Annotated in this window: 108 protein-coding genes, 1 tRNA gene, 1 other RNA gene and 6 pseudogenes (1 of these 116 cut by a window edge); 61 read left to right on the top strand and 55 right to left on the bottom strand. The window is 72.4% G+C overall.

The features are described from left to right. The 4 genes from KYY02_RS14575 to KYY02_RS14560 all read right to left on the bottom strand — a co-directional run. Positions 1-205, bottom strand: partial view of a PucR family transcriptional regulator gene (locus tag KYY02_RS14575; protein ID WP_371238354.1) — the 5' portion only. Its footprint begins 1,007 nt before the window's first position; 205 of the gene's 1,212 nt are visible here — the first part of the coding sequence; it begins with the start codon at positions 203-205; the stop codon falls past the left edge of the window. Between the two features lie 217 nt (positions 206-422). After that, positions 423-1,364, bottom strand: coding sequence for a hypothetical protein (locus KYY02_RS14570; RefSeq protein ID WP_371238353.1), 942 nt, complete (start codon positions 1,362-1,364; stop codon positions 423-425). Positions 1,365-1,403: 39 nt separating this feature from the next. Next, positions 1,404-2,975, bottom strand: coding sequence for a DUF6801 domain-containing protein (locus KYY02_RS14565; protein WP_371238352.1), 1,572 nt, complete (start codon positions 2,973-2,975; stop codon positions 1,404-1,406). 105 nt (positions 2,976-3,080) lie between these two features. Next, positions 3,081-3,722 (bottom strand): hypothetical protein, encoded by a 642-nt coding sequence (locus KYY02_RS14560; RefSeq protein WP_371238351.1) that lies wholly within the window; start codon positions 3,720-3,722, stop codon positions 3,081-3,083. A 718-nt stretch (positions 3,723-4,440) separates the two neighbouring features. Between KYY02_RS14560 and KYY02_RS14555 the strand changes: the two genes are divergently transcribed. The 16 genes from KYY02_RS14555 (at position 4,441) to KYY02_RS14480 (ending at position 19,830) form a co-directional block, all read left to right on the top strand. Continuing rightward, positions 4,441-5,451 carry an ABC transporter ATP-binding protein gene (locus tag KYY02_RS14555; protein WP_371238350.1) on the top strand — a complete coding sequence of 337 codons (1,011 nt, stop codon included), beginning with the start codon at positions 4,441-4,443 and terminating at the stop codon, positions 5,449-5,451. Next, positions 5,448-6,212, top strand: a complete 765-nt coding sequence (locus tag KYY02_RS14550; RefSeq protein WP_371238349.1) for an MlaE family ABC transporter permease — start codon at positions 5,448-5,450, stop codon at positions 6,210-6,212. Before KYY02_RS14555 ends, KYY02_RS14550 begins: the two co-directional genes overlap by 4 nt. 6 nt (positions 6,213-6,218) lie before the next feature. Next, positions 6,219-7,025, top strand: coding sequence for an MlaE family ABC transporter permease (locus KYY02_RS14545; RefSeq protein WP_371238348.1), 807 nt, complete (start codon positions 6,219-6,221; stop codon positions 7,023-7,025). Position 7,026: 1 nt separating this feature from the next. Beyond that, positions 7,027-8,280, top strand: coding sequence for an MCE family protein (locus KYY02_RS14540; RefSeq protein WP_371238347.1), 1,254 nt, complete (start codon positions 7,027-7,029; stop codon positions 8,278-8,280). After that, positions 8,277-9,335, top strand: a complete 1,059-nt coding sequence (locus KYY02_RS14535; protein ID WP_371238346.1) for an MCE family protein — start codon at positions 8,277-8,279, stop codon at positions 9,333-9,335. The genes KYY02_RS14540 and KYY02_RS14535 overlap by 4 nt, the downstream gene beginning before the upstream one ends. Beyond that, positions 9,332-10,417: an MCE family protein gene (locus KYY02_RS14530; protein WP_371238345.1), complete on the top strand. Its 1,086-nt coding sequence runs from the start codon at positions 9,332-9,334 to the stop codon at positions 10,415-10,417. Before KYY02_RS14535 ends, KYY02_RS14530 begins: the two co-directional genes overlap by 4 nt. Beyond that, positions 10,414-11,436 (top strand): MCE family protein, encoded by a 1,023-nt coding sequence (locus tag KYY02_RS14525; protein ID WP_371238344.1) that lies wholly within the window; start codon positions 10,414-10,416, stop codon positions 11,434-11,436. The genes KYY02_RS14530 and KYY02_RS14525 overlap by 4 nt, the downstream gene beginning before the upstream one ends. 50 nt (positions 11,437-11,486) lie before the next feature. After that, positions 11,487-12,743, top strand: a complete 1,257-nt coding sequence (locus tag KYY02_RS14520; RefSeq protein WP_371238432.1) for an MCE family protein — start codon at positions 11,487-11,489, stop codon at positions 12,741-12,743. After that, a complete protein-coding gene (locus KYY02_RS14515) occupies positions 12,740-14,017 on the top strand; it encodes an MCE family protein (protein ID WP_371238343.1) in 1,278 nt (425 codons plus the stop codon). Before KYY02_RS14520 ends, KYY02_RS14515 begins: the two co-directional genes overlap by 4 nt. Further along, a complete protein-coding gene (locus KYY02_RS14510; protein ID WP_371238342.1) occupies positions 14,014-14,529 on the top strand; it encodes a hypothetical protein in 516 nt (171 codons plus the stop codon). The genes KYY02_RS14515 and KYY02_RS14510 overlap by 4 nt, the downstream gene beginning before the upstream one ends. 125 nt (positions 14,530-14,654) lie before the next feature. Continuing rightward, positions 14,655-15,434, top strand: coding sequence for a hypothetical protein (locus tag KYY02_RS14505; protein WP_371238431.1), 780 nt, complete (start codon positions 14,655-14,657; stop codon positions 15,432-15,434). A 27-nt stretch (positions 15,435-15,461) separates the two neighbouring features. Continuing rightward, entirely contained in the window at positions 15,462-16,010 is a 549-nt protein-coding gene (locus KYY02_RS14500) for an Rv1363c family protein (RefSeq protein ID WP_371238341.1), read from the top strand. Between the two features lie 45 nt (positions 16,011-16,055). Beyond that, complete coding sequence (locus KYY02_RS14495; RefSeq protein WP_371238340.1) at positions 16,056-16,823, top strand: hypothetical protein; 768 nt, start codon at positions 16,056-16,058, stop codon at positions 16,821-16,823. A gap of 63 nt (positions 16,824-16,886) precedes the next feature. Further along, positions 16,887-18,116 carry a lytic transglycosylase domain-containing protein gene (locus KYY02_RS14490; RefSeq protein WP_371238339.1) on the top strand — a complete coding sequence of 410 codons (1,230 nt, stop codon included), beginning with the start codon at positions 16,887-16,889 and terminating at the stop codon, positions 18,114-18,116. Positions 18,117-18,301: 185 nt separating this feature from the next. Then, positions 18,302-19,279 (top strand): arabinan endo-1,5-alpha-L-arabinosidase, encoded by a 978-nt coding sequence (locus KYY02_RS14485; protein WP_371238338.1) that lies wholly within the window; start codon positions 18,302-18,304, stop codon positions 19,277-19,279. Then, the gene (locus tag KYY02_RS14480; RefSeq protein ID WP_371238337.1) at positions 19,261-19,830 is read left to right on the top strand and encodes a family 43 glycosylhydrolase; all 570 of its coding nucleotides are present in this window, start codon (positions 19,261-19,263) and stop codon (positions 19,828-19,830) included. Before KYY02_RS14485 ends, KYY02_RS14480 begins: the two co-directional genes overlap by 19 nt. Positions 19,831-20,055: 225 nt before the next feature. Here the strand turns inward: KYY02_RS14480 and KYY02_RS14475 are convergent, their stop codons facing one another. The 7 genes from KYY02_RS14475 to KYY02_RS14445 all read right to left on the bottom strand — a co-directional run bounded on the left by KYY02_RS14475 (position 20,056) and on the right by KYY02_RS14445 (position 28,625). After that, positions 20,056-21,210 carry an aldose epimerase family protein gene (locus KYY02_RS14475; RefSeq protein WP_371238336.1) on the bottom strand — a complete coding sequence of 385 codons (1,155 nt, stop codon included), beginning with the start codon at positions 21,208-21,210 and terminating at the stop codon, positions 20,056-20,058. A 55-nt stretch (positions 21,211-21,265) separates the two neighbouring features. Then, a complete protein-coding gene (gene mmsB / locus KYY02_RS14470) occupies positions 21,266-22,510 on the bottom strand; it encodes a multiple monosaccharide ABC transporter permease (protein WP_371238335.1) in 1,245 nt (414 codons plus the stop codon). Continuing rightward, positions 22,507-24,057, bottom strand: a complete 1,551-nt coding sequence (gene mmsA / locus KYY02_RS14465) for a multiple monosaccharide ABC transporter ATP-binding protein (protein ID WP_371238334.1) — start codon at positions 24,055-24,057, stop codon at positions 22,507-22,509. Before mmsA ends, mmsB begins: the two co-directional genes overlap by 4 nt. Positions 24,058-24,089: 32 nt before the next feature. Next, entirely contained in the window at positions 24,090-25,202 is a 1,113-nt protein-coding gene (gene chvE / locus KYY02_RS14460; protein WP_371238333.1) for a multiple monosaccharide ABC transporter substrate-binding protein, read from the bottom strand. 138 nt (positions 25,203-25,340) lie between these two features. Next, positions 25,341-26,309, bottom strand: coding sequence for a hypothetical protein (locus KYY02_RS14455; protein ID WP_371238332.1), 969 nt, complete (start codon positions 26,307-26,309; stop codon positions 25,341-25,343). A gap of 122 nt (positions 26,310-26,431) precedes the next feature. After that, positions 26,432-27,436: a zinc-dependent alcohol dehydrogenase gene (locus KYY02_RS14450; RefSeq protein ID WP_371238331.1), complete on the bottom strand. Its 1,005-nt coding sequence runs from the start codon at positions 27,434-27,436 to the stop codon at positions 26,432-26,434. Between the two features lie 25 nt (positions 27,437-27,461). Continuing rightward, the gene (locus KYY02_RS14445) at positions 27,462-28,625 is read right to left on the bottom strand and encodes a mandelate racemase/muconate lactonizing enzyme family protein (RefSeq protein ID WP_371238330.1); all 1,164 of its coding nucleotides are present in this window, start codon (positions 28,623-28,625) and stop codon (positions 27,462-27,464) included. A gap of 241 nt (positions 28,626-28,866) precedes the next feature. Here KYY02_RS14445 and KYY02_RS14440 point away from each other — a divergent pair, with 241 nt between their 5' ends. Then, positions 28,867-29,682 (top strand): SCO2400 family protein, encoded by an 816-nt coding sequence (locus KYY02_RS14440; protein WP_371238329.1) that lies wholly within the window; start codon positions 28,867-28,869, stop codon positions 29,680-29,682. A 272-nt stretch (positions 29,683-29,954) separates the two neighbouring features. Here KYY02_RS14440 and KYY02_RS14435 read toward each other — a convergent pair whose 3' ends face one another. After that, the gene (locus KYY02_RS14435) at positions 29,955-30,392 is read right to left on the bottom strand and encodes a MarR family winged helix-turn-helix transcriptional regulator (protein ID WP_371238328.1); all 438 of its coding nucleotides are present in this window, start codon (positions 30,390-30,392) and stop codon (positions 29,955-29,957) included. 93 nt (positions 30,393-30,485) lie between these two features. On the opposite strand from KYY02_RS14435, the gene KYY02_RS14430 reads away from it, so the two are divergent. The 3 genes from KYY02_RS14430 (at position 30,486) to KYY02_RS14420 (ending at position 33,025) form a co-directional block, all read left to right on the top strand. Continuing rightward, positions 30,486-31,505 (top strand): NADP-dependent oxidoreductase, encoded by a 1,020-nt coding sequence (locus tag KYY02_RS14430; protein WP_371238327.1) that lies wholly within the window; start codon positions 30,486-30,488, stop codon positions 31,503-31,505. A 114-nt stretch (positions 31,506-31,619) separates the two neighbouring features. Beyond that, positions 31,620-32,414 carry an EI24 domain-containing protein gene (locus KYY02_RS14425; protein WP_371238326.1) on the top strand — a complete coding sequence of 265 codons (795 nt, stop codon included), beginning with the start codon at positions 31,620-31,622 and terminating at the stop codon, positions 32,412-32,414. Next, positions 32,411-33,025 (top strand): LysE family translocator, encoded by a 615-nt coding sequence (locus KYY02_RS14420; RefSeq protein ID WP_371238325.1) that lies wholly within the window; start codon positions 32,411-32,413, stop codon positions 33,023-33,025. The genes KYY02_RS14425 and KYY02_RS14420 overlap by 4 nt, the downstream gene beginning before the upstream one ends. Here KYY02_RS14420 and KYY02_RS14415 read toward each other — a convergent pair. The 3 genes and pseudogenes from KYY02_RS14415 to KYY02_RS14405 form a co-directional block, all read right to left on the bottom strand. Then, a pseudogene (locus tag KYY02_RS14415) lies at positions 32,997-33,131 on the bottom strand (pyroglutamyl peptidase); the annotation flags it as partial. The gene KYY02_RS14420 and the pseudogene KYY02_RS14415 overlap by 29 nt on opposite strands. A 398-nt stretch (positions 33,132-33,529) precedes the next feature. Then, positions 33,530-34,501, bottom strand: a complete 972-nt coding sequence (locus tag KYY02_RS14410; protein WP_371238324.1) for an aldose epimerase family protein — start codon at positions 34,499-34,501, stop codon at positions 33,530-33,532. Between the two features lie 15 nt (positions 34,502-34,516). Next, on the bottom strand, positions 34,517-35,428 hold the full coding sequence (locus KYY02_RS14405; RefSeq protein ID WP_371238323.1) for an SGNH/GDSL hydrolase family protein: 912 nt from the start codon (positions 35,426-35,428) through the stop codon (positions 34,517-34,519). A 237-nt stretch (positions 35,429-35,665) separates the two neighbouring features. Here KYY02_RS14405 and KYY02_RS14400 point away from each other — a divergent pair, with 237 nt between their 5' ends. Then, entirely contained in the window at positions 35,666-36,160 is a 495-nt protein-coding gene (locus tag KYY02_RS14400) for a DUF3145 domain-containing protein (RefSeq protein ID WP_371238322.1), read from the top strand. Positions 36,161-36,378: 218 nt separating this feature from the next. Here the strand turns inward: KYY02_RS14400 and fabF are convergent, their stop codons facing one another. The 5 genes from fabF to fasR form a co-directional block, all read right to left on the bottom strand. Next, positions 36,379-37,644 (bottom strand): beta-ketoacyl-ACP synthase II, encoded by a 1,266-nt coding sequence (gene fabF / locus KYY02_RS14395; RefSeq protein WP_371238321.1) that lies wholly within the window; start codon positions 37,642-37,644, stop codon positions 36,379-36,381. Between the two features lie 112 nt (positions 37,645-37,756). After that, positions 37,757-38,005, bottom strand: a complete 249-nt coding sequence (locus KYY02_RS14390; RefSeq protein ID WP_004988657.1) for an acyl carrier protein — start codon at positions 38,003-38,005, stop codon at positions 37,757-37,759. An 80-nt stretch (positions 38,006-38,085) separates the two neighbouring features. After that, complete coding sequence (locus tag KYY02_RS14385; RefSeq protein ID WP_371238320.1) at positions 38,086-39,117, bottom strand: ketoacyl-ACP synthase III; 1,032 nt, start codon at positions 39,115-39,117, stop codon at positions 38,086-38,088. Positions 39,118-39,139: 22 nt separating this feature from the next. Continuing rightward, positions 39,140-40,051 carry an ACP S-malonyltransferase gene (locus KYY02_RS14380; protein WP_371238319.1) on the bottom strand — a complete coding sequence of 304 codons (912 nt, stop codon included), beginning with the start codon at positions 40,049-40,051 and terminating at the stop codon, positions 39,140-39,142. An 89-nt stretch (positions 40,052-40,140) separates the two neighbouring features. Next, positions 40,141-41,346, bottom strand: a complete 1,206-nt coding sequence (fasR, locus tag KYY02_RS14375; RefSeq protein WP_371238318.1) for a fatty acid biosynthesis transcriptional regulator FasR — start codon at positions 41,344-41,346, stop codon at positions 40,141-40,143. A 62-nt stretch (positions 41,347-41,408) separates the two neighbouring features. On the opposite strand from fasR, the gene KYY02_RS14370 reads away from it, so the two are divergent. Together KYY02_RS14370 and KYY02_RS14365 are read left to right on the top strand one after the other, a co-directional pair. Next, complete coding sequence (locus tag KYY02_RS14370; RefSeq protein ID WP_371238430.1) at positions 41,409-42,068, top strand: pirin family protein; 660 nt, start codon at positions 41,409-41,411, stop codon at positions 42,066-42,068. 190 nt (positions 42,069-42,258) lie between these two features. Continuing rightward, the gene (locus tag KYY02_RS14365; RefSeq protein ID WP_371238317.1) at positions 42,259-42,525 is read left to right on the top strand and encodes a hypothetical protein; all 267 of its coding nucleotides are present in this window, start codon (positions 42,259-42,261) and stop codon (positions 42,523-42,525) included. A 60-nt stretch (positions 42,526-42,585) separates the two neighbouring features. Here the strand turns inward: KYY02_RS14365 and KYY02_RS14360 are convergent, their stop codons facing one another. Together KYY02_RS14360 and KYY02_RS14355 are read right to left on the bottom strand one after the other, a co-directional pair. Continuing rightward, positions 42,586-43,407 carry a serine hydrolase domain-containing protein gene (locus KYY02_RS14360; RefSeq protein ID WP_371238316.1) on the bottom strand — a complete coding sequence of 274 codons (822 nt, stop codon included), beginning with the start codon at positions 43,405-43,407 and terminating at the stop codon, positions 42,586-42,588. Between the two features lie 18 nt (positions 43,408-43,425). Then, complete coding sequence (locus KYY02_RS14355; RefSeq protein ID WP_371238315.1) at positions 43,426-43,896, bottom strand: GNAT family N-acetyltransferase; 471 nt, start codon at positions 43,894-43,896, stop codon at positions 43,426-43,428. A 101-nt stretch (positions 43,897-43,997) separates the two neighbouring features. Here KYY02_RS14355 and KYY02_RS14350 point away from each other — a divergent pair, with 101 nt between their 5' ends. Continuing rightward, positions 43,998-44,459, top strand: a complete 462-nt coding sequence (locus KYY02_RS14350) for a MerR family transcriptional regulator (protein WP_442538148.1) — start codon at positions 43,998-44,000, stop codon at positions 44,457-44,459. Beyond that, positions 44,459-45,478 carry an aldo/keto reductase gene (locus KYY02_RS14345; protein WP_371238429.1) on the top strand — a complete coding sequence of 340 codons (1,020 nt, stop codon included), beginning with the start codon at positions 44,459-44,461 and terminating at the stop codon, positions 45,476-45,478. The genes KYY02_RS14350 and KYY02_RS14345 overlap by 1 nt, the downstream gene beginning before the upstream one ends. An 81-nt stretch (positions 45,479-45,559) precedes the next feature. On the opposite strand, the gene KYY02_RS14340 is transcribed toward KYY02_RS14345, so the two are convergent. The 3 genes from KYY02_RS14340 to KYY02_RS14330 form a co-directional block, all read right to left on the bottom strand. Continuing rightward, positions 45,560-46,408, bottom strand: a complete 849-nt coding sequence (locus tag KYY02_RS14340) for a DUF4429 domain-containing protein (RefSeq protein ID WP_371238313.1) — start codon at positions 46,406-46,408, stop codon at positions 45,560-45,562. A 66-nt stretch (positions 46,409-46,474) separates the two neighbouring features. Beyond that, complete coding sequence (locus KYY02_RS14335; protein ID WP_371238312.1) at positions 46,475-47,692, bottom strand: alpha/beta hydrolase; 1,218 nt, start codon at positions 47,690-47,692, stop codon at positions 46,475-46,477. A gap of 54 nt (positions 47,693-47,746) precedes the next feature. Next, positions 47,747-48,436: a TetR family transcriptional regulator gene (locus tag KYY02_RS14330; protein ID WP_371238311.1), complete on the bottom strand. Its 690-nt coding sequence runs from the start codon at positions 48,434-48,436 to the stop codon at positions 47,747-47,749. 111 nt (positions 48,437-48,547) lie between these two features. On the opposite strand from KYY02_RS14330, the gene KYY02_RS14325 reads away from it, so the two are divergent. Then, positions 48,548-50,167 carry an MFS transporter gene (locus KYY02_RS14325; protein WP_371238310.1) on the top strand — a complete coding sequence of 540 codons (1,620 nt, stop codon included), beginning with the start codon at positions 48,548-48,550 and terminating at the stop codon, positions 50,165-50,167. 146 nt (positions 50,168-50,313) lie between these two features. Continuing rightward, the gene (locus KYY02_RS14320) at positions 50,314-50,622 is read left to right on the top strand and encodes a small hydrophobic protein (RefSeq protein ID WP_371238309.1); all 309 of its coding nucleotides are present in this window, start codon (positions 50,314-50,316) and stop codon (positions 50,620-50,622) included. A 59-nt stretch (positions 50,623-50,681) separates the two neighbouring features. Here KYY02_RS14320 and aceE read toward each other — a convergent pair whose 3' ends face one another. Beyond that, positions 50,682-53,429, bottom strand: coding sequence for a pyruvate dehydrogenase (acetyl-transferring), homodimeric type (gene aceE, locus KYY02_RS14315; protein ID WP_371238308.1), 2,748 nt, complete (start codon positions 53,427-53,429; stop codon positions 50,682-50,684). A 404-nt stretch (positions 53,430-53,833) separates the two neighbouring features. On the opposite strand from aceE, the gene KYY02_RS14310 reads away from it, so the two are divergent. From KYY02_RS14310 to KYY02_RS14285, 6 genes are all read left to right on the top strand, one after another. After that, entirely contained in the window at positions 53,834-54,271 is a 438-nt protein-coding gene (locus KYY02_RS14310; RefSeq protein WP_371238307.1) for a DUF3052 domain-containing protein, read from the top strand. Positions 54,272-54,379: 108 nt separating this feature from the next. After that, entirely contained in the window at positions 54,380-54,838 is a 459-nt protein-coding gene (locus KYY02_RS14305) for a peroxiredoxin (RefSeq protein WP_371238306.1), read from the top strand. 113 nt (positions 54,839-54,951) lie between these two features. Then, positions 54,952-55,527, top strand: a complete 576-nt coding sequence (locus KYY02_RS14300) for a calcium homeostasis/redox stress adaptation protein (protein WP_371238305.1) — start codon at positions 54,952-54,954, stop codon at positions 55,525-55,527. 137 nt (positions 55,528-55,664) lie between these two features. Then, positions 55,665-56,240, top strand: coding sequence for a TerD family protein (locus KYY02_RS14295; RefSeq protein WP_371238428.1), 576 nt, complete (start codon positions 55,665-55,667; stop codon positions 56,238-56,240). Between the two features lie 49 nt (positions 56,241-56,289). Further along, positions 56,290-57,429, top strand: coding sequence for a DUF475 domain-containing protein (locus KYY02_RS14290; RefSeq protein WP_371238304.1), 1,140 nt, complete (start codon positions 56,290-56,292; stop codon positions 57,427-57,429). A 127-nt stretch (positions 57,430-57,556) separates the two neighbouring features. Beyond that, entirely contained in the window at positions 57,557-58,294 is a 738-nt protein-coding gene (locus KYY02_RS14285) for a TerD family protein (protein ID WP_371238303.1), read from the top strand. A 31-nt stretch (positions 58,295-58,325) separates the two neighbouring features. On the opposite strand, the gene KYY02_RS14280 is transcribed toward KYY02_RS14285, so the two are convergent. Next, positions 58,326-59,246 carry a TerD family protein gene (locus tag KYY02_RS14280; protein WP_371238302.1) on the bottom strand — a complete coding sequence of 307 codons (921 nt, stop codon included), beginning with the start codon at positions 59,244-59,246 and terminating at the stop codon, positions 58,326-58,328. Positions 59,247-59,418: 172 nt separating this feature from the next. Between KYY02_RS14280 and KYY02_RS14275 the strand changes: the two genes are divergently transcribed. From KYY02_RS14275 to KYY02_RS14265, 3 genes are read left to right on the top strand one after another with little or no spacing between them, the layout of a single operon-like run. Next, positions 59,419-60,585, top strand: a complete 1,167-nt coding sequence (locus tag KYY02_RS14275; RefSeq protein WP_371238301.1) for an HpcH/HpaI aldolase/citrate lyase family protein — start codon at positions 59,419-59,421, stop codon at positions 60,583-60,585. Between the two features lie 29 nt (positions 60,586-60,614). Continuing rightward, positions 60,615-63,278, top strand: a complete 2,664-nt coding sequence (locus KYY02_RS14270; protein ID WP_371238427.1) for a phosphoribosyltransferase — start codon at positions 60,615-60,617, stop codon at positions 63,276-63,278. Continuing rightward, complete coding sequence (locus KYY02_RS14265) at positions 63,278-64,090, top strand: HAD family hydrolase (protein ID WP_371238300.1); 813 nt, start codon at positions 63,278-63,280, stop codon at positions 64,088-64,090. The genes KYY02_RS14270 and KYY02_RS14265 overlap by 1 nt, the downstream gene beginning before the upstream one ends. A gap of 51 nt (positions 64,091-64,141) precedes the next feature. Here KYY02_RS14265 and KYY02_RS14260 read toward each other — a convergent pair whose 3' ends face one another. The 4 genes from KYY02_RS14260 to KYY02_RS14245 all read right to left on the bottom strand — a co-directional run bounded on the left by KYY02_RS14260 (position 64,142) and on the right by KYY02_RS14245 (position 67,654). Beyond that, a complete protein-coding gene (locus KYY02_RS14260; RefSeq protein ID WP_371238299.1) occupies positions 64,142-64,933 on the bottom strand; it encodes a DedA family protein in 792 nt (263 codons plus the stop codon). A 152-nt stretch (positions 64,934-65,085) separates the two neighbouring features. Further along, the gene (locus tag KYY02_RS14255) at positions 65,086-65,301 is read right to left on the bottom strand and encodes an FmdB family zinc ribbon protein (RefSeq protein WP_371238298.1); all 216 of its coding nucleotides are present in this window, start codon (positions 65,299-65,301) and stop codon (positions 65,086-65,088) included. 32 nt (positions 65,302-65,333) lie between these two features. Continuing rightward, positions 65,334-66,764 (bottom strand): hypothetical protein, encoded by a 1,431-nt coding sequence (locus KYY02_RS14250; protein ID WP_371238297.1) that lies wholly within the window; start codon positions 66,762-66,764, stop codon positions 65,334-65,336. A gap of 74 nt (positions 66,765-66,838) precedes the next feature. Continuing rightward, positions 66,839-67,654, bottom strand: coding sequence for a DUF4097 family beta strand repeat-containing protein (locus KYY02_RS14245; protein ID WP_371238296.1), 816 nt, complete (start codon positions 67,652-67,654; stop codon positions 66,839-66,841). Positions 67,655-67,860: 206 nt separating this feature from the next. Here KYY02_RS14245 and KYY02_RS14240 point away from each other — a divergent pair. Next, positions 67,861-67,932 (top strand) — tRNA-Val (locus KYY02_RS14240). A gap of 62 nt (positions 67,933-67,994) precedes the next feature. Here KYY02_RS14240 and KYY02_RS14235 read toward each other — a convergent pair. Then, positions 67,995-68,336, bottom strand: a complete 342-nt coding sequence (locus KYY02_RS14235) for a DUF8825 domain-containing protein (protein WP_371238295.1) — start codon at positions 68,334-68,336, stop codon at positions 67,995-67,997. Between the two features lie 66 nt (positions 68,337-68,402). Between KYY02_RS14235 and KYY02_RS14230 the strand changes: the two genes are divergently transcribed. After that, complete coding sequence (locus tag KYY02_RS14230; protein WP_371238294.1) at positions 68,403-68,636, top strand: DUF2277 domain-containing protein; 234 nt, start codon at positions 68,403-68,405, stop codon at positions 68,634-68,636. A gap of 150 nt (positions 68,637-68,786) precedes the next feature. Here KYY02_RS14230 and KYY02_RS14225 read toward each other — a convergent pair whose 3' ends face one another. The 4 genes and pseudogenes from KYY02_RS14225 to KYY02_RS14210 all read right to left on the bottom strand — a co-directional run bounded on the left by KYY02_RS14225 (position 68,787) and on the right by KYY02_RS14210 (position 72,698). Further along, positions 68,787-69,395 (bottom strand): DedA family protein, encoded by a 609-nt coding sequence (locus tag KYY02_RS14225; RefSeq protein WP_371238293.1) that lies wholly within the window; start codon positions 69,393-69,395, stop codon positions 68,787-68,789. 269 nt (positions 69,396-69,664) lie between these two features. Beyond that, positions 69,665-70,087, bottom strand: a pseudogene (locus tag KYY02_RS14220) (DoxX family protein). Between the two features lie 228 nt (positions 70,088-70,315). Next, positions 70,316-71,962: an alkaline phosphatase D family protein gene (locus tag KYY02_RS14215; protein ID WP_371238292.1), complete on the bottom strand. Its 1,647-nt coding sequence runs from the start codon at positions 71,960-71,962 to the stop codon at positions 70,316-70,318. Between the two features lie 91 nt (positions 71,963-72,053). After that, entirely contained in the window at positions 72,054-72,698 is a 645-nt protein-coding gene (locus KYY02_RS14210; protein WP_371238291.1) for an HNH endonuclease family protein, read from the bottom strand. A gap of 398 nt (positions 72,699-73,096) precedes the next feature. On the opposite strand from KYY02_RS14210, the gene KYY02_RS14205 reads away from it, so the two are divergent. Beyond that, complete coding sequence (locus KYY02_RS14205) at positions 73,097-73,678, top strand: TMEM165/GDT1 family protein (protein ID WP_371238290.1); 582 nt, start codon at positions 73,097-73,099, stop codon at positions 73,676-73,678. Between the two features lie 205 nt (positions 73,679-73,883). Further along, complete coding sequence (locus KYY02_RS14200; protein WP_371238289.1) at positions 73,884-74,546, top strand: HAD-IA family hydrolase; 663 nt, start codon at positions 73,884-73,886, stop codon at positions 74,544-74,546. Positions 74,547-74,750: 204 nt separating this feature from the next. Here the strand turns inward: KYY02_RS14200 and KYY02_RS14195 are convergent, their stop codons facing one another. After that, positions 74,751-75,815 (bottom strand): peptidoglycan-binding domain-containing protein, encoded by a 1,065-nt coding sequence (locus KYY02_RS14195; protein ID WP_371238288.1) that lies wholly within the window; start codon positions 75,813-75,815, stop codon positions 74,751-74,753. Between the two features lie 161 nt (positions 75,816-75,976). Here KYY02_RS14195 and KYY02_RS14190 point away from each other — a divergent pair, with 161 nt between their 5' ends. Then, positions 75,977-78,067, top strand: coding sequence for an MDR family MFS transporter (locus tag KYY02_RS14190; protein ID WP_371238287.1), 2,091 nt, complete (start codon positions 75,977-75,979; stop codon positions 78,065-78,067). Between the two features lie 8 nt (positions 78,068-78,075). On the opposite strand, the gene KYY02_RS14185 is transcribed toward KYY02_RS14190, so the two are convergent. Continuing rightward, a complete protein-coding gene (locus KYY02_RS14185; protein ID WP_371238286.1) occupies positions 78,076-78,567 on the bottom strand; it encodes a GNAT family N-acetyltransferase in 492 nt (163 codons plus the stop codon). Between the two features lie 159 nt (positions 78,568-78,726). Here KYY02_RS14185 and KYY02_RS14180 point away from each other — a divergent pair, with 159 nt between their 5' ends. Next, positions 78,727-79,389, top strand: a complete 663-nt coding sequence (locus tag KYY02_RS14180; protein WP_371238285.1) for a hypothetical protein — start codon at positions 78,727-78,729, stop codon at positions 79,387-79,389. 3 nt (positions 79,390-79,392) lie between these two features. Further along, positions 79,393-80,067: a hypothetical protein gene (locus tag KYY02_RS14175; RefSeq protein WP_371238284.1), complete on the top strand. Its 675-nt coding sequence runs from the start codon at positions 79,393-79,395 to the stop codon at positions 80,065-80,067. Here KYY02_RS14175 and KYY02_RS14170 read toward each other — a convergent pair. Then, positions 80,056-80,487 (bottom strand): DnaJ family domain-containing protein, encoded by a 432-nt coding sequence (locus tag KYY02_RS14170; protein ID WP_371238283.1) that lies wholly within the window; start codon positions 80,485-80,487, stop codon positions 80,056-80,058. The genes KYY02_RS14175 and KYY02_RS14170 overlap by 12 nt on opposite strands. Before the next feature lie 101 nt (positions 80,488-80,588). On the opposite strand from KYY02_RS14170, the gene KYY02_RS14165 reads away from it, so the two are divergent. Beyond that, positions 80,589-80,981, top strand: a complete 393-nt coding sequence (locus KYY02_RS14165) for a hypothetical protein (protein ID WP_371238282.1) — start codon at positions 80,589-80,591, stop codon at positions 80,979-80,981. Positions 80,982-80,996: 15 nt separating this feature from the next. Here the strand turns inward: KYY02_RS14165 and KYY02_RS14160 are convergent, their stop codons facing one another. Together KYY02_RS14160 and KYY02_RS14155 are read right to left on the bottom strand one after the other, a co-directional pair. Further along, a complete protein-coding gene (locus KYY02_RS14160; protein WP_371238281.1) occupies positions 80,997-81,674 on the bottom strand; it encodes an O-methyltransferase in 678 nt (225 codons plus the stop codon). Next, positions 81,671-81,904 (bottom strand): annotated as a pseudogene (locus KYY02_RS14155) (hypothetical protein); the annotation flags it as partial. The pseudogene KYY02_RS14155 and the gene KYY02_RS14160, both read right to left, overlap by 4 nt. A 1-nt stretch (position 81,905) precedes the next feature. Between KYY02_RS14155 and KYY02_RS14150 the strand changes: the two are divergent. Together KYY02_RS14150 and KYY02_RS14145 are read left to right on the top strand one after the other, a co-directional pair. Further along, a pseudogene (locus KYY02_RS14150) lies at positions 81,906-82,154 on the top strand (glycosyltransferase 87 family protein); the annotation flags it as partial. Between the two features lie 279 nt (positions 82,155-82,433). Then, a pseudogene (locus tag KYY02_RS14145) lies at positions 82,434-82,631 on the top strand (DUF4246 domain-containing protein); the annotation flags it as partial. Positions 82,632-82,699: 68 nt separating this feature from the next. On the opposite strand, the gene KYY02_RS14140 reads toward KYY02_RS14145, so the two are convergent. The 3 genes from KYY02_RS14140 to KYY02_RS14130 all read right to left on the bottom strand — a co-directional run bounded on the left by KYY02_RS14140 (position 82,700) and on the right by KYY02_RS14130 (position 86,076). Next, entirely contained in the window at positions 82,700-83,119 is a 420-nt protein-coding gene (locus KYY02_RS14140; RefSeq protein WP_371238280.1) for an aggregation-promoting factor C-terminal-like domain-containing protein, read from the bottom strand. 611 nt (positions 83,120-83,730) lie between these two features. Continuing rightward, the gene (locus KYY02_RS14135; protein ID WP_371238279.1) at positions 83,731-85,125 is read right to left on the bottom strand and encodes a glycoside hydrolase family 10 protein; all 1,395 of its coding nucleotides are present in this window, start codon (positions 85,123-85,125) and stop codon (positions 83,731-83,733) included. A 255-nt stretch (positions 85,126-85,380) separates the two neighbouring features. Further along, positions 85,381-86,076: a TetR family transcriptional regulator gene (locus KYY02_RS14130; RefSeq protein WP_371238278.1), complete on the bottom strand. Its 696-nt coding sequence runs from the start codon at positions 86,074-86,076 to the stop codon at positions 85,381-85,383. A gap of 206 nt (positions 86,077-86,282) precedes the next feature. Between KYY02_RS14130 and KYY02_RS14125 the strand changes: the two genes are divergently transcribed. From KYY02_RS14125 to KYY02_RS14110, 4 genes are all read left to right on the top strand, one after another. Continuing rightward, positions 86,283-87,722, top strand: coding sequence for a glycosyltransferase family 4 protein (locus tag KYY02_RS14125; protein ID WP_371238277.1), 1,440 nt, complete (start codon positions 86,283-86,285; stop codon positions 87,720-87,722). Next, positions 87,716-88,456 carry a class I SAM-dependent methyltransferase gene (locus KYY02_RS14120; RefSeq protein WP_371238276.1) on the top strand — a complete coding sequence of 247 codons (741 nt, stop codon included), beginning with the start codon at positions 87,716-87,718 and terminating at the stop codon, positions 88,454-88,456. Before KYY02_RS14125 ends, KYY02_RS14120 begins: the two co-directional genes overlap by 7 nt. Continuing rightward, positions 88,453-89,538, top strand: a complete 1,086-nt coding sequence (locus KYY02_RS14115; RefSeq protein ID WP_371238275.1) for a prenyltransferase — start codon at positions 88,453-88,455, stop codon at positions 89,536-89,538. Before KYY02_RS14120 ends, KYY02_RS14115 begins: the two co-directional genes overlap by 4 nt. A 162-nt stretch (positions 89,539-89,700) precedes the next feature. Next, the gene (locus KYY02_RS14110; protein ID WP_371238274.1) at positions 89,701-89,886 is read left to right on the top strand and encodes a hypothetical protein; all 186 of its coding nucleotides are present in this window, start codon (positions 89,701-89,703) and stop codon (positions 89,884-89,886) included. 69 nt (positions 89,887-89,955) lie between these two features. On the opposite strand, the gene KYY02_RS14105 is transcribed toward KYY02_RS14110, so the two are convergent. From KYY02_RS14105 to KYY02_RS14090, 4 genes are all read right to left on the bottom strand, one after another. Beyond that, positions 89,956-90,801, bottom strand: a complete 846-nt coding sequence (locus tag KYY02_RS14105) for a DUF5336 domain-containing protein (RefSeq protein WP_371238273.1) — start codon at positions 90,799-90,801, stop codon at positions 89,956-89,958. Between the two features lie 143 nt (positions 90,802-90,944). Beyond that, a complete protein-coding gene (locus tag KYY02_RS14100) occupies positions 90,945-91,898 on the bottom strand; it encodes an N-acetylmuramoyl-L-alanine amidase (protein WP_371238272.1) in 954 nt (317 codons plus the stop codon). A gap of 18 nt (positions 91,899-91,916) precedes the next feature. Further along, on the bottom strand, positions 91,917-92,567 hold the full coding sequence (locus KYY02_RS14095; protein WP_371238271.1) for a class I SAM-dependent methyltransferase: 651 nt from the start codon (positions 92,565-92,567) through the stop codon (positions 91,917-91,919). A 99-nt stretch (positions 92,568-92,666) separates the two neighbouring features. Then, the gene (locus KYY02_RS14090) at positions 92,667-94,403 is read right to left on the bottom strand and encodes an MFS transporter (protein WP_371238270.1); all 1,737 of its coding nucleotides are present in this window, start codon (positions 94,401-94,403) and stop codon (positions 92,667-92,669) included. 259 nt (positions 94,404-94,662) lie between these two features. Between KYY02_RS14090 and KYY02_RS14085 the strand changes: the two genes are divergently transcribed. Beyond that, positions 94,663-94,914: a WGxxGxxG family protein gene (locus tag KYY02_RS14085; protein ID WP_371238269.1), complete on the top strand. Its 252-nt coding sequence runs from the start codon at positions 94,663-94,665 to the stop codon at positions 94,912-94,914. Between the two features lie 1,702 nt (positions 94,915-96,616). Here KYY02_RS14085 and KYY02_RS14080 read toward each other — a convergent pair. Beyond that, positions 96,617-97,654: pseudogene (locus KYY02_RS14080) on the bottom strand (hypothetical protein); the annotation flags it as partial. Between the two features lie 173 nt (positions 97,655-97,827). Between KYY02_RS14080 and KYY02_RS14075 the strand changes: the two are divergent. The 3 genes from KYY02_RS14075 to KYY02_RS14065 are packed head-to-tail and all read left to right on the top strand — an operon-like array spanning position 97,828 to position 100,961. Beyond that, entirely contained in the window at positions 97,828-98,691 is an 864-nt protein-coding gene (locus tag KYY02_RS14075) for a Nif3-like dinuclear metal center hexameric protein (RefSeq protein ID WP_371238268.1), read from the top strand. Further along, the gene (locus tag KYY02_RS14070) at positions 98,688-99,431 is read left to right on the top strand and encodes a zinc ribbon domain-containing protein (protein WP_371238426.1); all 744 of its coding nucleotides are present in this window, start codon (positions 98,688-98,690) and stop codon (positions 99,429-99,431) included. The genes KYY02_RS14075 and KYY02_RS14070 overlap by 4 nt, the downstream gene beginning before the upstream one ends. A 12-nt stretch (positions 99,432-99,443) precedes the next feature. Then, on the top strand, positions 99,444-100,961 hold the full coding sequence (locus tag KYY02_RS14065) for a bifunctional RNase H/acid phosphatase (protein ID WP_371238267.1): 1,518 nt from the start codon (positions 99,444-99,446) through the stop codon (positions 100,959-100,961). Here KYY02_RS14065 and eda read toward each other — a convergent pair. The 3 genes from eda to KYY02_RS14050 are packed head-to-tail and all read right to left on the bottom strand — an operon-like array spanning position 100,936 to position 102,629. Further along, positions 100,936-101,592, bottom strand: a complete 657-nt coding sequence (gene eda, locus KYY02_RS14060) for a bifunctional 4-hydroxy-2-oxoglutarate aldolase/2-dehydro-3-deoxy-phosphogluconate aldolase (protein ID WP_371238266.1) — start codon at positions 101,590-101,592, stop codon at positions 100,936-100,938. The two genes, KYY02_RS14065 and eda, sit on opposite strands and share 26 nt — an antisense overlap. Before the next feature lie 57 nt (positions 101,593-101,649). Beyond that, complete coding sequence (gene yaaA / locus KYY02_RS14055) at positions 101,650-102,432, bottom strand: peroxide stress protein YaaA (protein ID WP_371238265.1); 783 nt, start codon at positions 102,430-102,432, stop codon at positions 101,650-101,652. 26 nt (positions 102,433-102,458) lie between these two features. Next, a complete protein-coding gene (locus tag KYY02_RS14050) occupies positions 102,459-102,629 on the bottom strand; it encodes a hypothetical protein (protein WP_371238264.1) in 171 nt (56 codons plus the stop codon). A 450-nt stretch (positions 102,630-103,079) separates the two neighbouring features. On the opposite strand from KYY02_RS14050, the gene rnpB reads away from it, so the two are divergent. The 6 genes from rnpB (at position 103,080) to KYY02_RS14020 (ending at position 108,521) form a co-directional block, all read left to right on the top strand. Then, positions 103,080-103,493: RNase P RNA component class A (gene rnpB, locus KYY02_RS14045), an RNA gene on the top strand. Between the two features lie 464 nt (positions 103,494-103,957). After that, positions 103,958-105,715 carry a sensor histidine kinase gene (locus tag KYY02_RS14040; protein ID WP_371238263.1) on the top strand — a complete coding sequence of 586 codons (1,758 nt, stop codon included), beginning with the start codon at positions 103,958-103,960 and terminating at the stop codon, positions 105,713-105,715. Positions 105,716-105,855: 140 nt separating this feature from the next. After that, positions 105,856-106,275, top strand: coding sequence for a roadblock/LC7 domain-containing protein (locus KYY02_RS14035; RefSeq protein WP_371238425.1), 420 nt, complete (start codon positions 105,856-105,858; stop codon positions 106,273-106,275). Beyond that, positions 106,272-106,628, top strand: a complete 357-nt coding sequence (locus KYY02_RS14030) for a DUF742 domain-containing protein (RefSeq protein WP_217145136.1) — start codon at positions 106,272-106,274, stop codon at positions 106,626-106,628. The genes KYY02_RS14035 and KYY02_RS14030 overlap by 4 nt, the downstream gene beginning before the upstream one ends. Further along, positions 106,609-107,226 (top strand): GTP-binding protein, encoded by a 618-nt coding sequence (locus KYY02_RS14025; protein WP_371238262.1) that lies wholly within the window; start codon positions 106,609-106,611, stop codon positions 107,224-107,226. The genes KYY02_RS14030 and KYY02_RS14025 overlap by 20 nt, the downstream gene beginning before the upstream one ends. Beyond that, positions 107,223-108,521: a cytochrome P450 gene (locus KYY02_RS14020; protein ID WP_371238261.1), complete on the top strand. Its 1,299-nt coding sequence runs from the start codon at positions 107,223-107,225 to the stop codon at positions 108,519-108,521. Before KYY02_RS14025 ends, KYY02_RS14020 begins: the two co-directional genes overlap by 4 nt. A 168-nt stretch (positions 108,522-108,689) precedes the next feature. On the opposite strand, the gene KYY02_RS14015 is transcribed toward KYY02_RS14020, so the two are convergent. Then, positions 108,690-109,916 carry a cytochrome P450 gene (locus KYY02_RS14015; protein ID WP_371238260.1) on the bottom strand — a complete coding sequence of 409 codons (1,227 nt, stop codon included), beginning with the start codon at positions 109,914-109,916 and terminating at the stop codon, positions 108,690-108,692. A gap of 251 nt (positions 109,917-110,167) precedes the next feature. Here KYY02_RS14015 and KYY02_RS14010 point away from each other — a divergent pair, with 251 nt between their 5' ends. Continuing rightward, positions 110,168-110,791 carry a histidine phosphatase family protein gene (locus tag KYY02_RS14010; RefSeq protein WP_371238259.1) on the top strand — a complete coding sequence of 208 codons (624 nt, stop codon included), beginning with the start codon at positions 110,168-110,170 and terminating at the stop codon, positions 110,789-110,791. A gap of 89 nt (positions 110,792-110,880) precedes the next feature. Here the strand turns inward: KYY02_RS14010 and KYY02_RS14005 are convergent, their stop codons facing one another. Both KYY02_RS14005 and KYY02_RS14000 read right to left on the bottom strand, forming a co-directional pair. Continuing rightward, complete coding sequence (locus KYY02_RS14005) at positions 110,881-111,405, bottom strand: HNH endonuclease family protein (protein WP_371238258.1); 525 nt, start codon at positions 111,403-111,405, stop codon at positions 110,881-110,883. A 55-nt stretch (positions 111,406-111,460) separates the two neighbouring features. Next, a complete protein-coding gene (locus KYY02_RS14000; protein WP_371238257.1) occupies positions 111,461-111,676 on the bottom strand; it encodes a DUF397 domain-containing protein in 216 nt (71 codons plus the stop codon). Between the last annotated feature and the right edge of the window lie 48 nt (positions 111,677-111,724).

The following is a 111,724-nucleotide window of genomic DNA, read 5'->3' as shown; positions in this document are numbered from 1 at the left end:
CGACCAGGGCCTGTTCCACGCCTTGGCGGACGGCGTCCCCGTCGGGACCGTTGAGCAGTCGGCCGTACACCGGGTAGGCGCGGGTGACCTCGGCCCGTATCTCGTTCAGCAGTCCCGGCAGTTCGGGCCGTATGAAGGCCGCGAACTTCCTGGGCAGGGGCTCGAGCGGTTCACCGGCCTCCGGGGATCGTGTGATCGAGGGCATGAGTCACCTCTTGCTCTGCGACGTGTCCGGCGGGGCGGCCGGGCGGGCGCCGTCCGGCAGGGTGGCGGAGGGCGCCCGGACCGGTCCACCAGGTCATGCCGGTCTGAAAAGCTGAAGCTAAATCAACTTTTTTCCCTTGTACACGGATCGGGCAGAATTGCTTCGCCGTCGCACGGGCCGGCCGCCGCAACGGCCGGGAACCGCTGCCGCGTGGCCGTTACCTGACGGCGGAGTGCCAGTTCTCCGCGAGCACCCTGCCGGCCTCGGGGGCGACGGTGCCGGGCGCGTTGAGGCCGGTGAGGTGGGTCCGGGTGTCGTCGAGGGTGAGGCTGTTGTTCCCGGAGGCGGAGGGCAGCCCGGTCTTCGCGTTGACCGCGGCGTTGATCAGGCCGACGTTCAGGCCGCAGCCGGTGGCGCCGGGGACCGCGAAGGCGCTGTCGTTCTGGGTGGCGCCGGTGAGGTTGATCCGGCTCATCTCGCCGGATTCGTCGGCGGTGCCGTCGCCCCGGAAGAAGCTCATCCCGAACTCGGGGTAGTCGCGGTTCTCCGGGCGCAGGAGGATGGGGTTGGAAGCCGTTCCGATGTAGCACCTGCTGCCCAGGAGCGGGTTCTCCAGGTGGATGCGGACCGGCAGGGCGACGATGGGCAGGTCCGTCAGGACGCCCGCGGTCTGGTCGAAGGCGTAGGGCGCGCCGACGGACTCCATGGTGGCGGTGATCCTGTTGAGGGTGGAGCCCTCGAGCGTCTCGCAGATCGACGTGATCACCGGGATGTTGCTCGGGCACATCAGGCCGAGCAGGCCGCCGGGCACGGTGGCGGGGTCGGCGACGAGAGCGCCGGAGGGCGGGGCGACGACGCTGCTGGTGCCGTCCGCGTTCTGGACGACGCCGAGCTGGAGGTTGGTCCTCCCCGTGACCACGGTGGTCTTGCCCAGCTTGATGGAGCCGCCGGCAGAGGTGGAGACCACGCACTGCGGGGTTCTGTCGAAGCCGTCGGCGGCCAGCATCGCCGGAGCGTCCACGGGGCAGCGGGTGAAGGGGGCCCACTCGCCGTTCAGGGCCGGCTCGGCGGCGGTCGCGGTGCCGAGGGAGGCGAAGGCGCCGAGCGCGGTCAGGGCGGAGACGGTGGCGATCCTGGTGCGGGTGGTGAGCAGGGGCATGGGCGGTGGCCTTCCGTGGAGGAGGGAGGAGGGAACGGCTCAGCGTTCGGGGACGGGGATCACGTACGGCTGCAGGTCGCGGGTGCACTGGGGCGCGTTGAACTCGTCCCCGAACACCGGATTGGCGATGCTGCAGGTCTGGCCCTGGACCTGCTTGAGGAGGTTGCCGGGGCCGGAGACGGAAGCCGTGAGGAGGCGGTCGAGGTTCTCGCCGTCGGCGTCGCAGCCGGTGAAGGCCGGGATGGTCGTCTCACCGGACAGGGAACCGCCGGAGAGGAGCAGGTAGCCGGTGGCCGGCAGGCCGAGGTCCTGTTCGCCCCTGCCGTACAGCACCAGGTGGTCACCGGGATGGTTCGCGGGGTCCGGGTCGACGGAGGTGAGGGGCTTCTCGGTCCTGCAGCCGGGGCCGATGTCCAGAGGGGTCCCGTTGACCTCGAGGGCGGTCACCCGCAGGATCAGCGGGGCCCGGACGTAGGTGTCCGTGATCGTTCTGAAGTCGGACCAGCGCATCTTGATGCGTGAGTCGATGGTGATGGGGCCCGTCTGCTCCAGCACCATGGTGGCCGTCGCGGGAGCGAAGCCGAACGTCAGGAAGGTGCTCCTGAAGGGGGGCGTCCGCTTGCGTCCCTGGTGGTGGAGGTCGCCCGTCGACGCGGTGTCGAAGACGAGGTGCTCCGGGTCGGGGGGGCCGTCCACGGGGTTCCCCTGCTCGACCAGCATGCAGGACGGCGGCAGGAGCGAGGCGCCCTTCAGCTTCTTCACGCTGGTGTAGCCCGTGACATAGGCGTTCAGCGACGACGGCGTGGGCGGGTGCGCGTCGTCGTAGCGGCACGGCGGTACGTCGCGGGCCGCGGCGGCGCCGGGCGGGTTCCCCGCCACCTCCGGGGCGCGGTCCCCCTGCCGGTCCTCCGGTGTGTCCGGTGTGTCCGGTGTCCCGGGGGAGGAGCCGGACGGGGCCGGTGACCCGCTCGGACCGGCCGTGTCCGTACCGACCCGGACGATGGCCGGCGGCCCGTCCTTCGGCGCGTCCCCGGCGGGGGAGCAGTCGAGGGTCAGCGCGCCGGGGTCGGTGGCGGTCCCGTCCGCGGTGCCGAGCTCCAGGTCGACGGCGAGGTTCCCGGCGGAGAACGTCAGATCGCCGTCGCTCCGCCCGGTCACCGACGGGACGTCGCCCGCCGTGGTCAGCGTCAGCGGCCCGGATCCGGGAAGGGCGGCCGGCTCCGCGGTGCCGTGCCAGGTGGCCTCGGCGGCGGCCTCGTTCTGGGCGACGCCGACGGTGAGGCGGGTGGCGGCCCGCACGGTGGTGGCCTTGAGCGCGGTGAGGTCCGCGACCGCTTCCGCCGGCAGTTCCACCGTGGTGGTGACACCGGCGGGTGAGATCGCCTCGCCCGCCTCCACCCGGTCCGGGAACGTCGCCGAGACGTGTACCTCGACGGGCTGCCGTCCGGACGGGAGCGCGCAGACGTAGGGGAGTTCGGCGTCCACCTCCTGGGTGCCCGCGGCGGACGCCGCGGCCGGGACCGTGGCGGCGAGCGCGACGAACGCACCGACCGCCGCGCTCCTGGCACGGACCCGGGGCGGCCGCGACACGGCGGCTCGTTGGCCTTTCATACGACTCCGCTCGAGTAGGAGGACCGGTGTCCGCGGAACGTGACGCAGAGCCCGCGTCCGCCCGGCCGGGAGCGCCGGCCGGGTGGGACACGGGCGGATGGCGCCCTACGGGTTGGAGCCGACGATGGTCGGGATGGTGCTGGTGCCCCTGGCCTTGACGGCGTAGTTGCCCCTGAAGGTGGGCCTGGTGTTGACCGTGACCACCGAACCGCAGTTGACGGGGGCGGGGTTGGAACTGACGGCCAGGTCGCCGGCGACGCTGTTGACCGCCAGGACGCCGGTGGAGTTGGTGTAGGTGGCCGAGGCCTTGCCGACCACCGTGAACTTGCAGGCGCCGGCGGTCACGTTGGCCCTGACGTTGCCGACGTGGCCCTTGGTGACGCCGGTCGAGGCGGTGTAGTCCTGCGCGACGACGGTCCAGGGGGTGACCGCCACGGTGGTGACGTTGCCCAGGACGCTGGTGCACGGCGAGCCGGAGGTGCCGAAGTTGATGGCGTTGATGCCGGCGACCGTCGCCGGGTTGCCGGTGTTGCTCTGCAGAGCGCCCGACGCTCCCGAGGTGGTGCACGTCATCGGGATGGTGGCGGTCAGCACGATGTTGCTGACGTTCGTGGCGGTGAACTCGGCCGGCGACGGGGTGACGGTCCACACCGTGGACGGCACTGCCGAGGCGGGGGAGAGGGTGAGGCCGAAGGCGGCCGTGGCCGCGCCCGTCACGACAGCGGTCCTTCTGAGGGTTTTCTTCATGGCTCGGGGAGTCTCCTTGTGGATCGACCGGCAGAGGTGGGCCGTGGCCGAAGCGATCGAGGGGCGGCCGTGCGGCCCGCGGCTCGGTGTTCCCTGTCCGCGAGCCATGACGTTACTTGCGGGAAACTTAGCCGAACAATGCCGCCGTTCATGATTCTTTGAAAAGCGAAACCACCTGTTCCCGGGGTGAGCGGTTCGCGGGCCGTCCTGCTCACCCGCCGCCAATACCGAGACTTCCGGCCGACGTCCGGAAGTGTTCCGTGGAACGTCCGCCGCCGAGCCGATCCGCTCACTCGGTGACAATTCCGAGGGTGCGTTTTGTGTGCGCCGTGACAGGTTTTCCGTGGCCGGAGTCGACCCCCCGGAAAACTCGGATTCCACTCTTGCCCGTCGAGGTTACCCGGCCGTAACGTGCCGGTGTGGTGCTCGGTTCCAGGTCGGTGGCCCCCGTCGGCCGGAGCCATGACGGATGCTTTCCGGCCGCGCCCTTCCGCTGGGGCCGGACGTCCGTCGGCAGGGTCTCGCGGATCCGCGCCCCCCGGAGCCGCGAGACCCTGCCCGTCTCCCCGGAGACAGGCACGGGCCGACAGGTTGTCTGCACGGTGACAAAGCCCGGAAAGGCGGCGGGGGCCGGCGTCGCACCCGTTGTCAGTACGCTCCGCGCCGACTCAACGTGCGCCGGCGGCGCACGTGAGGACACACGTCCGCTGGAGGTGATATGGGAATCGAAGTCGTGGTCGAGGGCCTGACCAAGTCCTTCGGCAAGCAGAGCATCTGGCGGGACGTGACACTCACCCTTCCTGCCGGGGAGGTGAGCGTGATGCTGGGGCCGTCGGGCACCGGGAAGACCGTTTTCCTGAAGTCGCTCATAGGGTTGCTCAAGCCCGAGAAGGGCCGTGTCCTCATCGATGGGGTGGACATGGTGAACAGCCCCGAAAGGGATGTGTACGAGACCCGGAAGCTGTTCGGTCTCATGTTCCAGGACGGAGCCCTTTTCGGGTCCATGTCCCTCTTCGACAACATCGCCTTCCCGCTGCGCGAGCACACCCGCAAGAAGGAGTCCGAGATCCGCCGTGTCGTCATGGAACGGATCGAGGTCGTCGGGCTGCTGGGCGCGGAGGGCAAGCTCCCGGGGGAGATCAGCGGCGGCATGCGCAAGCGGGCCGGCCTGGCCCGCGCGCTCGTGCTGGACCCGCAGATCATCCTCTGCGACGAGCCGGACTCCGGGCTCGACCCGGTCCGCACCGCCTACCTCTCCCAACTGCTGATCGACCTGAACGCGCAGATCGACGCGACGATGCTGATCGTCACCCACAACCTCGACATCGCCGCCACCGTGCCGGACAACATGGGGATGCTCTTCCGGCGCGAGCTCGTCACCTTCGGTCCGCGCGAGGTGCTGCTCACCAGCGAGGAGCCGGTCGTGGCCCAGTTCCTCGGCGGCCGGCGCGAGGGCCCCATCGGGATGTCCGAGGAGAAGGACGCGGCCACCCTCGCCGCCGAGGCGGACGCCGCCGGCTCCGCCGCGGCCCGGCCCCGCACCATCGTCCCGCAGCTGGAGCCGTCGCCCGGCCTCCCGCCGCGCCGGGCCGTCTCCCGGCGACGTGAGCGTGTCATGGGCATGATCGACCAGTTGCCGCCCGCCGCGCGCTCCGCCATCCGCCGGACCTACGCGCAGAGCGCCGGGGCGCCCACCCTGCCGATGCCCGCCGCCGGGAGCGGCGCATGATCACCGGTGCGCTGCGGCAGACCGGCCGGCTGTTCGCACTCGCCGCCGAAGTGAGCCGAGCCGTCTTCCGAAGACCCTTCCAGTTCCGCGAGTTCGTCGAGCAGTTCTGGTTCGTCGCGAGCGTCACCATCCTGCCCGCCGCCCTCGTCTCGATCCCCTTCGGCGCCGTCATCGCACTTCAGGTCGGCTCCCTGACCCAGCAGATGGGAGCCCAGTCGTTCACCGGGGGCGCCAGCGTCCTCGCCGTCGTCCAGCAGGCGAGCCCGCTCATCGTGGCCCTGCTGATCGCCGGCGCCGGCGGCTCCGCCATCTGCGCCGACCTCGGTTCCCGCAAGATCCGCGAGGAGCTCGACGCCATGGAGGTCATGGGCGTCTCGCCCGTGCAACGCCTGGTCGTGCCCCGGGTCCTGGCAACCATGGGCGTGGCGGTCCTGCTCAACGGCCTGGTCTCCGTCGTCGGCACCCTCGGCGGCTACTTCTTCAACGTCATCATGCAGAACGGCACCCCCGGCGCCTACCTGTCCAGCTTCTCCGCCCTCGCCCAGCTCTCCGACCTGTACATCAGCGAACTCAAGGCGCTGGTCTTCGGATTCATCGCGGGCATCGTCGCCGCCTACCGGGGCCTCAACCCGCGCGGCGGCCCCAAGGGTGTCGGCGACGCCGTCAACCAGTCCGTCGTCATCACCTTCCTCCTGCTCTTCTTCGTGAACATGGTGATGACGGGCATCTACCTCCAGATCGTCCCGCCGAAGGGAGGCTGAGGCCCGATGGCCTCCCCGTTCGTCCTGCTCGACCGCTCCGGCGACCACCTGCTCTTCTACGCCCGGGCGCTGCTGTGGGTCCCACGGACCCTGCACCGCTACCTCAAGGAGGTGCAGCGCCTCCTCGCCGAGGTCGCCTTCGGCTCCGGCGGCCTCGGCGTCATCGGCGGCACCATCGGCGTGATGGCCGCGATGACGCTCTTCACCGGAACCGTCGTCGGACTCCAGGGCTACGCGGCCCTCGACCAGATCGGCACGGCCGCGTTCACCGGATTCGTCTCCGCCTACTTCAACACCCGCGAGATCGCCCCCCTCGTCGCCGGACTCGCCCTCTCGGCGACCGTCGGCGCCGGTTTCACCGCCCAGCTCGGCGCCATGCGCATCAACGAGGAGGTCGACGCCCTGGAGGGGATGGGGATCCGCTCCATGCCCTACCTGGTCACCACGCGCATCATCGCCGGAATCGTCGCCATCGTCCCGCTCTACGCGATCGGGCTGCTCTCCTCCTACCTGGCGTCCCGCTACGTGACCGTCCTGTTCAACGGCCAGTCCCGGGGCACGTACGACCACTACTTCAACCTGTTCCTCTCCCCGACGGACGTCCTGCTCTCGGTGCTGAAGGTGCTGGTCTTCAGCGTGATGGTGATCCTCGCCCACTGCTACTACGGCTACCGCGCCACGGGCGGCCCCGCCGGCGTCGGCGTCGCCGTCGGCCGGTCCGTGCGCAACGCCATCGTGCTGATCAGCGTCACCGACTTCTTCCTGTCGCTCGCCCTGTGGGGCGCGACCACGACCGTGAAGGTGGCGGGGTGAGATGAGCGGAGCACGAGGCGAGACGCTGCGCCACCGGTCCGCCGGGGTGGTGTTCCTGCTGGTGCCCGCCCTGCTGGTCTGGCTGGCCGTCGCCGTCTACGACAAGAAGTTCACCGACTCCGACCCGGTGGTCGTCGAGACCGACAGCGTCGGCAACGAGATGCACCTGGGCGCCGAGGTCAAACTGCGCGGCGTCGTCGTCGGCGAGGTCCGCGCCATCGACGCCACCGGTGACGGGGCCCGGCTCACCCTCGCCATGAAACCCGGCGCCCTCGACGACGTCCCCTCCGACGTCCGCGCGCAGATGCTGCCGACCACCCTGTTCGGCGAGCGGTTCGTGGCCCTCGTACCGCCCGAGGCCCCCTCGGGCCGGCCGCTGGCAGCCGGGGCCGTCATCCCCCAGGACCGCTCCGAGAACGCCGTCGAACTCCAGCAGGTCCTCGACGACGTCCTGCCGATGCTCACCGCGGTCCAGCCGCAGAAGCTGTCCGCGACCCTGTCGGCCGTCTCGCGGGCGCTGGAGGGACGCGGCGACCGGCTCGGTGACACGCTCGTGCGACTGGACGCGCACCTGAAGGAGTTCAACCCCCACCTGCCCGCCCTCAACCGGGACCTCAAGCACCTCGTGAAGGTCGGCCACGTCTACGCGGACGCCGCGCCCGACGTCATCACGGCGCTCACCGACCTCACCACCACCAGCGGCACCCTCGCCGAACAGGAGGCCGCGTACGCCGGCACCCTCGGTGCCACCACCCGGACGGCCGAGGACATGACGGCCTTCCTGCGGAGGAACAAGGACAACATCATCCGGCTCGCCGCCACCGGCAGGCCCACCCTGGAACTGCTCGCCGAGTACTCCCCCTCCTTCCCCTGCACCCTGCGGACCCTCGCCGAGTTCGTGCCCGCCATGGACAAGGCGCTCGGCAAGGGCACCGACCGGCCCGGCATCCACGTCGACGTCACCACCGTCCGCTCCCGAGGCGCCTACCTCCCCGGCCGGGACACCCCGGTGTACGACTCCGGCGGGGGCCCCCGCTGCCCCTCCGTGCCCTACCTCGGCACCCTCGCCCGGCCCGCCGCACAGGCGTCCGCGGCGGCCGACCAGGACCTCGGACCCGCCAACTCCCCGCAGGAGAACGACCTCGTCAACGAACTGCTCGCACCCGCCGCCGGCCGGCCCCCCGGTGATCTGCCCGACTGGAGCAGCCTGCTCGTCGGTCCGGCCTACCGCGGCACGGAGGTGACCCTCGGATGACCGCCCCGGACCACGCGCCCACCCGGCGCCGCCCGCTGACCGGTCCGCTGCTCAAGTCCCTGGTCTTCGTGGTGGTCACCGGCATCGCCACGACCGTGCTCGGCCTCAGTGTCGCCGACACCGGTGTCCGTACCGGCACCACCACCTACCGGGCCCTGTTCACCGACGTCACCGGACTCGTCGACGGCGACAGCGTACGGATCTCCGGGGTGAAGGTCGGCGAGGTGACCGACGTCCGCGTCGTGCGACGGCGCACCGCACAGGTCACCTTCACCGTCCGCGACGACCGCCGGCTGCCCCGGTCGGCCACCGCCGCCGTGAAGTACCTCAACATGGTCGGCCAGCGCTACGTCGCCCTCGACCGCGGCAGCGGCGACCTCACCGGCACGCTCGGGGCGGGCGGCACCATCCCGCTCGACCGCACCACGCCCGCCCTCGACCTGACCCTGCTCTTCAACGGGTTCAAGCCGCTGTTCGAGGGACTGTCCCCGCAGGACGTCAACGAACTCGCCGGATCGATCGTGCAGGTGCTCCAGGGCGAGGGCGCCACCGTCGACGGGCTGATCCGCCGCATCGGCTCGCTCAGCACGACCGTCGCCGCCAAGGACGAGGTGATCGGCCAGGTCGTCGACAACCTCACCACCGTCCTGGAGACGCTCAACGACCGCGAGGACGGCTTCGACGACCTCGTCGTCACCCTGCGGGACCTCGTCACCGGCTTCAACGACGACCGCGAACCCCTCGGCGAGGCGGTCGAGGCCATGGGCGACCTGACCACCGTCACCGCCGGTCTCCTCGAGGACGGACGCGCTCCCCTCAAGGAGGACATCCGCGAACTGGGCCGGCTCTCGACGGGCCTGGGCGAACACACCCCGCAGATCGAGGACTTCCTCGACCGGACCCCCGCCAAGATGACCGCCCTGGCCCGCCTGTCCTCCTACGGATCGTGGTTCAACCTCTACCTCTGCGAGGCACGCGTGAGCGGAGTGACCACCTCCGACGGCTCGAAGCCGCCGACCGGCATCGCGATCACCGAATCGAGGTGCCGCGGATGAGACCCCTCGCACGACGCGACCGGACCGGCCGGCCGGCCGGGCCCCGGCGCCCGCGGCTCAAGCCGGTCAAGGAACGCGACCCCGTCGCCGTCGCCGTCGTCGGACTGCTCGCCCTCGCCCTGCTCGCCGTCCTCGTCCACCACGTGGACCGGCTGCCGTTCGGCGGCGGTACGCACTACAGCGCCGACTTCTCCGAGGCCGCCGGCCTCGACGAGGGCGACGAGGTGCGCATCGCCGGCGTCAAGGCGGGCGAGGTCACCGGCGTCGCCCTCGACGGTGACAGGGTGAAGGTCACCTTCGAGGTCGAGGACGCCTGGATCGGCGACCGGACGACCGCCGCCATCGCCATCAAGACCCTCCTCGGCGACAAGTACCTGGCGCTCGACCCGCTCGGCTCCGGTCGGCAGGACCCCGGCAGCCGCATCCCGCTGTCCCGCACCACCTCCCCCTACGACGTGACCCAGGCGTTCCAGGACCTCGGCTCCACCGTCGAGGACATCGACACCCGGCGGCTCGCGGAGAGCTTCGAGACCATCTCCGACACCTTCGAGAACTCCCCGCCCCATGTGCGCACCGCAGCCGACGGCCTGTCCGCGCTGTCGAGGTCCGTCTCCGAACGCGACGCGAAGCTCTCCGAACTCCTCAAGGGCAGCGCCCGGTTCACCAAGACACTGGAGAACAAGAAGTCCAGCTTCGAGACCCTCATCGAGGACGGCGGCTCCCTGCTCGGCGAACTGAAGGACCGCCGCGGCGCCATCCGGGCCCTGCTCAAGGGCAGCAGGGAACTCGGCACCGAGATCAGCGGCCTCGTCGACGACAACGAGAAGCAGCTCGGCCCCACCCTCAAGGCCCTCGGCCGGGTCACCGGCGTCCTGGAGGAGAACAACGCCCAGCTCGGCAGGACCCTCGCGCTGGTCGGCCCGTACTACCGCCTCGTCGGCAACACCCTGGGCAACGGCCGCTGGTTCGACAGCTACCTGTGCGGCGTCGTCCCCCGCGACTACCTGCCCGAGACGTCCCTGCCCGAGACCGGCTGCCTGCCGCCGAAACAGGCGGCGGCCCGGGGGAACGGTGAACGATGAGCAGACGCAGAAAAGTCCTCACCGGCCTGTGCGCCCTCGCGGTGCTCGTCGCCGCAGGACTGACCGCGGTCCGGGTCCTCGACTCCGACGGCACCCGCATCACCGCCTACTTCGACCGCGCCGTCGGCGTCTACGCCGGGTCCGACCTGCGCGTCCTCGGTGTGCGGGTCGGCGAGGTGGAGTCGGTGCGGCCGCAGGGCACCACGGTGCGCGTCGGCCTCCTCCTGGACGAGGGCGTGAAGGTCCCCGAGGGCGCGCGGGCCGTCGTCGTCGCGCCGAGCGTCGTCGCCGACCGCTACGTACAGCTCACCCCCGCCTACGGCTCGGGCCCCGCCCTCGCCGAGGGCGCCGTGCTGCCCGCCGCGCGCAACCGCACCCCCGTCGAGATCGACCAGCTCTACGACTCGATCACCGAACTCGGCGAGGCGCTCGGCCCGGACGGCGCCAACTCCGGTGGCGCCCTCGCCGAACTGCTGAGCACCGGCGCCGCCAACCTCGACGGCAACGGCGAGGCCATCGGCGACGGCATCGAGGAGTTCGGCAAGGCGGCCAGGACCCTCGACGGCAGCAGCGGCGACCTGTTCGGCACGCTGCGCAGACTCCAGACCTTCACCACCATGCTGAAGGAGAAGGACACCGACGTGCGCACCGCACAGGAACGCCTGGACGAGGTCGTCGGCTTCTTCGCCGACAACAAGGACGACCTCGCCGGCGCGCTCGAAGAGCTCGGCACCGCCCTAGGCCAGGTCAAGACCTTCATCGAGGACAACCGGGGCGAGCTGAAGGAGAACGTCGACCGGCTCGTGCCCCTCACCCGGACCCTCGTCGAGCAGCGGACCTCGCTCGCCGAGGCGCTGGACGTGGCGCCGCTGGCCGCGGGCAACGTCGTGGACGCCTACAACCCCGACACCCGCACCCTCGACGGCCGCGCCGACCTCAACGAGATCAGCATGGGCGGACCGCTGCTGCCGCTGCCCGCGGCGGGCGGCTCCTCCACCAGCGGGGAGGGGGGGCGGTGAAGCGCGGCACACGGGACTCCGGTCCGAGGACCGCGGCGGTGAAGCGCGGCGTGCTCACCACGGGCGGCGTCGCCGGCCTCACCCTGGGCGGACTGATCGCCCTCGGCCTCGGCTTCGCCCTCGCCCTCGGCGCCGTCACCGTCGAACCGCCACGCTTCGACGGCATCGAGGACCTGCCGCTGCCCGGCGGCGCCGACCTCGGAGACCACCCCTACACCGTCACCGCGGAGCTCCGGGACGTGCTCAGCCTGGTCCCGCAGTCCGCGGTGAAGGTCAACGACGTCGCCGTCGGCCGGGTCACCGCCGTCGAACTCGGCCGCGACGACTGGTCGGCCCGCGTCACCATGAGGATCAACGGCGACGTACGGCTGCCCGCCGACGCCACCGCCCGCCTCGAACAGTCCAGCCTGCTGGGCGAGAAGTACGTCCAGCTCGTCGCGCCCGACCGGCGGACCGGAACCGGAAGGCTGGAGGACGGGGCCGTCATCCCGGTCTCCCGCACCAGCCGCAACACCGAGGTCGAGGAGGTGTTCGGCGCGCTGTCCCTGCTCCTCAACGGCGGCGGGGTCGACCAGCTCAGGACCATCACCCGGGAACTCGGCGCGGCGCTCGACGGCCGCGAGCCCGAGGTCCGCTCCGTGCTGAAACGGGTCAACACCCTGGTGACCGAGCTCGACGACCACCGGGGCGACATCACCGACGCCCTCGACGCCGTCAACCGGCTCTCCACGACCCTCGCCACCCGCAAGGACGACGTCGGCACCGTGCTCACCGACCTATCCCCCGGACTGAGGACGCTCGAGGAGCAGCGCGGCTCACTGCTGACCATGCTGCGCTCCCTCGACACGCTCTCCGGCGTCGCCGTCACCACCATCGACGCGAGCAAGGACGACATGATCGCCGATCTCAAGGCCATCGCGCCGACCCTGAAGGCGCTCGCGGACGCGGGCACGGACCTGCCCGACTCACTGGAGGTGCTGCTGACGTACCCGTTCACCGACGAGGTGCTGCGCGGGGTGAAGGGCGACTACCTCAACGTGTACCTGGACATGGCCGCCGTGCCCGGGACCCGGGTGATCCCGCCGCTGGTGCCCCAGGAGACCGCGCCGCCCTCCGCCCCGGCGGACGGCGGGCCGGCAGTGGCCGGGAGGGAGCGGTCCGGCGGGAGGACGGGCGGGGAACGGGAGTCCGTCCCGCCACCGGAGGCCCCGTCCCGGCGGTCCTCGCCGACGCCGTCCTCCCCCCTGCCCCTGCCCGCCGTCCCCGCCACCGGGTCGGCGGCCGTACGGGGAGGTGAGCCGGGGTGATCACCCTCGCCGTACGGCTGAAGAACCTCGCCTTCCTCGTCGTCGCCGTCCTCGCCCTCTCCTTCCTCGGCATCCGCTACGCCGACCTCGGGCGGTACGTCGGGGTCGCCGACTACTACACCGTCGACGTACGACTTCCGGTCACGGGCGGGCTGTTCACCCATTCCGACGTCACCTACCGGGGCGTTTCCGTGGGCCGCGTCGGACCGATCGGCCTGACCGCCGACGGTGTCGTCGCCGAACTGCGCGTCAAGAAGTCCGCCCCGCGCATCCCCGCCGACACCCGCGCCGTGGTCGCCGGCCTCTCCGCGGTGGGCGAGCAGTACATCGACCTGCGGCCCGAGAGCGACGGCGGCCCCTACCTCGCCGAGGGCGCCCGCATCGAACAGGCCGACACCCAGGTGCCCGCGCCCGTCACCGACATGCTCGCCGGCGTCGACGACCTCGTCGGCTCCGTCCCGCTCGACGACCTGCGCACGGTCGTGGACGAGTTCGGCAAGGCCTTCGAGGGGCACGGCGACGACCTCCAGGTCCTGCTCGACAGCGGCAGCGCCTTCGTGGAGGCCGCCGACCGCGCCCTGCCGTCCACCACCAGGCTCATCACCGACGGCGAGACCGTCCTGCGCACCCAGGCCGAAGAGGAGCGGGCCATCCGCGACTTCGCCGTCGGGGCGGAGGAGCTGGCCCGTACCCTCAAGGGCTCCGACGCCGACCTGCGCCGCCTCCTCACCGTCGCCCCCGAGGCCGCCACCCAGGTCAGCGGCGTCCTGCGGGACCTCGACCCGAGCCTCGGCGTCGTCCTCGCCAATCTGCTCACCACCTCCGAGATAGCCGTCACCCGGCAGCGCGGCACGGAGGAACTCCTCGTGAAGTACCCGGCGGCCGTCGCCGCCGGCGCCACCGCCGTCGACGGAGGGAAGCTGAACCTCGGCATGGCCGTCACCTTCTTCAAGCCCCTGCCCTGTACCGCCGGATACGGCGCCACGCGCTACCGCAACGGGCTCGACCTCGGCACCACGCCCGCCCTCAACACCGGCGCGGCCTGCACCGCCTCCGCCGCTGACGGGTTCAACGTGCGCGGTTCGGCGAACGCTCCGAAGGGCGGCCCGGTGCCCGACCCGGCCAGGCCCGGGTCCCTGCCCTCCGGCAGCGGTGGGACGCGGACGGGCGGACCGGCCGCACTGCCCGGCGCCCTCGCCCTGCCCGGCCAGGACGGCGAGGCGCCGCGGGACATGGCGGACCTCCTCGCCCCGGCCGGCGGGAGCACGCGATGAACGGGGTCCGTGTCCTCACCGGCGTGGGGCTGGCCCTGGCGCTCGGCTTCTGCGGCACCGGCGCGTGGACGTACGCGCAGGCACGCACCGACGACGCGCTCGCGTACGGCAGGGAGCGCGACCGGGCGCTCGCCGACGGACGGGCGGGCGTCGCCGTGCTCACCACGCTCGACGCCTCCACCCGGCAGCGGGCGGAGCGGGGCGTCCGGGCCTGGCGCGAGGCCTCCACCGGACCGCTGCGCGAGGAACTGGGCCGCGCCGAGGCGAGGGCGGGCGCCTCGGCGCGCGGCACGGTCACCGAGGCGGCCGTCACCGCGCTCGACACGCGGGCCGGCACGGCCAAGCTGATCACCACCGTCCGCGTCGAGGTCACGCCCGCCGGGACGAGGAAGCCGGCCGCCGACCGCAAACGCCTGGAGGTGGTCCTGGCCCGTACGGGCGAGGGGGAGTGGAAGGTGAAGGCGCTGAGCGCGGTGCCGCTCTCGGGGGAGCGGGAGGACGGGGACCGATGACGCTGACACGGCTGCTGCGCGGCAGGGCGCAGGATCCCGCGCGGGGCGCGGCCCCGGGCACGGGCGCCGACCGGGATCCGGCCCCGGGCACGGAGGGCCCCGGTACGGACTCGCCCCCGGGGGCCGTGCCCGCGCGGGACGAGGCTCCGGCGCCCGGCGAGGAGGCCTCCACGGGAGGGGCGTGCGGGAACGGGCCCCTCGCGGGCGGGGCGTTCGAGGACGGTGCGGACGAGGGCGGGAGGTCCGCGAGCGGATTTCCCGGGGACGGGACGTCCGACGACGGCCTCCCAGCCGCCGGGCCTTCCGGGGGCGTACGCTCCGGCAGGAAGCCCTCCGGGGAGGAGCCCTCCGGGGAGGAGCCCCCCGCGGACCGGGCGGACGGTGTCCGCGCACCCCGGCCGCCGGGCGGCCGTCTGCGGCGGGCCGCCCTCGCCGGGACCGCCGCGCTGCTCGTCCTCGGCGGCTGCGGCTTCCTCCACGCCGCCCACCGGCTCGAGTCGGCCGAGTCGGCCCGGAACCGCGCGCTCACCGACGCCGAGGCCACCCACCGCGTCGCCGGCGAGATCGCCCACGCCCTCGCCCGTGTCTTCTCCTACACACCGGACGGCACCGCGGCCGCCGAGCGCTCCGCGCGCTCCGCCCTCGGCGGCCGCGCCGCCCGCCAGTACCAGGAACTCCTCGCCCGGGTTCGCGAGGACCTCACCGAGCAGCGCGTCACCCTGAGCACCCGTGCCGTCCGCACCGGGGTGATCGAACTCGACGGCGAAAGGGCACGCCTGCTGGTCTTCCTCGACCAGACCTCCCGCCGCGGCAAGGACGAGGCCACCACCGCTGCGGCCCAGCTCACCGTCACGGCCCGGCTGGAGAACGACCGTTGGCGGATCGTCGACCTCAAGGCCCGCTGATCCGTGCGCGGGAGACTGGAGCACCCCATGAAAAGCGCGGTCCGCGTCCTCACCGCACACCGCCCCGGTCCGCTGTCGTCGCTGGCCGTCGCCCTCACGCTCGCCGCGGGCGGCTTCGCGGCCTGGGCGGGGCAGGACTGGTACGGCGCGGCCCACGACGACCGGGCCGCGTACGCCGCGCAACGGGACGAGGCGCTCGCCGCGGGGGAGCAGGCCGTGCAGAACCTCAACACGCTCGACCACCGGGACCTGGACCAGGGCCTCGACCTGTGGGAGTCGTCGACCACCGGTGAACTGCACGAGCAACTGAAGTCAGGACGCTCGGAGTTCGCGCACCAGGTGAGAGAGGCGAAGACGGTCACCACGGCCCGGGTGCTGTCGGGCGCGGTCGCCGAACTCGACGACCGCGCGGGCCGCGCCCGGGTGCTGGTCGCCCTGCGCGTCACCGTCAGGGCGTCCGACGGAGCGAGGACGGACAAGGACAGCCGCATGCTCGGCGAACTCACCCGCACCGGGGGCCGGTGGAAGCTGAGCGCCCTGGGGCAGGCCCCCGTGGGCGGCGCACCGACCGGCTGACCCGGCTCCGTACCGCGCAAGCCGCCGCACCGAGAGGACAGCACGATGTCGACGACCCGCCACCACATCAACCGCCAGCGGCGCCGCCAGGCCCGCGAGACCCGGCCCACCACCCCCGCCGGGGTCCCGGCCGGCGCCGGGAGCCAAAGCCGTACGGGTGGCACGGCCGTCCTGCCGTCCGTCGGCCGCCCGTCCCCCGCGCGGCCGGTCGGGGAGGGGGAGGACGGGAAGGCGCCCGCGGCCGGTGGACGGGCGGCCCGTGCCCGGCCGCGCCGCCCGGTGGGCCTCGCGGCGCTCTGCGCGCTGACCGTGCTCCTCGGCGGCTTCGCCGGCTGGGCGCACGCGAAGGCCGAGGCGCTCCGGGACGACCCCGCGCGGCGCAACACCGCCCTGACCGATCCCGCCCGCACGGGCGAGATCGGGGGACAGACGTCCAAGGCCGTCGACCGGCTCTTCTCCTACGACCACACCGACCCCGGCGCCCTCGAGAAGGCGGCGCGGGACCTCCTCACGGGAAAGGCCGTCGACCAGCACCGCACCCTGCTCGCCGATGTCCGCGAACGGGCCGACGAACAGAAGGCGGTGATCACCACGACGGTCACCGAGAGCGCGGTCGGACGGATCGACGGCCACCGGGCCCGGGTCCTCGTCTACGCCGACCAGAGCAGCGTCGCCACCGCCGGGGACAGCACCGCCGCGGACGGGGCGGGCGGGAGGGACGAGGGCGCGTACGCGGGCGCCATGCTCGCCGTCGACGTCGTGCTCCGCGACGGCCGGTGGCTCGTCTCCGGCATCGACACCTTCGGCCGCTGAAGGCCGCGCGACCGACGGGACCCACGGGCGTGACCGCCCCCGCATCCGACAGGAGTGACAGCCATGCCCGTACGCCGCACACGACGTCCGCGCACCGGCCGGGCCCGCAGGGGACTGCGGACGACCGCCGTCACCGTGGCGGCCATGGCGGCCCTCACGGCCTCCCGGGCCCCCGGACTCGTCGGGGACACGCGGGACGACCGCGCCGCCCCGCCCGCCGACGACATGCGCAGCACTGCGGCGGGCGGCCCGTACGCCGATCCCGTTCCGCCCGGTGACGGCTCCTACCACACCGAACTCCCGCCCCTGACGACCCCGGACACCGCCCCGGCCGCCCCGGCGCTCGTGCGGGACCTCCGCTCCCAGTCGGGCATCCCGGCCACCGTGCTGCGCGCCTACCGCGCCGCCGAGGCCTTTGTCGGCAGGACGGACCCCGGCTGCCGGCTGCCCTGGGAACTGCTCGCGGCGATCGGCAAGGTCGAGTCCGGCCAGGCGCGCGGCGGCGCGGTCGACCGGAACGGCACCACACGGGGCCGGATCACCGGGCCACCGCTCGACGGCCGGGGTTTCGCCCTGATCCGGGACACGGACGGGGGCGCCCACGACGGTGACACGGTCTACGACCGCGCGGTGGGACCGATGCAGTTCCTGCCGTCCACCTGGGCCCGCTGGGGCACGGACGGCAACGGCGACGGCCGCGCCGACCCGAACAACGTCTTCGACGCGGCCCTGGCGGCCGGCCGCTATCTGTGCGCGGGCGACCGGGACCTGGGCCGGGCCGCGGACCTGGACCGGGCGGTCCTCGGCTACAACCACTCGCGCCCCTACCTGAGGCTGGTCAGGTACTGGCTGGACTTCTACAGCCGGGGGGTCCACACCGTCCCCGACGGCGAGGGCACCGTCCCGAGGAGCCCCGGCGCGGGCGGCGCCACCCCGGCGACCGGGCCCGTCGACGGCGGGGGGGACCGGGGCGAGGGCGGGGGCATCGTCATCGGCCCGGACCCGAGCAAGCCGGGCAGCCCCGGGCCGTCCCCGTCCCCGTCCGCTCCGACGTCCGCCCCGGCGCCCGCCTCCCCGTCCCCGGATCCCTCGCCGACGGCGTCCCCGACGGGCCGGGATCCCTGGCAGCCGCCCGGCGAGTCCCCCACCGAGACCCCTTCGCCGTCGCCGGACCCGACGGACCCGGGCCCCACGCCCACCGGCCCGGACGACTGTTCCACGGAGTCCGCGACCCCGTCCCCCGACCCGGCCGCCCCGCCCTGCCCGGCTCCGACGGACACCGCGACCGGGTGAGGAGGGCCCCGGAGAACCGCGCACACCCCGCCGCCGGGCGTGCGCGGTTCTCCGGGGCCGGCGCCAGGAGAGGCTGCGCGGGCCATTGACGCGCACCTGGTTCGATTCTACGGTCCGTTCGAACTTGCGATCGTCGTCCGAAATTCCGAACGGCCTTCTCGCCCCCACCGCAAGGAGAACCCCGTATGAGCCGCACCCTCCGCAAGCGCACCGCGCTCCTCGCGCTCCCCGCCGCCGCCCTCCTGGCGCTGATGCCGACCACCGCCTCGGCGTACCCAGGCCCCGGCCGCGTCACCGGTTCCGTCGTCACGCACGACCCGTCGATGATCCGGACCTCCTCCGGGCAGTACCTCCTCTACGCCACCGGCGGCGGCATCGCCAGCAAGACCTCCGCCGACCGCACCGCCTTCTCCGCCGGTGCCGACGCGTTCTCGTCCCGGCCGGGCTGGTGGCGGAACTACTCCTCCGTGCCGGAGGCCTGGGCACCGGACATCTCGTACCACGGCGGCAAGTACCTGATGTACTACTCCGTCTCGAAGTTCGGGTCGAACACCTCCGCCATCGGGCTGGCCGGCTCCACCACCGGACAGCCGGGCAGCTGGACCGACTACGGCATCGTCCACACCTCGAACTCCTCCAGCGACTTCAACGCCATCGACCCCAACCTCTTCGTCGACGACGACGGCAAGTGGTGGCTGTCCTTCGGAAGTTGGTGGACCGGGATCAAGATGATCCGGATCGATCCGTCCACCGGGAAGCAGCTCTCCTCCCACACCACCCGCTACTCGCTCGCCTCCCGCCCCTCCGGGACGAAGGCCGTGGAGGCGCCGTTCATCGTCAAGCGGGGCGGCTACTACTACCTCTTCGCCTCGTACGACACCTGCTGCGCCGGCACCGGCTCCACCTACAAGGTCAAGGTCGGCCGCGCCACCAGCGTCACCGGGCCGTACCGCGACAGGAACGGCGTCCCGATGATGAACAACGGCGGCACGCCCGTCCTCGAGTCGCACGGCAGCGTCATCGGCCCCGGCGGCCAGTCGATCATGAACGACGTCGACGGGGACCTGATCGTCTACCACTACTACGACGGCAACGACAACGGCACCCCCAAGCTCGGCATCAACCTCCTGAACTGGAGCAGCGGATGGCCCGTCGCCTACTGACCCTGCTGGCCGCGCTGCTGCTCGCCCTCTCACTGGGGCAGCCGTCCGCGCAGGCGGCCTCCTTCGCCAACCCCGTCAAGGCCCAGAAGGGCGCCGACCCGTGGACCGTCCGCCACGACGGCGACTACTACCTGGTCAGCACGTCCTGGACCGACGCCATCACCCTCCGCACGTCGCCCGCCCTCGCCGGCCTCGCCACCGCCCCCAGCGTGCAGGTGTGGCAGGGCGACGCGGCCTCCCGGTGCTGCACCATCTGGGCGCCGGAGCTGCACCACCTCGACGGGCGCTGGTACCTGTACTACGTCGCCGGACAGAACGTCGCCGACCACAACCCCACCCAGCGCAGCCACGTCCTGGAGAGCGCCGGGTCCGGCCCCATGGGGCCCTACAGCTACAACGTGGCCACCGACGGCGGCCACGTCCGCATCGTCAACCAGGCCACCGGCAAGCTGGCCGACGTCGCCGACTGCTCCACCGCGGACGGAGCCGACGTACGGCAGTGGTCCTGGCTGAACAACGGCTGCCAGCAGTGGCGGCTCGACCCCGCGTAGGAACCCGGTGGTTCGACCCACCCGGCCCGCCCCCCGCCGCGTCCGAACGAGGTGACGTTGCCGGCCGTGGATCCTCCCTGTGCGACGGGCCCGTCGCACAGGGGGCCGGGCCCGTCATGCCCGGGTGGCCCGTGCGGGGGAACACGGGCCACCCGGGAGTACGCAGCGGGGCGCGCCGCCGTTCAGCTCATGTGAGGGGAATGCGACGGCGACGGTCCCCGGGACTCATGCCCCGAACGAATGGACCGTCGTCGTCCGGTACGTCCGCCCCGGCCGCAGCACGGTCGACGGGAACGACGGCTGGTTCGGCGAGTTTGGGAAGTGCTGGGTCTCCAGGCACAGTCCGTCGCCCTGCCGGTAGACCCGGCCGCCGGTGCCGACCAGGGTGCCGTCGAGGAAGTTGCCGGAGTAGAACTGCAGGCCCGGCTCGTTCGTCGCGATCCTCAGCGTGCGGCCGGAGGACGGGTCGCGCAGCAGCGCGACCTGCTCGGGACGGCGGGTGACGCCCTTGTCGAGCACCCAGTTGTGGTCGAAGCCCTGCCCGTACAGCACCTGCTGGTGAGCGGTGCGGATGTCCCGGCCGACCGGCTTGGCCCGGCGGAAGTCGAAGGGGGTGGCCGCGACCCGGACCAGTTCGCCCGTGGGGATCAGTCCCGGGCCGACCGGAGTGTAGCGGGAGGCGGCGATGGACAGCTCGTGGTCGTGGACGGAGCCGCTGCCCTCGCCGGCGAGGTTCCAGTAGACGTGGCTGGTGAGGTTGACGACGGTGGCCCTGTCGGTGGTGGCCTCGTAGTCGATGCGCCAGTCGCCGTCGCGGGTGAGGGTGTACGTGACCTTCGCACGCAGCGTGCCCGGGTAGCCCATCTCGCCGTCGACGCTCGTGTGGTAGAGGTACAGACCGACGTCGGAGCCCCGGGTGAACGGCTCGACGTCCCAGACCCGCTTGTCGAAGCCCTGGGCTCCGCCGTGCAGGCTGTTCTCGCCGTCGTTGACGGAGAGCCGGTACTCCTTGCCGTCGAGGGCGAAGCGGCCCTTGTCGATGCGGTTGCCGTAGCGGCCGATCAGGGCGCCGAAGTAGGGACTGGAGGCGACGTACTGCTCGACGGTGTCGAAGCCGAGGGAGACGTTGGCGTACCGGCCGCGGCGGTCGGGGATCTCCAGGGACTGGACGATGCCGCCGTAGGAGAGGACCTTCATCCGGGTGCCGCCGTTCCCCAGCGACCAGCTGTGGACCTCGGTGCCGTCCGCGAGCCTGCCGAAGAGCGACTTCACCGGCTTCCCCCCGCCCGGCGAGGCGTGCGCCGTCCCGCCCAGGGCGGTGGTGGCGGCGACACCGGCCGCCGCGGCCCCTGCGATGACCGTGCGTCTGTTCAGTTCCATCCGTGCGGCTCCCGAGAAGGAAGGGGCCCCGCCTTCCGGCGGGGCCCGAGCTGACTTACGAACCGGACTTGCGCTTGTTCCACACGTCGAAGCCGACCGCGGCCAGCAGGGCGAGCCCCTTGATGACCTGCTGCCAGTCGGTGCCGACGCTGAGGAGGTTCATGCCGTTGTTCAGCACGCCGAGGACGAGACCGCCGATGATCGCGCCGAGCACGGTGCCGACACCGCCGCTCATGGACGCGCCGCCGATGAACGCCGAGGCGATCGCCTCCAGTTCGTAGTTCAGGCCCGCCTTCGGAGAGGCCGCGTTCAGGCGGGCGGCGATCGCCAGACCCGCCAGGGCCGCGAGCACGCCCATGTTCAGGAAGACCAGGAAGGTGACCTTCTTGTCCTTCACGCCGGACAGCTTCGCCGCCGGCAGGTTGCCGCCGATCGCGTAGATGTGCCGGCCGAAGACCGCGTTCCGCATGAGGTAGCCGTAGCCGACCACCAGCGCGCCCAGTACCAGCAGGATGATCGGGGCGCCCTTGTAGCTGGCGAGGAGCAGGGTGACCGTGAGGAGCGCGGCGGCGATGGCGACGAGCTTCAGCAGGAAGAGGTTGAACGGCACCACGTCCAGCGTGAACTCCTGCTGGCGCCTGCGGTCGCGGAGCTCCTGGAGGATCACGAAGGCGACCATCGCGAAGCCCAGCAGCAGGGTGATGTTGTGGTAGTTGGTCTCCGGGCCGACCTCGGGGAGGAAGCCGTTGCCCATCTTCTGCAGACCGCCCGGGAACGGGCCGAGGGTCCGGCCCTCCAGGAGGATCTCCGTCACACCGCGGAAGACCAGCATGCCGGCGAGGGTGACGATGAACGACGGTATGCCGAGATAGGCGATGAAGAAGCCCTGCGCCGCGCCCGCGACGGCGCCGGCCAGCAGGCACAGCACCACGGCGACCGGCCAGGAGAGGTCGTGCTGCACCGTCAGCACGGCCGCGAACGCGCCCACGAACGCCGTGAGCGAACCGACCGACAGGTCGATGTGGCCCGCGATGATCACCAGCATCATGCCGATCGCGAGGATCAGGATGTAGCTGTTCTGCAGGACCAGGTTGGAGACGTTGCGCGGCAGCAGCAGGTCGCCTTCGGTCCACACGGCGAACAGCGCCACGATCAGGCCGAGGGCGAGCAGCATGCCGTACTGCCGCATGTTGCGGCGCAGGCCGTCCAGCATCAGGTGGAGCAGACCTCCGCCCGAGGCCGGTCCGGTGCCGCCCGGCGGCGCCGGGGCCGGGCTCTTGGCGGTCACATCCGTGCTCATCGGGTTACCTCTTTGTCCTTCGTCATCTGGCGCATCAGCGATTCCTGCGAGGCCTCGGCCCGCGAGAACTCACCCGTGAGCCGCCCGGCGGCCATGGTGTAGATGCGGTCGCACATACCGAGCAGCTCCGGCAGCTCGGAGGAGATGAAGACGACCGCCTTGCCCTCGGCGGCCAGCTTGTCGATGACCGTGTAGATCTCGTACTTGGCGCCGACGTCGATGCCGCGCGTCGGTTCGTCGAGGATCAGCACGTCCGGGCCGGCGAAGATCCACTTGCTGAGGACGACCTTCTGCTGGTTGCCGCCGGACAGCTTGCCCACCGGTTCGAACACTGTCGGGGCCTTGATGTTCATCGACTTCCGGAAGCGCTCGGAGACCTGCCGTTCCTCGTGCTCGTCGACGACGCCCCGCTTGGCGACCTTGTCGAGGGCGGTCAGCGAGATGTTCCGGTTGATGGTGTCGAGCAGGTTCAGACCGTAGTGCTTGCGGTCCTCGGTGACGTACGCGATGCCGTGGCCGACCGCCTCGGGGACGGTCCTCGTGCGGATCTCCCGGCCGTCCTTCAGGACGGTGCCGCCCGCGTGGCGTCCGTAGGCCCGGCCGAAGACGCTCATCGCCAGCTCGGTGCGGCCGGCGCCCATCAGGCCCGCGATGCCGACGATCTCACCGCGCCGGACGCTGATCGACACGTCGTCGACCACCTTGCGCTGCTGGTCGATCGGGTGGTGCACGGTCCAGTTGCGGATCTCCAGCGCGGGGGCCGTGCCCTCCTCCGGCCGGTGCGGGGTGCGTTCGGGGAAACGGTGGTCGAGGTCACGGCCGACCATGCCGCTGATGATCCGGTCCTCGGTGGTCGCCGGGTCCTTCACGTCGAGCGTCTCGATCGACCGGCCGTCCCGGATGATCGTCACCGAGTCGGCGACCTTGCGGATCTCGTTCAGCTTGTGGGAGATGATGATCGAGGTGATGCCCTGTTTCTTCAACTCCAGGATGAGGTCCAGGAGTTTGTCGCTGTCCTCGTCGTTCAGGGCCGCGGTCGGCTCGTCGAGGATGAGCAGTTTCACCTTCTTGGAGAGGGCCTTGGCGATCTCCACGAGCTGCTGCTTGCCCACGCCGATGTCGGCGACGCGGGTCTCCGGGTGGTCGGTGAGACCGACCCGGCGCAGCAGCTCGGTGGCGTGCCGCAGGGTCTCGTTCCAGTTGATCAGTCCGCGGGTGGCGTGCTCGTTGCCGAGGAAGATGTTCTCCGCGATGGACAGGAACGGCACCAGCGCCAGCTCCTGGTGGATGATCACGATGCCGTGCTGCTCGCTCGCCCGGATGTCCTTGAACCGGCAGGGCTCCCCCTCGAAGAGGATCTCGCCCTCGTAGCTGCCGTGCGGATGGACGCCGGAGAGCACCTTCATCAGGGTGGACTTCCCGGCGCCGTTCTCGCCGCAGATGGCGTGGACCTCGCCCTGCCGGACGGTCAGCGTGACGTCCGACAGCGCTTTGACACCGGGAAAGGTCTTGACGATCGAGCGCATTTCCAGGACGGGTCCCGCCATGGTCGTGCCTTCCAATCAGTGGGGGGCGGCGGTTACTTGAGGTCGCTTTCCTTGATGTAGCCGGAGTCGACGACCGTCTTCCGGTAGTTGGCCTTGTCGACGGCGACCGGCTCCAGCAGGTAGGCCGGCACGACCTTCGCCCCGTTGTCGTAGGTCTTGGTGTCGTTGGTCTCGGGCTTCCTGCCGTCGAGCAGTGCGTCGACCATGCTGGTGGCCACCTCGGCGAGCTCACGGGTGTCCTTGTAGACCGTCATCGACTGCTCGTCGGCGATGATCGACTTCACCGAGGCGACCTCGGCGTCCTGGCCGGTGACGACCGGCAGCGGCTTGTCCTTGGAGCCGTAGCCGTCGGACTTCAGCGCCGAGAGGATGCCGATGGAGATGCCGTCGTACGGCGAGAGCACCGCGTCGACCTTGTCGCTCTTGTAGGACTTGGTGAGGATGTCGTCCATGCGGCGCTGCGCGGTGGCGCCGTCCCAGCGGAGCGTGGTGACCTGGGTCAGCTCCGTCTGGCCGGACTTGACGACGAGCTGCTTTTTGTCGATGTACGGCTGCAGGACGTTCATCGCGCCCTGGAAGAAGTAGCGGGTGTTGTTGTCGTCGTTGGAGCCGGCGAACAGCTCGAGGTTGAAGGGGCCCTTCCCGCCGCCGTCCTTCAGGCCGAGCTTCTCGACGATGTAGGTGCCCTGGAGCTCGCCGACCTTCTCGTTGTCGAAGGAGGCGTAGTAGTCGACGTTCTCGGTGCCGAGGATGAGCCGGTCGTAGGAGATCACCGGGATGTCCGCGTCGGCGGCCTGCTGGAGCACGTTGTTCAGCGACTTGTTGTCGATGGCCGCCACGATCAGCGCGTCCACGCCCTGCGTGATCATGTTCTCGATCTGCGAGACCTGCTGGTCGGGCTCGTCCTCGCCGTAGGCCAGCTTGGTCTTGAAACCCTTGGCCTCCAGGTTCCTGACGACGTTGTTGCCGTCGGCGATCCAGCGCTCGGAGGACTTGGTCGGCATCGCGATGCCGACGGTGGCCTCGCCCGAGCCGCCCTTGTCCTCCTCGCTGCCGCCCTCGCTGTTCTGGCCGCAGGCGGTCAGGGTGAGGGCGAGGGCGGCGGCCGAGGCGACGGCGGCGAGTGCGGCTCTGCGGTTACGCATGATCATCATCCTTGATGTGTGTGCGGGTCGGTCCGGACGGGCGAGGCGCTTCCGAGGGGGGCGGTCAGGGGCCGGGAAAGAGGTGCGTGCGATTGTGCGCGGCTGTGTCTGCTTCTGTGAAGCTGCGTTTCCGGAACGTTATGACGAGATCTCGAACCGGCTCAGATCGCCCGGAAGCCGCGAACCGAGCGGTGCCATGTCGCCGTCCGCGCCGTGCCGGGCCAGCAGGTCCAGGGCCAGCCGGCCGCGCCGCACGCGCTCCTTCGCGGTCGCCAGGGTCAGCTCCCGCATGTGGTGCCCGTACGGATAGATCCCGGGCGCCTTGGACAGGCCGAACTTCAGGTACAGCGGGGCGCCGCGCCGGATGAGTTCGGCGATCTCGTACATCCGCACGTAGCCGCCGAGGTCGTCGGGGGCCTCGACGTACATGTCCATCGGCGTGGCCGAGACCCGCCGTATCTCGGTGAGGTGATCGAGCGTCAGATCGCTGGGCACGTTGATCGAGTCGGCGCCGAGGTGCTCGTAGACCGCGAAGGAGGCCGGGTTGACCGGCCCGACGAGCGCCGAGAGCTTCAGCGTGGTGTCGGCGGGCAGCAGCCCGGCCGCGCGCGCCCGGTGCAGCGTCCACAGCACGCCCTCGTCGGCGACGAGCAGGCACGTGACGCCCAGCTCCGTGGCGCGCACGGCGTCCTCGACGCAGCCGGCGACCGCGTCGTGGCCCCGGGCGCGCAGTCCGGCGCCGCCCGAGTCGGTACGGGTGGAACCGCCGATGTCCCAGGTGCCGCGCGGGCCGGTGAACAGGCAGAGCTCGATGTCGCGCTCCGCGGTGGCCTCGGCCATCTCGGTGATCTCGGCGTCGGTCAGCATCCAGACGCCGCTGCCCTGGCTGATCCGGTGGATCGGCACGTCGAGGCGCGAGGCCTCCTTCAGTACCACGGCCAGCGCCTCCGGGCCCTCGCACGAGGGGATCTCGGTGCGCCAGCGGCCGCCGCCGGGGAAGGTGTGCGGCGAGGCGTCGGCGGGGTCGAGGGTGGGTGCGCTCAAGCCGAGCGCGGTGAGGGTCTGCTCACCGGGCCTGCGGGGAGCCGTGGCGGAAGCGTCGGTCACAGGAGGTCCTTTGGTTCGATATGTCGGACGAAGTTCGCGGCTCTGGGTGCGAGTCGGGAGGAACGGAAGTGGACGTACGCCGGTACGGGGGCCGTCAGGTCGCCCCCGTACCGGCGTACGGGCTAGGGACGCAGCAGGACCTTGCCCACCTTGGGATCGCCGGACCCCACCAACTCGATGGCCTGCGGGAACTCGGCGAGCGGCAGCTCGTGACTCACCAGCGGCAGCGGATCGAGCAGCCCGGCGGCGAACACCCGCACGGTGTGCGCCCAGGCGTCCGGCGGAGCGCCGAAGACGGTGTGCACCTCCAGCTGCCGTACGACCAGGTCCGTGGGGTCGAGCCCGCCGGCGCCCGGCGCCGGGATGCCGGTGAGGACCAGCCGTCCGCCGCGCCGCAGCAGCGAGGCCGCCGTACGGGCCGCGTCCGCGGACCCGGCGGTCTCGATCACCACGTCGAAGTCGTCCGGGAGCGCCCGGTCCCTGGTACGGAAGTCGGTGGCCCCGTACTGCCGGGACAGTGCCTCGCGGTCGCCCCGGGAGCCCACCACCAGCAGCTCGGAGGGGGAGTTGGAGCGCAGGAACTGCACGGCGAACATCCCCAGCGTGCCGGTGCCGACCACCGCGACCCGCTCGCCGGGCACGGCGTTCGCCTTCAGCGCGGCGGCGGCGATGCAGGCGGCCGGCTCGAGCAGCGCGGCGGCACTCAGGTCGGCGTCGTCCGGGAGGACGTGCAGCAGCCGGGCCGGGAGGGTCAGCGTGGCGGCCATGGCACCCGGCTGGGTGAACCCGGTCTCCTCGTAGCCCGCCGAGCACAGCGTCGTCTCACCGGCGTGACAGCGGTCGCAGACCTGGCAGTTGCGGAAGCCCTCGCCGACCACCTTGCGGCCGACCAGCGCGGCGGGCACGCCCGCGCCGACCCGCTCCACGGTCCCGGACCACTCGTGGCCCGGGGTGAGCGGGTACCGCACGTACCCCTCGGGCCGGTTGCCCTGGTACACCTCGCGGTCGCTTCCGCAGATGCCCGAGGCGTGCACCCGCACCAGGGCCTCGCCCGCCCCGGGCTCGCGCGGCTCGTGCGGGACCAGACGGTGCTCGCCGGGGCCCTCGATGACGACCTGGGTGCTCATCGCGTCCCTCCCGGGCGGCCGGCGGTCACTTGGTGCCCTTGGGCTTGCGCATCTCCCAGCCCTCGGCCCACAGGTCGAACCGGGCCTGCTGCTGCGGGAACTCGGCCGCCGCGTCGACGTCCAGCTCCACGCCGAGGCCGGGGGCGTCGGAGAGGTGGAAGCAGCCGTCCTCCGGGTTCACCTGGGGCGCGCCCTTGACCACCTTCTTGATCTCCGCGTCCGCGAAGTCGTTGAAGTGCTCCAGGATCTTGAAGTTCGGCGAGGTGAAGCCGACCTGGAGGGACGCGGCGGTGAGCACGGGGCCGCCGACGTTGTGCGGGGCGACCAGCATGTAGTGGGTCTCGGCGGTCGCGGCGAGCTTGCGGGTCTCCCAGATGCCGCCGATGTGGCCGACGTCCGGCTGGATGATGTCGACGGCCTGGCTCTCGAAGAGCTCACGGAACTCGATCCGGTCGTGGATGCGCTCACCGGTGGCGACGGGCATGTCGACCTTCGCGGCGACCTTCTCCAGCGCCTTGAGGTTCTCCGGCGGAACCGGCTCCTCCAGCCAGGCCGGCTTGAACGGCGCCAGCTCGTGCGCGAGGCGGACGGCCGTGGCGGGGGAGAAGCGGCCGTGCATCTCCAGCATCAGCTCGGCGTCGGGGCCGATGGCGTCGCGGACCGCCTCGATCAGGGAGACCGCGTACAGGCTCTGCTGGTGGTCGAGCTCGAAGTGGCCGGTGCCGAAGGGGTCGATCTTGAGCGCCCGGTAGCCGCGCTCCATCACGGCCCGCGCGGCCTTGTGGTACGCCTCCGGGGTGCGCTCGGTGGTGTACCAGCCGTTGGCGTACGCCTTGACCTTGTCGGTGACCTTGCCGCCGAGCAGCTGCCAGACGGGCACGCCCAGGGCCTTGCCCTTGATGTCCCAGCAGGCCATCTCGACGACGGCGACACCGGACATCACGATCTCGCCGGCGCGGCCGTAGTCGCCGTACTTCATCCGGCGGACCAGGTCCTCGACAGCGAACGGGTCGGAGCCGAGAATGTGGTTGACCTCGGCTTCCTTCAGGTAACCCAGGAGGGCGTCGGTGTGGCCCAGCATCCGGGTCTCGCCGATTCCGGTGATGCCCTCGTCGGTGTGCACCTGGACGTACGTCAGGTTGCGCCACGGCGTCCCGACCACGTGTGTGCTGATTCCGGTGATGCGCACGGCAGTTAGCCCCTCGCTGTGATGGTGGACCTTCGTGTCGGTGTTCGCAGTCCGAGGTGTTCGATATTTCGTCACACGTTCGAAATGCTGGCGTGACAGTAAGGACGGGGCGGTGAGGGTGTCAATGGGGTGGACGCATAACGGTTTCGGCAGTTTCGAAGGGTCTGGGCGTTGGTCCGCACCAAACCTTCACAGGGAGGCCTATGAGGCGGGCCCGAACGGAACCTAACCTTCCAGCGTCATGGATTTTTGCCACCCGTGCCGACGGCACCTCAACGGCGCCCTCGCCTGCCCCGGCTGCGGCACGCCCGTCGAGACGCTCCACGTCCGGTGGCAGGATCCCGGGGCGCCTTCGGCGTACGGGGACGGGGCGTACGGGGCCGCCCGGGCCGGGGAGGGCCCCGGCGGGTACGCCGACGAGCCGCAGGACGGCGGGCCGCGCGGGCGCCGGGCGGGCCGGGGCCGGGATCCGGAGTCGCACCAGGGGCCGGGACCGGACCCGGACGAGGCCCCCGTGACGAGGGAGAGCCGACGGGACCGCAAGGCCGTGGCGCACCGCCGTCGGCGCTACCGCACCCTGGTGATCGCGGCCGGGTTCGTCCTCGCGGCGGGCGGACTGAGCCTCGCGGAACTCGGCCCGGACGCGCCCGGATCGGAGCCGGAGCCGGCGGCGGCCGGGAGGGTGTCGCCCGACGGCGGCGCGACGGAGGTGGAGCCCTCGAAGCCGGCGGGCGGCGGTGTCGCGGGAGCCGCGGCGCCCGGGAAGTCGCCCGGTGCGGAGCCCTCCGGCTCCCCGTCGGCTTCCGGCTCCCCGTCGGCTTCCGGCTCCCCGGAGGCGGAGGGGGCGGAGGAGGCGGAGGAGGCGGAGGAGGGGGAAGCCGAGGAGGACGCGTCGTCCGCGTCCGCACCCCCGCCCACGGCCGGCCCGACGACGGCTCCGCCGCCGGAGCCCTCGGCGGAGCCGGAGACTCCGGAGCCGGACCCGACCACGGAGGAGCCCGAACCGGAACCCGAACCCGCGGAGACCTGCGACCGGTTCCTGTGGTGGTGCGCCTGACTCGACCGTGTGGACCGACGCTCCCGTCGGCGGCCGCTGCCGCCGGCCCCACCCTCCGCGGGCAGTCGCACCTCCCCCGGCGCCTCAAAGCCCTGGGAGGCGCCCCAGGGCGACGGGGGGTTCCCGCTCGAGCGGGGCCGAGAGGGAGGAGAGGCCGGGAAGGGAGGCGCCCCCGTGGGCGCCGGGCGGTGCGCTCCGCCCCGGCCCGCACCGACGCGGGGCACCCGCAAGGCACCGGGCTGCGTGAACCCCCGGCCCGCCGGCCGTGGGCGCTACCCCAGCATCCTGCGCAGCGCGTCCCGCAGCGCCACCCGCTCCGCCTCCGAGAGTCCCGCCAGCGGCTCGCGGGCGAACCGCAGCGACTCCCGCAGGCTTCGCGCCACCCGCCGCCCCTCGGCCGTCGCGGCCGCCAGCTTCACCCGCCGGTCCGCCGGATCCGGCCGACGCTCCACCAGGCCCCGCGTCTCCAGCCGGTCGACGATCCCGGTGACGTTCGACGGCTCGCACTTCAGCCGCTGCGCCAGCTTCCGCATCGGAAGCGGTTCCAGGGACAGCAGGCTCAGCAGCTTCGCCTGGGCGCCCGTGAGGGCGTGACCGGCGGCGGCTTCCTCGTACTCCTCGTGGTAGCGGGCCACCACCGAGCCGATGAGCTCGACGACCTCCAGGGTGAGGGCGTCGGGACGGCGCGGGGCGGTGTCGGGTGTGGCCATGCGCCCCAGGGTACCCGGTTACTTGACATCCTGAAATGTTCAGTCGCATGGTTGTTTCAGGTAGTGAAACATCCCGACGAAAGGTGCCCGGCCATGACCGCCCCCACACCCCCCGCCACCGGTCGCGAATGGCATCTGCTGAGCCGTCCCGTCGGCTGGCCGAAGCCCGAGGACTTCGCCCTCGTCGAGGCGGAGGTCCCCGCCCCGGGTGAGGGACAGGTGCTCGTACGGAACGAGTACCTCTCCGTCGACCCGTACATGCGCGGCCGGATGAGCGCCGCCAAGTCCTACGTCGCCCCCTACGAGCTGGGCAAGGCCATGCAGGGCGGCGCCGTCGGCGAGGTCGTCGCCTCGAACGCCGAGGGGATCGCCGCCGGCGACCACGTCCTGCACTTCCTCGGCTGGCGCGAGTACGCCGTCGTGGACGCGAAGAACGCCGTCAAGGTGGACCCGGAGGCGGCGCCCCTCCCGGCGTACCTGGGCGTGCTGGGCATGACCGGCCTCACCGCCTACGCCGGCCTGCTGCGCACCGCCGCCTTCAAGGAGGGCGACTGCGTCTTCGTGTCCGGTGCCGCAGGTGCCGTCGGCAGCCAGGTCGGGCAGATCGCGAAGCTCAGGGGCGCCTCGCGGGTGATCGGCTCGGCCGGCTCCGACGAGAAGGTGAAGCTGCTCGTCGAGGAGTACGGCTTCGACGCAGCCTTCAACTACAGGACCGGCCCCGTGAGCGAGCAGTTGCGCGCCGCCGCCCCGGACGGGATCGACGTCTACTTCGACAACGTCGGCGGCGACCACCTGGAGGCGGCCATCGGCAGCCTCAACCGGGACGGCCGGATCGCGGTCTGCGGGATGATCTCGGTCTACAACAACACCGAGCCCGCCCCCGGCCCGCGCAACCTCGCCCGGCTGATCCAGACCCGCGGCCGCATCGAGGGCTTCCTCGTCGGCGACCACTACGACCTCCAGCCGCAGTTCGTCCAGGAGGTCGGCCCCTGGGTCCGCTCGGGCGAGCTGAAGTACCGCGAGACGGTCGTCGAGGGCATCGAGAACAACCTCGAGGCGTTCCTCGGCGTCCTGCGCGGCGACAACACCGGAAAGATGATCGTCAAGCTCTGACCCGACCGTGACGCCGCCCGCCGACGGTCGTTGCGTACGACGGGGCCGCACCCCTGGACGTGGGGTGCGGCCCTCGCCCGTACCGCAGGACGGCACCCCGATAGGGTTCCCCCCATGCGCGATCTCGGGGCGGGTTTCCGGTACCTCCTGAAGGGCCAGCGGTGGGTGGCCCGGCACGGCAGGCAGTTCGGGTTCGGACTGCTGCCAGGGCTGATCACCCTGGTGCTGTACGCGGCGGCGCTGGTCGCCCTGGCGCTGTGGGGGGAGGACTTCGTCACCTGGGCGACGCCGTTCGCCGACGACTGGTCCAGCCCCTGGGCCGGGCTGTTCCGCGGCTTCCTCACCGCCGTGCTGTTCGCGCTCGGCCTGCTGCTGTCCGTGCTCACCTTCACCGCGGTGACCCTGCTCATCGGGCAGCCGTTCTACGAGAGCCTCTCCGAGGAGGTCGACCGGGACGTCTCCCCCGACGGCACCGCCCCCGAGTCGGGCCTGCCCCTGCTGCGGGAGCTGTGGATCTCGGCCCGCGACAGCCTCCGCATCGTCGTACGGGCCCTGGTGTGGGGCGTGCTGCTGTTCGCGCTCGGATTCGTCCCGGTGGCGGGGCAGACCGTCGTACCGGTGATCGGGTTCCTCGTCACCGGGTTCTTCCTCACCGAGGAGCTCACCGCCGTCGCGCTCCAGCGGCGCGGGGTCGAACTGCGCGAGCGACTCGCCCTGCTGCGGTCCCGCAGGACCCTCGTCTGGGGCTTCGGCACACCTCTGGGGCTGGCGTTCCTGGTCCCGTTCGTCGCCGTGTTCCTGATGCCCGGCGCGGTCGCCGGCGCCACGCTGATGGCGCGCGACCTGCTCGGTGAGGAGACCGCAGGGGAGGACGCCGAGAAGCCCGGGAAGGAGGACGTCCCCTCATGACCGAAGTGCTCGCGGTCGCCGTCATCACCGTCCTGGCCGTGATCGCCCCGGGCGCCGACTTCGCCATGGTGGTGCGCAACAGCTACCTCTACGGCCGTCGCACCGGCCTGCTCGGTGCGCTCGGCGTCGCCGCCGGGGTCCTGGTGCACGTCACCTACACGATGCTCGGTGTCGGACTGCTGATCGCCTCCTCCACCTTCCTGTTCACGGTCGTCAAGCTGGTCGGCGCGGCCTACCTCGTGTACATCGGCGTCCGCACCTTCCGCACCCGCGGCGAGGTCACCGTCGACCTGGAGGACAGGACGGGGCTGACCCCGTTCGCGGCGCTGCGCACCGGTTTCCTGACCAACGTCCTCAACCCGAAGACGACCCTCTTCGTCGTCTCGACGTTCGCGCAGGCCGTCGGCCCCGGCACCCCGGTCCTCCAGCAGGCGGGCTACGGCCTGTTCATGTCGCTGGCCCACCTGCTGTGGTTCGGCGCCGTCGCGGTGTTCTTCTCCCACGACCGGATGCGCACCCTGATGCTGCGCGGCCAGAAGGTCCTCAACAAGGTCATCGGATCCGTCCTGGCCGGCCTCGGCGTCAGCCTCGCGTTCGCCCCGTCGCACTGACCGCCACGGTCACGATCGACCGCACCTGCCCGATGATGTCCCGACGGTTCCGTACGAACTCGGGGTCGGTGACCTCGGTGTTCCCGGTGCCGAACCGCAGTCGTGGGTACGGCGTGCCGGAGGCCGCGCCATCACGCGCCCGACACGATCCACGCCACGGCTCGCGTCCGCCGCGGGCAGTCGTGCCCCCAGTGCCTTGAGGGCCCGGGAGGCACCCCGGGGCGATGGGGTCCCCGCTCGAGCGTAGCCGGGAGTGGCAGAGGCGCCCCGCAGGCGCCGGCCCGCGCGACCCCTCCGGCCCACACCGGCATCGCCCCCCGGCCCACCCCGTCGCGGTCCTGTGTGAAGGCTTCGTACGGAATCCGGGCGGGCATGCTGATCGAGGGCCGTGATGTCGCCGCAGTGATTAACGTCTGGTCCGGGGAACACCCACATGAGCAGCCCCGGCCCGGGACCCTGACCCCGGGCCGGGGCTCATGTGCACAGCGGTGCGCGCCGTTCCGGCTACCGCACCCCGAAGCCGTACACCGTCTCGGAGCGGAACACCTCGCCCGGCTTCAGGACCGTGCTCGGGAACTCCGGGCGGTTCGGGGAGTCGGGGAAGTGCTGGGTCTCCAGCGCGATGCCGTCGCCGGGGGTGAAGGGCTCCCCGATGTGGTCCGCGGTGTACAGCTGCATCCCGGGCTCGGTGGTCGCCACCGTCAGCACCCGGCCCGACGTCGGGTCGTACAGCTCGGCGACCTCCTCGGCAGTCGCCGTCACCCCCTTGTCGAGCGCGAAGTTGTCGTCGTACCCGGTACCGACCTCGCGGGCCTCGCGGAAGTCGAAGCGGGTGCCGGAGACGTCGGCGAGCTCACCGCTCGGGATCAGGTCCGCGTCGGACGGGGTGCGGCGGGAGGCGGCGATCCGCAGTTCGTGCCCGGCCGCGCTGCCCGAGCCGGCCAGGTTCCAGTACGAGTGGTTCGTCAGGTTCACGTGCGTCGGCGCGTCCGTCACCGCCTCGTACGCGATCCCCAGTGCGCCCCGCTCGTCCAGCGCGTACGTCACCGAGACCTCGAGACGGCCCGGGAAGCCCTCCTCGCCGTCCGCGCCGACCAGGGACAGCCGCAGGCCGTGCTCGACCGGGCTGACGTCCCACACCCGCTTGTCGAAGCCCCGCTCACCGCCGTGCAGCGAGTTCGGCCCGTTGTTCGCGGCGAGCGTGTGGTCGCGCCCCTCCAGGGAGAAGCGGGCGCCCGCGATCCGGTTGGCGTACCGGCCGATCAGGGCGCCCAGGAAGGGCTCCGGATGCCGGAGGTAGCCGTCCAGGTCGGAGAACCCCAGCACCACGTTCCCGGCCCGCCCGTCCCGGTCCGGCACCTCGACGTCCTGCACGATCCCGCCGTAGGACAGGATCCGCACCCGCACGCCCGCCCGCTCCAGGGTCCAGCGGTGCACCGGCGTGCCGTCGGAAAGTGTGCCGAAGAGTTCGTTCATGTGCGAAACGATAGGTCACGGCTGCTTCGCCGTGACCGTCCGGTACGCGATCTCGGCCAGCTCGGCCTGCCCGCTCACACTGGGGTGGAACCAGTCCCAGCGGCTCAGCTGCTCGGTGCCGAACCGGTACTCGTACACCGCGCCGCCGTCGGAGCGGCAGCGGCGGTCCTCGGCGCAGACCTCCTCCAGCACCTCGTTGTAGTCCTCCACCCGGTTCTGCACCGTCTCGCGCCGCAGCGTCGCCGCCGCGTCCAGGGCGTCCGCGTCACCCAGCATCGACGGGCAGATGCCCAGCTTCCACACCTCCTTGCCCAGCGGACTGGTGCGCCCCTGCGACCAGAGCCGCTTCAGATCCGGCACGCTCGCCACGTACACCTGCGCCTTGGGCAGCGCCCGGCGCAGCGTGCGCAGCGCCTCCTCGAAGTCGGCACGGAAGTCCGCCACCGGCGTCATCGCCGACGTGGTCTCCCGGCAGGCGTCGTTCGCCCCGGCCATCACCGCCACCAGCTCCGGGCTCCGCCGCACCGCCCGCTCCATCTGCCCCGGCAGGTCCGCCATCCGGGCCCCGGTCACCGAGTAGTTCCAGCTCCGCTCGGCCGCTCCCGCCCGCCCCAGCAACCGTACGGCGAGACTGTCGACCTGCTCGCTGCCGCCCGTCGCCCACGACACCTCGGGGCAGTCCGTCAGCACCGCGCACGCGTCGAAGCCGCGCGTGATGGAGTCCCCCACGGCGGCGACCGAGTCCGGACCGGTGTCCCACACGGGCGTGGGCTTCGGGGACGGCCGTCCCTTCTGCGCCGCCGTGCCGGACGGGGCCGGGGAGCCGCCGCCGACGGCGTCGCAGCCGGCCACGCCCAGCGCGGCGGCCGTCACCACGGCGAGCACGGCCCGTGAAGTGCGCCCGCGCCCCGGCGTCCTCTGCTCCATCCGTCGCCTCCCGGCGTGTCGTGGTCCGTCAATCCCCGCCCATGACAACGCACGGGGGTTCCCGCCCCGCCCGTACAGGCGTCCTGCCGGGTGAATGACGCAGGTTTCCCGGTGCCGGGACCGACGGTACGTCACACTCCTTGCGTCATCGCACGGTAGCCTCGCCATCAACGTGGTCCGCCCGGGCCGCGGCCGTTCCGTCCGTTCCAAGACGACCCGCTCAGCCCGGAGGTTCCGGTGACGACCCGTGGAGTTCTGTACGTGCACTCCGCGCCGCGCGCGTTGTGCCCGCACGTCGAGTGGGCCATCGCCGGGGTGCTCGGCACGCGCGTCAGCCTGGACTGGATCCGCCAGCCCGCCGCCCCCGGCACCTGGCGCTCGGAGTTCTCCTGGCAGGGCCAGGCCGGCACCGCCTCCAAGCTCGCCTCCGCGCTGCGCGGCTGGCAGATGCTGCGTTTCGAGGTCACCTCCGAGCCCTGCCCCACCGCCGAGGGCGAGCGGTACAGCTGCACCCCCGACCTGGGCATCTTCCACGCCGTCACCGGCATCCACGGCGACATCCTCGTCCCCGAGGACCGCCTCCGCGCCGCCCTGGTCCGCTCCCGGACCGAGGAAACCGACCTCGAGTCGGAGATCGCCAAACTCCTCGGCAAGCCCTGGGACGACGAACTGGAACCCTTCCGCTACGCAGGAGAGGGCGCCCCGGTCCGCTGGCTCCACCAGGTGGTCTAGAAGACACCGGGAAGTACAGCGCCCCGACAGGCGCCCGGGGGACTGCGTGCTGGGCCCCGAGGACCCGCACCCGACCGTGCCCCCTGGGCGCGAAGGGGGCGAAGCCCCTTGAGGACGGGGCGGCAGGGGCGGCGGGACGAGGAAACCTGGTCCACCCCACGGCGAAGGGCCCCCGCCTCACCAGAGGCAGGAGCCCTTCCAACCGCAGCCGACGCCCGTCACACGGAACGGAACGCCAGCACCACGTTGTGCCCGCCGAACCCGAACGAATCGTTCAACGCGGCGATCCGCCCGTCCACGGGCAGCTTCCGCGCCTCACCGCGCACCACGTCCGCGTTCGCCTCGGGGTCGAGGTTCTCGACGTTGATGGTCGGCGGAGCCACCCGGTGGTACAGCGCGAGCACGGTGGCCACCGACTCCACCCCGCCCGCCCCGCCCAGCAGGTGACCCGTCATCGACTTCGTCGCGGAGACCGCGAAGTGGTCCGCGTCGTCCCCGAACACCTTCCGCAGAGCCTTCAGCTCCGCGATGTCACCGGCCGGCGTGGACGTCGCGTGCGCGTTGACGTGCACGATCTCCGCCGGATCGAGGTCCGTCCGCTCCAGCAGGTTCCGCAGGGCGTGCGAGATGCCCCGCCCCTCCGGTTCCGGCTGCACGATGTCGTGCGCGTCGGCCGAGATGCCCTGACCGACCGCCTCCGCGTACACGCGGGCGCCCCGCGCGGCGGCGTGCTCGGCGGACTCCAGGACGATCACGCCCGCCCCCTCGCCGAGGACGAAGCCGTCACGGGCGACGTCGTAGGGGCGCGAGGCGCCCTCGGGGTCGTCGTTGTTCTTGGACATCGCCATCATGTTGCCGAACGCGGCGATCGGCAGCGGGTGGATCGCCGCCTCCGTGCCGCCCGCGACGACGACGTCGGCACGGCCGGTGCGGATCATCTCGATGGCGTAGCCGATGGCCTCGGCGCCCGACGCGCAAGCGGAGACCGGGGTGTGCACACCGGCGCGGGCGCCCACCGCGAGACCCACGTTCGCGGACGGGCCGTTCGGCATCAGCATGGGGACGGTGTGCGGGGAGACCCGGCGTACGCCCTTCTCCTTCAGCACGTCGTGCTGGTCCAGCAGGGTCGTGACACCGCCGATGCCGGAGGCGATGACCGCGCCCAGCCGGTCGGGGTCGACGTTCGGGTCCTCGCCGGCCTTGGCTTCGAAGCCGGCGTCGGCCCACGCCTCCTTGGCCGCGATCAGCGCGAACTGCGCCGAGCGGTCCAGGCGGCGGGCCTGCGGCCGGGGGATGACCTCGGTGGGCTCCACGGCCACCCGGGCCGCGATGCGGACCGCCTGCTCGGCGGCCCACTCCTCCGTGAGGGGCTTGACGCCGGAACGTCCGGTGACCAGGCCCTCCCAGGTCGAGGCTGCGTCGCCACCCAGCGGTGTGGTTGCGCCGATACCGGTGACGACCACGGTGCGATTGGTCGGGCTCATCGGAATGCTCTCTCCAACGGATCTACGAGGATTCGTACGGCGCCACCGCCGGGTGGCGGGGCCAAGATCCCGGCCCCCGGGCCTCCCGTGCGGACGGAAGGCCCGGCAGGGCTCAGGCCTGGTGCTTGAGGATGTACTCGGTCGCGTCGCCGACCGTCTTGAGGTTCTTGACGTCGTCGTCCGGGATCTTGACGTCGAAGCGCTCTTCGGCGGCGACGACGACCTCGACCATGGACAGCGAGTCGACGTCCAGGTCGTCGGTGAAGGACTTGTCCAGCTGGACGTCCTCAACCGGGATGCCGGCGATCTCGTTCACGATCTCCGCGAGACCGGCGACGATCTCTTCCTGAGTGGCGGCCATGATGGCGCTCCTTCGTTGTGATTCCAGAGGATGGGACGGTGGTTCCTCGCGCACCGGACGCATGATCCGGCACGGAGTGCCTAAGGGAGGGTAACGACCGTGGCGGCGTAGACGAGACCCGCCCCGAAGCCGATGACGAGCGCGGTGTCGCCGCTCTTCGCCTCGCCGGTCGCCAGGAGCCGCTCCATCGCGAGCGGGATCGAGGCGGCCGAGGTGTTGCCGGTGGTGCGGATGTCACGGGCGACCGTGACGTGCTCCGGCAGTTTCAGGGTCTTCACCATCGAGTCGATGATCCGCACATTGGCCTGGTGCGGGATGAAGACGTCCAGTTCGTCCGCGGTGATCCCGGCCGCGTCCAGCGCCTGCTGTGCGACCTTCGCCATCTCGAACACGGCCCAGCGGAACACCGCCTGGCCCTCCTGCGTGATCGCGGGAAACTTGATGTCGCCCTTGCTGTCGAGGGGCAGCTCGGAGACGTCGCCGCTCCTGAAACGGTCCCACGGGACCGTCTGCTTGATCGTCTCGGACTTGTCGCCCTCGGAGCCCCACACGGTCGGGCCGATCGCCGGCTCCTGGGACGGGCCGACCACGACCGCGCCCGCGCCGTCGCCGAACAGGAAGGCCGTGGCCCGGTCCTCCAGGTCGGTCAGATCGCTCAGCCGCTCCACGCCGATGACGAGCACGTACTCGGCGGAACCTTCCACCACCATGCCCTTGGCCAGCGTCAGGCCGTAGCCGAAGCCCGCGCAGCCGGCCGAGATGTCGAAGGCGGCGGCCTTGTCCGTGCCCAGCTTGTCGGCGATCTCGGTCGCGACGGCCGGGGTCTGGCTGAAGTGCGAGACGGTCGAGACGACCACGGCGCCGATCTGCGAGGCGTCGATCCCGGCGTCCGCGATCGCCTTGCCGGACGCCTCGATGGACATCGCGGCGACGGTCTCCTCGGGAGACGCCCAGTGCCGGGTCTCGATGCCTGAGCGCGAGCGGATCCACTCGTCGGACGAGTCGATCGTCTCCAGGATCACCTCGTTCGGCACGACCCGGGTGGGCCGGTAGCCGCCCACGCCGAGGATGCGGGCGTACGGGGCGCCCCTGCTGGGCTTGATCTTCGCCATGCGGGTCGGCTCCTTAAGGGCGTCAGGCGTGCTCGGCGACGAGCTCGCGGGCCGCGTCGAGGTCGGCGGGGGTCTTCAGCGCCAGCGTCTTCACACCGGGCAGGGCGCGCTTGGCGAGACCGGTCAGGGTGCCGCCGGGGCAGACCTCCAGGAGGGCGGTGACGCCGAGCTCCTTGAAGGTCTCCATGCACAGGTCCCAGCGGACCGGGTTGGCGACCTGGCCGACCAGGCGCCGAAGCACCTCGGCGCCGGTCGCGACCGCCTTGCCGTCCTTGTTCGACACGTAGGTGACCTTCGGGTCGCCCGGCGTCAGGGCCTCGGCGGCCTTCGCCAGCGTGTCGACCGCGGGGCCCATGTGGTGGGTGTGGAAGGCACCGGCCACCTTGAGCACGACGACCTTGCGCACGCCCTCGGGCTTGTCCGCCTCCAGCGCGGCGAGCTGCTCCTTGGTGCCGGCTGCGACGATCTGGCCCGCGCCGTTGATGTTCGCCGGGGTCAGGCCCAGCTTCTCCAGGTGCGCCACGGTCGTCGCGGGGTCGCCGCCGAGCAGCGCCGCCATGCCGGTCTCGGTGGTCGCGGCGGCGTCGGCCATGGCCAGACCCCGCTTGCGGACCAGGGAGAGCGCGGCGCTGTCGTCCAGGACGCCGGCGAGGGCGGCGGCGGTGATCTCGCCGACACTGTGACCGGCGACGGCACCGGGTGCCACGTCCCCGAGCGCGGAGGCGGACAGCAGCCCGGCCGCGACCAGCAGCGGCTGGGCGACGGCCGTGTCGCGGATCGCGTCCGCGTCGGCCTTCGTGCCGTAGTGGACGAGGTCGAGTCCGATGGCGTCGGACCACGCGGCGACGCGCTCCCCGGCACCGGGGAGGTCGAGCCATTCAGTCAGAAAGCCGGGAGTCTGGGCACCCTGGCCAGGAGCGACGAGTACGAGCACTCTCACACTCTCTCTCGGGGACGGCCACGGCCGCCCGTGAGGACAAGGACGAAGAACAGGGGGCGGTTTTGTGGAGCCCCGACAAAAGGCTACGAACGGAGATCGCCGTCGGCCAGACGCCCCAGGATCAGCGCGATCCGCAGCGTGAACGCAGAGCGTACATCGGAGGGTGACCATCCGGTGACGTCAGTCACACGTCGGAGCCGGTAACGAACGGTGTTGGGGTGAACGAACAGCATCCGTGCCGCGCCCTCGAGGCTGCTCGCCTGCTCGAGATAGACACTGAGCGTCTCCAGCAGCGCGGCCCCGGCATCCTCCAGCGGTCTGTAGATCTCCTCCACCAACTGCTCGCGGGCCGAGGGGTCCCCGGCCATCGCCCGCTCCGGCAGCAGATCGTCCGCCAGCACCGGGCGCGGGGCGTCCTGCCAGGCGGAACACGCCTTGAGACCCGCCGCGGCGGCCTGCGCCGACCGGGTCGCGGCCAGCAGGTCCGGCACCACCGGGCCCGCCACCACCGGCCCCGCCGCGTACGGCCCGATCAGCGACTTCGCGACCGCCAGCGGGTTGTCGCTGCCACCCGCGATCACCACCAGCCGGTCGCCGAGCACCCCGGTCAGCACCTGGAGCTTGGCGTGCCGGGCGGCACGCCGGATGGCCTCCACGGTCAGCTCGGAGTCCCCGTCGGGCGCGGTGCCCAGCACCACGCACACATGCTCGGGCGAGTTCCACCCCAGGGCGGAGGCCCGCGACACGGCCCCCTCGTCGGCCTCGCCGCTGAGCACCGCGTTCACCACCAGGGACTCCAGCCGGGCGTCCCAGGCACCCCGTGCCTCGGCGGCCTGGGCGTACACCTGGGCCGTGGCGAAGGCGATCTCCCGCGCGTACACCAGCAGCGCCTCGCGCAGCACGCTCTCGTCGCCGGGCGCCGCCACCTCGTCGATGGCGGACTCCATGACCTCGATGGTGGTGCGCACCATCTCCACGGTCTGCCGCAGCGTGATCGCCCGGGTCAGCTCGCGCGGCGCGGTGCCGAAGACATCGGTGGAGATGGCCTGCGGAGCGTCCGGGCGCCGGAACCACTCGGTGAACGCGGCGATGCCCGCCTGCGCGACCAGACCGATCCAGGAACGGTTCTCCGGTGGCATGGCCCGGTACCAGGACAGCGTCTCGTCCATCCGCGTGATCGCCTGCGCGGCGAGGCTGCCGGACGACTTCTCCAGCCGCTTCAACGTCGCGGCATGCGGATGGGCGGGGCGCGCTGCGGCTCGATGGGCGCTGGTCTCGGGTTCGGGCACGGGGACAAGACTGCCTTATCGGTACGGCCGCGCGTGTCGCCGGGTCTACGGTGGACCGTGTGATGGACGTACGGCGGGCACGGGAGCGCTACTGGGGCGGCGATCCGGCGGCCGGGATCGAGACCTGGCACGCCTTCTCCTTCGGCCCCCACTACGACCCGGACAACCTCCGCTTCGGCGCGCTGATCGCCTGCAACGAGGAGCACCTCGCCCCCGGTGCCGGCTTCGACGAGCACCCGCACAGCCACACCGAGATCGTGACCTGGGTGGTGGAGGGGGAGCTGACCCACCGGGACTCCACGGGCCGGGAGACGGTGGTCCGCCCCGGCGACGTGCAACGCCTGAGCGCCGCGTCCGGCGTCCGCCACGTGGAACGCAACGCGGGCGGCCGCCCCCTGACCTTCCTCCAGATGTGGCTGGCTCCGCTGGAGCCCGGCGGCGACCCTTGTTACGAGGTCGTCCGCGGTACAGCGGACTCCACTCCGTACGCCCTCCCGGAGGCGGGCGCGCTGCTCCACGTACGCCGGCTGTCGGCGGGGGAGCGGACCGCCGTCCCCGACGCCGCGTACGCGTACGTCCACGTCGTCCGCGGCGGTGTCCGCCTGGACGGCGAGGAGCTGGGGCCGGGGGACGCGGCCCGCATCACGGACGCGAAGGATGTCGAAGCGGTCGCCGTGAGCCCGGCGGCGGAGCTGCTGCTGTGGGAGATGCGGGGCGTCTAGCGGAGGGCGTCGCCGTCCCGCCCCGAGGGGCGGGACGGGTGTCGGCGCGCGTTCACCGAGTTTTCCGCACGCGTTCCGAACGCTCCGTCGCGGATCGACGTCTTCCCCCGTGCAGACCGCGCAGGGGCCGGCGGTCGGCACGGCAAGGCAGGACAAGGCCCGCTCCGGATATGTCCGTTGGGAGAGATGTATGAAGTCGTGGCGTTCCCGTATCGCCGCTGCCGCGGTCGGCACCGCGATGGTCGCGATTCCGCTGACCGCGGGTCCGGCGTCCGCCGCCGAGACCAACCCCTGGGGCTACCGGATGGTCGGTGGGACGGTGGACCAGCTCGAGTGCGCGCGGGACGGGCAGGAGCTCCTCGCCCAGGGGTGGGTGAACTTCTACTGTGACTGGGACGGCTACTTCTGGGTCCTGTGGGCCCTCCCGGCGAAGGACCAGCCACCGACGGGCGGGTGACCGGCACAGCAAGCCGGGGCCGGCCGGTGGCCGTGGGGGCCGCCGGCCGGCGCGCGGTGCTCAGCCGCGCAGTTCCGCCAGCACCGCGTCCGTGAACGGCGGCCACGCCTCGATCGCCCAGGGGCCGAAGGCTCGGTCGGCGAGGGCCACGCAGGCCGCGCCCGCGTCGGGGTCGATCCACAGGAACGTGCCCGACTGGCCGAAGTGGCCGAAGGTGCGAGGGGAGGACGACGCGCCCGTCCAGTGCGGGGACTTGGAGTTACGGATCTCGAAGCCGAGGCCCCAGTCGTTGGGGTTCTGGTGGCCGTAGCCCGGCAGGACGCCCTTGGCGCCGGGGTACTGGACCGTCATCGCAGCGGCGACCGTGCGCGGGTCGAGGAGGCGCGGCGCCTGCACCTCGGCGGCGAAACGCAGCAGGTCGTCCACGGTGGAGACGGCGTCCTTCGCCGGGGAGCCCGCCAGCGAGGTCGACACCATGCCCAGCGGCTCCAGCACCGCCTGCCGCAGGTACTCCGGGAACGGGATCTCCGTCGCCCTCGCGACGTGGTCGCCGAGCTGTTCGAACCCCGCGTTGGAGTACAGGCGCCGCTCACCCGGGGCCGAGGTCGCCCGGTGCTCGTCGAAGGCCAGCCCCGAGGTGTGCGCGAGCAGGTGCCGGACCGTCGAGCCCTCCGGGCCGGCCGGTTCGTCCAGCTCGATCGCGCCCTCCTCGTACGCCACGAGCACCGCGTACGCCGCGAGCGGCTTGGTGACCGAGGCCAGCGGGAAGCGGTGTCCGGTCGGGCCGTGCGTGCCCGACACGGCACCGTCCGCCCGTACGACACCCGCCGCGGCGGTGGGGACCGGCCAGTTCTCGATCAGCGCGAGGCTCTTCAGCGACATGCCGACGAGCCTAAGCGCTCAGAGCGTCAGCTCCAGCAAGGGGTCCGGTTTGGGCCTGAAGCCCAGCGCGACGTACAGCGGCTCGGCCTGCGGGGACGCGGTGAGGCGGACCCGACGGGCGCCGCGCTCGCGGAACCACTCCAGCAGCGCCTCCACGCAGGCGCGCGCGTAGCCGCGGCGGCGCGCGTCCGGGTCGGTGGCGACGCTGAACACGTACCCGTCGGTGCCGCGCGGATTGCGCGCACCGCCGATGCGGTACTCCAGCGATCCGGCCACCAGCGCCGCCGGCGCGCCCGGCCGCTCCGGGTGGTCCACGACGAACGCCACGAAGGCGCCGTCCGGCTCGGACAGCCTGCCGCGCAGCACGGGCAGCGACTCGGCGTGCCAGGCCGTGGACGGGTCGGACAGGGGCATCGAGTCGATCATCATCTGGCGCAGACGCGGCACTTCCTCCGCGTCCTTCGGTGTCGCACGGCGTACAGAGGTCATGACCGTACGCTAATCAGCCATCCGCCTCCGAGTCCCGCCCGTTTCCTGCCTTCAGCGGTTGCTTGGAGTGCACTCCAGCGTTCTAGCGTGGGGCCATGACGTTGACGGAGACGGAGACCACGGGGGCCGGCGCCGACACCTGCGCCGGGCCGCCGCAGGGGGATCGACGGCCGGACGGCGCGGACAAGTACACGATCAGCGAGGTCGTCGCCCTCACCGGACTGACGGCGCACACCCTGCGCTGGTACGAGCGCATCGGACTGATGCCGCACATCGACCGGTCCCACACCGGCCAGCGCCGCTACAGCAACCGCGATCTCGACTGGCTCGCCCTCGTCGGCAAGCTCCGCCTGACCGGGATGCCGGTCGCGGACATGGTGCGGTACGCGGAGCTGGTCCGCGCGGGCGATCACACGTACACCGAGCGTTTCGAGCTGCTCCGGCGGACCCGCGAGGACGTGCTGTCCCGGATCGCCGAGCTCCAGGGCACGCTCGCCGTGCTCGACCGCAAGATCGGATTCTATGCGGACGCCGGGCGGGCCCTGGCGTCGGAGAGGACATGATGACCGACGTCGGCAGGATCGGTACGGCCGCACTGGGCGAGGGCGGCCCCCTGGTGGGCGTGCAGGGCCTCGGCTGCATGGGCATGAGCTTCGCCTACGGACCGGTGGACGCGGACGCCTCCCGGGCGACCCTGGAGCGGGCCCTGGAACTCGGCGTCACGCTCTACGACACGGCGGACGCGTACGGCGCGGGCGACAACGAGCGGTTCCTCGCCCCGTTCTTCCAGGCCCACCGGGACGAGGTGGTCGTCGCCACCAAGTTCGCCCTGTCCATCCCGCCGGACGACCCGACCCGGCGGATCGTCCGCAACGACGCGCCGTACATCCGCGAGGCCGTCGAGGCGAGTCTGAAGCGCCTGGGCGTCGACGTGATCGACCTCTACTACATGCACCGGCGCGATGTGGACGTGCCGATCGAGGAGACCGTCGGCGTCATGGCCGAGCTGGTGCGCGAGGGCAAGGTCAAGCAGCTGGGCCTGAGCGAGGTCACGGCCGACGAACTGCGCGCCGCGCACGGGGTGCACCCGATCGCCGCCGTGCAGTCGGAGTGGTCGCTGTTCAGCCGGGACATCGAGGCGAGGGTCGTACCGGCCGCGCGCGAACTGGGCGTGACCCTGGTGCCGTACTCACCGCTCGGCCGCGGCTTCCTGACCGGCTCCTTCGCCGACGCCGACCAGGACCTGACGGCCGACGACTTCCGCCGCCGGATGCCCCGCTTCACGGGCGGCAACGCGGCGGCCAACGCGGCCCTCCTGGAGCCGGTCCGCACGATCGCCCGGTCCCACGACGCCACCCTCGGCCAGATCGCCCTGGCCTGGGTCCACCAGCGGTCGGAGGTCCACCACCTCCCGGTCGTCCCCATCCCGGGCACCCGCAGGCCGACCCGCGTGGAGGAGAACACGGCGGCGACCCGCATCACCCTGACACGGGAGGAACTGGCTCTCCTGGACCCCATCGCTTCCGAGGTGTCCGGCACCCGCTACGCGGACATGGCGTTCACGTCCGCGGGCAGGGAGTAGGACAACCCGCCAGGGGTGCGGGGAACTGCGCGCGCCACTGCGCACGACCCGCGCCCGACGGGCAACCGCACCCGGCAGACGCTAGAGCTCCGCGAGCAACTGCGCCTTCTTCGAGGAGAACTCCTCATCGGTGACCAGGCCGGCCTGGTGAAGCTCCCCCAGGTGCCGGATCCGCTCGGCGATGTCCGCGGGGTCACGGCGCGCACGCGCCGTGGACATCGCCGGCACCGGCGCACAGTTGCGCACCGCCGCCAGTACGGCCGCCGCGAACGGCAGCGACTCGTGCACGGGCCCGTACCCCAGCCCGAACACCACAGCCGCCGGATCCTGATCGGGCTGTCCCGCCGCCGCCCCCGCGTCCCGCGGCAGCAGCCGCAGATGTCCCTCGAACACCTCCGGCGACCGCCACTCCACCCCGCTCAACTCGCCCACCAAGAACCGCTGGTCGCCGGCCTTCCACTTCGCCGACGACGCCCCCGTCCAGAACCACCGGAACGACACCGCCGTACCGTCGAAGGTCGCCTTCCCGTCGTACGCCTTGAACTGCAGCGGAGCCTCGGGGGCGGCCACCAGGTGGCGTTCGGCGGGTCCGGACTCGGTGAGCTGCGCGCGCAGTTCGTCGGCGTAGTACTCGGCGAGCGTCTCGCGCTCGGCGGGCAGCACCAGCCGGTAGGGGTCGCTGCTCTCCCTCAGCTGGCCGGAGGCGGCCTCCAGCAGCGGGTCGGCTCCGGGCCGGAGTTCGATCCGCAGGACCACGGTGCCGCGTTTCCCGGGCGCGAGGGTCACCGCCTCGATCGCCTCCAGCGGGACCCGCCGTTCCCCGAGCGCCTGGAACAGCTTGGGTGTCCGGAGCCCCCGCTCGTAACGGATGAGCACGGAGTCGGGCCCGAACTCCCAGGCGGCATGAAAACCGGCCAGTACGTCACCCATGCGGCTCATCGTATGCGGCACGAGCTTCTCCGTCCCTTCTCCACGCATACCGCAGTATCTCCGCCTCTACGCGCGTCCGGTAGTGGTCGTACCGGACAAACCCGCCCGGCAGGTGTCGTCCGCGTCCGCGCAGGACACCGCACGGTATGCGCCAGCACCGATCTCGGCGAGGTTCCGCAGACTGTCCGTGCCCGGTTCGAAGTACCCGGCGTGCCCCTTCGCCTCCCGTGCCGACAGCACCCGCGCACCGAACTCCGCCGCCACCGGGTCGGCCCCGTGCCCCAGGCCGCCGAGCTCCAGGTACGGCACGTCCTGGATCCAGTCGTCGGCGTCCCGCATCGCCCAGACCCGGGCGGTGGTGTTCAGCTGGGACGCCTTCTCCACCCGCATGCCGGGGCTGCCGGCCACCGCGATGTCGGTCACCCGCTCCGGCAGCCGGTGCGCGGCGACGCCGCACACCACGGAGCCGTAGCTGTGGCAGAACAGCGACACCGGGGCGGTCCCGGGCAGTCCGCGCACCAGCGCGTCCAGCCGCAGCGCGCCGTCCTCGGCGCGCATCGCCGTGGCCGCTTCCATGCCGAGCCCGCTGGGGGCGGCGTAGTCGGCCCAGGCGATCACGGCGGTACGGGTCGAGGGGGCGGCGTCGCGCTCGGCCGCGTACAGGGACTTCGCCATGCCGACGGGGGCCGAGTGCTCGCGCCGGGTGCGCTGGAAGGTGAGCAGGTCGGTGTCGACGCCGGGGACGACGACCGAGACCCGCTCGGCCCCGCGCAGGTCGCCGAAGACCTCGGCGACCCGGCCGGAGCCCGCCGGGTCGAAGGCGAGGACGTGCCGGCCCGGGCGCATCAGCGCCTCGAAGCGGTCGAGCCTGCGGGCGGCCTGGTGCCGGCCGGAGGCGGTGAGGCGGCTGTCGTGCACGCGTTCCGCCTCGGCCTTGCGGGCCTGCCCCAGTGCGATGCGGTTGGCGAGGTAGCGCAGCTGGACCGGTGCGCCGTTCATGTTGCCGACCGCGAGCGGATAACGAAGGGCGAGGCCGGTGCGCTGCCCCTCGGTGAGGGAGGCGAAGAACCGGGCCAGCCGTGCGGGCGCCGACTGCGGGTCCGGCAGCCGGTGGCCGGCCAACAGGCCGTGCTCCCAGGCGCTGAGCGACGCCTGGAGCGGAGCGGGACGGCGCTGGTGGCGCAGCGTCGTCCAGCCCGTGGTCGCCAGCATCACGAGGACGACGGCGAGTGCGAGCAGCGCACGCCAGACGTTCGGTTGCGAAGGGGTGTCGAAGGAAGTCACTGGAAGGACACACTAGGAGAACGGGAGTGTCCTGAGTGGGGCAAGTGATCGGTATCACGTTTGGCGGTGCCGATCCGGGGATGGATCCGTGCGCCAGCTGCCCACGAGCGCCGGTCCCACATGGTCCAGACAGACCGTCAGCAGGCCTCGCATGGCGGCCGCGCTGAAGTCGTCCCCGGTGGACCAGCGCCGCTCCGCCACGCGGACCACCCCGCCGAACGCGGCCACCAGGATCCTCGGCCGGGGGTCGGTGTCCACGTCGAGTCCCTCGCGCTCGGCGACGATGCGCGCCAGTTCCTCCTCCAGTTCCGTCGCGCGGCGCAGATGGGCGGCGAGCAGGGCGGGCGTCGACTCGATCACCCGGTAGACGCGCAGGTGCAGTTCCAGGGGGACGAGTTGCTCGACGGTCTCGGTGATGTCGTCCCAGCTGTCCAGCACGGCCCGGCGCAGCACCTCCAGCGGCGCCTCGCCCGGCGGGCGTTTGCGTACGGCCTCGACGACGCGCGACTCCGCGAGCCGGGGGACGAAGAACGCCACCTCCTCCTTGCTCGCGAAGTAACGGAAGAAGGTGCGCTGCGAGACGTCGACGGCCGCGGCGATGTCGTCGACGGTCGTCCTGTCGTACCCGCGCGTGGCGAACAGTTCCAGCGCGGCCCGGACCAGCGAGTCCCGTGTGCGCTGCTTCTTGCGCTCCCGCAGACCCGGTCGCGGCGGCGCGCCCGCGGCGGTCCCGACCGTTCCCATGGCTCCTCCTCGAACTGTTTCCCCTGTTCAGGCTATACGCGAGTGTCCTGTCAGTGACCGCCTGATGAATTGGTTTGTCAACTGTCAGCGGCTGACTTTAGTGTCGAACGTATGACTAGTCAGACGACCATCGACACGACGGGGCCGGGGGACGGCACGCCGGACGCCCCGTCGGGCGTGGCCCCGGGCAAGGGGCTGCGCGGGCACCCCTGGTTCACCCTCTTCACCGTCGCCGTGGGCGTCATGATGGTGGCCCTCGACGGCACCATCGTGGCCATCGCGAACCCGGCCATCGGCGAGGACCTGGGCGCCTCGCTGTCGGAGCTCCAGTGGATCACCAACGCCTACTTCCTCGCCCTCGCGGTCTGCCTGATCACCGCGGGCAAGCTCGGTGACCGCTTCGGCCACCGCCAGACCTTCCTCATCGGTGTCGTCGGCTTCGCCGCGGCGTCGGGGGCCATAGGTCTGTCCGACAGCATCGCGCTGGTCGTCACCTTCCGTGTGCTCCAGGGTCTGTTCGGCGCACTGCTGATGCCGGCCGCGCTCGGTCTGCTGCGGGCCACCTTCCCGGCCGAGAAGCTCAACATGGCCATCGGCATCTGGGGCATGGTCATCGGCGCCTCCACCGCGGGCGGCCCGATCCTCGGCGGTGTCCTCGTCGAGCACGTCAACTGGCAGTCGGTGTTCTTCATCAACGTGCCGGTCGGTGTCCTCGCCGTCGTGCTCGGCGCGTGGATCCTGCTCGACCACCGCGCGCGGAACGCGCCGCGCTCCTTCGACCTGCTCGGCATCGCCCTGCTGTCGGCCGCGATGTTCTGCCTGGTGTGGGCCCTGATCAAGGCTCCGGAGTGGGGCTGGGGCGACGGCAAGACCTGGGGGTTCATCGCCGCCTCGGTGATCGGCTTCCTGCTGTTCGCGTTCTGGGAGACGAAGGTCAAGGAACCGCTGATCCCGCTGGGGCTGTTCCGCTCGGTCCCGCTGTCCGCGGGTGTCGTGCTGATGGTCCTGATGGCCATCGCCTTCATGGGCGGACTGTTCTTCGTCACCTTCTACCTGCAGAACGTGCACGGCATGAGCCCGATCGACGCCGGCCTGCACCTGCTTCCGCTCACCGGCATGATGATCGTCGGATCGCCGCTGGCCGGGGTGGTGATCACCAAGGTGGGCCCGCGCATCCCGCTCGCCGGCGGCATGGCGTTCACCGCCCTCGCCATGTACGGCATGTCGACGCTGGAGACGGACACCGGCAGCGCCGTGATGTCGCTCTGGTTCGCCCTGCTGGGTCTCGGCCTCGCGCCCGTCATGGTCGGAGCCACCGAGGTCATCGTCGGCAACGCGCCGCTCGAGCTCTCCGGTGTCGCCGGTGGCCTCCAGCAGGCCGCCATGCAGATCGGCGGCAGCCTCGGCACGGCCGTGCTCGGCGCCGTGATGGCCTCCAAGGTGAGCAGCGACCTCGAGGGCAACTGGGCGAAGGCCGGGCTCCCGCCGCTCACCCCGGAACAGGCCGACCAGGCCTCCGAGGCCGTGCAGGTGGGTGTGGCCCCGGTGGCGAAGGGCACTCCGCCGGAGATCGCCACGAAGATCACCGACGTCGCCCACGACACCTTCATCTCCGGCATGAGCCTGGCGTCCCTGGTCGCCGCCGGAGTCGCCGCCGTGGCGGTGCTGGTCGCCCTCCTCACCAAGCGCGGTGAGAACGCGGAGGCGGGCGCGGGCGTCGGCCACATCTGACGGGCCGTGCGACAGGGGTCGCTCCGCGTGCGCGCCGCCGGAGGGGAGCGGCGCGCACGCGGCGGCCCCTCCGGCCGTCCGCGCGGAGTGAATTCACCGCCGGAGCGGGGGTACCCGCCATATCGACCCACCCTCACAGGGAGTTGATGATGGCGAGCTTCGGACACGGTACGCGCAGGGACCCCCGCACACGTGGCCGGACGTGGTCACGGTCCGGGCCGGATCGCGCGACGCTCGGGATCATCGGCGCCATCTGCGCGGTCGCCGGTTTCTTCGTGCTGGGGATCATCCTCGGCCCGGTGGCGGTCGTCTGCGGCTGGCTCGCCATGGGCCGCAGCTGGGCGGGCTCCCGCTCGGCGCCGGCCCTGGTCGCCCTCGTCCTGGGCGCCATCGACACGCTCCTGGCCGTCATCTGGCTGGCGGGAGCGACCACGTCGGGCTACTCGATGTTCTGACGCAGCGTCAAGGCGCAGGCCCCCGGTGTTCACCGGGGGCCTGCGCCTGTGCACGGGCCCTACGCGTCGCCTCCCGCGACCCCCGGGTCCGCCGCGGCCACGTCCAGCAGCTGGTACCGGTCGATCGCCTGCTTCAGCACCGACCGGTCGACGTGTCCTTCGCGCGCCAGTTCCGTCAGCACCGCCACCACGATCGACTGCGCGTCGATGTGGAAGAACCGCCGTGCCGCCCCCCGCGTGTCCGCGAACCCGAACCCGTCCGCGCCCAGCGACTGGTACGTCCCCGGCACCCAGCGCGCGATCTGGTCCGGCACCGACCGCATCCAGTCGGACACCGCCACCACCGGCCCCCGCGCCGCCGAGAGCTTCCGCGTCACGTACGGGGTGCGCTGCTCCTCCTCCGGGTGCAGCAGGTTGTGACGCTCGCAGTCCACCGCCTCGCGCCGCAGCTCGTTCCAGGAGGTCGCCGACCAGACGTCGGCCTTGACGTCCCACTCCTCGGCGAGGATCCGCTGCGCCTCGATCGCCCACGGCACCGCGACCCCGGACGCCAGGATCTGTGCCGGGAACGAACCCGCCGCGCCCTCGCTGAAGCGGTAGAGGCCCTTGACGATGCCCTCGGCGTCCACGCCCTCGGGCTCGGCGGGGTGCTGGATCGGCTCGTTGTAGACGGTCAGGTAGTAGAAGACGTCCTCGCCGTGCGGGTGCTGCTCGTCGGATCCGTACATCCGGCGCAGCCCGTCCTGCACGATGTGCGCGATCTCGAACCCGAACGCCGGGTCGTACGCGACGCACGCCGGGTTCGTGGACGCCAGCAGCTGTGAGTGGCCGTCCGCGTGCTGGAGACCCTCACCGGTCAGCGTCGTGCGCCCCGCGGTCGCGCCCAGGACGAAACCGCGCGCCAGCTGGTCGGCCATCTGCCAGAACTGGTCGCCGGTGCGCTGGAAACCGAACATCGAGTAGAAGACGTACACCGGGACGAGCGGTTCGCCGTGGGTGGCGTACGCCGATCCCGCCGCGATCAGCGAGGCCGTGCAGCCGGCCTCGGAGATGCCGTCGTGCAGCATCTGGCCGTTCGGCGCCTCCTTGTAGGCGAGCAGCAGCTCCCGGTCCACGGACTCGTACTGCTGGCCGAGCGGGTTGTAGATCTTCGCGCTCGGGAAGAACGAGTCCATGCCGAACGTGCGGTACTCGTCCGGCGCGATCAGCACGAAACGCTTGCCGATCTCCTTGTCCCGCATGAGGTCCTTGAGGAGGCGGACGAAGGCCATGGTCGTCGCGATGGACTGCTGGCCGGAGCCCTTCTTCACGGTCGCGTACGTCTTGTCATCGGGCAGCCGCAGCGGCTTCGACCGCACCACCCGCGTCGGCACGTACCCGCCGAGCGCCTTGCGGCGGTCGTGCATGTACTGCATCTCCTCGGTGTCCGGGCCCGGGTGGTAGTAGGGCGGCAGACCGGACTCGAGGTCCTTGTCGGAGATCGGCAGGTGCAGCCGGTCCCGGAAGTGCTTGAGGTCGGCGACCGTCAGCTTCTTCATCTGGTGCGTGGCGTTGCGGCCCTCGAAGTTCGGGCCCAGCGTCCAGCCCTTGACGGTCTTCGCGAGGATCACCGTCGGCTGGCCCTTGTGCTCGACCGCCGCCTTGTACGCCGCGTAGATCTTGCGGTGGTCGTGGCCGCCGCGCCCCAGGTGCAGGATCTGGTCGTCGGTCATGCCCTCGACCATCGCGCGCAGCCGGTGGTCGCCGCCGAAGAAGTGGTCGCGGATGTACGCGCCCGACTCGGTGGCGTACGTCTGGAACTGGCCGTCCGGCGTGGTGTTCATCTTGTTGACCAGCACGCCGTCGCGGTCCTGGGCGAGCAGCGGGTCCCAGGTACGGTCCCAGACCAGCTTGATCACGTTCCAGCCGGCGCCCCGGAAGACCGACTCCAGCTCCTGGATGATCTTTCCGTTGCCGCGCACCGGGCCGTCGAGCCGCTGCAGGTTGCAGTTGACGACGAAGGTCAGGTTGTCCAGGCCCTCCCGCGCGGCGAGGGTCAGCTGGCCCAGCGACTCCGGCTCGTCCATCTCGCCGTCGCCGAGGAACGCCCACACGTGCGAGCGCGAGGTGTCCGCGATGCCGCGCGCGTGCATGTAGCGGTTCATCCGTGCCTGGTAGATCGCGCCGATCGGGCCGAGCCCCATCGACACGGTCGGGAACTCCCAGAAGTCCGGCATCAGCCGCGGGTGCGGGTACGACGACAGCGCGTACGGGGCCTTCGACTTCTCCTGGCGGAAGCCGTCCAGGTGCCGCTCGCTCAGCCGGTCCAGCAGGTACGCGCGGGCGTAGATGCCGGGGGATGCGTGCCCCTGGAAGAAGACCTGGTCACCGCCGTCGCCCTCGTCCTTGCCGCGGAAGAAGTGGTTGAAGCCCACGTCGTACAGCGACGCGGAGGAGGCGAAGGTGGCGATGTGGCCGCCGACCCCGATGCCCGGCCGCTGCGCGCGGGAGACCATCACCGCGGCGTTCCAGCGGGTGGCGTTGAGGATCTTGCGCTCGATCTCCTCGTTGCCCGGGAAGAACGGCTCGGCGCGGGTCGGGATCGTGTTGACGTAGTCCGTGCTGCGCATCTCGGGGACGGCCACGCGCTTGGCGCGGGCACGCTCGATCAGTCGCAGCATCAGGTAGCGGGCCCGCTCCCGGCCGCGCTCGTCGACCGCGGCGTCCAGGGAGTCGAGCCACTCCTGCGTTTCCTCGGGATCGAAGTCAGGAACCTGACTCGGAAGGCCGCCAATGATGATCGGGTTGCGATCGGATGCGGAAGCCACGCTGTTCCTTACCTGTCGGAGGGCCGTGGGGCGGGCCGCCGTCCTGCCGGTACGGCCCGGATTGCGCCGATCCCCATGGTCCACCTCGGGGCCGTCGGCGTCATCTCTACCGGGAGGTAATCCGCGGGCGCGACCAGTACGGTGTTCATAGGGCTCGACCATTCGAGTCTTCGCACACATAGACGGTTCTCAAAGGGTCAAACAGGGCACAAAGGTGTGGTGTGCGTCACCTTGGGTCATGATGGTGTGCCTGGAGTTGCGGTGCCCCGGCCAGGATCGTCACCGTTTCGGCGGTCTGCACGGCCGGGTACTTGCGCGATTCGTCCCGCCCGTGTGGACTACGGCCAATGCTTCGCGCACGCGCGTGGCTGAGTTATTCCCAAGACATGATCAGGAGGCAACCCGTGAGCGCGACCGCGGACCACGCGGAGGAGCGGACGAACCCTGCCGCCAGGCTGGGGTTCCAGCCCGGGCAGGTGGTCCAGGAGATCGGCTACGACGACGACGTCGACCAGGAGCTCCGCGAGGCCATCGAGGGCGTCATCGAGAGCGACCTTGTCGACGAGGACTACGACGACGTGGCTGACGCCGTTGTGCTGTGGTTCCGCGACGACGACGGCGACCTGACGGATGCGCTGGTGGATGCCACCACGTACATCGAAGAGGGCGGCGCGATCCTGCTCCTCACGCCGAAGACAGGTCGTTCGGGCTACGTGGAGCCGAGCGACATCTCGGAGGCCGCCACCACGGCGGGCCTGACGGCGGCCAAGAGCGTCAGCGTGGGCAAGGACTGGAGCGGCAGCCGGCTGGCGACGCCGAAGGCGGCCAGGTCCAAGCGGTGAACCACCCCGGACGGGCCGGTCGCGTCACGCGTCGGCCCGTTCGTCGGCCTGCCGTGCTCCCTGCGTAGGGTGGTCGGAGCGAACCACCCCGAAGGGACGAACACGACGATGGCGATCCAGGTCGGCGACAAGGCCCCCGAATTCGAGCTCAGGGACAACCACGGGGCGACCGTGAGGCTGTCCGACTTCCGCGGGCGGAAGAACGTGGTGGTGCTCTTCTACCCGTTCGCCTTCACCGGTGTGTGCACCGGCGAGCTGTGCGAGGTCCGCGACCGGCTGCCGCAGTTCTCCGACCGCGACACCCAGGTGCTCGCCGTCTCCAACGACTCCATCCACACCCTGCGCGTCTTCGCCGAGCAGGAAGACCTGGAGTACCCCCTGCTCAGCGACTTCTGGCCGCACGGCGACGTCTCGCGCGCGTACGGCGTCTTCGACGAGGACAAGGGGTGCGCCGTACGCGGGACGTTCATCATCGACAAGGAGGGCGTCGTGCGCTGGACCGTCGTCAACGCCCTGCCGGACGCCCGTGACCTGAACGAGTACATCGAGGCGCTCGACACCCTGTGACTCTTCGGTCGTCGGGCCTGCGGCGACCGGGAACCCGTCATTAGGATCGATTCGTTGATCCGACATCCGACGCACGACGGGGCACCCCGTCCCAGAACACCAATGGAGGACTCGTGGGAGTCAGCCTCAGCAAGGGCGGCAACGTATCGCTGACCAAGGAGGCGCCGGGCCTGACCGCGGTCATCGTCGGTCTGGGGTGGGACATCCGCACCACGACCGGTACCGACTTCGACCTCGACGCCAGCGCGCTGCTGCTGAACAGCAGCGGCAAGGTGGCCAGCGACGCGCACTTCATCTTCTTCAACAACCTGAAGAGCCCGGACGGCTCGGTGGAGCACACCGGCGACAACCTCACCGGTGAGGGCGAGGGCGACGACGAGCAGATCAAGATCGATCTCGCCGGGGTCCCCGCCGACATCGAGAAGATCGTCTTCCCGGTCTCCATCTACGACGCCGAGAACCGCCAGCAGTCCTTCGGCCAGGTGCGCAACGCGTTCATCCGCGTCGTCAACCAGGCCGGCGGGGCCGAGATCGCCCGTTACGACCTGAGCGAGGACGCCTCCACCGAGACCGCCATGGTCTTCGGCGAGCTGTACCGGCACGGCGCGGAGTGGAAGTTCCGCGCCATCGGCCAGGGCTACGCCTCCGGTCTGCGCGGCATCGCGCAGGACTTCGGGGTCAACGTCTGAGACGGACACGCCCCGGGCGGCCACGCCCGGGCCCGGCCGCCTTCCGCGGCCACACCGCCCGGCGCCGCACGGTTTACGTGCGGCGCCGGACGCGCATGACCACCTGGAGAAACATCACCCGGAGGGGGACCAGCATCATGGGCGTCACGCTCGCCAAAGGGGGGAACGTCTCCCTGTCCAAGGCCGCACCGAACCTCACGCAGGTCATGATCGGGCTCGGCTGGGACGTGCGCTCCACCACCGGAGCCGACTTCGACCTCGACGCCAGTGCGCTGATGTGCAGCGGCGGCCGGGTCATGGGGGACGAGTGGTTCGTCTTCTACAACCAGCTCACGAGCCCGGACGGCTCGGTGGAGCACACCGGTGACAACCTCACCGGCGAGGGCGAGGGCGACGACGAGTCCCTGCTGGTCGATCTCTCCCAGGTGCCGGCCCAGTGCGACAGGATCGTCTTTCCGGTCTCCATCCACATGGCCGACGAGCGCGGTCAGACCTTCGGCCAGGTCGGCAACGCCTTCATCCGTGTGGTGAACCGGGCGGACGGCCAGGAGCTCGCCCGCTACGACCTGAGCGAGGACGCGTCCACCGAAACCGCGATGATCTTCGGTGAACTCTACCGTTACCAGGGGGAATGGAAGTTCCGTGCGGTGGGACAGGGGTATGCGTCGGGATTGCAGGGCATCGCTCTAGACTTCGGAGTCAACGTTTCGTAAAGCCGATCACGGCAGCGGGGGATACCCGTTAACACACCTGGGGTAGCCAGTGGTTCTGAAAACCTTCGGCTGGTCGTTCGCGGTCACCGCGCTCGGCCTGGTCGCAGCGATCCTCTTCGGGGGGTGGACCGCCTTTGGAATCGTGGCGATCCTCTCGGTCCTCGAGATCTCGCTGTCCTTCGACAACGCGGTGGTCAACGCCGGAATCCTGAAGAAGATGAACGCCTTCTGGCAGAAGATCTTCCTCACCATCGGCATCCTGATCGCCGTCTTCGGCATGCGGCTGGTCTTCCCCGTCGTGATCGTCGCCGTCAGCGCGCAGCTCGGGCCGATCGAGGCGGTCGACCTCGCGCTCAGCGACAAGGACCGTTACCAGGAGCTGGTCACCGACGCCCACCCGGCGATCGCCGCGTTCGGTGGCATGTTCCTGCTGATGATCTTCCTGGACTTCGTCTTCGAGGAGCGGGACATCAAGTGGCTGGGCTGGCTGGAGCGCCCGCTGGCCAAGTTCGGCAAGATCGACATGCTGTCGGTCTGCATCGCCCTGATCATTCTGCTGATCTCCGCCATGACCTTCGCCACCCACGCCCACCAGCACGGCGGCGCACACGTGGACAAGGCGGAGACGGTCCTGCTGTCCGGCATCGCGGGCCTGGTCACCTACATGATCGTGGGCGGTCTGTCCGGCTTCTTCGAGGAGAAGCTGGAAGAGGAGGAGGAACGCGAGCACGAGGCCGAGGAGCAGGCCGAGCGCCAGGGCAAGCCGCGCTCGGCGGTCGCGCTGGCCGGCAAGGCCGCGTTCTTCATGTTCCTCTACCTCGAGGTGCTGGACGCCTCCTTCTCCTTCGACGGCGTCATCGGCGCCTTCGCCATCACCAACGACATCGTCCTGATGGCGCTCGGCCTGGGCATCGGCGCCATGTACGTGCGGTCCCTGACCATCTACCTGGTCCGTCAGGGCACCCTGGACGACTACGTCTACCTGGAGCACGGCGCGCACTACGCGATCGGCGCCCTGGCGCTGATCCTGCTCGTCACCATCCAGTACGAGATCCACGAGCTCATCACCGGCTCCCTCGGCGTCATCCTCATCGGCGCCTCCTTCTGGTCCTCCGTGCGCCGCAACAAGCGGCTCGCCGCGGCCGAGGGGAGCGCCGGCCACAGGACCGAGGTCTCCTCCGGGGTGTGACAGCCCCCCGGGTGAGGAACGCTCTCGACGGGGCGGCTCCGAGGACCACTCCTCGGAGCCGCCCCGCGGGCCGTCCGGGAGTCCCGGCGGTCCGAGCGGGGTTACGGCGACTGGACTTGGGGCGGGAATGGGTTTCCTGGACGGACTGCGGCGCGGACGCGAGAGTGCCTTCGACTCGGGCAGCGCGGCCAGCAACGCCATCGAGCTGACCAAACGGCACGGTCAGGTGTCCCTGACCAAGCAGGGAGCGGACACCGGCCATCTGCGGATCAACCTCAGCTGGCGGATGCGGACCTCCGACTTCGGCGGCTCCCCGCGGGAGAGCCTGCTGCGCCACCCCCTCAAGGCGCTCAAGCCGCCGGAGGTGATCGGACACAGCCAGTCCATGGTGAACGTCGATCTCGACCTCGGCTGTCTGTACGAGCTCCAGGACGGCACCAAGGGCGTGGTCCAGCCCCTCGGCGGCTTCCTCGGCGACATCAACGCCGCGCCCTACGTCAAGCTCAGCGGTGACGACCGGTTCGGGTCGGGCTCGGGCGAGACCATGTACGTCAACCTGGACCACCGGGAGAACATCAAGCGCCTGCTGGTCTTCGCCTACATCTACGACCAGACGCCCGCGTTCGACCGGACGCACGCCATGGTCACGCTCTACCCCGGCAACGGCCCGCGGGTCGAGATCGGCCTCGACGAACGCCACCCCCAGGCCCGTTCCTGCGCCGTGGTGATGATCGAGAACGTCAAGGGCGAGATCCTCGTCCGCCGCGAGGTGAAGTTCGTGTACGGATTCCAGGCGGAGCTCGACCGGCTGTACGGGTGGGGGCTCCAGTGGGGGAGGGGCTTCAAGACGAAGGCCGGTCGTTGAGGAGTCCCCTGGTCCCACAGGCGCCGGTCCGCTAACGCCCGATGAACTGCGGCCCCTGCGGCGGAAGCCGGAAGTCCGGGTCGGGGGAGGCGACGGCCGGCGGCGGGAAGCCGTACCCGGACGGCGCCCCTGCGGCGGGCGCCGGCGGATAGCCGTGGGCCGGCTGCGCGGCCGCGGGCCGCTGCGGCGGATAGCCGTACGCGGGTTGTGCGGGCACTCCCGCGGGTTGTGCGGGCGCCCCCGCGGGCTGCTCGGGCGGCAGCGGCCGGGACACCTCGGGCGCCGGCGGGACGAGCGGGGCCTGAGGCTGTGTGAGGGCCTCGGAGGAGGTGCGGTCGGAGGCCGGCACGTGCGCCGTCGGCGGCGGCTGCTGGGTGACGTCGGAGGGATCGGGCTGCTGCGCCGCCTCCGACTCGTCCACCGAGATGCCGAAGTCGGTCGCCAGGCCCTTCAGGCCGTTCGAATAGCCCTCGCCGAGCGCCCGGAACTTCCACCCCTTCCCGCGCCGGTACAGCTCACCGCAGATCAGCGCGGTCTCCTCACCGGTCTCCGGCTTGATGTCGAAGTACGCCAGCGCGTCCCCGTCGGCGGCCTGCGCGTCGTACAGCAGGATGCGCAGGTCCCGTACGCGGTCGAAGGTGACGCCGTCCGCCGACGCGACGAGCAGGATCCGGCCGACACCGGACTCGACACCGGTGAGATCCGTCTGGATCGTGTCGGTCAGGCCCTCGGCGACGCGCTTCTTGCCGAGCCGCCACACCTGCTCGGCAGGATGCCGTGGCTGGTTGTAGAACACGAAGTCCTCGTCGGAGCGCACGCGACCGTCGGGGCCGAGGAGCAGTGCGGAGGCGTCGACGTCCGGTACCCCCTGCCCGGGCGACCAGCGCAGTACGGCGCGTACCGTGGTGGCCTCGAGAGGAACGTTCGACCCCTTGAGCATCGCGTGCGTCATACGGTCATCCTGCCTTCTCCGTCCTGGTCACGACAACGCGGGGGCCGGGGCCGACACAGCCGGGTCACCTGAAGTTCATGCCCCGCGGGAACCGCCGACATGGATCCCTACGTACTATTACCGGCCACCTTCCGACATTCCCGAGATTCCAGAGAGGCCACGGGGGAGTTCCATGCGTCATTTCGGGCAGATCGCCCCTGCGGTGCGGAAACGTCTCTTCTACCGGGAGCCCGCCGAGTTCACGCCGGACTCCCCGGCCCGGCTGCTCTCCGCGGTCCTCGGCGCCACGCTCTACAGCCCCGCGACCCGGCCCCGGCTCGCCGACGACGTCGTCAAGCAGGGCGGACGCGGTGTGGTCTCCATGGTGCTGTGCCTGGAGGACTCCATCGACGACGACGAGGTGACCGCGGGCGAGGAGAACCTGGTACGGCAGTTCACGGACCTGGCCGGGCGGCCCGGTGCGGAGCTGCCGCTGCTGTTCATCCGGGTCCGCGTCCCCGGACAGATCCCCGACCTCGTCCGGCGCCTCGGCTCCGGCGTCTCGCTGCTGTCCGGATTCGTACTGCCGAAGTTCACCGCGGAACGCGGCCTGCCGTTCCTGGAGGCGCTGACCGCCGCCGAGGCCGAAAGCGGACGCCGGCTGTTCGCCATGCCGGTGCTGGAGTCGCCCGAGCTGCTCTACCGCGAGTCCCGCGTGGAGACCCTCGAGGGCATCTTCCGCACCGTCGACAAGTACCGCGACCGCGTGCTCGCGCTGCGCCTCGGCGTGACCGACTTCTGCTCCTCCTACGGGCTGCGCAGGGGCCCCGACATGACGGCGTACGACATCCAGGTCGTCGCCTCCGTGATCTCCGACGTGGTGAACATGCTGGCCCGGGCCGACGGCACGGGATTCACCGTGACGGGGCCGGTCTGGGAGTACTTCCGGGTGCAGGAACGCATGTTCAAGCCCCTCCTGCGGCAGAGCCCCTTCCACGAGGTGAAGGCGGTCGCCCTGCGCGAGAAGCTCATCGAGCACGCCATGGACGGCCTGCTGCGCGAGATCTCCCTCGACCGGGCGAACGGCCTGCTGGGCAAGACCTGCATCCACCCCTCGCACGTCCTCCCCGTGCACGCGCTGTCCGTCGTCAGCCACGAGGAGTTCAGCGACGCCCAGGACATCCTCCGGCCGGAACGCGGCGGCGGGGGTGTACTCAGGTCGGCCTACACGAACAAGATGAACGAGGTGAAGCCCCACCGCGCCTGGGCCGAGCGGACCCTGCTGCGCGCAGAGGCCTTCGGCGTGGCCAACGAGGACATCGGCTTCGTGGAACTGCTCGCGGCGGGCCTGGCCGAGTGACCGGGACGGAGAAGACTGTGAACGAGGGGATGCGCCACCCGGCGCGTCACGGAAACCCGGCCGGCGAGGGCATCTGGTCCGGCAGCTGGGTCACGGAGCGGCTCGGCGTCGAGCTGGCCGGGGACGAGAGCCTGCCCGGACTGCTGGGGCTGGCGCTGCGCCGCAATCCCAAGCGGGCCCACCTGCTGGTGTCCAACGTCCTCGGCAAGCACGTCCCCCAGTCCCCGTCCGTCGTGTACGGCCACGGCGTCACGCTCGGCCGCCGGGTGCGTGAGCTGCTGGGGGACGCGGCGGAGGGGGCGGTGGTCCTCGGCTACGCCGAGACCGCGACCGGTCTGGGGCATTCCGTCGCCGACGGTCTGGGCACGGCCCCGTACCTGCACTCCACGCGCCGCCCGGTCGCGGGAACGGCCACCGCCGGGGGCTTTGAGGAGTCCCACTCCCACGCCACGTCCCACCTGCTGCTCCCGGAGGATCCGCGGCTGCTGGCCGGGGACGGTCCGCTGGTCCTGGTCGACGACGAGTTCTCGACGGGGAACACGGTGTTGAACACCGTCCGGGACCTCCACGCGCGGTATCCGCGGGAGCGGTACGTCGTGGTCGCCCTCGTCGACATGCGTTCGCCCGCGGACGCCGGCCGTCTGGACGGGTTCGCCCGTGGGATCGGGGCGCGGATCGACCTGGTGACGACCGCGTCGGGCACGGTGCGGCTGCCGGACGGCGTCCTGGCGAAGGGGCAGGAGCTGGTGGCGCGGTACGAGAGCGCCGCGGGAGGCGGTCGGTCGTCCGCGGCCGCGTCGGGGCAGGCCGCGCGGTCGCCCGCGACCCCGGAGGGCGCCGCTGGTCCCGCGAGCCCCGGAGCCGACGCCCGGACGGGTTCCCCGGGGGCGTGGGGCGTGGCCGGATCCGCGGCTGCCGCCGCGTGGACGCGATCGGCCCAGGACGACCCGCACCCGGACGGCACGCTCGCCAGGCGAGTGGACCTGTGCTGGCCGGACGGCCTCCCCGACGGCGGACGCCACGGCTTCACCCCCGCGCACCGGGCCCGCCTCGAATCCGCGCTCCCCGACATGGCGGCCCGCCTCGCGGCCGCACTCCCCGAGGACGCGCGCCGCGTCCTCGTCCTCGGCTTCGAGGAGCTGATGTACGCCCCGCTGCGCCTGGCGGGCGAGCTGGAGCGGACCGTCCGCGCCGACGTGCGCTTCTCCACCACCACCCGCTCGCCCGTCCTCGCCGTCGACGACCCCGGCTACGCGATACGCACCCGCCTGGTCTTCCCCGCCCACGACGACCCCGCCGACGGCCCCGGCGACCGTTACGCCTACAACGTCGCCGGCGGCGGCTTCGACGCCGTCGTCGCGGTCGTCGACTCGGCCGCCGACACCCCCGCACTGCACGCGCCCGACGGCCTGCTCGCCCGGCTCGCCGCGCACACCCCGCAGGTCCTCCTCGCGGTCGTACCGTCGTACGTGCCCACACCGCAGGACGCCGTTTCCCAGGACGCCCGACCGGACGCCCCCGAAAGGCCCGCCACCATGCTGCCCGAGCCCCTCAGAGGCCCCGCCTTCTCCTCGTACGCGCCCGAGGAGGTCGGCTGGCTGCTCCAGGACCTCTCGGACGTGACGCTGGAGGCGCCGACCGAGGAGCGCGAGGAGGCCATCCAGAGCGGCGGCGCCCACTACGCGGAGTCGCTGCCCGTGGAGTACCAGCCGAGCGAGCAGTACCAGGAGCTGTTCCACGCGGCCCTGGACGAGTCGGCGGCCCGACTGGCCCACGCGGTGGGGGTGGTCACCGAGACCGTGCTCGCCGAACGGTCCCCCCGCCCCGTGCTCGTCTCCCTGGCCCGCGCGGGCACCCCCGTGGGCATCCTGATGCGCCGCTGGGCGCACCACCGCCACCAGCTCGACCTGCCCCACTACGCGGTGTCGATCGTCCGCGGCCGGGGCATCGACGCCAACGCGCTGCGCTGGCTGGCCGCCCACCACGACCCCCGGGAGGTGGTCTTCGTCGACGGCTGGACCGGCAAGGGTGCCATCACCCGCGAACTCGCCCAGGCCGTTCAGGAGTTCGAGAAGAACGAGGGCGTCACCGGCTTCGACCCGGAGATCGCGGTCCTGGCCGACCCCGGCTCCTGCGTCCGCACCTACGGCACCCGCGAGGACTACCTGATCCCCTCCGCCTGCCTCAACTCCACGGTGTCCGGCCTGATCTCACGCACCGTGCTCCGGGCCGACCTGGTCGGCCCGGACGACTTCCACGGCGCCAAGTTCTACCGAGAACTCGCCGGCGCGGACCTCTCGACGGCCTTCCTGGACGCCGTGGCCGCCCGCTTCCCGGAGGTCACCGACGCCGCCTGCGCCCGGGCCGAGGAACTGCTCTCCACCGACCGCACCCCCACCTGGGAGGGCTGGGCGGCGGTCGAACGCATCAGCGAGGAGTACGGCATCCACGACGTGAACCTCGTCAAGCCCGGCGTCGGCGAGACCACCCGGGTGCTGCTGCGCCGGGTGCCCTGGAAGGTGCTCGCCCGGGCCGGAGCCGGCAGCGACCTCGACCACGTACGCCTCCTCGCGCGGCAGCGGGGCGTACCCGTCGAGGAGGTCGACGGACTCCCGTACACCTGTGTCGGACTGATCCACCCCCGCTACACCCGTGGCGCCACCGGCGCCGACGGCAGGGCGGTGACCCGCTGATGCCCGTCATCGTCGCCAGCGACCTCGACCGCACGCTCATCTACTCCGCCGCCGCCCTCGCCCTGACCATGCCGGACGCGCGGGCGCCCCGGCTGCTGTGCGTGGAGGTCCACGAGAGCCAGCCCCTGTCCTACATGACGGAGACGGCGGCCCGGCTCCTCACCGACCTCGGCGACGAGGCCGTGTTCGTCCCCACGACGACCCGCACCCGCAAGCAGTACCAGCGCATCAACCTCCCCGGCCCGCCGCCGCCCTACGCGATCTGCGCCAATGGCGGGCACCTCCTCGTCGACGGCGTGTCCGACCAGGACTGGCACGCCCGGGTGCTCGCCCGCCTCGCGGACGAGTGCGCCCCGCTGTCCGAGGTGCAGGAGCACCTGCTGCGGACCGCCGACCCGGTCTGGGTGCGCAAGCACCGGGTCGCCGAGGACCTCTTCGCCTACCTCGTCGTCGAGCGGGAACTGCTGCGCGAGGAGTGGGTGAAGGAACTCGGGGAGTGGGCGGAGAACCGCGGCTGGACCGTGTCCCTCCAGGGCCGCAAGATCTACGCCGTGCCCAAGCCGCTGACCAAGAGCGCGGCCATGCACGAGGTCGCCCGCCGCACCGGCGCCGATCTCACCCTCGCCGCCGGTGACTCCCTCCTCGACGCCGACCTGCTCCTCGCCGCCGACCAGGGCTGGCGCCCCGGCCACGGCGAACTCGCCGACGCCGACTGGGCGGCCCCCGCGGTCAGGGCCCTTCCCGAACGGGGCGTCCTGGCCGGCGAGCGCATCCTGCGCGAGTTCCTGCGGACGGTGCGCGCGCCCCGGTGACCGTCGCCCGGCCCGCGCGGGCGGCGGCCGCCGGGCCCGGCGGCCCGCTCCTCAGCGGTCCCGTTCGCGGCCGGTGAGCTCGTGCGGGTCGGTGACACGGAGCCGGCGGGTGGGGTGGTCCTCCTCGGAGCCGCCCGACGGACGTGTCTTCCGGGCGTCCTCCCGCCCGTCGCGCCGCCGCCGCCCGGCCCCGGGCCGCCGCAGCCGCACGACCACGAACACCAGCACCGCCAGCGCGGCCAGGGCCAGGACGACCTTCGAGTACGCCGAGACGACGTTCGTCACCTGTTCCCAGTTGTCGCCCAGCGCGTAGCCCGCGAGGACGAACGCGGTGTTCCAGATCGCGCTGCCCAGCGTGGTCAGGCCGAGGAACACCGGCAGCCGCATGCGCTCCACACCGGCCGGGACGGAGATCAGACTGCGGAAGATCGGGATCATCCGGCCGAAGAACACCGCCTTGGTCCCGTGCCGCAGGAACCACGCCTCCGTCTTCTCGATGTCGGCGACCTTCACCAGCGGCAGCCGGCCCGCGATCGCCACGGTCCGGTCCCGGCCGAGCAGCGCGCCGACCCCGTACAGGGCGAGCGCGCCGATCACCGACCCGGCGGTGGTCCACAGCAGCACGGCGAGCAGCCCCATGCGGCCGGCGCTCGCGGTGAACCCGGCCATCGGCAGGATGACCTCGCTGGGCAGCGGCGGGAAGAGGTTCTCCAGCGCGATGGCGAGTCCGGCGCCCGGGGCGCCCATCGCGTCCATGAGGTCGTGGACCCACTGGGGGCCGGGGCCGCCTTCGGCCGCCAGGACCGCGTCCGGTGCCGTCGTGTGCGCTGCGAGTGCCGTCATGCCGTCCACGCTAGGGATCCGGAGCTGAAGGGAGGCTGAGGACGACCGCGCACCACGGGCACGGACGGCCACAGACGTCCTCCACGGTTTTCCGCGACGGGCGTGCCCACACTTCACCGTCCGGCCGGACGGTGGGGAGTGCGGGCACCGCGTCAGCCGCAGCAGCCGCCGCCGCAGCAGCCGCCACCGCCCGCGGACGGAGCGGGGGCCGCGGCGGAGGCGGTGCCGCCCACCGCGACGGTGGACAGGAGCTTGACCGTGTCGTCGTGACCCGCCGGGCAGGCCGCGGGCGCGGAGGACTCCGCCATGGGGCGGCTCAGTTCGAAGGTGTCGCCGCAGGTCCGGCAGCGGTACTCGTAGCGAGGCATGGGCACAGGTTAACCGGCCCGGCCCGCGCCGGTCAGTGGGTGGCGCCGCCGCGTTCCTCCCGGATCAGGGTCACCACACGGCCCACCGTCGTCCGTACCTCCTCCGTCTCCGTCAGGAAGTGCCAGTAGTCGGGATGGCGGCCCTCCAGCCCGGCGACGGCCCGCTCCAGACGGGCCACGGCGTCGTCCAGGGGACGGGCGTGACGCGGGTCGGGGGTGTTGCGGCCGGCCATGGCCAGACGCTGGGCGTCGCGGATGGCGAAGCGGGTGCGTTCGATCTCCTGCCCGGGGTCCTTCTGCACGGCGTTCAGCCGCCGCAGCCGGTCACCGGCGGCCGACACCGCCTCGTCGGTCGTGTTCAGCAGTGCCCGCGCGGTCGACAGCAGGGCGGTCGCGTCAGCCCAGCGCTGCTCCTCGCGGGCCACCCGGGCCTCGGCGAGTCTCTCCTCCGCCCGGCCCACGTTCTCCGTGGCCACGTCGGGGACGTGCTGGAGGTCCTGCCAGCAGGCGGCGGTGAAACGCCGGCGCAGTTCGCTGAGGACCGGTTCGACCTGTTCGGAGCGGGTGATGAGGGCCTGGGCGCGGGTGCGCAGGGAGACCAGCCGGTGATCGATCTCGGCGGCCCGTTCCGGCAGCCGTTCGGCTTCGACGCGGACCGCCTCGGCCTCGCGCGTGACCCGTTCGGCCCGCTCCAGGGTCTGGGGCACGCCGTGCTGCCCCGCGCCCTGGTTCAGCTTGGTCAGTTCCGGGGAGAGCGCGGCGAGCCGGGCGGCAAGGTCGTCGGCCTTCAGCCCCGATCCGCGCGCGGTGTCGAGGGCGTCCGAGGCGGCGAGCAGCGCCTGCCGGGCGCGTTCGACGGCGGGCGCGAGCCGGGCGAGCCGGGTCTCGGCCTTGTCGAGGAGGGAGCCGAGCCCGTCGGCGAACCGGTCCAGCTCCTGCTTGACCCGGCCGAGTTCGTCCCTGGCGGCGGTCAGCCCGTCGCGGGCCCGGGCGGCGGCCGCCGCTTCCAGGTCGTCGCGGTCCAGGTCATGGGCGTCGACGGCGCTGATGTACCGGTGGCTGGCCTCGTCGATGCGCCGGCCGAGCGCCTCGAAGTCGGCGACGGCGCGGCGGGCGGCGGGGGAGGCGTCGACGGCGGTGATCGTCTCGATGGAGATCCGCAGGTCGCGCTGGGCGGTGTCGAGTTCGTAGAAGGCGGCCGCCGCCGCGTCCTTGGCGGCCTGCGCCTCGGCGCGCTGGTTCTCCGCCCGCCCGCCGAACCAGCGCCGGGTCCCGCCCCCGGCGAACGCGGCGGGCAGCGCCAGCGCCGCGACCAGCGGCAGCCCCACGAGGACGAGCGTCTCCCGCAGCGCGCCGGGGGCCCGGCGGACACCCGGCCGGAGGGGAAGAGGGGGTACGGCACGGCGCGCGCGGGGCACGCGCGGCTCCGACGGCGAGTACGGCTGCGCTGGTGTCGCCGTCACATCCCTCTCCCGTACTGTCGTTCGCCCGGCCCGATGCCATTCTCCCACCGGTGGAGGACGAAGACACGGGCCGGTCAGTTCGCCGTGCGGACGGTGAGTTCGCCGTCGCCGGTGCGCGCGGTCACCACGTGGGGGCTGGAGTCGTCGCGGGGCACGGACACGTTCTCGGCGCCGTCGCCGGTCCCGGTGTCCACGCGGTAGGAGGCCCGCGGCAGGTCGATCGTCAGGGAGCCGTCGCCGCTGCGGGAGTCCACCAGGTCGGGCACGGCGGCCAGTTCGAGGCGGACCGAGCCGTCCCCGCTGTGGGTGCGCACCGTACGGGAGGAGACCTCCGCGCGCACGGACCCGTCACCGGTGCGCAGTTCCAGCGGTCCGGTGGAGTCCGTGACGCGGATCGAACCGTCCGTCGTGCGGATGCTCAGCGCGTCGCGGAAGCCCCGCGCCCGTACGCTGCCGTCCCTCTCCTCGACCTTCACGGAGACGCTGCGGGGCACCTCGACGCGGTGCTTGGTGGAGCAGTTCGCGACGACTCCGAAGCACTTCTCCCGCAGCACCAGCCGGTCGCCGTCCATGGACCAGGTGACCTCCGGGTCCGGGCCGACGGCGACGGTGCCCTGGAACCACCGGGTGACCTCGATCTCGCCCGGGGCGTTCTCGTCCGAGGCGACGATCTCGAGGGCGGACTCGTCGGAGTCGACGGTGAGGGTCCTGCCGGGCAGGTCGAAGGAGCGGTGGTCGGGAGCGTCGTCGTCGGCGGCCGACGCCCCGCAGGCGCTCACGCCCGCGACGATCACCGTGGTGGCCCCGGCGAGGGCGAGGGCGCGTGTCCACGCGGCACGGGAGCCGGAAGCGGAACCGAAGGATCGGGCGGTACGGGTCTTACGGGTCATGACGGTCTCCCCCTGGGACGGACGCCGGCGCTCCCCGGCGTCTTCGAGCGCTCCTCGACCGTACGGACCGGTGGCCCGCGGGGGGATCCGGGCGGCTGGCGGATCCGGGGTGGGGATATCCCCCGGTGCCCCCGGCGGGCGTTTGCCGGACCGCGCCCCGGGCCATGTAGGCTGTCGACTCGACCTGGGCGCGCGGCCCGGGTCCCGGGTGCGTAGCTCAGGGGTAGAGCGCCTGCCTTACAAGCAGGATGTCGGCGGTTCGAAACCGTCCGCGCCCACCGGGACACAGGGCCTCCGGAGTCGCTCCGAGGCCCTTGCCGCCGTCCCGCGCTGCGCCGCCCTACGCGGGCCCCTCCGGAGTCTCGTGGACGTGTTTCAGCCGGGAGCGGGCGTGCACGCGGTCGGCGCCGGTGAGTTCGGCCCAGTAGCGGTGGGTGCTGACGAACACCACGAGCTCGTGCTCCCGTCGCCGGAGCTTCTCCACCTCGGCCTGTTCGTCGGCGGTCCAGCCGGGTGAGGCGGCGCGCTCGACCTTGCGCCAGCCGCTGTCGTCGCTGAACCCGTCGAGGGGTTCGACCGACCAGGGGAGCCGCTTCAGCAGGGCCGACAACTCGGCCCGGACCTGGTGCAGTTCCTCCTGACCGGCGAGGAGGTCACTCGGAAAGTCATAGGTCGCAGCCACGACCTGATGATACGCCTGTTCGATTTTGGGTGGCGAGTTGCGGAGGGGGCGCGTCAGACTGAAGGCATGTGCCGGAGCATCAAGACCCTGCGTCCCCCCGTACAGCCCGAGGAGGCCACGGAAGAGGAGATCCGGGCCGCCGCCCTGCAGTACGTGAGGAAGGTGTCCGGCTTCCGCGCGCCGGCCGCCCACAACCGCGAGGTGTTCGACCGGGCGGTGGAGGCGGTCGCCTCGGCGACGGCCGAGTTGCTGGACGGGCTGGAGGTGCGCGGGGGCGCGGCGCGGCAGGCGGGGGGATAGGCCCATCGGGCCGGGTTGCGGGCAGTCGTGCCGCCGGGGCGGCACGGGTGGGCGCAGCGGCACCCGCGGGCGCCGGGCCGCGCACCACCTTCGCCCGGCCCGGTCGCCCCGGCTTCCGGACTCCGTGCGCAGTCCCGGAGCCCGCAGGGCCTACGGAGCCTCCGAAGGCTGCGGCCGCGGTCGCCGGCGCATCAGATAACCCGCCCCCGCCCCCGCCGCGAACAGCGCGCCCACCGACACCGCCGTGGCCAGCCAGGTCGCGCCCAGCCAGTGGGCGCCGAAGTAGCCGAGGGCCACGCTGTACCCGGCCCAGGACAGCCCCGCCAGAGCGGACCACGGGAGGAAGTCGCGGGCGCGGTGGCGCGCGGCTCCGGCGCCGAGGGAGACCACCGAGCGCCCGGCCGGGGCGAAGCGGGCGAGGACGACCAGGGCGCCGCCGCCCCGGGCGAGTGCCGCACCGAGACGTTCCTGTGCGCTCCTGAGCCGCCGTGACCGGGCCATGGCCCGGTCCAGACGGGCGCCGCCGCGCCAGGCGAGGCGATAGGCCACCAGGTCACCCAGGACGGAGGCGGTGGCGGCGCACAGCGTCAGCACCAGGATGTCGGGCACGTCGGCCGCCGTGCCCGCGGCCGAAGCCGTGGCCGCGGTGATCACCAGTAGCCCGCTGGGCAGGACCGGGAGGAACACGTCGAGCAGGACCGAGAGGGCCACCACCGCATAGATCCACGGGCTGCCGACCAGCGACCCCACACTCTCCACCCGAACTCCCCGTCGCTCCCCCGAGGGCCGCGCCGTGCCGCGCTGACGCGGGAGCGGCAGGAGTGGCAGGAGTGGCCGATGACAGCGATACAGCGTACGCCCGGTGAGTGACGGAAAAGTCACGAGGGGTTCGTGTGCCCGGCATCCCTCGTTCCGCTCTCCTTCCCCGGGGAAAGGGGAGGAGCGCCCTCCCCGTCGTGCGGGGCAGGGCGCCCGTGCGGTTCTGCGGGGGAGGCGGGTCAGACCGTCACCGGGGTCTGCTCCGTCCGTCATGCGTCGTCCGCCGGCGAGCGCCTGGCGGACAGGCGGTCCAGGCCGAAGGCTCCGGAGCCGGTGAACACCAGCAGGGACATGGCCCAGCGGTACAGGGCCGCGCCCTCGCCGTTGTTCTCCATCGGTCACAGGGCCTGGGGCTGGTGGACCTTGAAGTACGCGCAGGCCATCGCGCCGGACGAGACGAACGCGGCGGCGCGGGTGCCGAGGCCGAGCAGGACCGGGGTGCCGCCGACGAGTTCGATCAGGCCCGCGTACCAACCGGGCCAGGCGCCGGTCCCGACGGTGCCGCCGTTGCCGTCCGCGCCGCCGAGCAGGCCGAGCAGGGACGCGGTGCCGTGGCAGGCGAAGAGCAGTCCGACGACGATGCGGAACATGCCCAGGGCACATGGCTGGGCGCTGTTGAGGCGTTCGGTCATGTGGGGGTCTCCTTCGGTCGGGCCGGCCCGGGGGCGGAACCGAGTCGACCACCCGCGTCAGGTGCCCCAACCAATACTTGCAAGTTCAACATCTGGCCGAGGCCTCGCCTCCGCTTGGCTGTTCCGGAGCCCGCTCCCGCCGGTCGTGGCGGCGCCCGCCCTCGTGGTCATGGCCCGCCGGGTGACCGAATCCGCACCACGCCGCACGGCGGGCCCACAGGTTCCGGTTCACCGGCTCAGCCGGGTCTCCATCACGTTCCTGAGCCGTGTCCCGGCCGCATCCTCCTGTGCGTCCTCCAGCCGCAGCACCGCCGAACGCCCCTGCGTCGTCAGCGTCATGAGCTGGTTGCCGAACCAGGGGCCACCCGTCCTGCGCCAGGTGACCGGCGGCGGACGGAGCCGGCCGTGCCGTGCGAACACGCGGCCGAGGAGTCGGGCGGCGCCGCTCCAGCCGAAGCGGAAGCCGAGCTTCATCGACAGCGGAATGGAGTTGTGGACGGGGGAGCAGGTCAGCTGCACCACCCGGGAGTCCGGCCCGGCGCCGCCCGGCCAGCTCGGCTCGGCGACGTAGGCGTGATGGACGTCTCCGGAGAGCACGCACACCGTCGCCGGCGCCTCCGGCCCCGTACCGGTCTCGGCGATCAGCTCCGCCAGTTCGCCGAACGACCCCGGGAAGGCCGCCCAGTGCTCCAGGTCCGCCGCGCGCCGCAGTTTTTCCCCGAGCCGCGCCCAGCGGGTGCCCTTGTCGCCCCGGCACAGCACGGAATTCCAGACCTCGATGTCGTGCACCAGGTGGGGCAGCAGCCAGGGCAGGGACGTGCCGACGAGCAGGTGGTCGTAGGAGCCGCGCCCGTCGAGGGCCTGTTCGCGCAGCCAGTCGGCCTCGGTCCGGTCGAGCATGGAGCGCCGGCCCTCCTCCAGGACGCGGGCCGCGCGGCTGTCCACCATCACCAGGCGCACCCGGCCGAAGTCGCGCCGGTAGCTCCAGCGCACGCCGGCCGCGTCCGCCTCGGCCCGGGAGGCGAAGGCGCGCAGCGCCTCGGTGCCGTCGTCGGCCGCCCGGACGGACGCGTACAGCGGGTCGGCCTCGACCTCGGCGGGGGAGAGGTTGCCCAGGTGCTGGTACACCCAGTACGACATCAGGCCGCTGAGGATCCGCTCCCGCCACCATGACGTGTCCCGCATGTCGGCGACCCAGGAGGCGGAGGTGTTCCAGTCGTCGATCACGTCGTGGTCGTCGAAGATCATGCAGGTGGGCACGGTGGACAGCAGCCAGCGCACCCGCGGGTCGAGCCAGGACTCGTAGTAGAGGTGGGTGTACTCCTCGTAGTCCGCCACCTGGCTGCCCGGCGGGTCGTCCAGGTCACGGCGGGCGGCGAGCCACTCGCGCGTGGCGTCGGAGGTCTCGTCGGCGTACACCTGGTCGCCGAGGAGCAGCAGGACGTCGGGCCGTTCGCCGTCCGGGTCGGCGGCGATGCGTTTCGCCAGGGCGTCCAAGGCGTCGGGGCCCACCGGGTCGGGCTCCCCGGTGGGCGGAGAGGCCCAACGGCAGGAGCCGAACGAGACACGCATACGGCCGTCCGGGCCCGGAGTGGGGATGACGGACGGCGGGAGCGACGGGAAGGGGGCCTCGGCCAGCGGCCACACCCGGGTGTCGTCCAGGAGGACCTCGTACGGGGTGGCCGTCCCCGGTGCGAGACCGGTGACGTGGACGAGCGCGTAGTGGTGGCCCGCGATCCGGAAGGTGCGGGCCGTTCCGCCGGTCCCGTCCGCGCAGCGCACCTCCACGGTGCCCGGGCCGGCGGTCTCGACCCAGAGGGTGGCGGACGATCCGTCGATGTACCTCAGCAGTGGTCCGAGCCGCAGTCCGGCCATGGTGTCCCCTTCCTCCGTCGCCCCGTACGGTACGCAGCGACGGAGGGCGCCGGGGAGGTCCGGGTACCCGGCAGTTCGCCCGGTGATGCGCTCAGCAGCGCGCGAGGTGGTTCTGCAGGGCGGACTTCTCGGCGGAGTCGACCGACAGGCCGTAGTAGTACTTCACCTGGACCCAGGCGCGGACGTAGGTGCAGCGGTAGGCCGTGCGCGACGGCATCCAGGTGGCCGGGTCCTGGTCGCCCTTGGCCTGGTTGACGTTGTCCGTGACGGCGAGGAGCTGCGGGCGGGTCAGGTCGTTGGCGAAGGACTGGCGCCGCGAGGTGGTCCAGGAGCCGGCGCCGGAGTCCCAGGCCTCGGCGAGCGGGACGAGGTGGTCGATGTCGACGTCGGAGGCGGCGGACCAGGTGGCGCCGTCGTACGGGGAGTACCAGCTGCCGCTGGTGGCGGCGCAGGAGGAGTCGGTGACGACGCCCGAGCCGTCGCGCCTGAGGACGGTCTCGCGGGTGTTGCAGGAGCCGGACTGCGTGATCCAGTGCGGGAAGAGGTCGCGGTCGTAGCCGGTGCGGTTCTCGGTGGCGACCGTGAGGGCGGCGAGGTAGCCGCGGGCGGTGGCGGCGCTGACCGGGGTGGGCAGGGCGGCGGAGGCGGGCGGGCCGTTGAACAGGCCGACGGAGGCTATGAGTCCGGTGAACGCCGCGATCATGCTGAGCCGTTGACGCGCGTAGAACTTCGGCATGCGAACTCCCTTGTGGAATGGGGTCGTTGGCGTGCGGGCAGGGAAATGCTCGCCATGCCGCGTTGCCGGGAGGGGGGGATCCGGTGAGAAGTTAGTGTCGCGTTCATGACACATCTGTGGGCCGGGTGCGAGGTCCCCGCGTGCGACGGTCGGCGCGGGCCTCGCGTACCATGGGCGGCGCAGAAGGGGAGTAGCTCTTCGCCGGACCGTCGACATACTGCTCAGCACGCCTGAGCCGGCGCCCGGAGGCCGGCCTGAGGGCCGGTCGGCGAGACCTTCGGCAAGCAGTGCACGCCCGTGCCGTACGGCACGGGCGCCGCGTGTGCTGCCGTGCCGAGGTGTCCCGTGGGAAACGCGCAGCACTCTCGGTGGGGCAGCCCCGACCGATTGAGGAACCGTTGATCAGCCTGACCGTGACGGCCGTCGTCTTCGGCGTCGTCTTCCTCGCCGAACTGCCGGACAAGACCGCCCTCGCCGGCCTCGTCCTCGGCACCCGCTACCGCGCCTCCTACGTCTTCGCCGGTGTCGCCGCCGCCTTCGCGCTGCACGTCGCGCTCGCGGTGGCGGCCGGAAGCGTGCTCACGCTGCTGCCGCAGCAGATCGTGCACGCGATCACGGGCGTGCTCTTCCTGGGCGGCGCGGCGGTGCTGCTGATGAAGAAGGGCGAGGGCGAGGAGGAGGTCCGCAAGCCGGAGAACCAGTCCTTCTGGAAGGTCTCCGGGGCCGGGTTCATGCTGATCCTGATCGCCGAGTTCGGCGATCTGACGCAGATCATGACGGCCAACCTCGCCGCCCGCTACGACGACCCGCTCTCCGTCGGTCTGGGTGCGGTGCTCGCCCTGTGGTCGGTGGCCGGGCTCGGCATCGTCGGCGGGAAGGCGCTGATGAAGCGGGTCCCGCTCAAGCTGATCACGCAGATCGCGGCGCTGCTGATGCTCGGTCTGGGCGTGTGGAGCCTGTGGGAGGCGGTCGCCGGGTGACGCCCCGTGGTACGGGCCCTTCGCGGCGGCGGTGGCGGGGCGAAGCGTCGGTGAACGGTCGGCGAAGGAGGTGGCGGGATGCCGGGTTTGTTTTGTACCGTGGATGAACAAAGTGGCTCCCGTCCGTTTTCCCTGACCGGCGGACGGGGCCGCTCTGTCCCCGGGCACCACCCGAAGCCCTCACCTTTGCGCCTTGGAGCTGCCGATGACGGCCACCGCCGTGCTCACCGCCCGCGCCCTCCTGCTGGACATGGACGGCACCCTCGTCGACTCGAACGCCTCCGTCGAGCGCGTCTGGCGGCGCTGGGCCGACCGGAACGGGCTCGACGGCGACGAGGTCATGAAGGTCGTGCACGGGCGCCAGGGATACGCGTCGATGGCCCTGCTGCTGCCGGACCGCCCGATGGAGCAGAACCACGCCGACAACGCCCGCATGCTCGCCGAGGAGACCGCGGACACCGACGGCGTCGTCGAGATACCGGGCGCCCGCGCGTTCCTCGCCTCCCTGAAGGGACTGCCGCACGCGCTCGTGACCTCCGCCGACGTCGCCCTGTCGACGGCGCGGATGGCCGCCGCCGGGCTGGAGCAGCCCGACGTGCGGGTGACGGCGGAGTCCGTCGGCGCGAGCAAGCCCGACCCCGAGGGCTTCCTGAAGGGCGCGGCGGAACTGGGCGTCGACCCGGCCGACTGCGTGGTCTTCGAGGACTCCGGCGCGGGCGTCGCCGCGGGCCGGGCGGCCGGAATGCGGGTCGTGGGCGTCGGCCCCCGGGCGGGCTTCCACGACCCGGACGTGCTCGTACGGGACCTGACCCGGGTACGGGTGGAGGCCGCGGCCGACGGCGTGATCCGGCTGCACATCACGCAGTAGCCCGCGGGAGCCCTCGGTCCGCACGGCTTCCGGACGCCCGGCGCCGTGGCCGGTCCGCCCGGCTCGCCGTGGCCGCGGTGCGGCCCGGGGCGTGGCGCCCGGCCGGCCGCGGCCTGCTCGGCCGCCGGATCCGGGGACTTCGGGAAGCCCCCGAAGGGTCGGCCGGGCCGGGACGGAGCCCCGGCCCCCGGACCGGAGAGAGCCTCAAGGCTCCTGGGTCTCCGCCTCCAGGCGGGCCCGCGTCTTCGGGCCGTACACGCTCAGTTCGTCCTGGAGGCCCCGGGACCACTGGTAGTTGCGCAGGGCGTCCTCCACGCGGCGGTTGAACCGGCCGTTGACCTCGTCGTTGTAGAGGTACAGCTGGCGCAGGCGCTGCTGGAGTTCCTCCACCTCCGGGCCGTGGTCGCCGCGGCGCAGGACCGGGCCGCCGGTGCCCTCGCCGTCCGCCTCCTCCGCGTCCTCCGCGGAGTCGGACGGCGCCGTGGTCGTCGGGGCCGAGGACGGTTCGGCGGACTTCGAAGGGCTCGCCGAGGCGGTGGACGCCGACGGCGACGGCGAGGCCGACGTGCTCGCGCTCGCCGACGGGGACCCCGACGGGGAGGCGGACGACGTCGGCTCCGCGGAGGACGCGCCGGCCGTCGGCTCCGCGGAGGACGCGGCGGACGACGCGTCCGGGACGCTCGCCCTGATCTCCTCCGGCGCCGCGCCGTCCCGGGACGGCGTCTCGTAGGAGAACACCCCGCTCACCCAACCCGCCGCCCCCACCACGGCGACCACGGCCCCGGCGGCCGCGAACAGCGCCCCGCGCCGGCGTCGGCGCCGGCCCGGCGGGGCCCCGCCGGCACCGGGCGGGACGGCCGCGAGGGGCTGCGTGGCGTCGAACAGATGGAGATCGGTGGCGTTCGGTTGGGTCGTCCCGGGGGCCAGCGGCGTCGGGAGGACGGACGTCGCGTCCGTCGCGCCGGGCACCGCCTCCGGCGGGACGGCGCGCAGGGCCATGGTCTCCTCGGCCGCGCCCGGGGCGCCGGTCTCCTCCGGCGGGCCGGTCTCCTCCGCCGCCCCGTCCGGCGTACCCGGGCCGGTTCCGCCGTCCAGCTCGACGTACGGCCGTATGCGCAGCGGATCGAAGTCCTCCGCGGCGGCGGCCTCCGCCGTACGGGCGTCGCGGAGGGCGTCGGACGCACGCAGGGCGCAGGCGCACGACGGCGTGTTGTCGCTGTTCCTGGGCGCACCGCACTCCGGGCACGGGTGTCCGTTCGGCTGTTCCACGTGTTCGTCCCTCCCCTCGCGAACTCCAGAGATTATGCAGATCTTCTTCACGGCTCCGTTCGCGAGCCCCCGGAATCTGAAGTTCCGGAAGGACTCGGCAGGCCATAACGGGACACACCGATCACGATGGATGGTGGAACCAGGATTCTGTGGAGGTCTTCATGGCCGGGGACGCGCACCGTACGGCACCGCAGGCGAACAAGGCGGGGCCGGCACCCGGTGCCGGACCGACGGCCCGTGACGCCGACGGCCGGGAGCACGTGTCCGGGAACGTCCTGGTCTCGATCGGCGCCCTGCTGCTCGGTCTGCTGCTCGCCGCCCTCGACCAGACCATCGTCGCCACCGCGCTGCCCACCATCGTCAGTGAACTGGGCGGCCTGAAGCACCTGTCCTGGGTGGTCACCGCGTATCTGCTGGCCTCGACCGCCGCGACCCCGCTGTGGGGCAAGCTCGGCGACCAGTACGGGCGCAAGAAGCTCTTCCAGACCGCCATCGTGATCTTCCTGGTGGGCTCCGCGCTGTGCGGCGCAGCGCAGGACATGTCCCAGCTGATCGCGTTCCGTGCGCTCCAGGGCCTGGGCGGCGGCGGGCTGATCGTGCTGTCGATGGCGATCGTCGGCGACCTCGTGCCGCCCCGCGAACGCGGCCGCTACCAGGGTCTGTTCGGGGCGGTGTTCGGCACGACGAGCGTCCTCGGGCCGCTGCTCGGCGGACTGTTCACCGAGCACCTGAGCTGGCGCTGGGTGTTCTACGTCAACCTGCCCGTCGGGGTCGTCGCCCTCGCCGTGATCGCGACGGTGCTGCACATCCCGCGCCGGCGGACCAAGCACGTCATCGACTACCTCGGCACCTTCCTCATCGCCTCCGTCGCCACCTGCCTGGTGCTGGTCGCCTCTCTCGGCGGCATCACCTGGGCGTGGGCCTCGCCGCAGGTCGTCGGGCTCGCGGTGCTCGGCGCGCTCCTCGCGGTGGCCTTCGTGGCGGTGGAGCGGCGGGCCGCCGAACCGGTGCTGCCGCTGAAGCTGTTCCGGGTGCGCACCTTCGCGCTCTCCGCCGTGATCAGCTTCATCATCGGCTTCGCCATGTTCGGCGCGATGACCTATCTGCCGACCTTCCTCCAGGTGGTCCACGGCATCACCCCCACCATGTCCGGCGTGCACATGCTGCCGATGGTGGCCGGCATGCTGCTGTCCTCCACCGGCTCCGGGCAGATCGTCAGCCGCACCGGCCGCTGGAAGGTGTTCCCGATCACCGGCACCGCCGTCACCACCCTCGGACTGCTGCTGCTCCACCAGCTCGACGCGCACAGCTCCACCGCCCTGATGAGCCTGTTCTTCTTCGTCTTCGGCCTCGGACTCGGCCTGGTGATGCAGGTCCTGGTGCTGATCGTGCAGAACGCCGTCCCCTACGAGGACCTCGGCGTCGCCACCTCGGGCGCGACCTTCTTCCGTTCCATCGGCGCCTCGTTCGGCGTCGCCATCTTCGGCACGATCTTCGCGAGCCGTCTCGGCCACGAGCTCACCGACGCCTTCCGGGGGGAGCGGCTCCCGCCCGGCGTCTCCGCCGGCTCCCTGGAGGCCGACCCGCGCGGCATCGCCGGCCTGCCGCCGGCCCTGCGCCCGCCGGCGTTCGACGCGTACGCCACCGCCATCACCGACGTCTTCCTGTACGCCGCACCCGTCGCCCTCCTCGGTTTCGCGCTGGCCTGGTTCCTCAAGGAGGACCGGCTGCGCGCCTCGGTCACCGCGCCCGACGGCACCGAGACGCTCGCCAGCAACCCCGTGGAGCGCTCCTCGTACGACGAGGTGTGCCGCGCGCTGTCGGTGCTCGGCACCCGCGAGGGACGCCGAGAGATCTACCGGAAGATCACCGACCGCGCGGGCTACGACCTGCTGCCCGCGACGAGCTGGCTGCTGCTGCGCATCAGGAAACACGGCTCGGTGGAACCGGCCCGGCTCGCCGAACGCAGCCCGATCCCGCTGAACGTCGCCCTCGAGGCCGCCCGCCAGGCCGAGATCCGGCACCTCGCCGTGCGCCGGGGCCTCGACATGATGCTCACCGACGAGGGGCGCGAGGTGACGGAGCGGCTGGCGCGGGCCCGCGAGGAGTCGCTGGCCGAGCTGCTCGGCGACTGGTGGGGGCCGGACCGGCCGACCGACCTGGTGCGACTGGTGCACGAACTGAACGAGGAGCTGTGCGGCTCCCGGAGCGAACGTCCGCACGACGAGCGCTCCGTGGAGCGGGCCGGCTGACGCGTCCCTCAGCCCAGCTCCTTGGCGAACCAGTGCTCGGCGTACGGGCCGGCGTTGTGCGGTCGGGTCTCCGCGTAGCCGAGCCGGGCGTACAGCGCCCGGGCCTCGACGAGGTCCCCGCGCGTGTCCAGGACCATCCGGGTGGCGCCCGAGGCGCGGGCCGCGTCCTCGGCGGTCCGTACCGGCAGCGCCGCACCGCCCCTGCCGCGCACACCCTCGTACAGGAACACCCGGGTCAGTTCGGCGGGCGCGCCGGCCGGCAGCCGGACGCCCGCGCTGCCGGCCGGCTCACCCGCGTACCGCGCGACCGGCAGCAGGCCCTCCGGCGGCGCGAGATCGGCCCCCGACACGGCGGCGATCTCCCGCTCCAGCTCCTCGGGATCGGTCCGCCGCCCCTCGTGCCGCAGGTACCAGCGGTCGCTGACCTCCGTGTAGTACGCCCGCCACAGCGCGGCGGCGACGGGGGAGTCGTACGGTTCCGGGGCTACGGTCCAGACCATGCCCGCCGTTCTCGGTGGGCCTCCCGGTGGGCGCGCAAGCGGCCGGGCGGTGGCGGACCGTGACGGTCCCGAACCGTTTGTGCGCGGGCCTTCGGGCAACCCGGAGGACGAACCGGCTCGCGAGGAGTGCCGGTTGGGCCGAGAACCCGGAAGGCATTCATGTCCACTGGCCTGATCATTGCGTTGATCGTGATTGTCGCGGTCGCCGTCGTCGCGGCCGTACTGATGTCGCGCGCCCGCGGTCCGCGGAACGGCACCGGTCTGAAGCGGCGCTTCGGACCCGAGTACGACCGTGCCGTCGCCCGGCACGACGGGGACACCAAGGCGGCCGAGCGGGAGCTCGCCGAGCGCGTACAGCGCCACGGCGACCTGCGCGTACGGTCGTTGGAGCCCGTCGAGCGGGAGAGGTACGAGGCGCGCTGGACGGCGGTCCAGGAGCGGTTCGTGGACGCGCCGCGGGACGCGATCGCCGAGGCGGACCGGCTGATCGCCGAGCTCGCCGCCGCGCGGGGCTTCCCCGCCGACGGGCGCTACGAGGACCAGCTCGCCGCGCTGTCCGTGCACCACGCCCACCACGTCGAGGGCTACCGGCGCGTGCACCGGGTGGCGCAGGCCGACGCGCACGACGGTGGCGCGGGCACCGAGGAGATGCGCGAGGCCCTGGTCGAGGCCCGCGCGTTGTTCGAGGAACTGGTGCGGCCGTCCCGGCACGAGGCCGGACACCACCGCACCGGCGCGGAAGCCGGCGGTACGTCCCCGGCCGCCGACCGCGGCCGGCACACGCCGTCGCTGTTCCACCGGCACCAGGCGAAGGAGAGCTGAGCGATGACCGACGCGACCCGACGCCCCGGCGACGTTCCGCCCGTCGAGGGGCACCGCACCACCTCCGGCGTCCGGAGCGACGCCACGGACCCCGGCGTCCGGAGCGACGCCACAGACCCGGACACCCGGGTCTTCGGCACCCGTGAGGAAGCCGGCCGCACCGCCCCGGCCGCCGACGGCAAGAGTCCGCTGGGCGTCGCGCACCCGCAGCCCGGCGACACCGCCCCCGTGGGTACCGGTGCGCACCACGACGGTGAACGGACGTCCGTGGGTACCGGTGAACACCGTGACGGCGGCCGGACGTCCGTGGGTACCGGTGCGCACCACGACGGTGAGCGGATGTCCGTGGGTACCGGCACCCACCACGACGGTGAGCGGTCCTCCGGCGCCCGCCTCCTCCGGCTCGACGACACCGACAAGTTCACGGCGCAGTTGCAGCACGCCGTGGCCGGGTTCGTCGACACCCCGCGGGACGCCGTGCAGGAGGCCGACCGCGCACTGCAGGAGCTCACCGAGCGCTTCACGGAGGCGGTGACCGAGCGGTGCCGCACCCTGCGGCGGTCCTGGCAGGCCGGCGGAGCCGACGAGGGCAGGACCGCGGCGGCGACCGACACCGAACAACTGCGGCTCGCCCTGCGGGACTACCGCGAACTGGCGGAACGGCTGCTACACGTCTGAGCCGTCCGGCCCGTCGGCCGCCGCCCGGCGCTCCCGCCACTGCCGTACGACGTCCTCGACGTCGTACGGCTTCTTGCCCAGCGGGGGGCCGGGCGGCGGCTTGAACATCATGTCGCTGATCCTCGCGTTGATCTCCGTGATGATCTTCCGCACGATCCGCTCCGAGGGCGCCGTGAGGGCCGCCTCCAGCGCGTCCTCGGCCTCCTTGCGCAGGGCTAGCGTCGGCGGCAGCACCGAGAAGCCCTCGCGGGCCATCTTCCGCTTGACCCACCACAGTTCGTCGTAGGTGGTCTCGACCTCGTGGGGGAGCGGTTTGCCCACCCCCGCCAACTGCTCGAACTCGCCGCGCGCCTCAGCGTCTCTGATCTGCTTGTCGACCCAGGACTCGAAGTCGACGCCAGGTGGCTTTCGCTCGGTCATGAGGCCATTGTGCCGGACACCGTGCAGCCGGGCGTTTTATCATTCGGCGGCAACGGGGCCGGGCCTCTCCGGTCCGCAGGGACGTCTCGGGGGGAGCCCACGTGCTCGAACTCACCATGGCCGCGGTGTCCGCGGCGGAAGCGGGCGCCACGGTCGGCATGCTCATGGCCGACGCGCCCAGCGAGCCGGGTACCGTGCTGCGGGTGGGCCGGGACAAGTCCCTGTGCCGGCTCTCGACGCCGGCCGACTGGCTGTTCGTCTCGCGTGTCCACCTGGAGTTCCGGTGCGCGCCGGACGGGACCTGGCAGCTGACCTGGCTGCGCGGCTCCCTGCCCGATCCGTCCTCCGAGGTCCGGCTCACCGTCGGCGAGCACGCCCGCCCGGTCACCTACGGCGGCACCGCGGCGCTGCCCCGGGGCGGCAGCGGCGAGGTCGTCGTCCAGGACCGCACCACCCCGCGCAGCGTCAACGTGGGCTTCTACCACGAGGTGTGAGACGCGCGGCCCGCGTCACGCGAGCACCCGGGCCAGCGCGAAGCCGTCGTAGTCCTTGGCGCCGACCGTCTGGAGCGCCGTACTGCTCAGCCGGGGATGGCCGCCGATCAGGTCGAGGGCGGCGCGGGTGCCCAGCACGTCCGGGTCGGTGTTGTCCGGGTCGGCCACCCGGCCGCCGCGCACCACGTTGTCGAGGATGATCAGGCTGCCCGTGCTGGTCAGCCTGAGCGCCCACTCCAGGTAGTGCGGGTTGTTCACCTTGTCGGCGTCGATGAAGACCACGTCGAACGGCGGCGGGTCCTCGTCGGCCAGCCGGGGCAGCGACTCCAGGGCCGCGCCCACGCGCACCTCGACCTGCTTGTCGAGTCCCGCGCGGGCGATGTTGCGGACGGCGACCTCGGCGTGCCAGGGGTCGTGCTCCAGGGAGACCAGCCGTCCGTCGGCGGGGAGGGCGCGGCCCAGCCAGATGGTGCTGTAACCGCCGAGCGTGCCGATCTCCAGGATGTGCCGGGCCCCCTGCATCTGGGCGAGGAGCTGGAGCAGCTTGCCCTGCAGGGGCGAGACGGCGATCGGCGGGAGGCCGGCGGCGTCGCTGTCGCGCAGGGCGGCCGCCAGGGCGTCGTCGGGGGCGTCGGGCAGGAGGCGGCCGGTGAAGTAGTCGTCCACCTCGTGCCAGAGCTGCGACTCGCTCATGCACCTGTACCTTCCGTACGATCGGTCAGTCCGTCCGACCAGTGCCGCTGACGAAGATACGCCGCGCCCCTCTCCCCGTCAGGCGTTCTCCCGGTGTGTTCCGTCCCGGCCTCCGGTGACGGCGCCGAACCCGGCAGCGGGCGGCCCGCCGACTCGGCCATGTGCCACACCGCGAAACCGCCGGTCACGGCCGCCGCCCTCATGCAGTAGGCAGGCATCGTCATGTCGCCGCGCAGCACCCTCTGGCTCGGCCAGACCAGCATCATCCCGGTCCTGCTCGTCCTGCCGGGCTGCTTCGCCGCCCGCGGCCGGCGCGTCGGCGGCGTACTGATCGGCGTCGCCGCCGCCCTCCAGCCCGCCCTCCTCCTCTTCGCGCCGCTGCTGTGGTTCGCCGGCCGCCGCCGGACCGCCGCCGCCACGGGCGCCACCTTCGCCGCGGCCACCGTGCTCGCCCGGGTCGCGATGCCGCACGACTCCCACGCCTGCGTACGGCCGTGGCTGCCGCCGGGCCCGGCGGCGAGCCGTCGGCGCCGGTGGCGGACCGTACTCCGGCCTGACGGGACGAGACCGGGAGCGGGGACGGGCGGGGGCTCTCGTGCTCCTCGGCCCCGGAGGGGCGGGGGCCGTACCTCACGCGGTCACGGCTGCGGTGTCGGTCCGCTGACGTATCGTTCCCGCCACCACGCACCGACTGTGAGGACCAGGAGAATTGACCGGCTCGCCCGCTTTCCCGCTGCCCTTCCACACGTTCCGTTCCACTTCTTCCTGGTCGACCCGTCGGAAAGGATCGCCTCGACATCCGATGTGCCACCGCAGCGACCGTGGTCGGACACCACGACCATGACGCTCGAACAGGCCAAGGACTACCGCGAACAACTCATGCGGGAACGCAAGTTCTTCGTCGACGAACACAACGAGCAGCTCTATGAACGGGAGTTCTCCCTCTGCGAGCACTGAGGACGGAGGGCGAAGGCGGCGGCCCCGGGGATCGTGGGGCCGCCGCCTTCGGTATGGGGGTGGGGCCGTCAGTACCAGTGGTGGGTCTGCCAGAAGGACCAGGCGTCGCAGGCGCTGCCGTAGCGGTCCTTCATGTAGTCCAGTCCCCACTCGATCTGGGTGGCGGGGTTGGTCCTCCAGTCGGCGCCGGCCGAGGCCATCTTGGAGGCGGGCAGGGCCTGCACCAGGCCGTAGGCGCCGCTGGAGGCGTTGGTGGCGGTGTGGTTCCAGCTGCTCTCGTGCTGGACGATGTTCGAGAAGCACTGGAACTCGGCCGGGTCGCCGATCATCTTCTTCGCGGTCACCTGGGCGGAGGAGGCGCTCGCCGTGGTCGCGGCCTGGGCGGGCGCGGCGGCGATCAGGGTGCCGCAGGTGGCGACGGCCAGGGCGGTGCCGGCGAAGGCCTTCTTCGGGGTGGCGACGGTGCGCAGGAGGGAAGCGGCGGACACGGGCGGCCTTTCGGTCGGAAGCAGGGAGGTCGCGTCACGCGGTGCCGGACGCCGTGGGCGGCGGGGCACGCGTCGGCGCCGTGACCCGTGGGGCACGTCGGCGCCTGGCGACCGCTCCACAGAAACAAATTCCGGAATTGTCCGCAAAGGTCCTTATTACTACCGGAGGTCGGAGGGAGTGGTCCGAGGAGAGGGCGGTGCCCTGTGTGCCCCCGGCGCACCGCTACGGCGCCGGTTCGTATGTGAGGCGGGTCATGTGGGGTGGTTCACCGTCCCGGTCGCGGGGTGTGAGCGGGGGGTCGCCCAGGGGCGTCCTCGAACGTGACCGGGGTCTCGAAAGCCGCCCTGCGGGTGGCTCGGCGGAGGGCCTTGAGGAGGGAGGGCCCGCGGTGAGGGTCAGGCGACCTTGATCAGGGCGCGGCCCGGGGCCCGGCCGGGGGGCGCCGCCGGGCGGGAGGCCGCGAAGCGGCCCAGGCCGGCGGGGAGCGGGCCGGTCAGGACGGCCGCCGCCGACGGAAGGGGACGGGGCGGCTGCGGTGAGTGAGGTCGCGCGGAACGCGCACCGCACCACCGCACCCCGGTGCGGGGTGCGGTGGTGCGGGCGGGGCGGGTCAGGACGCCGTGCAGGCGCCGACCTGCGGCGGGGGTGCGGTGCCGCCGTTCACGGTGAAGCCGAAGCTGGTCGAGGCCCCGGCCGCGAGGGAGCCGTTCCAGCTGGACCGTACCGTCATGACGGTGCCGCTGCCGTCCCAGGTGGGTGAGCCGTTCCAGACGGAGACGACCTTCTGCGGGGCGGCCGGGGTGACGTTCACGCTCCAGGCGGTGATCGGCGACCTGCCCGCGGTGATCGTCACCTTGCCGTTGTAGCCGCCGCTCCACCGCTCCGCCGTGGTGTAGGTGGCGGTGCAGGCCGCGTCCGGGTCGCCGGGGCCGCCCGGGCCGCCGCCGGGGGTGCCGCCGAGAGCGCTCAGTACGGCGTCGTACGCGGGCTTCCTGTTGTAGTCGTCGTCGAACAGCAGCGGCGTGCCGCTCGACCGCCACGAGTACTTGTCCGGGATGCCCCACACCGTGATGCCGGTGCAGCGCGTCACCGCGAGGCAGGCCCGTACGACGTTGCCGTAGTCGGTGGCCTGGGCCTGGCCGGAGCCCTCGATGTCCAGCTCGGTGATCTGCACGTCGACCCCGAGGTCGGCGAAGCGCTGGAGGTTGGCCCGGTAGTCGGAGGGGACGGGGGAGTTGGGGTTGAAGTGGGACTGGAAGCCGACGCAGTCGATCGGCACGCCGCGGGACTTGAAGTCCCTGACCATGCTGTAGACGGCGTTGCTCTTCGCGTTGACGCCGTCGGTGTTGTAGTCGTTGTAGCAGAGCCTGGCGGCCGGGTCGGCCGCGCGGGCGGTGCGGAAGGCCTCCTCGATGAAGCCGTCGCCGAGCTTGTCCTGGAAGGGCGAGCTGCGCCGGGCGCCGCTGTTCCCGTCCTGGAACGCCTCGTTGACCACGTCCCAGGAGTGGATCTCGCCCTTGTAGTGGGTCATGACCTGGGTGATGTGGTTGTTCATCGCCGACCGGAGGTCGCTCGCGCCGAGTCCGGAGACCCAGCCCGGAAGCTGGGAGTGCCAGACCAGGGTGTGGCCGCGGACGTCCATGCCCTTGCTCCGGGCGTGGTCCACGATCCGGTCGGCGCGGTCGAAGCCGAAGGAGCCGCGGCTCGGCTCGACGGCGTCCCACTTCATCTCGTTCTCGGGCGTCACCGAGTTGAACTCGCGGTCGAGCGTGGCCGCGTACTGCGCCTCGCCGAGGTGGTTCGCGGCGACGGCGGCACCGAAGTAGCGGCCCTTCTCCGCCGCCGCCGCGCCCAGGGTGTCGGCGGCGTGGGCGGGGGGCTGGGGGAGTGCGGCGAGCGCGGTGACGGTGAGCAGGGCGGTGGTGGTGGCGCCGAGGACGGCGCGCAGCCGGCCGCGTGCGGGGCCGACGCCTCCGGCTCTCGCCTCCGTTCGCTTTATAATCATGCGCATGTCATCCCTTCTCCGGTGGGGTCGCGTGCCGCGGATGGGTGGGATTGCTGCCGTACGGTCGGGCGAAAGTTTCGGACTCGGCTCCGAATTTCTGCGGTGACGATACGGGTCCACGCTGGGGCGGTCAATCATTCGCGCACGAGAGGAGTCGTCGGTGCGGAAAGGGCTGTCGAGGGAAGATCGCCACCGGTGTTCCCGGAAGGGATCCGAAAGTTTCGGCGGTGGTTGTCGGTGACCGTGCAAGGGTGGTCAGGCGTCGTCGGCGCTCCTCGGGGCCGTCAGGTCCATCAGGCGGCACACCGTCTCCATGTCGATCCTGACCTGGGAGATGGAGGCGCGGCCCGAGAGCCAGGCGATCAGGGCCGAGTGCCAGGTGTGCTCGATGACCCGGACGGCCGAGAGCTGTCCGGGCGTGGGGTCGGCGAGCTCCATGGCGTCCAGGATGATCGCCGTGGTCTGCCGGGAGACCTGGTCGACCTCGGGGCTCACGCTGCGGTCCGCGAAGGTCAGGGCGCGCACCATCGCGTCGGCCAGGTGCGGCTCCCGCTGGAGCGCGCGGAAGGCCCGCATCAGGGTCTCCGCGACCCGCTCGGCCGGACTCTCGCCGGCCGGCGGCTCCTTCCGCAGCGTGCCGTGCAGGGTCTCCAGTTGGTCCTGCATGGTGGCGACCAGGAGATGGATCTTGGACGGGAAGTAGCGGTACAGCGTGCCGAGCGCCACCTGCGAGGACTCCGCGACCTCACGCATCTGCACCGCGTCGAAGCCGCCCCGGCCGGCCAGTCGCGCGCACGCCCGCAGGATGCGGCGCCGGCGTGCCTCCTGGCGCTCGGTGAGCGGTGAGGCCGGGGCGGGCGGAGCGGTGCCGGCTCCCGTCGTCGCCGCCCCGCCCGCCCTGTCCGGCGTGGCTGCCCTGGCCTCCTCGTCCCTGTTGGCTTCCGTAGGCATGGGTCCCGTCCGTGACAGTCGGTGAGGGTGGATGATCAGACAGCATGGCATGCCGTCCGCCGTGGCGTGAATCACCTGATCCACTGCTGCCGGTACTCCTACCTGCCGGTAGATTCGGATCCTCCGGACGATCAACTCTGAAACTTGTTCTAGGTGAGCGTTCCGACGTAATGTCGCGGGACAGTGCAGGGAGAAGGGGGCCCAGAGTGACCGCTGAGGCCAGTCAGGCCGGGCCCTCGCAGGAGCCCGCATCCGACGGCTTGCGACCGCTCCGCATCGCACTCCTCACCTACAAGGGAAACCCGTTCTGCGGCGGGCAGGGCGTCTACGTACGCCACCTCTCCCGCGAACTCGCCCGTCTCGGACACCGCGTCGAGGTCATCGGAGCCCAGCCCTACCCCGTGCTCGACGTCCTCGACGGGGCCCACGCCGGACCGACCCTCACCGAACTGCCCAGCCTCGACCTCTACCGCCAGCCGGACCCCTTCCGCACCCCGAAGCGCGACGAGTACCGGGACTGGGTCGACGCGCTCGAGGTCGGCACCATGTGGACCGGTGGCTTCCCCGAGCCGCTGACGTTCTCCCTGCGCGCCCGCCGCCACCTGCGCGCCCGCCGCGGCGACTTCGACGTCGTCCACGACAACCAGACCCTCGGCTACGGCCTGCTCGGCGACCTCGGCGCCCCCCTGGTGACCACCATCCACCACCCCATCACCGTCGACCGCCGACTGGAACTGGAGGCCGCCAGGAACTGGCGGCGGCGGTACTCGGTGCGCCGCTGGTACGCCTTCACCCGGATGCAGAAGCGGGTGGCGCGCCGCCTGCCGTCCGTGCTCACCGTCTCCGGCAGTTCCCGTCAGGAGATCGTCGACGATCTCGGCGTGCGGCAGGACCGCATCCACGTGGTCCACATCGGCGCCGACACCGACCTGTTCGCGCCCGACCCGTCGGTGCCGGTCGTGCCGGGGCGCATCGTGACCACGTCCAGCGCGGACGTGCCGCTGAAGGGGCTGGTCTTCCTCGTCGAGGCGCTGGCCAAGGTGCGGGCGGACCGGCCCGACGCCCATCTCGTCGTGGTCGGCAAGCGGCCCGTGGAGGGGCCCGTCGCGCAGGCCGTGGAGCGGTACGGTCTCGAGGGCGCCGTCGAGTTCGTCAAGGGCATCTCGGACGCCGAACTGGTCGACCTGGTGCGGTCGGCGCAGGTCGCGTGCGTGCCGTCGCTGTACGAGGGGTTCTCGCTGCCGGCCGCCGAGGCCATGGCCACGGGCACCCCGCTGGTCGCCACGACCGGCGGGGCGATTCCCGAGGTGGCCGGCCGCGACGGGGAGACGTGTCTCGCCGTACCGCCCGGCGACGCGGGGGCGCTGGCCGCCGCGCTGACCCGGCTGCTCGGGGACCCGGAGCTGCGCGCCCGGCTCGGGGCGGCCGGCCGGGAACGGGTGCTGCGGAACTTCACCTGGGCGCGTGCGGCCCAGGGCACGGTGGCCCGCTACCGCGAGGCGATGGCCCGCGCGGGCGCCGCCCGCGCGGAGGAACCGGCTCCGAGCCGCCCGGCCCCGACCGCCGCAGCCGTCCTCCCGGACCCGGGCGCCGTACCCGTGATCACAGCCGACACCTCCGACCGCGAAAGCAGGGCCACGTGCTGACCGTCGACTTCTCCCGGTTCCCGCTCGCCCCGGGCGACCGCGTCCTGGACCTCGGCTGCGGGGCCGGCCGGCACGCCTTCGAGTGCTACCGGCGCGGCGCCCGGGTCGTGGCGCTGGACCGGAACGGCGAGGAGATCCGCGAGGTCGCCAAGTGGTTCGCGGCGATGAAGGAGGCCGGGGAGGCGCCCGCCGGGGCCACCGCCACCGCCATGGAGGGCGACGCCCTCGCCCTGCCCTTCCCCGACGAGTCCTTCGACGTCGTCATCGTCTCCGAGGTGATGGAGCACATCCCGGACGACAAGGGCGTCCTCGCCGAAATGGTGCGCGTGCTCAAGCCCGGCGGCCGGATCGCGGTCACCGTCCCGCGCTACGGCCCCGAGAAGGTGTGCTGGACCCTGTCCGACGCCTATCACGAGGTCGAGGGCGGCCACATCCGCATCTACAAGGCGGAGGAGCTCCTCGCCAAGATCCGCGGGGCCGGCCTCAAGCCGTACGGCACCCACCACGCGCACGCGCTGCACTCACCGTACTGGTGGCTGAAGTGCGCGTTCGGCGTGGACAACGACAAGGCGCTGCCGGTGCGGGCCTACCACAAGCTGCTGGTCTGGGACATCATGAAGAAGCCGCTGGCCACCCGGGTCGCCGAGCAGGCGCTGAACCCGCTGATCGGCAAGAGTTTCGTGGCGTACGCGACCAAGCCGCACCTGCCGCGCGCCGAGGCGGACGCCACGTGACGACCCCCCGGACTCCTCGGACGGAACACCTCGTCCTGCCCGGGGTGCTCACGGCCGGTCAGGCCGCCGCGACCGTCGCCGGCATCCTCGCCGTGCAACGGGAGGACGGGGCGATCCCCTGGTTCCGGGGCCACCACCTCGACCCGTGGGACCACGTGGAGGCCGCGATGGCCCTGGACGCGGCAGGCGAACACGCCGCCGCCGAACGGGCCTACCTGTGGCTGGCCCGGCACCAGTTGGCGGACGGCTCCTGGTACGCGGCCTACGCCGACGGCGACCCGCTCGACGTCACCGACCGGGGCCGGGAGACCAACTTCGTCGCCTATGTCGCGGTCGGGGTGTGGCACCACCACCTCGCCACGGGCGACGACACGTTCCTGGACCGCATGTGGCCGGTGGTGTACGCGGCGGTGGAGTTCGTGCTGCGGCTGCAGCAGCCCGGCGGGCAGATCGGCTGGCGGCGCGACGACGACGGCACGCCCACCGCGGACGCGCTGCTCACCGGCTCCTCCTCCGTCCACCACGCGCTGCGCTGCGCGCTCGCCATCGCCGAGCAGCGCGAGGAGCCGCAGCCGGGCTGGGAGTTGGCGGCGGGCGCGCTGCGGCACGCGATCCGGCACCACCCGGAGCGGTTCCTGGACAAGGACCGCTACTCCATGGACTGGTACTACCCGGTGCTCGGCGGCGCGCTCACCGGCGCGGAGGCCAAGGCCCGCATCGAGGAGGGCTGGGAGCGTTTCGTCGTTCCCGGACTCGGGGTGCGCTGCGTGGTGCCCAACCCGTGGGTGACCGGCGGCGAGTCGGCCGAACTCGCGCTGGCTCTCTGGGCGATGGGCGAGTCCGACCGCGCGCTGGAGGTGCTCCAGTCGATCCGGCACCTGCGCGATCCGGAGACCGGCCTGTACTGGACGGGTTACGTCTTCGACGACGACGCGGTCTGGCCGCGCGAGCTGACCACCTGGACCGCCGGCTCCCTGCTGCTGGCGGTCGCCGCCCTCGGCGGCCACGAGGCCACCTGCGCGGTCTTCGGCGGCGACCGCCTGCCCACGGGACTGGCTCCGGACTGCTGCACGCCCGCTTGATCCGGCCGGCGATGGCGTGGCCGATGGACAGGCGGGCGGCGGCGGGTCCGTAGCCGGCGACCACGCGGGCCCAGGCCTCCTCGAACGGCCGTCGTCCGCACGGCGGGGCCGACCTCGCGCAGTGCGTCGGCCGGGGCGGTGAGCCTGCGGTGCTCGGCGAGCATGCCGTCGAACGAGGAGCCGGGCCTCGGGCAGGTCGCGGGCGGCGGCGTGGAGGGCGTCCTCCTCCGCGACCGCGTGCGGGAGCGGCCCCGCTCCCGTGCCGCGCGGCCGCGTCGGGGGCACCTCACCCATGTGACGACCGAGGCGGAGCGCGGCGCGCACGGCGTCGTCCGCGTCGGCCGGTGACGGGTCCCGCCGTACGACGACGGCCCCCCGCCCGGTGGGCGGGAGGCCGTCGTCGAGGAAGGGCCCGGGTCAGCCGCGCTGGATGCCCGAGGTGTCCTGGAGGACGCCGCGGCGGCCGTCCTGGGTCTGGGCGACGAGGGACGGACCGCGCTGCTCGACCGCCAGGTACCAGGTGCCGGGGGTCAGTTCGGCGATCGGCGTGGGCGAGCCGTCCTCCGGGAACAGCGGCCGGGGCACCGGCACGGCGAACCAGAACGGCGAGAAGTCCCCGGCCGGCGCCGGAGCGGGCTGACCCGCCTGCGGCTGGCCCACCTGCTGCTGGCCCGGGAAGGGCTGCTGCGGCTGACCGGGTCGGCCCGGCTGCGGCTGACCGCCGAACGAGGCCTGCTGCGCACCCGGGTAGCCGTAACCACCGGGCGGCTGCGCGCCGTACGGCTGCGGGGCGGCGGGAGGGGCGGCCGGGAGGAGCGCGCCCTTGAGGGCGGGCACCAGCGGGGTGGCGACGGCGGCGACGGCCATGACCAGCGTGGCGACGAGGGCCAGGATCAGACCGATGCCGGCGTCGGGACCGTCACCGGAACCTCCGAAGTTGTCGGCACCGCCGGCCACGTCGAAGATGTTGCCGAGGGCGCTCCAGGCGGCGAACACCGTGAAGGCGACACCGAACTGGCCGAGGTCGAGCCCCGCGACCTTCGGCGGCTGCGGCAGGCCGCGGGCGAGGACGACGAGCGCGGCGCCGATGAGGCCCGCCAGTACCACTCCGAGCACGACCGGCCCGCTGGTCCACAGGCTGGGGAGGTCGAGGCTGTCGGGTGCGCCGTCGACGGAGTAGAGGTCGAGGAACGACGCGATGAACAGCAACACCGCTGCTCCGATCACCACGCCGTCGCCTCGAGTGAGGGAGCGGATGTTCACTTCAGGTCCTTCGTAGGTCGTCTCGTCGTCGGAAGAGGCGTCGCTGTCACCATGTCGCCCGAAGGTTCCGGTGTGAAGCGCGGGGGCGGCCCCTCATCGTACGGACGACACTATCGTCCGCAGGATCGGGCTGTCCGCCCGGATCAGCGCGCTGATCCCTGCCCGCGCAGGAAGCCCACGATTCCCTCGGAGATCCCTTGCGCCGCTCTCTGCCGCCAGGCGCCACTGGTCAACAGCGCCGCGTCCTTGCTATCGCGCATGTTGCCGCACTCGATGAACACCTTGGGAACCGTTGACAGATTGAGACCGCCCAAGTCCTTACGGGTGACGAGACCGGTGCCTCCGCCGACGTAGTTGGAGGGCGCGCTGCCGGTGACGCGGACGAAGTCGCCCGCGATCCGCGTGCCGAGGTCGCCGGACGGCCCGACGATGGCGCGGGTGTCCGCGGCGCCGGCGTGCACGGAGCCGGGGAGGATCACGTGGAAGCCGCGGTTGCCGGTGCCCGAGCCGTCCGCGTGGATCGAGACGACGGCGTCGGCTTCCGCCTCGTTGCCGATCCGGGCCCGCTCGTCCACGCACGGGCCGAACGGCCGGTCCCCGTCCTGGGTCAGCTTCACGGTGGCGCCCTGCTCCTCGAGGAGCGTACGCATCCGGTGGGCGACGTCGAGGGTGAACTCGGCCTCCGTGTAACCGTCGTTGGTGGACGTGCCGGTGGTGTCGCACTCCTTGCGGTTCGTCCCGATGTCCACCTGGCGGTTGATCTCGGTGGTGTGCTTGAAGTTGCCCGGGTTGTGTCCGGGGTCGATGACGACGACCTTGCCCACGAGGGGGCCGCTCGCGACGGCGGAGGCGTCGGGCTTCTCGTCCTCGGAACCCACGGACGGCGCCGGCGACGACGTACGGGACGAGGCGGAGGAGGAGGCGGCGGAAGCAGCGGCGCTCCCCGGTCCCTCGTCGCCCCCGGACCCGCCCACCGAGGCGTACACCGCCCACCCGAGCAGCGCGCCCGGCACCAGCGCGGCGAGTGCCACGGTCAGGGGCCCGCGCCGGGACCTTCGGGGTCGGGGCGGATCGAAACCGGGACCTGTGTACGACACGCAGCCACCCTAGCGGTGTCAGGCGCCCGTGCCGGTACGGCGCAGCACGCGCAGGGAGCCGGTCGCCGAGACCTCGGTGAACGCGCCGGACGCGAGGGCCCGGAGGTGGACGCGGTACGGGGCCTGGCCGGTGAACTCGTCCACCGGGTCGGGGAAGACGTCGTGGATGACGAGCAGGCCGCCCTCGGCGACGTGCGGGGCCCAGCCCTCGTAGTCGGCGGTGGCGTGCTCGTCGGTGTGGCCGCCGTCGACGAAGACGAGGGCGAGCGGGGAGGCCCAGAGGGCGGCGATCAGGGGGGAGCGGCCGACCAGGGCCACCACGTGGTCCTCCAGGCCCGCCCGGTGCAGGGTGCGGCGGAAGGCGGGGAGGGTGTCCATCAGGCCCAGTTCGGGATCGACCGTCTCCGGGTCGTGGTACTCCCAGCCGGGCTGCTGCTCCTCGCTGCCGCGGTGGTGGTCCACGGTGAGCGCGGTGACACCGGCCGCGCGGGCCGCGTCGGCGAGCAGGATCGTGGAGCGGCCGCAGTAGGTGCCGATCTCCAGGAGCGGCAGCCCGAGACGGCCGGCCTCGGTCGCCGCCGCGTACAGGGCCAGCCCCTCGTCCAGGGGCATGAAGCCCTTCGCCGCCTCGAAGGCGGCCAGGATCCCGGGCCGGGGCGCCGTCGGCATGGGGCTTGCCTCTCCCGAGGACGTAGGTGTGTGCACGGACCCATGCTGCCGTACCCCCTGCCGGACCGGCCGGCGGGGGGTACCGCCGGGTGGCAGGGGTCAGGCGGAGACCGTCTCGCCCGGCAGGGACAGGTCCAGGCCGACCGGGCGTCCGTCGCCCTCGTGGCGGACCGGGGAGTCGAGCGGGGCGTGGCCGGCGGCGCGGGCGGCCAGGACGTACGCGCCCCCGGCGGGGACGGCGAGGGCGTAGCCGCCGTCGTCGGCGGAGACGGTGGCGCCGGCCCGGCGGCCGTGGCGGTCGATCAGGGTGACCTCGGCGCGGGCGACGGGGGCGCCGGCGGTGTCCAGGACCCGTCCGCGGAAGCCGCCCAGGGCCGCCTTTGTACGTTCCGGGTTCGCGTCCTCCGCGCTGCTCGCCCGCAGCCGCGGTCGCTGCTCCGACGGACGCCCGGAGGGCAGGAACAGGGCCAGGACCAGGCCGACGGCCACCGCCGCCGTCGCGATCAGGAAGGAGATCCGGAAGCCGTGCGTGGTCGGAATCTCCACCCCGCCCACGGTGTCCGCCGTGTGCGCCAGCACCATGCCGACGACGGCGCTCGACACCGACGTGCCGATGGACCGCATCAGGGTGTTGAGGCCGTTCGCCGCGCCCGTCTCCGAGGCCGGCACCGCGCCGATGATCAGCGCGGGCAGGGAGGAGTAGGCGAGGCCGATGCCCGCGCCGATGACCACCGAGGTGACGACGGTCTGCCAGGCGGCGTCCATCAGGCCGAGGCCGCCGCCGTAGCCGGCCGCGATGATCAGCAGGCCGAGGATGAGGGTGCTCTTCGGGCCGTACCGGGCGGACAGCCGGGCGTAGACGGGGGCCGTGAACATCATCGTCACGCCCAGCGGGGCCACGCACAGGCCCGCGACGACCATCGACTGGCCGAGGCCGTGGTCGGCGGGGAGCTGGAGCAGCTGGGGGAGGACCAGGGAGACGACGAAGAAGGAGACGCCGACCATGATCGACGCGAGGTTGGTGAGCAGGACCTCGCGGCGGGCGGTGGTGCGCAGGTCCACCAGGGGTGCGGGAACGCGCAGCTCCATCAGGCCCCAGAGGAGGAGGACCACGACCGCCGCGGCGAACAGGGTCAGCGTGGTGCCGGAGGTCCAGCCCCAGCCACTGCCCTTGGAGACGGGGAGCAGGAACAGCACCAGCCCGGCGGACAGGCCCAGCGCGCCCGGCAGGTCGAAGGTGCCCCGCGCGCGTACCGGTGATTCCGGTACGACGGTCAGGGTGAGCGCGATCGCGAGGACGCCGAGGCCGGCGGCGCCGAAGTAGAGGGCGTGCCAGTCGGAGTGCTGGGCGACCAGCGCGGCGGCGGGCAGTGCGAGGCCGCCGCCGACGCCTATGGAGGAGCTCATCAGGGCCATCGCCGAGCCCAGCCGTTCGCGGGGCAGCATGTCGCGCATCAGGCCGATCCCGAGCGGGATGGCGCCCATCGCGAAGCCCTGGAGGGTACGACCGGCGATCATCAGCAGCAGGTCACTGGTGAACGCGCTGACCAGCGCGCCGACCACCATCACCGCGAGGCTGGTGACCAGCATGCGCCGCTTGCCGTAGAGGTCGCCGAGGCGGCCCATGATCGGGGTGGCCACGGCGCCGGACAGCAGGGTCGAGGTCAGGACCCAGGTCGCATCGGCGGGGGCGGCGTCCAGCAGGTGCGGCAGGTCCTTGACGACCGGGACCAGCAGGGTCTGCATCACCGCGACGACGATGCCCGCGAAGGCGAGCACCGGGACCACGGCTTTGCCCGCTCTGCCGGAAGGACGGTCGCTCGTCGTCTGCGTCATGAAGGGTGCCTCCGGGGCCGGCCGTGTGCAAGGTACGTGCAGACCGAACCCCGTACACCGAGGCAACTATTCCGATGCTTTGAGCCGCTAACGAATTCTTGACCGTCCCTTTGTGTTGGCGGGCCTCGGCGTCATTCGATTGAAGCGGCAATCAAGAAGTTTTCTTCATTTCTCGCATGTGAGTCTATTTTGGGGTAAAACGGGCACTCCGGATGACGCGAAAGCGACTGCTGGAATCATTGAGACGAGGGAGACAGTAATGCGCAAATTCGTGGGCACCGTCGCCATCGGCGTTCTGCTCGCCATCGCCCCGGCCGGCGCGGCGTTCGGCCAGACCGCCGAGCAGGCGGCCCAGCCGACCACCGCCACGGTCGTACAGGCGCAGGAAGACAACGACGACGGCAGCAACGCCGGGCTGTGGGGCCTGCTCGGCCTGCTGGGACTGGCCGGTCTCATCCCTCGTAAGACCAAGCACGAGCACCGGGACACCGGCGGCGGCCACCGCATGTGACCGCCGGGCCCGTTCCGACGGAGCCTCCCGCCGCCCCCGGCCGACCGGGGGCAGCGGGAGGTCGTGCTCTTCCCCCGGTGCCGTGAGGGCCGGGGAGGCGGCCCCGGGGTGACACGGGTGGGTGAGGGGGACACCTCCCGCTCATGGGTCCCCCGCTCGAGCGGAGCCGGGGCGGGGAGGCGCTCCGCAGGCACCGGGCCGCGCACCCCGCCCCGTCCAGCCCCGACACCGGTGACGGTGCCGGGAGCCCCTGCCCGTCGACGCGGCCACCGCGCCGACCGCCGTGCTCCCGCACCCGCATGATCGCCTGGTCCCGAAGGGCGTCCTGCTCCACCGCCTCGGCGTCGGCGCGGACTTTCCCGCCGCGCGGCGGGAGCCGCCCACCGGGGAGCCGGGCCAGGCCTCTGAACGGGCCGCCCGCGAGGACCGGCCCCCGCTCCACCCCGCCTCCGCCTCTGTTCGACCGCCTCTCCGGCGACTGGAGCCGTCCCCCTGGATCGAGCGGGGCGGGCCCGCCCGGGTCGCACGCCCCGGACGGGCCTGGGTGCACTGGCCCCGGCGTACTCGTCCCCGGGCGGTGGCACGGACCCTGTCCGCGGTCCGGCCCCGGGAGGCCGGTTCCCTCACGACTGAGCCGGGCCCCGGCCGTCGTCGACGACGGCCGGGGCCCGGCTCGGGTGCGTACCGGTGCCTGATGAAATGTCAGGCAGCCGACTCCGCGTACTCGTTCGCCTGCTCCGGCCTGCGGTGCCGGCCGCGCGGGGACGCTTCCGCGTCCCGCGTGGAGACAGGGCCCCGGTGCCTGCCGTGTCCGGCAGGGGCCTGTCCGCTCTGGGCGGACTGCGGCTCGTTCGTGCTGACGTCGTTCATCGGAAGAAACTCACCCCGTAAACATGATCCTTCTTACAGCCGGGCGAGTGTAACCGGCACACCACCCCCCGAATCCAGGTGGCCACGCCGACCGCCGCTACTTCGTTACAAGCCGTCCCAGAGGCGCCTGCTGCAAGGGGACGGGGCGGGGGGCGACAGGGGGCTCGGGGGTGCCGTGCGCGGGGAGTTCGGCGTGGAAGGGACTCCGGTCGCCGGCCATGTGCCCGGTGCCGGGCTGCAGTCGGCCGTCGGCCACGTGTGCGGTGCGCAGCGGAAGCGGACCGTCGGCGATGCGCACGACATGCGGTGACGACCGGTCGCCGCCGCGCACGGCACAGGGCGGGAGGGGCTCTCCGGCCGCAGGGCCGGCGGCGGTGAATCGGCCTCCGGCCGTGGGTGTGGCGGTGAAGGGGGTGTGGTCCTCATTCGTGGGCCGGGCGGTGGTGGTGAGGGGGCCCACGGTCATGAGGACGGCGTTGGAGGGGGTCTTGTCCCCGGTGGTGGGTGTGGTGGCGAACCGGTTCTGCCCTTCGTTCGTGGGCCGGGCGGTGGTGGTGAGGGGGCCCACGGTCATGAGGACGGCGTTGGAGGGGGTCTTGTCCCCGGTGGTGGGGGTGGCGGCGAACCGGTTCTGCCCTTCGGCCCCAGGCGCGGCAGGGAGAACGAGCCGCCCCTCGGCCATGGGTGCGGCGGCGGCCGGTCTCCGGCCTCCGGCCATGGTCCCCACGGGGGTGGAGAATCCACCGACGGACATGGGGAGGGCCGAGGGCTCGGCGGATGCCCGATGCCCCGGAACCCCCCGGGGATCCACCACCGGACGGACGCCCAGCCCTTCCCGCCGCCGCTCCTGCCAGGGCGCCCTCAGCCCGGCCACCCCGCAGGGCACCGCCCAGGTGGCGTACGGCAGCCGCAGCACCCCGTCCGCGGTCCACAGCCCCGAGCCGGCCAACCACCCCGCGGGCGCCGGAAAGTGGTGCACCTGCCGTTCCGCCGGCCGCCACACCCCGACCCAGCTGCCGAACGCGCCGTCGATGCGCAGCGCCACCGCGCAGCCCTCCGGCGTCAGCATCTGCCCCGGCTGGATCGCGAACGGCGTGACCACGCAGTCCGCCAGCCGCAGGCACTTCGGGAAACGCACCGGCAGCGTGCTGCCCAGCACCCCCCAGCCCAACCGGCCCCGACCGGGCGACGGCGCGTCCGAGCGGATCAGCAGCAGCCCGCTGTCCGGGTCGGCGAGCAGCAGCCGGTCGTCGCTCCCGTCGGCGATCTGCAGCAGCGGGGACATCTCGCCGCCGCGCCCCAGATCCACCACGACCGCCTTGGTGCGCCCGCCGGTCTCCCGGTTCAGCGCCAGCATCCGCCCCTCGCGGTCCAGCCACACCCCGCCCGAACAGCGCCCGGGGACCTCCGCGAGCTGCTCCGGTCCGAACGCGCCGCCTGCCACCAGCCATACCGCCGTGGACCGCCGGCCCACGGCGAGGGCGTACGCCCGCTTCCCGCCCGGCGCGGGCGGCAGCAGCCGCAGCCGGGTGCCCTCCTCCGGACACCCCACCGTGCCCAGCGGCAGTTCACCGGTGCCGGGGCCGGTCGGGTACAGCAGGGAGAAGACGTGCCGTCCGCCGACCGGCCGGTGGATGAGGACCCGTCCGTCGCTCAGGGGCTGCACCTCGGTGCCGGGCTTCTCGGGCTGGTTGCCGGGCAGCGGCACCGCATAGGGCTCGGGGCCGTCCAGGGTCCAGCGCTCCGGGAAGAAGGAGTCGCCGGCGAGGGCGAGGCGTGCGGCGTAGGAGCCGTCGGCGGTGATGGCGCAGCCCGCCCGTCCGGCTTCCTCCTCGTGTCCCGCCGCGGGGTCGATGGCACAGACCGTCATCGTTCGGTCACCTCCGGTGATGAACGTAGGTCGCGCGCGTACGGACGGCGGAGCGGTGGGCCCGCGCTTCACACGTAAGGGTGCTCCAGGAACGATTCGCCTGAGGAAGGAGAGGGGTGTGTGCTCCAGGACGCCGGTACTGACGTGGGGAACAGCCAGGTAGCCTTTCAGATGTGCCCCGTCTGTCTGAAGTCATCGCCGCGCTGGAGAACCTGTGGCCCGCCGAGCGGGCCGAGTCCTGGGACGCGGTCGGCACCGTCGTGGGCGATCCCGACCAGGAGGTCGCGCGGGTCCTGTTCGCCGTCGACCCGGTCCAGGAAGTCGTCGACGAGGCGGTGAAGCGGGGCGCCGACCTGCTGGTCACCCACCACCCGCTCTATCTGCGCGGGACGACCACGGTCGCGGCCTCCACCTTCAAGGGCCGCGTGGTGCACACGCTCATCAGGAACGACATCGCGCTGCACGTCGCCCACACCAACGCCGACACCGCCGACCCGGGAGTCTCCGACGCCCTCGCCGGCGCCCTGGACCTCAGGGTCGTACGGCCCCTCGTGCCGGACGCCACCGATCCCGGGGGCCGCCGGGGACTCGGCCGCGTCTGCGAGCCGGCCCACCCGCTGACCGTCCGCGACCTGGCCGCCCGCGCCGCCGAACGCCTCCCCGTCACCGCGCAGGGCGTCCGCGTCGCCGGCGACCCCGACGCCCTCGTGCGCACGGTCGCCGTCAGCGGCGGCTCCGGCGACAGCCTCTTCGATCACGTACGGGCCGCCGGCGTGGACGCCTTCCTCACCGCGGACCTGCGCCACCACCCGGCCTCCGAGTTCGTCGCGGACCGCGCCCACGGCCCCCTCGCACTGCTCGACGCGGCGCACTGGGCCACCGAGTGGCCCTGGTGCGAGCTGGCCGCAGCCCAGCTCGACGAGATCTCCGACCGCCACGGATGGGGCCTGCGGGTCCACGTCTCGAAGACGGTCACCGACCCCTGGACCGCCCACGCGGCCTCTGCCACCACCGACACATCTGGAGCCCCCAACTGAACGCCGCGCCCGCCGACCAGATCCGACTCCTCGACGTCCAGGACCTCGACGTCCGCCTCCAGCAGCTCGCGCACAAGCGGAGGTCGCTGCCCGAGCACGCCGAGATCGAGTCGCTGAACCGGGACCTCACCCAGCTGCGGGACCTGCTCATCGCCGCGCGGACCGAGGAGAGCGACTGCGCCCGCGAGCAGACCAAGGCCGAGCAGGACGTCGACCAGGTGCGCCAGCGCGCCGCCCGCGACCAGAAGCGCCTCGACTCCGGCGCCGTCTCCTCGCCGAAGGACCTGGAGAACCTCCAGCGCGAGATCGTGTCCCTCGCCAAGCGGCAGGGCGACCTGGAGGACGTCGTCCTGGAGGTCATGGAGCGCCGCGAGTCCGCGCAGGAGCGGGTCGCCGAACTGACCGAGCGGGTCGGCTCCGTGCAGGGGAGGATCGACGACGCCACCGCGCGCCGGGACGCGGCCGTCGAGGAGATCGACGGCGAGGCCGCCTCGGTGACCAAGGAGCGCGAGGTCGTCTCCGCCTCCGTGCCCGCCCCGCTGCTGAGCCTGTACGAGAAGCTGCGCGAGCAGCAGGGCGGCATCGGCGCGGCGAAGCTGTACGCCCGCACCTGCCAGGGCTGCCGCCAGGAGCTCGCCATCACCGAGCTGAACGAGATCCGCTCCGCGGCCCCCGACACGGTGGTGCGCTGTGAGAACTGCCGGCGCATCCTGGTGCGTACGTCCGAGTCGGGGCTGTAGGGGGCGTCGGCGGTGCGGGAGTTCATCGTCGAGGCGGACGGCGGGTCGCGGGGCAACCCGGGACCCGCGGGCTACGGGGCCGTGGTGGGCGACGCGGCGACGGGGGAGACCCTGGTGGAGGCGGCCGAGTACATCGGGGTCGCCACGAACAACGTCGCCGAGTACCGGGGCCTGCTGGCCGGCCTGCGCGCCGCCCACGAGCTGGACCCGGAGGCACGGGTCCACGTCCGGATGGACTCCAAGCTCGTCATCGAGCAGATGACGGGCCGCTGGAAGATCAAGCATCCGGCGATGAGGCCGCTCGCGGCTCAGGCGGCGCTGGTCTTCCCGCCGGAGCGGGTCACCTACGAGTGGATCCCCCGCGCACAGAACAAGCACGCCGACCGGCTGGCCAACGAGGCGATGGACGCGGGCAAGCGGGGCGAGGCGTGGTCGGCGGCGACCTCCCGGGCCGCCCTGGACACCCCACCGGCCCGTCCCGCAGCACCCGGCCCCGCGGGCCCGCCCGGCGACGCGGCGGCGGGCGCGGCCCGCGCCCGGGCGGCACTGGCCTCGGCGACCGGGAGGCCTTCCACCGCCGGGACCGGTACCGGCATCCTTCCCGAGACCGTCGGTGGTGTGGGGACTGCCGGTGGTGCGGGGACCTCTGGCGGTGGGGAGGCCGCCGGTGGTGGGGAGGCCGTCGGTGGTGGGGGGACCCCCGGTGGTGAAGAAACCCCTGGTGGCGAGGAGGCCGTCGGTGGTGTGGGGACCGCTGGTGGTGGGGAGGCCGTCGGTGGTGGGGAGACCGCCGGTGGCGAGGGGACCCCCGGTGGCGAGGAGGCCGCCGCCCTCAAGGCCGACGCCGATGTCCGGGCCGCGCGGGCCGTCGCCACGCCCACCGCCGGCTGGGCGCCCGCCGACCTGGGGCCGCCCGCGACCTTCGTGCTGCTGCGGCACGGTGAGACTCCGCTGACTCCGCAGAAGCGTTTCTCGGGCAGCGGCGGCAGCGACCCCTCCCTCTCCGACGTCGGCCGGGAGCAGGCCGAGAAGGCCGGCGAGTTCCTCGCCCGGCGCGGCACCGTCCAGGCGGTCGTCGCCTCGCCCCTCGCCCGTACCCGTGAGACCGCCGACATCGTCGCCGCCCGGCTCGGTCTCGACGTGACCGTGGAGGACGGGCTGCGCGAGACGGACTTCGGCGCCTGGGAGGGCCTCACCTTCGGCGAGGTCCGCGAACGCCACCCCGACGACCTGAACGCCTGGCTGTCCTCCCCGGACGCCGAACCCACCGGCGGCGGCGAGAGCTTCGCGGCCACCGCGGCCCGGGTCGCCGCCACCCGCGACCGGCTGACCGCCGCGTACCGCGGCCGTACGGTCCTGCTCGTCACCCACGTGACACCGATCAAGACCCTCATACGCCTCGCCCTGGGCGCCCCGCCCGAGGCCCTGTTCCGCATGGAACTGTCGGCGGCCTCCCTCTCCGCCGTGGCGTACTACGCCGACGGCAACGCCAGCGTCCGCCTGTTCAACGACACCTCGCACCTGCGCTGAGCCCCGCCGCCGCGCGGGCCAGCTCCTCGACGCGGTCCCAGTCCCGGGCGGCCACCGCGTCCGCCGGGAGCATCCAGCTCCCGCCCACGCACCCCACGTTGGACAGCGCGAGGTAGTCCGGCGCGGAGTCGGGGCCGATGCCCCCGGTCGGACAGAAGCGGGCCTGCGGCAGCGGACCGGCGAGCGACCTCAGGTACGCCGTGCCGCCCGCCGCCTGCGCCGGGAAGAACTTCATCTCCCGCACCCCCCGCTCAAGCAGCGCCACCACCTCCGAGGCGGTCGACACCCCCGGCAGGAACGGCACCCCGGACGCCCGCATGGCCCCCAGGAGCACGTCCGTCCACCCCGGGCTGACCAGGAAGCGCGCCCCGGCCGCCACCGCCTCGCCCACCTGCACCGGCGTGATCACCGTCCCGGCCCCGACCACGGCCTCGGGCACCTCACCGGCGATCGCCCGGATCGCGTCGAGCGCGGCGGGCGTCCGCAGGGTCACCTCGATCGCGGGCAGCCCGCCGGACGCCAGGGCCCGCGCCAGCGGTACGGCGTCGGTGGCGTCCTCGACGACGACGACGGGCACGACGGGGGCGAGGGCCAGCACGGAGGAGTCCGCGGAGGGCAGGGGAGAGCGCATGACGTCATCCTGCCCACACCGATGCGCACCGCGCAAAGCTCATTGCGGATGCTGCAATCAGTGCACCTCGTCCACCAGCACGTCCAGCGCCCACGCCGCCCCCGCCCCGGTCGGCGCCGCAGCCTCCACCTCGTACCCGAGGTCCCGCAGCGCCTCCACCAGTTCACCGGGGTCCTTCGGTGCGATCCCGGCGGTCAGCAGGCTCCGTACGATCCGCCCCTTGGTCGCCTTGTTGAAGTGGCTGACCACCTTCCGGGTCGGCGCGTGCAGCACCCGCACGGTCGCCGTCCGCGCCGCCACCTCGCCCTTCGGCTTCCAGGCCGCCGCGTACGCCGCCGACCGCAGGTCCAGCACCGGCCCGCCCCCTGCCGCCTCGGGCAGCACCTGTGCCATCGGCGCACGCCAGTGCCGGCTCAGCGCGCCGAGGCCGGGCAGCCTCACGCCCATCGAGAGGCGGTAGGAGGGGATCTCGTCGGTGACCCGCACCGCGCCCCACAGCCCGGAGAAGACCAGCAGGGACGCCGCCGCCCGTCGCCGCGCCGCCGCGTCCAGGGACGCCAGGTCCAGGGCGTCGTACAGCACCCCGGTGTAGATCTCCCCGGCGGGCCGCGTCCCGGAGGTCCGCAGCTCCGCGTTCTTCGCGACCTCGCCCCGCAGCCCCTCGCTCAGCCCGAGCACCTCGCGCGCCTTGTCCTCGTCACCGGTGCACAGGTCCACCAGTTCGGCGAGGGCGGCCTCCCGCGCGGCGGTCAGTCCCGGCAGCGACAGCGACTCGGGCTTCAGCGGGGCGCCGCGGCCGGAAGCGGCCTTGCCTTCGGACGGCGGCAGCAGGACAAGCACACGTACTCCTTCGATCGAGCTCGACGTCAGCGTACGGCGTGCGCCGGCCGGTCCGGTTCGGCGCCGTGGAGGACGGCCGGGCCGAAGCCCGTCCCCGTGAAGCGCCCCGCCGGTTCCAGCGGGAGCACCCCGTGCGGGCGGGGCCGGAAGGACAGCGCGCGGCGCGGGGCGGCGGGGGCCACGGGGTGGTCGCCCACCCACCCGTGCCGGGCCGGCGCCCGCGCCGCCCGTACGCTCCTGCGTGACGATCCGCAGCATGCGGCGGATCACCTCCGCCCGGGCCGGCGGGAAGTCGGCGCAGAAGGCCCGCAGGAGGCCGTCGGCCTCCCCGGCGCCGGTCCCCTCCGGCGCCGGTCCCCTCCGGCACACACACGGCGAGGACGCGGGCGGCCTCCTCCACGCGCGGATCGTCCGGCTCGGCGTCGGCGAGCGCGTCGAGCCTCGCGCTCAGCGCCCGCCCCGCCCACCACCCCGCCGAGCAGCCCCGTCAGCCGCTCCCGCTCCTCCGGCGGCGCCGCGGTCCCGAGGAGCGCGAGCATCTCGCGGTCCTCGACGACCGTGGGGGAGCCGGACAGGTGGGCCGTGTCCCGCGACGCCCGCCGCACCGAGGCCCCGCCCGCGCCCGGTACCATGGTCGGCACGGCAGACGAGCCGGGCGGGCGGCCGCGTGGAGTCCCTCACGGGACTTCCCGAGGAACGTCCGGGCTCCACAGGGCAGGGTGGTGGCTAACGGCCACCCGGGGTGACCCGCGGGACAGTGCCACAGAAAGCAGACCGCCGGGGACCTCGGTCCTCGGTAAGGGTGAAACGGTGGTGTAAGAGACCACCAGCGCCTGAGGTGACTCAGGCGGCTAGGTAAACCCCACCCGGAGCAAGGTCAAGAGGAGACACCTCTTCGCAGGAGGAGGCGTCTCTGCGCGGACGATCGAGGGCTGCCCGCCCGAGTCCGCGGGTGGACCGCACGAGGCCGGCGGCAACGCCGGCCCTAGATGGATGGCCGTCGCCGGCGGGCCCGCGAGGACCCGCCGGAACAGAACCCGGCGTACAGCCCGACTCGTCTGCCGCTCTCCGCGGGCCGTCATCACCGAAACTTCACGATCGACGGCATTCCCCCACCCCGACGGTTCGGCCCCCACGACGGCCGGAGCGTGAAAGGGGTCCGACGCTCGCACAGTTGGCTGAAACCAGGCGGTTCGTGCGAGCGGCGGAGCCGGTGAGATCCCGCAATCGAAGCGATGTGACGTCGCGTCCGTGTGGTTCCTGCCCGTATTCCCGCCCTTCGGCCGGGCTGCTCCGGCGTCGTCCCGCGTACCACAGCGGGACGTACGGGCGACGGGATCACGACGAACTCGTATTGCTGACGATCCGTGCAGCAAGCGGGGCCTCCTCGCACATCTGGGTGATTAGCATGAGCCCTGCGTGGTCGGAAGATCGCCTTCCAGTCGGCTGACCTCCTTCCCGGCCCGCGGCTGCCGTCGTGCCGCCGCTCCTGATTCCCCTGCTCTCACGACCGAGGGACCGCTCCATGCCAGTGCCTGCTTCGCCCAGCCAGCACCAACCGGTGGGGGCGCCGCGCACCTCGTTCGCCGCACGGTCGGCCGTGCTGGTGGCGAGCGCCGCCGCCGGCGGCGCGGCGCTCGCCCTGGCGCCGTCCGGCGCCTCCACGTGGGCCCTGGCCGTGGTGGCGGTCGGCTGGGTGTGCGTGGCCGTCACCATCCTCGTCGACCACCGGCTGGTCCACCGGGCCCGCGGCGCGGCCGCCGAGCGGGAGGCGGAGAACAGCCGTCTCAAGGCGGAGGCGGCCCGGCTGTCGGCCGAGATCTCCCACCTGGCCGGTGTGACGCTGCCCGCCGTGGCCCAGCGGCTGCGGGAGGGCGCGGGCGCGGCCGACGTGCTGGGCAGCGTGCCGCCGCCGTCCGATCCGCAACTGCAGCGGATCACCCACACCTTCGCCGCCACCGTCGAGGAGGACGTGCGGCGGGCGGCCGCCCTGGACGGCGAGTACCGCAGGATGCGGAGCGAGGTGGAGCAGGCGGCGGCCGAGTACGAGCGCTTCGTGAAGGAGACGCTGCCCGCCGCGGTCGCCCGGCTGCGCGAGGGCCGGTCCGCCGACACCGTGCTCGCCGAGACCGACCTGCCCCAGCTGCCGGCGTTGCGCACCCCGGCCGAGACGTTCGTCCGCGAGCTCGCCCACAGCGAGCGGCGTGCCGCCGCGGCGCAGGCCGCCTCCGCCAAGGCGCTCAGCCGCGTCCAGGCCAAGGCCGTGCGGATGCTCGCCGACCTGCGGGAGATGCAGGAGCGGCACGGCGAGGAGGTCTTCGGCGACCTGCTGAAGCTGGACCACAGCACCTCCCAGCTCGGCCTGATGACCGACCGGCTGGCGCTGCTCATGGGCGGCAGGTCCAGCCGCGCCTGGAACAAGCCGATCGTGATGGAGAGCATCCTGCGCGGTGCCGTCGGCCGCATCGCCGCCTACCAGCGGGTGCGCCTGCACTGCTCCACCCGCGCCGCGGTCTCCGGCTTCGCCGCCGAGGGCGTGATGCACCTGCTCGCCGAACTGATGGACAACGCCGCGAACTTCTCCCCGCCCATCGACGAGGTGCACGTATACGTCGAGGACCGCAGTGCCGGCATCGTCGTCACCATCGAGGACAGCGGCCTGAAGATGGCCGACGCGGCGATGCGCCGCGCCGAGGAGGCCGTGGCCGGCCGTGTCACCGACCTCGCCTCGCTGCAGGGCACCCGGCTCGGCCTGGCCGTGGTGGGACGGCTCGCGGCGAAGTACGGCATCAGCGTCAACTACCGCCCCTCCTCCCGTGGCGGCACCGGCGTCGTCGTCCTGCTGCCCCTGGACCTGCTCGCCCAGCAGCGCGACCTGGCCCCGCGCGAGACGGCTTCCCGGCCCGGTGCGACATCCGCCGCGCTCGCGCCCGCCCCGGCCCCGCTGCCCGACACCACCCCCCGCCCCGCGGCACTGCCCCCGGCCACCGGACGCCCCACCGCACGGCCCGAACTGCCCGAACCGGGCCCGCACCGGCGCCCCGACGGCACCACGCCGAACGGCCTGCCGGTCCGGGCCCCCGGCCGCACCATGGCCGAGGCGGAGCGCGAACGCGAACAGCGCCAGTCGGCGTCCGCCCAGGCCGGTGACACGGCGTCGACGCGGCGCCCGGCACGCGACGCGGGCTCGCGGTTCGGCGCCTTCCACCGCGCACGGCAGTCCGGAAACGGCACCGCCGGACCGGCCGCCCGGCCCGGCTCGGAGCCGCCCGCCACTCCGTAGACCCACCCCTTCCCGTACGGGCGTCGGTCCCCTCCCCGTACGGGATCCGGGGCGACGGCGCCCCTTCCCGCTCGAGCTCGTGAGATAGGAGGAACGGGCCGGTGACCGGTCAGCCGGACACCACCGTCCCATCACCCACCATGCAGACCACCGACAACAGCCTCACCTGGCTCCTCCAGGGCCTCTTGGAACAGACCCCCGGAGCACGTCACGCCCTGGTCCTGTCCCGGGACGGCCTGAAGCTCTGCTGGAGCGAGCACCTGACGCTCGACCGGGCCGACCAGCTGTCGGCGATCTGCTCCGGCATCCAGGCCCTCGCCCAAGGGGCCTCCATGGAGTTCGGCGACGGCACCGGCGGCGTCCGGCAGTCGATGACCGAGTTCCACGGCGGCCTGCTGTTCATCGTGGAGGCCGGCGAGGGGGCGCACCTCGCCGTCGTCGCCGGGGAGGACGCCGATCCCGGAGTGATCGGCCACCAGATGACGGAGCTGGTCGAGCAGCTCGGCGAGCACCTGCGGGCCGAACCGCGGGACCAGGCCAGGGGGAGCGGCACGTCGTGATGCGCAAACCCGTCGACACGGGTGATCCGGACCGGCTCTACACCGTCACCGGTGGACGCAGCCGTGCCGACGAGTCCTTCGACCTGGTCACCCTCATCGTCAGCGAGAGCGGGCCGGTGCCGGGGATGCAGTCGGAGCACGCCCGGATCCTGGAACTGTGCCGGCACCCCACCGCCGTCGTCGAGATCGCCGCGGAACTCGGGCTGCCGGTCATGGTGGTGCGGATCCTGCTCGGCGACCTGCTGGACACGGGCCGCATCACCGCCCGCCATCCACGTGCGGCGCCGTCCGTCGCCTCCCTGCCTGATTCCGCCCTACTCCAAGAGGTGCTCCATGGGCTCCGCAACCTCTGAGCCGCCCTCCCACCGCACACCGTTGAACGACGCCGCGGAGACCGGTCTGAAGATCGTCGTCGTGGGCGGGTTCGGCGTCGGCAAGACGACCCTGGTCCGCTCCGTGAGCGAGATCCGGCCACTCAACACCGAGGAGGTGATGACCCAGGCCGGCGTGGGCGTCGACGAGACCGGTGCGGTGACGTCGAAGACCACCACGACGGTCGCGTTCGACTTCGGGCGGATCAGCCTCAACGACCGCATGGTGCTGTACCTGTTCGGAGCGCCCGGCCAGGAGCGCTTCTGGTTCCTGTGGGACAGGCTGTTCTCGGGAACGCTGGGCGCCGTGGTCCTCGTGGACACGCGCCGGATGGACGACTCCTGGTACGCGATCGACCGGCTGGAGCACCACCGCACGCCCTTCGTGGTGGCCGTGAACCGGTTCGACGAGGACACCGACCGGTACTCCCTGGACGAGATCCGCCAGGCGCTCGCCCTGCCTGCCCACGTGCCGATGGTCGACTGCGACGCACGGGTCCGGCACTCCGGCAAGAACGTGCTGATCACCCTCGTGAACCACCTCCACGACATGGCCATCGCCGAGGAGGCGACACTGTGACCGACCCAGGCGTCCCCTACGCGCACCCGGAGCCCTCGGAGCCCTCGGAGCCCTCGGAGCCCCCGGCGCCCCCGGGGTGCCCCGCCCACTCGGGTGCGGTGCGCCTGACGGGTCTCGAGTACCAGCAGACGCCGTCGCAGCTCTACCGCGCGCTGCGCCGGGAGCACGGTCCCGTCGCGCCCGTGCTGCTCGACGGCGGCATCCCCGCCTGGCTGGTGCTGGGCTACTCCGAGGTCACGTACGTGACCAGCCACGACGAGTTGTTCGCACGGGACTCGCGGCGCTGGAACCAGTGGGAGAACATCCCGCCGGACTGGCCGCTGCTGCCCTTCGTCGGGTACCAGCCGTCGGTGCTGTTCACCGAGGGCGAGGAGCACCGGCGGCGGTCCGGGGTGATCACCGAGGCGCTGGAGGGGATCGACCAGTTCGAGCTGTCCCACGACTGTCTGCTGATCGCCGACGAACTCATCGCCCGGTTCGCCGGCAGCGGCCAGGCGGAGCTGATGGCCGACTACGCGCACGCCCTGCCGATGCGCACCGTGGTGCAGCTGTGCGGGATGCCGACCTCGGGCGAGGACACCCTCCGGCTCGTCGACGACCTGCAGATCTCCCTGGACGCGGGGGAGGGCGACGACCCGGTGGCGGCGTACGGGCGCGTCGGTGAGCGGCTGCGGCAGCTGGTGAAGGACAAGCGGGCCGCCCCCGGCCCGGACGTCACCTCGCGCATGCTGACGCACCCGGCCGGTCTGACGGACGAGGAGGTCGTCCAGGACCTGATCTCCGTGATCGCGGCGGCGCAGCAGCCGACGGCGAACTGGATCTGCAACACGCTGCGCCTGCTGCTGACGGACGAGCGGTTCGCCGTGAACGTGTCGGGCGGCCGGCTCAGCGTGGGCGAGGCGCTCAACGAGGTGCTGTGGCTGGACACGCCGACGCAGAACTTCATCGGGCGGTGGGCGGTACGGGACGTCCAGCTGGGCGGCCGGCAGATCCGGGCCGGCGACTGCCTGGTGCTGGGGCTGGCCGCGGCCAACACCGATCCGCAGATCTGGCCGGAGGGGCACGTGGGCGCGGAGAACGCCGCGCACCTGTCGTTCAGCAACGGTGAGCACCAATGCCCGTACCCGGCGCCGCTGCTGGCGGACGTGATGGCGCGGACGGCGGTCGAGACGCTGCTGGAGCGGCTGCCCGACCTGGTGCTGGCCGTGGAGCCGGAGGAACTGACCTGGCGGCCGTCGATCTGGATGCGGGGACTGTCGTCGCTTCCGGTGCGGTTCACGCCGGTGGTGCAGTAGCGAGCTCCTCCGGGTCCCCGGCGGGGCCCGGACCACGGCGCTGACCTGCGTGCGGGCCGGGGACCGGGAAGGTGCGGCCGGTGCGGGCCGGTCGGCCCGGGGCCGGCCCGGCCGGGAACGGGTCCGTACGGACCGCGCCCGTACGGACCGCTCGCAGGGGCGTGGGGCTCAGTCCCTCACGGGGGAGAACCGCACCGGCAGGCTCTGCGGTCCGCGGGTGAACACGCCCAGCTCGGCCGGCTCGAACCCGTCGGCGAGACGCACGTCCGGCATGGCGTCGAGGAGCTGGCCGACGCCGATCTCCACCTCCGCCTTGGCCAGCAGCGCGCCGACGCAGAAGTGCCGGCCGAGCGCGAACGCGAGGTGGTCGGCGGCGGCGGAGAAGGCGGTCGTGGTGGTGAGGTCGTCGCGGAAGACGTCGAAGCGGTCGGGATCGCGGTAGCGGCTCTCGTCGCGGTTGGCGGCGCCTATCAGACAGGTGACGGTGGCGCCCGCGGGCACGGTGCCGCCGCTGAGCTCCACCTCCGTCGCCGACTGCCGCATGATCATGTGGACGGGCGGGGTGAACCGCAGGGTCTCGGCCAGGGCGCGCGGGATCAGCGAGCGGTCCGCGCGGACGGCGGCGAGCTGGTCGGGGTGGAGCAGCAGGTTGGCGAAGATGCCGGCGATGGCCTTGTCGGTGGTCTCGCCCCCCGCGGCGAGCAGCAGGCTGCAGAACGCCTTGACGTCCTCGTCGCTCATCCGCACCCCGTCGACCTCGGCGGCGCACAGCACGGACAGCAGGTCGTCGCCCGGGTTCTCGCGGCGCTCCCGGATGATCGGCAGCATGTACTCGGCGAACTCCACCCGGGTCCGCTCTCCGGCCGCCGTCACCTCGGGGTCGCCCGACAGGTTCCCGAGGAAGGCGATGACGGCCGTGTACCAGCGGTGGAAACGGGGGTGGTCGGCCTTGTCCAGGCCCAGCATGTCGGCGATGACGTTGACCGGGAAGCGGGTGGCGTAGTCGGCGACCAGGTCGGCGGAGCCGGTGTGCCGGAAACCGTCGATCAGCTCGCGGGAGTTGCGCTCGATGACCGGCAGGAACTTCCGCTCCAGGTCGCTGCCCCGGAAGGCGGGCGCGACGAGGGCCCGGCGCACGGCGTGCTCCCGCCCGCTGAGCTGCAGGATCGTTTTGCCGTGCACGGGCTCGAGCTGCCAGGCGTAGTTGTCGGTGGTGAACTCGCCGGCCTTGTCCTTGAAGACGCGCTCGACGTCCTCGTAGCGCGAGACGATGTAGCTCTTCGTCGCCTCGTGCCAGATGAGGGGCGCGGCCTCCCGCATCACCCGGTAGGCGGGATAGGGGTCGGCCGCGAACTCGGGCGAGAGGATGTCGGGCACCTGCTGGGCGGTGGACATGGAGCTCCCTGCGATCGTGACTTCGTGTACCGCACAAGGTTATTGATCAACTATCAGTTGCGACAGGGCACCCGGGTGACGGTTGCGCCGGGAGCGACATCGGCCGAAAACCGCCCCTCGGCGTCCGTGCCACCGCCCTCGGGGACATTCACGCTGCCGGGCGTCGCTCTCTTTGACGGCTGGGGAACCGGCGCCCCGGGACGGGCGTCCACTGATGCACGAGATCGCTGGTGGACGCGGGGGAGTTCACGATGACCGGCACGGCCACCCGTTACCTCCACCTTGCCCGGCACGGCGAGGCGTCACCGGACGAGAGCGGGCTGACGGAGGCCGGCCGACGGCAGGCCTCCCTGCTCGGCCGACGCCTCCGGAACGTCCCCCTCGCCGCCGTTCACCACGGTCCCCTGCCGCGGGCGGCGCAGACCGCACGCCTGATCGGCGCCCAGCTGGAGAACGTCCCCCTCCACCTCTCGGACGTCGCCGGCGACTACGTGCCCTACCTGCCGGAGAAGGGCGAGCTACCGGCCGAATCGGCGGACCTCTACGTCCGCTTCCTCATCGGCGTGACCGACGAGGACCGGAAGAACGGAGCCGTGCAGGCCCGCCGGGCGCTGGACCTGTTCACCGGGCCGGTGGAGGGGGAGCAGGACCGGCACGAACTCGTCGTCGCCCACAACTTCCTGGTCGCCTGGCTGGTCCGGGACGCCATGCACGCGCCGAAGTGGCGTTGGCTCGGCCTCGACCACGGTAACGCGGCGCTCACCGTCATCCGCTACGCCCCCGGCCGACCCGCCGCTCTCCTCGTCTCCAACGACATGCGGCACCTGCCCGCCGAGCTGCGCTGGACGGGCTTCGCCTCGGAGCTGCACGTCTGACGAGGTGCGGACGTCGGTGAGCCGTCGCCCGGGGCTCCGTGAGGAACCCCGGGAACAGGACTCGGCGTACAGCCCGACTCGTCTGCCGCTCAGCTCGCGAGCAGGTCGTCCCCCGACGGCCAGATGCGCAGGGCCAGGGAAGCGAGGTAACTCCCGAGCGAGCGGATGCGGTTCTCGTCCCAGCCGTCGGCCCGGTCACCGACGTCGACGGTGGGCGGGGGATTGAGCAGGGTTCCGTGGGTGAGCCGCAGGAGGCTGTGCTTGCCGAGCCACTGCCGTTCGTCCTGCCAGGCCATGTTGCCCAGCGCCGGATTCAGGCGAGCCGTGACCAGGGTCAGGTTGCCCAGCGTGTGCACCAGCTCGTCGCGGTCGGCGCCCTCGAGGGGGTCGTCGTCGAGCGGGGGCCAGTGGTTGCGCCGGCTCTGGGGCATGACGTGCTCGATCGTCAGTTTCGTGCCGACGTGTTCTCCGACCGGGGCGGTGAGTTGTTCGGTGTGGTCGGTGCGCAGCTCGTCCTCCGATGCCTCCAGGAGAACGCGGACCGAGGCCGGCTGGGAGCCCGGTGATACTCCGCCTCCGGGCGAAGTCGAGAGCTGATCAGGCGCCCGGCGCACACGAGAACCCTGCCGTCTGAAAGGATCCGGCAGGGCTCCCACGACCGTACAAGTGTCAGACGTCCCGCTCCGAGGAGGCCAGCCCGACGAACCCCGTCCAGGCGTCACGCGACACCGTGACGACGGGTCCGGCGGCGGCCTTGGAGTCCCGGACGTGCACACCTGCCGTACCGTTCGCGACCTCCACGCATTCGCCGCCCTCGGTTCCGCTGTAGCTGCTCTTGAACCAGGCGAGGCCGGAGGCGACGGTCGAGGACTCAGCGCTCTTCATAGCGATCCCAGCAACCTTTCGATGAACTCCGTTGACTCTCGCGGACTG

This window comes from Streptomyces pimonensis (genome assembly GCF_041380215.1).
Taxonomy (GTDB): Bacteria; Actinomycetota; Actinomycetes; order Streptomycetales; family Streptomycetaceae; genus Streptomyces; species Streptomyces pimonensis.
This window is presented reverse-complemented; position numbering and strand designations above follow the sequence as displayed.

Bases quoted from the DNA above. Each gene is read 5' to 3' on its own strand.
- KYY02_RS14565 (WP_371238352.1), bottom strand. From the start codon at position 2,975: ATGAAAGGCCAACGAGCCGCCGTGTCGCGGCCGCCCCGGGTCCGTGCC.
- KYY02_RS14090 (WP_371238270.1), bottom strand. From the start codon at position 94,403: ATGACGCAGACGACGAGCGACCGTCCTTCCGGCAGAGCGGGCAAAGCC.
- KYY02_RS14010 (WP_371238259.1), top strand. From the start codon at position 110,168: ATGACCGGCACGGCCACCCGTTACCTCCACCTTGCCCGGCACGGCGAG.
- KYY02_RS14340 (WP_371238313.1), bottom strand. From the start codon at position 46,408: ATGGGTGACGTACTGGCCGGTTTTCATGCCGCCTGGGAGTTCGGGCCC.
- KYY02_RS14365 (WP_371238317.1), top strand. From the start codon at position 42,259: ATGAAGTCGTGGCGTTCCCGTATCGCCGCTGCCGCGGTCGGCACCGCG.
- KYY02_RS14270 (WP_371238427.1), top strand. From the start codon at position 60,615: ATGCGCCACCCGGCGCGTCACGGAAACCCGGCCGGCGAGGGCATCTGG.
- KYY02_RS14450 (WP_371238331.1), bottom strand. From the start codon at position 27,436: ATGAGCACCCAGGTCGTCATCGAGGGCCCCGGCGAGCACCGTCTGGTC.
- KYY02_RS14255 (WP_371238298.1), bottom strand. From the start codon at position 65,301: ATGCCTCGCTACGAGTACCGCTGCCGGACCTGCGGCGACACCTTCGAA.
- KYY02_RS14185 (WP_371238286.1), bottom strand. From the start codon at position 78,567: ATGGTCTGGACCGTAGCCCCGGAACCGTACGACTCCCCCGTCGCCGCC.
- KYY02_RS14370 (WP_371238430.1), top strand. From the start codon at position 41,409: ATGGACGTACGGCGGGCACGGGAGCGCTACTGGGGCGGCGATCCGGCG.
- KYY02_RS14245 (WP_371238296.1), bottom strand. From the start codon at position 67,654: ATGACCCGTAAGACCCGTACCGCCCGATCCTTCGGTTCCGCTTCCGGC.
- fabF (WP_371238321.1), bottom strand. From the start codon at position 37,644: ATGAGCCCGACCAATCGCACCGTGGTCGTCACCGGTATCGGCGCAACC.
- KYY02_RS14440 (WP_371238329.1), top strand. From the start codon at position 28,867: ATGGATTTTTGCCACCCGTGCCGACGGCACCTCAACGGCGCCCTCGCC.
- KYY02_RS14410 (WP_371238324.1), bottom strand. From the start codon at position 34,501: ATGAACGAACTCTTCGGCACACTTTCCGACGGCACGCCGGTGCACCGC.
- KYY02_RS14095 (WP_371238271.1), bottom strand. From the start codon at position 92,567: ATGCCGACGGCGCCCCGGCCCGGGATCCTGGCCGCCTTCGAGGCGGCG.
- KYY02_RS14405 (WP_371238323.1), bottom strand. From the start codon at position 35,428: ATGGAGCAGAGGACGCCGGGGCGCGGGCGCACTTCACGGGCCGTGCTC.
- KYY02_RS14545 (WP_371238348.1), top strand. From the start codon at position 6,219: ATGGCCTCCCCGTTCGTCCTGCTCGACCGCTCCGGCGACCACCTGCTC.
- KYY02_RS14425 (WP_371238326.1), top strand. From the start codon at position 31,620: ATGCGCGATCTCGGGGCGGGTTTCCGGTACCTCCTGAAGGGCCAGCGG.
- KYY02_RS14265 (WP_371238300.1), top strand. From the start codon at position 63,278: ATGCCCGTCATCGTCGCCAGCGACCTCGACCGCACGCTCATCTACTCC.
- KYY02_RS14160 (WP_371238281.1), bottom strand. From the start codon at position 81,674: ATGAGCGAGTCGCAGCTCTGGCACGAGGTGGACGACTACTTCACCGGC.
- KYY02_RS14485 (WP_371238338.1), top strand. From the start codon at position 18,302: ATGAGCCGCACCCTCCGCAAGCGCACCGCGCTCCTCGCGCTCCCCGCC.
- KYY02_RS14170 (WP_371238283.1), bottom strand. From the start codon at position 80,487: ATGACCGAGCGAAAGCCACCTGGCGTCGACTTCGAGTCCTGGGTCGAC.
- chvE (WP_371238333.1), bottom strand. From the start codon at position 25,202: ATGCGTAACCGCAGAGCCGCACTCGCCGCCGTCGCCTCGGCCGCCGCC.
- KYY02_RS14500 (WP_371238341.1), top strand. From the start codon at position 15,462: ATGAAAAGCGCGGTCCGCGTCCTCACCGCACACCGCCCCGGTCCGCTG.
- KYY02_RS14130 (WP_371238278.1), bottom strand. From the start codon at position 86,076: ATGCCTACGGAAGCCAACAGGGACGAGGAGGCCAGGGCAGCCACGCCG.
- KYY02_RS14215 (WP_371238292.1), bottom strand. From the start codon at position 71,962: ATGGCCGGACTGCGGCTCGGACCACTGCTGAGGTACATCGACGGATCG.
- KYY02_RS14475 (WP_371238336.1), bottom strand. From the start codon at position 21,210: ATGGAACTGAACAGACGCACGGTCATCGCAGGGGCCGCGGCGGCCGGT.
- KYY02_RS14555 (WP_371238350.1), top strand. From the start codon at position 4,441: ATGGGAATCGAAGTCGTGGTCGAGGGCCTGACCAAGTCCTTCGGCAAG.
- KYY02_RS14330 (WP_371238311.1), bottom strand. From the start codon at position 48,436: ATGGGAACGGTCGGGACCGCCGCGGGCGCGCCGCCGCGACCGGGTCTG.
- KYY02_RS14230 (WP_371238294.1), top strand. From the start codon at position 68,403: ATGTGCCGGAGCATCAAGACCCTGCGTCCCCCCGTACAGCCCGAGGAG.
- KYY02_RS14345 (WP_371238429.1), top strand. From the start codon at position 44,459: ATGACCGACGTCGGCAGGATCGGTACGGCCGCACTGGGCGAGGGCGGC.
- KYY02_RS14570 (WP_371238353.1), bottom strand. From the start codon at position 1,364: ATGCCCCTGCTCACCACCCGCACCAGGATCGCCACCGTCTCCGCCCTG.
- mmsA (WP_371238334.1), bottom strand. From the start codon at position 24,057: ATGGCGGGACCCGTCCTGGAAATGCGCTCGATCGTCAAGACCTTTCCC.
- KYY02_RS14280 (WP_371238302.1), bottom strand. From the start codon at position 59,246: ATGACGCACGCGATGCTCAAGGGGTCGAACGTTCCTCTCGAGGCCACC.
- KYY02_RS14190 (WP_371238287.1), top strand. From the start codon at position 75,977: ATGGCCGGGGACGCGCACCGTACGGCACCGCAGGCGAACAAGGCGGGG.
- KYY02_RS14535 (WP_371238346.1), top strand. From the start codon at position 8,277: ATGACCGCCCCGGACCACGCGCCCACCCGGCGCCGCCCGCTGACCGGT.
- KYY02_RS14530 (WP_371238345.1), top strand. From the start codon at position 9,332: ATGAGACCCCTCGCACGACGCGACCGGACCGGCCGGCCGGCCGGGCCC.
- KYY02_RS14435 (WP_371238328.1), bottom strand. From the start codon at position 30,392: ATGGCCACACCCGACACCGCCCCGCGCCGTCCCGACGCCCTCACCCTG.
- KYY02_RS14200 (WP_371238289.1), top strand. From the start codon at position 73,884: ATGACGGCCACCGCCGTGCTCACCGCCCGCGCCCTCCTGCTGGACATG.
- KYY02_RS14015 (WP_371238260.1), bottom strand. From the start codon at position 109,916: ATGTCCACCGCCCAGCAGGTGCCCGACATCCTCTCGCCCGAGTTCGCG.
- KYY02_RS14110 (WP_371238274.1), top strand. From the start codon at position 89,701: ATGCCGTCGAACGAGGAGCCGGGCCTCGGGCAGGTCGCGGGCGGCGGC.
- KYY02_RS14420 (WP_371238325.1), top strand. From the start codon at position 32,411: ATGACCGAAGTGCTCGCGGTCGCCGTCATCACCGTCCTGGCCGTGATC.
- KYY02_RS14550 (WP_371238349.1), top strand. From the start codon at position 5,448: ATGATCACCGGTGCGCTGCGGCAGACCGGCCGGCTGTTCGCACTCGCC.
- KYY02_RS14540 (WP_371238347.1), top strand. From the start codon at position 7,027: ATGAGCGGAGCACGAGGCGAGACGCTGCGCCACCGGTCCGCCGGGGTG.
- KYY02_RS14360 (WP_371238316.1), bottom strand. From the start codon at position 43,407: ATGTCGCTGAAGAGCCTCGCGCTGATCGAGAACTGGCCGGTCCCCACC.
- eda (WP_371238266.1), bottom strand. From the start codon at position 101,592: ATGCGCTCTCCCCTGCCCTCCGCGGACTCCTCCGTGCTGGCCCTCGCC.
- KYY02_RS14495 (WP_371238340.1), top strand. From the start codon at position 16,056: ATGTCGACGACCCGCCACCACATCAACCGCCAGCGGCGCCGCCAGGCC.
- KYY02_RS14480 (WP_371238337.1), top strand. From the start codon at position 19,261: ATGGCCCGTCGCCTACTGACCCTGCTGGCCGCGCTGCTGCTCGCCCTC.
- KYY02_RS14510 (WP_371238342.1), top strand. From the start codon at position 14,014: ATGAACGGGGTCCGTGTCCTCACCGGCGTGGGGCTGGCCCTGGCGCTC.
- KYY02_RS14210 (WP_371238291.1), bottom strand. From the start codon at position 72,698: ATGCCGAAGTTCTACGCGCGTCAACGGCTCAGCATGATCGCGGCGTTC.
- KYY02_RS14430 (WP_371238327.1), top strand. From the start codon at position 30,486: ATGACCGCCCCCACACCCCCCGCCACCGGTCGCGAATGGCATCTGCTG.
- KYY02_RS14135 (WP_371238279.1), bottom strand. From the start codon at position 85,125: ATGATTATAAAGCGAACGGAGGCGAGAGCCGGAGGCGTCGGCCCCGCA.
- KYY02_RS14320 (WP_371238309.1), top strand. From the start codon at position 50,314: ATGATGGCGAGCTTCGGACACGGTACGCGCAGGGACCCCCGCACACGT.
- KYY02_RS14490 (WP_371238339.1), top strand. From the start codon at position 16,887: ATGCCCGTACGCCGCACACGACGTCCGCGCACCGGCCGGGCCCGCAGG.
- KYY02_RS14175 (WP_371238284.1), top strand. From the start codon at position 79,393: ATGACCGACGCGACCCGACGCCCCGGCGACGTTCCGCCCGTCGAGGGG.
- KYY02_RS14180 (WP_371238285.1), top strand. From the start codon at position 78,727: ATGTCCACTGGCCTGATCATTGCGTTGATCGTGATTGTCGCGGTCGCC.
- KYY02_RS14355 (WP_371238315.1), bottom strand. From the start codon at position 43,896: ATGACCTCTGTACGCCGTGCGACACCGAAGGACGCGGAGGAAGTGCCG.
- KYY02_RS14305 (WP_371238306.1), top strand. From the start codon at position 54,380: ATGGCGATCCAGGTCGGCGACAAGGCCCCCGAATTCGAGCTCAGGGAC.
- KYY02_RS14035 (WP_371238425.1), top strand. From the start codon at position 105,856: ATGCAGACCACCGACAACAGCCTCACCTGGCTCCTCCAGGGCCTCTTG.
- KYY02_RS14560 (WP_371238351.1), bottom strand. From the start codon at position 3,722: ATGAAGAAAACCCTCAGAAGGACCGCTGTCGTGACGGGCGCGGCCACG.
- KYY02_RS14385 (WP_371238320.1), bottom strand. From the start codon at position 39,117: ATGGCGAAGATCAAGCCCAGCAGGGGCGCCCCGTACGCCCGCATCCTC.
- KYY02_RS14000 (WP_371238257.1), bottom strand. From the start codon at position 111,676: ATGAAGAGCGCTGAGTCCTCGACCGTCGCCTCCGGCCTCGCCTGGTTC.
- KYY02_RS14040 (WP_371238263.1), top strand. From the start codon at position 103,958: ATGCCAGTGCCTGCTTCGCCCAGCCAGCACCAACCGGTGGGGGCGCCG.
- KYY02_RS14085 (WP_371238269.1), top strand. From the start codon at position 94,663: ATGCGCAAATTCGTGGGCACCGTCGCCATCGGCGTTCTGCTCGCCATC.
- KYY02_RS14275 (WP_371238301.1), top strand. From the start codon at position 59,419: ATGCGTCATTTCGGGCAGATCGCCCCTGCGGTGCGGAAACGTCTCTTC.
- KYY02_RS14390 (WP_004988657.1), bottom strand. From the start codon at position 38,005: ATGGCCGCCACTCAGGAAGAGATCGTCGCCGGTCTCGCGGAGATCGTG.
- KYY02_RS14260 (WP_371238299.1), bottom strand. From the start codon at position 64,933: ATGACGGCACTCGCAGCGCACACGACGGCACCGGACGCGGTCCTGGCG.
- KYY02_RS14025 (WP_371238262.1), top strand. From the start codon at position 106,609: ATGGGCTCCGCAACCTCTGAGCCGCCCTCCCACCGCACACCGTTGAAC.
- KYY02_RS14325 (WP_371238310.1), top strand. From the start codon at position 48,548: ATGACTAGTCAGACGACCATCGACACGACGGGGCCGGGGGACGGCACG.
- mmsB (WP_371238335.1), bottom strand. From the start codon at position 22,510: ATGAGCACGGATGTGACCGCCAAGAGCCCGGCCCCGGCGCCGCCGGGC.
- KYY02_RS14295 (WP_371238428.1), top strand. From the start codon at position 55,665: ATGGGCGTCACGCTCGCCAAAGGGGGGAACGTCTCCCTGTCCAAGGCC.
- KYY02_RS14525 (WP_371238344.1), top strand. From the start codon at position 10,414: ATGAGCAGACGCAGAAAAGTCCTCACCGGCCTGTGCGCCCTCGCGGTG.
- KYY02_RS14285 (WP_371238303.1), top strand. From the start codon at position 57,557: ATGGGTTTCCTGGACGGACTGCGGCGCGGACGCGAGAGTGCCTTCGAC.